Genomic DNA, 110,886 nt, shown 5'->3' on the forward strand with positions numbered 1-110,886 from the left:
CACGTCGAGCCACTCGCCGGCGCGCACCACGGCAGCGAACAGGCGCAGCTGGCCGCAGGTGCGGCCGCGCTCGCCCTCCAGGCGCGCCCGGGGCAGGCCGGTCTCGGCGATGGCGCGCTCGATCAGTGCGTCGCCGATGGCCTCGATCTCGCTGGCGATGGTTTCCAGGAACGCCGCACGTTGCTCCAGCGTGGTCTCGCGGTAGCTGGCGAAGGCCGCCTCGGCGAGCCGGCAGGCGCGCTCGACCTCGGCTTTGCCACCGCCCACGTAGGTGGGCTCGAGGGTCTCGCCGGTGGCGGGATTGACGGCGTGGATGGGCTGGGAACTGCCGCTGACGGCCGCCTGGCCGATCAGCATCTTGCCTTCGAGTGTCATGTCGATCTCCTTTCTCTCAAAGCGTTTTCACATCGATGGCTGGCTTGTCTGCCTCGAAGCGTAGTGGATTACGCAGGGGGCGACCGAACTCGGGGAGGCTGATTTCGAAGCGGTCGCCGTCGCGGGTACGAATGCCGTCGGCGAAACTCAGGGTGGCGGTGCCGAAGAAGTGCACGTGCACGTCCCCGGCGCGCCGAAAGCCCGAGTACTTGAAATGGTGGTGCTCCAGGTTGGACAGGCTGTGGGCCATGTTGGCCTCGCCGGTGAGAAAGGGCTTTTCCCACAGGGTGTCGCTGCCGCGCACGATACGGCTGACGCCCTCCAGGTGCGCGGGCAGCTCGCCCACCAGTAGTTCCGGACCGAAGCTGCAGGCGCGCAGCTTGGAGTGAGCCAGCCACAGGTAGTTGAAGCGCTCGGTCACGTGGTCGGAGAACTCGTTGCCGATGGCGTAGCCCGCCCGCCAGGGCCGGCCGTCGTCGCCGATCACGTAGAGCCCGGCCAGCTCCGGCTCCTCGCCGGCATCCTCGGCGAAGTGCGGCACGGGGATCGCGGCCTCGGGGGGCACCACGCAGGCGCCGTCGCCCTTGTAGAACCACTCCGGCTGGGCGCCGATGACGCCCGCTTGCGGCTTGCCGCTCTCAACACCGAGCTTGAACATGCGCATGGAATCGGTCAGTTCCGCCTCGCTGACCTGGGTCTTGGCGTGCATGGCCGAGCGCGTGTCGGCGCTGCCCAGGTGGGTGAGGCCGGTGCCGGTGACCAGGCAGTGCGCCGGGTCGGGGTGGGTCAGCGGCGGCAGCAGGCGCTTCTCGTCGACCAGTCGCTGATAGTCGAGACGGGTCTCGGTCAGTGCTGCTTCGATGGCATCGCTCAGCGACTGGCCTGCCGCGATGGCGCGGCGGGCGAGGGTATAGGTGTCGGCGTCGAGCAGGCGAACCTCACGGTTGCTTTCGACCCGGGCCGCATGAACCTGGCCTTGGTGTTCGCATTGAATCAGGCGCATGGCGCGGTTTCCTCGTATGGGAGTGTTGTCAGAGCGGCCAGATGGCCAACTGAGGCCACATCAATAGAGCGGCCAGCACGCAAAGCTGAATGAGCATGAACGGCAGTACCGAAAGGTAGATGTCCTTCAGGCTGACCTCCGGGGGCGCCACGCTCTTGAGATAGAACGCCGCCGGGCCGAACGGCGGTGACAGGAAGGAGACCTGCATGTTCACGGCGAACAGGATGCCGAACCAGATCGGGTCGAAGCCCAGCTCGGTGACGATAGGCAGGAAGATCGGCAGGGCGAGCATGGCGATCCCGATCCAGTCGAGGAACAGGCCGAGTACCAGCATGATGCCCATCATCACCAGAATGATGACGATCGGCGCTACCTCGAGACCCAGGATAAGGCCCGAGACGAAGCGATTGCCGCCCATCAGGTTGTAGACGCCCACCAGGGCGGCGGCGCCGATGCCGATCCAGATGATCATGCCGCAGGTATTGAGCGTCTGGCCCAGGCTGTGATGCAGCATGCCCAGCGAGAATTCGCGGCGCACCATGATCGCCAGGATCACCCCGAACACGCCCATGGCCGCCGCCTCGGTGACCGAGGCGATGCCGCCGTAGATGGTGCCGAGCACGAGAAAGGCGATCAGCCCGGGGAGCAGGATCGCCTTGGCGGCGTCGAGCCTGCTGGCGAAGGGGTTGTCCTGGCTCTCCTCGGTCAGCGGCGGCCCCATGTCGGGATTCTTGATACAGCGCACCAGCACGTAGGCGATGTAGGAGCCCATCAGGATCACGGCGGGAGTGACGGCGGCGGTGAACAGCTCGGCAATCGAAACGCTGGCGATCAGGCCGTAGATGATCAGCACGATCGACGGCGGCATCATGGTGCCCAGCGCGCCGCCGGCGCACACCACGCCGATCGACAAGCGCTTGTCGTAGCCCAGGCGCAGCATCTGCGGCAGCGCCAGGATGCCCAGCAGCACGATCTCGCCGCCGATGATTCCCGACAGCGCCGCCAGGAAGAACGCCACCACGATGGTCTGCACCGCCACGCCGCCGGGCAGCCGGCCGGCGAATACGCGCATGGCGTTGAACAGGTCCTTGGCGATACCGGAGCGGTCGAGCAGCGAGGCCATCAGCACGAACATCGGCACCGCCACCAGCGAATACTCGGTAATGAAGCCGTATACCCGGCTGGTGACCAGCGGCAGGGCGGTCTCGCCGAACCAGCCGAAGGTGAAGGCCATCGCCACCAGGCCGGTAATGAAGGCCAGCGGCAGCCCGGTGACGAGCAGCGCGAAGATGGCACCGACCATCAGCAGCGTTGCGGTCGAGATATCCATCAGCGCACCTCCCGGCCGGGGCGAGCCCGCAGCGACTGGATCAGGTGCAACAGGGCCTGCAATGTCATCAGCGCCAGGGCGAACAGGATCACGCCCTTGACCATGGCCGGGAAGGGCGGGTTCCACGAGGTGCCGGAGCGCTCCAGGCGCCACTCGCCGAGTGGGTTGTGCGAGGCACGCCAGAACATGTGGAAGGCGGCGTAGCTCATGGCCAGGCAGAAGCCCAGGGTCACCAGGTCGTTGAAGCGATCCATCCAGCCCTTGAGGCGCGGTCCGACGTTATCGTAGAGCACCTTGACCCGAATGTGGCTGTTGCGTGCCATGGCCGCGGGGCCGCCCAGCGCGAAGCTGATGGCGATGAGAAACACCACGGTTTCGTGTACCCAGGAGGTGGGGGAGTTGAAACCATAGCGCAGGAAGACCTCGACCACGCTGATGGCCATGGCCAGCAGAATCATCCAGGCGGCGCCCCGGGCGCCTCGCGACACCAGCCGGTCGAGGCCGTTACGCTCGGGCGAGACATCTTCGACCCGTTCCACGGCATCGGCGAGTTCCTGTTCGGGCAGGGGCTTGGGGTCATGTTGTTGCTGCGACATGGCGAGTCTCGATAGGCGTTGCGGGCCGCCAGTGTCTGGCGGCCCGCTTCGGTTGCCGGTGCGTGGTTCAGAGCAGGTTGCGCGAGCGCAGGAAGGCGGTGGCGGAGTCGTAGACCTTCTGGGTCATCTCGTTCTCGCCGGCCCACTCCTGCCATTCCGCTTCCGCGGCGGCGCTGAACTTGCGACGCTCCTCGGCGGGCAGGTCGTAGGGGTGAACGTCCGGGTCTTCCTGCAGGCGCTGCAGGGTCTCGATGTCCTGGGCCTTGAGCCGTGCGATCAGGTCGTAGGCCATGCCGTCGAAGGCGGTCTCGAGAGTCGTCTGCAGCTCTTCCGGCAGCTCATCCCAGATCTGCTTGTTGATCGACACGGCGATCATCGGCATCGAGTGGAAGCCGGGGTAGAGCGGGTAGGGCGCGAAGGCGTGCAGGCCCATGGCGTCGTTGTTGGAGAGCACGGTGGAGTCGGCGGCATCGATGACCTTCTTCTCCAGCGCGGTATAGACTTCGGAGCCCGGCAGGTTGACGGGGCTGGCCCCGATGCGCTCGAAGACGTTATAGACCATGCCCTGAGGGGCGCGGATCTTGAGGCCCTCGAAGTCCTCCAGCGTCTCGATCGGCACGGTGGAGGGCACCGATTCCAGCGGGAAGGTGGCCGCACCGATCAGGTGAACGCCGTAGGGTTCGACCAGCTCGTTGTAGAGGTCTTCGCCACCGCCGTGCTTCATGTATTCGAGAAAGTCGTAGGGGTTCTGCCAGGCGCCGACCAGGTTACCCAGCATGCCGAACGCCGGGTCCTGCCCCGAGAAGTAGCTGGGGTCGGTCATGTGGCCCTGCAGAATGCCGGAACTCACCGCATCCAGCGTTTCGGTGGGTCCGACCACGGCATTGATCGGCATGACTTCGATCTCGACGCGGCCATCGGTCATGCGCGAGATTCGCTCTGCCCACTCCTGCTTGATCTTGAAGCTGGGCTCGCCGGAGGTCTCCGACGCCTGGAAGGTCCACTCGTACTCGGCGGCGTGGGCCGTGGAGAGGCTCATCAGCAGTGCCGAGCCGATGAGGATATGACGGGGTGCGAGATTGAGCATAGGGGCTCCAGGGGTTGTTTATTGTTACAGGCCGCCTATATGTTGAACATATACCATTCATGTTCAACATATACTTTAGTCGTGACTTTCCTTTGGCGGGACGTAGCGTCTCGCCATCCGAACCAAAGGACTTGGCAATGCAAGACATCGAAATCGGCCTGGTAGGCGTCGGCAAGATCGTCCGTGACCAGCATCTTCCGGCCCTGACCGAGAGCCGCGATTTCCAGTTGGTGGCGACGGCGGATCCCTCGGCGCGGTTGGAAGGTGTGCCGGGATACGACTCGCTGACCGCCATGCTCGAGGCCCACCCGGAACTGAAGGCGGTGGCCATCTGCACGCCGACGCACCTGCGCTACTCCCAGGCGCGCATCGCCCTGGAGCAGGGCAGGAGCGTGCTGCTGGAGAAACCGCCCGGCGCGACCCTGAGCGAGGTGGCGGACCTGGTCGAGCTGGCCGAGCGCCAGGGCTGCACGCTGTTCGCGGCCTGGCACTCGCGCTTCGCCCCGGGCGTGGCGCAGGCCCGCGAGTGGTTGAGGGAACAGCGCATTAACCGGGTCGAGATCGACTGGCGCGAAGACGTGCGGGTCTGGCATCCCGGGCAGGCGTGGATCTGGGAGCCGGCCGGCATGGGCGTCTTCGACCCCGGCATCAACGCGCTGTCGATCGCCACCAAGATATTGCCGCGCGCCTTCTTCCTGCGCGATGCGCGGCTATGGGTGCCGAGCAACTGCCAGGCCCCCATCGCCGCGGCGCTGACCTTCAGCGATATGGAGGGCACGCCGATCGTGGCCGACTTCGATTTTCGCCAGCCCAGCCCGCCGATCTGGAGCATTCACGTCGAGACCGAGGCGGGGCGGCTCAGCTTGCTGCAGGGTGGCTGTCGGCTGGAGCTCAACGGCGAGTGTCTGCTCGAAGCCGATGAGCGCGAGTACCCGGGCCTCTACGCTCGATTCGCCGAACTGATCCGGAAGCGACGCAGCGACGTGGACCTGGCGCCGCTACGGCACGTGGCGGATGCCTGCCTCGCCGCCTGGCGCGAGCCGACCGAGCCCTTTATCGAGTGAGTGGGAGAAGCGCCGCCTTTTGCGCGGTGCTTTCCTAGAGGAGTCCTTGCTGGCGCTGGTGGGCGACCAGTTCACGCACCATGGTCATCAGCGTTGCCGCCCCCGGGGAGGGCCGGCGGCGGCGCAGGCTCACCAGGCCGAACGGCTGTACGCTGAGCCGTTGATGGAACGGCAGGATGCGAAAGCGCGCCGGGGCGCACAGCAGGTCGGCCACCTGGCGCGTAGTGGCCGTGATCGTATCCGAGCGGTCGATCAGGGCCAGCGCCACCAGGATGTCGGTGGTATCGACGACCTGAGCCGGCGGATCGATGGCGTTGTATAGAAACAGTGCGTCGACACGTTGGCGCATCAGCGCCCCCTGGGGCTGTAGCGCCCATGGGTAGGCGGCCATGGCCGCAAGCGTCAGCGGCTCGGCTCCCGACAGGGGGTGACCCTCCCGGCACACGAAGCAGATCTCCTCCTCGCCGATTTCTTCGAATACGAACGGATCGGTCGAGAACCCGGCCGGTATCCGGGTAATGGCGAAATCCAGTTCCCCTTCCAGCAGTCTCGGTACGAGCCGCTTGCTGACGTCGACCTCGACGCTGATCTTCAGCCTGGGGTGGGTGCGATGCACCCGCTCGATGGCGCTGGCAAGCAGGGTCACCGCCGGGGCCATCACCGTGCCGATGGCCACCTTGCCGGCACTGCCCGCGAGCAGGGCATTGAGTTCTTTGCCGGTGTTATGAAGATCCGAGAGCATGGCCTGTGCATGCCGGACCATGACCTCTCCATACCAGTTCGGATCGAGCCCGCGTGGATGGCGATCGAACAGCTTGACCCCCAGTTGGGACTCGACATCCCCGAGCAGCTTCGAGGCGGCCGGTTGGCTGATACCCAACTGGGCGGCCGCACGATGCAGGTTGCGCTGTTCGTCCAGGGCCAGAAACAGCTGGAAATGGCGCAACTTTAGTCGTGCCTGCAAGAACCAGTCGTCCTCCAGCGTGCGCATTGGGCCTCTCCGCTTTACTGATTGATACCCTTTTTTATATCAAAAAAGGCGAAGTTGCGTATTGGTTGGTTATGTCAGGCTTGTCTACTGTAGCGGCTGTATCCGCGACGAGCGCGTCGCACCGACAACAACAATTCAGGATCAAGGAGAAAGATCATGCCACTCACGTACGCCTCGACGCGCGGTGCCGGTTCGCACCTGCTACTGAGTGCGGCAGCCGCCGTGCTGATGCTGGGCGGGGCCGAGGCACAGGGTAGCGCCGATACGGCTTCTGGTGATGCCGCGCGTGGTGTCGATAAATCGGTGTTTGGCCAGTTGCCCGACGGTCGCCAGGTCGACGTTTATCGTTTCACCAACGCCAACGGCATCGAGATGCGCGTCATCAACTACGGCGGCATCATCCTCTCGCTGAAGACTCCCGACGCGCAGGGCGAATTCGACGATATCGTGCTGGGTTTCGATTCGCTGGAAGAGTATCTCTCCGATGAGTACCGCCAGGCCAACCCCTACTTCGGTGCCCTGATCGGACGCTACGGCAATCGCATCGCGGGCGGCCAGTTCTCTCTCGATGGGGAAACCCATTCGTTGGCGACCAACGATGGGGACAACCATCTTCACGGCGGACGGCAGGGATTCGACAGGGTGCTATGGCAGGCCGAGCCGTTCGCGAACGACGAAGGGGCCGGCCTCGTTCTGCGCTATACCAGCGAGGACGGTGAGGAGGGATATCCGGGGCGGCTGGAAACCGAGGTGACCTACACCCTGACCGACGCCGACGAGCTGGTCGTCGATTACCGGGCCACGACCGACAAGCCGACCCCGGTCAACCTCACCCAGCACAGCTACTTCAATCTCGAGGGCGAGGGTAGCGGCAGCATTCTCGATCATCACCTGACGATCCATGCCGACGCCTTTACCCCGGTCGATGACACCTTGATCCCCACCGGCGAAATCCGCCCGGTCGCAGGCACGCCGTTCGACTTTACCCAGCCGACGCCGATCGGCGAGCGCATCGAGCAGGACAACGAGCAGCTGACGTTCGGCAAGGGCTACGACCACAACTTCGTGCTCGCCGAGCAGACCGCTTCTGAGCCCGTGCTGGCCGCCAGGGTGTGGGAGCCCGACAGCGGACGCCTGCTGGAAATCGCCACCACCGAGCCGGGCATCCAGTTCTACTCGGGCAACTTCCTGGCCGGCGACCTGATTGGCAAGCGGGGCCAGGCCTACGAGCACCGCTCCGGCTTCGCGTTGGAGACCCAGCACTACCCCGACTCCCCCAACCAGGCCAACTTCCCCTCGACGATCCTCGAGCCGGGGGAGACCTATCGCACGCGCACGGTTTACCGCTTCTCAGCCCAGGAAGAAGCCCCGGGCTCGTGACCCAAGAGTCCGAACAACAACACATTCAACAACAACACATGAAGAGACTTAGGAGTACGACATGCCCATGACAACGACTTTCACTCGTCTGGCCCTGAGTGCCGGCCTCGCGCTCGCAACCGTCGGCGCGACACAGGCGGCCGAAGAGGACGTCAAGATAGGCTTCATCGTCAAGAAGCCCGAGCAGGCCTGGTTCATCAACGAGCAGGAGGCTGCCACTCAGGCCGGCGAAGAGCTGGGCTTCAGTGTCGTCCGGCTGGGCGGCGAGGATGGCCAGGAGGTGCTGAGCGCCATCGACAACCTCAATTCCCAGGGCGCCCAGGGCTTCGTCATCTGCCCGCCCGACGTGCGTCTGGGGCCCGCCATCATGAATCGTGCCAACCAGTACGGCATGAAAGTGGTCACGGTAGACGACCGTTTCGTGAACGGTAGCGGCGAGCCCATGGAGGAGGTGCCGCACCTGGGCATGTCGGGCTACAAGATCGGCCAGCAGGTCGGCGAGGCGATTGCCGCCGAGATGGAGGCGCGCGGCTGGGATCCGCAGGAGGTCGCCGCGCTGCGCATCACCAATTATGAATTGCCCACCGCCAAGGAGCGTACCGACGGTGCCACGGACGCGCTGGTGGAGTGGGGCTTCCCCGCCGAGAACGTCTTCGATGCGCCCCAGCAGAACACCGACACCAGCAGCGCCTTCTCGGCCGCCTCGCCGGTGATCTCCCAGCGCGGCGAGTTCGAGCACTGGATCATCTACGCCCTCAACGAAGAGAGCGTGCTGGGCGGCGTGCGCGCCACCGAGCAGTACGGCCTGGGAGCCGAGGACGTGATCGGCGTGGGCATCAATGGCTCCGGTGCGGCCTTTGCCGAATTTTCGCGCAGCAACCCGACGGGCTTCCACGGCACGGTGGCGGTGAGTTCCACCCAGCACGGGCGCCAGACGGCGGAGAGCCTCTATCGCTGGATCACCGAAGGTGAGGAGCCGCCGGCCAATACCGAAACCTCGGGCACCCTGATGACGCGCGACAACTGGCAGGACGTGCGCGCCGAACTCGGGCTGTGAACGTGACGGATCGCGGTGAGGGGAGAGTGACATGACCGAGCCCTATCTTCGTTTCGACGGCATCAGCGTGGTTTTCCCCGGCGTGCGGGCGCTCGACAAGGTCAGCTTCGGCGTCCACGCCGGCCAGGTGCATGCGTTGATGGGCGAGAACGGCGCCGGCAAGTCGACGCTGCTCAAGGTGCTCAGCGGGGTCAACCGCGTCACCGAGGGGGCGCTGTGGCTCGACGGCGAGCGCCATGTGTTCGCCAACGCCCGCGAGGCGCTCGGTCAAGGCATCGCCATCATCTACCAGGAACTGACCCTGGCGCCCAACATGTCGGTGGCCGAAAACCTGCTGCTCGGCCAGCTGCCGGCCCATCACGGCTTCATCGACCGGCGGCGGCTGCGCGAACGGGCGATGCGCATGCTCGAGGAACTCGGGGAAGGCAGCATCCACCCTTCGACCAAGGTACGCGATCTCTCCATCGGCCAGCAGCAGATGATCGAGATCGGTCGTGCGCTGCTGCGCGATGCCCGCATCATCGCCTTCGACGAGCCGACCAGCAGCCTGTCGGTGCAGGAGACGCGCCAGCTCGAGCGCATCGTCGCCCGGCTGCGCGACGAGGGCCGCGTGGTGCTCTACGTCACCCATCGCATGGAAGAGGTCTTCAAGATGTGCGATGCGGTCACCGTATTCCGCGACGGCAAGCACATTCGCACCCACGAGAGCCTCGATGCGCTGGATCACGACACCCTGGTCAGCGAGATGGTCGGGCGCGACATCGAGGACGTCTACGGCTACCGCGAGCGTGAGCAGGGTGAGGTAATGCTCGAGATCGACGCCATCGAGGGCAGGGGGCTCAAGGCGCCGGTGAGCTTCGAGGTGAAGCGCGGCGAAGTGTTCGGCCTGTTCGGTCTGGTCGGGGCGGGGCGCAGCGAGTTGATGAGACTGGTGTGCGGCGCCGAGACCGCCAAGTCGGGCGAGGTGCGCTTCCAGGGCGTGGCGCGACGCTTCGCCAGCCCCGGCGAGGCCATTCGCCGAGGCATCGCCATGTGCCCCGAAGATCGCAAGTCGCAGGGCATCTTTCCCGTCGCCAGCGTGGCCGACAACCTCAACATCAGCTGCCGGCGCTTCTTCAAGCGCTGGGGGCTGCTGCGCAACCCGCGGCGCGAGCGAGCCAATGCCGAGGACTACATCGGGCGGCTGAGCATCAAGACGCCGGGGTCGCGCACGCCCATCGGCTCGCTCTCCGGCGGCAACCAGCAGAAGGTGATCCTGGCGCGCTGGCTGTCCGAGAAAATCGATCTGTTCGTGATGGACGAGCCGACGCGCGGCATCGACGTGGGCGCTCGACGCGACATCTACAACCTGCTTTTCGAGCTGACCGAGCAGGGCAAGAGCGTCGTCGTGATTTCCAGCGACCTGGCCGAAGTGAGCTCCATCTGCGACCGCATCGGCGTGATGCGCGACGGCGCGCTGGTCGACATCGTGCCGCGCCGGGAGGCCACCCAGGAGCGCCTGCTGGGGCTGGCGCTGCCTGCCTGAGCCTTTTGACAAGTGCATTGAAAGCGCATCGACAAGAGCCATTTGAGGGATTCCACATGACCACCCATAAACTCGCGGGGGGAGACGGCAGCACGGCTGCGGCGACCCCGCGCCGGGGGCTGCCCAAGCCCCTGCGCACCCTGCTCGACACCTCCGGGCTGATCGCCATCTTCGTGATTCTGTTCGTCGCGTTGGCGGTGTTCATCCCGGGTTTTTTCACCGGGCGCAACATGGTGGGCCTGCTGCTCTCCATCACCCTGATCGGTACTATCGCCACCACCATGATGATGGTGTTGGCGCTGGGCGAAGTCGATCTGTCGGTGGCGTCCATCGTCGCCTTCGCCGGCGTCGTCGCCGCCGTGGTTACCTCGGCTTCCGGCAGCGTGATGATCGGCGTGCTCGGCGGCGTGCTCGCCGGGGGCGCGGTAGGGGCCTTCAACGGCTTCGTGGTGGCGAAGTTCGGCATCAACTCGTTGATCGCCACGCTTGCCGCCATGGAGTTCGTGCGCGGCCTGGCCTACATCACTTCCGGCGGCGATGCGGTGATGATCACCGTGCCCGAGTTCTTCGACCTCGGCAGCGCCTCCTTCCTCGGCCTGACGCTGCCGGTGTGGACCATGATCGCCTGCTTCGTGATCTTCGGTGTTTTGCTCAACATGACCGCCTTCGGGCGCAACGTGCTCGCCACCGGCGGCAACCCCGAGGCGGCGGCGCTGGCCGGGGTCAACGTGCGCCGTCTCAAGGTCATCGTGTTCGGCCTGCAGGGCGTGGTGGCCGGCATCGCCGGCGTGCTGCTCACCTCGCGTATGGGGCTGGGCGATCCCAACACCTCGATGGGCCTGGAGCTGGCCGTCATTTCTGCCTGCGTGCTGGGCGGCGTGGCCCTCTCCGGCGGCGTGGCCACCATCACCGGCGTGCTGGTGGGGGTGTTGATCATGGGCTGCGTGCAGAACGCCATGGGTCTGCTCAATGTGCCCACTTTCTATCAGTACCTGGTACGCGGCGCGATCCTGCTGCTGGCGGTGATGTTCGACCGCTGGAAGCAGACCCGACGCCAGCGTGCATGATCCTTCGGTTTCAGGAGACCTCGTATGACCGACCGCAAGCATCCCTTGCGCAGCGCCCAATGGTTCGGCACCGCCGACAAGAACGGTTTCATGTACCGCAGCTGGATGAAGAACCAGGGGATTCCGGACCACGAGTTCGAGGGCAAGCCGATCATCGGCATCTGCAACACCTGGTCGGAACTGACGCCTTGCAACGCCCATTTCCGCAAGCTTGCCGAGCACGTCAAGAAGGGCGTGCTCGAAGCGGGCGGCTATCCCGTGGAGTTTCCCGTTTTCTCCAACGGTGAGTCGCTGCTGCGGCCTACGGCGATGTTCACCCGCAACCTGGCGAGCATGGATGTCGAGGAGTCGATCCGCGGCAACCCGTTGGATGCGGTGGTGCTGCTGGTGGGCTGCGACAAGACCACGCCGGCGCTGCTGATGGGCGCGGCGAGCTGCGACATTCCCACCATCGTGGTCACCGGCGGGCCGATGCTCAACGGCAAGCACGAGGGCAAGGACATCGGCTCGGGCACCGTGGTCTGGCAACTCTCCGAACAGGTCAAGGCCGGCAAGATCTCGATTCATGACTTCATGGCCGCCGAGGCCGGCATGTCGCGCTCGGCGGGCACCTGCAACACCATGGGCACGGCCTCGACCATGGCCTGCATGGCGGAATCCCTAGGCACCTCGTTGCCGCACAACGCGGCGATTCCGGCCGTGGATTCCCGGCGCTACGTGCTGGCGCACCTCTCCGGTAACCGCATCGTCGAGATGGTCGAGGAGGATCTCACTCTCTCCAAGGTCCTGACCAAGGAGGCTTTCGAGAACGCCATTCGCACCAATGCCGCCATTGGCGGCTCGACCAACGCCGTGATCCATCTCAAGGCCATCGCCGGGCGCATCGGGGTGGAACTCGACCTCGACGACTGGAGCCGCGTCGGCCGCGGTACGCCGACCATCGTCGACCTGCAGCCCTCGGGGCGCTTCCTGATGGAGGAGTTCTACTATGCCGGCGGCCTGCCCGCCGTGCTGCGTCGGCTGGGCGAGGCCGACCGACTGCCGCACAAGGACGCACTGACGGTCAACGGCAAGACCCTGTGGGACAACGTCAAGGAAGCACCGCTCTACAACGACGAGGTGATCCGCCCGCTGGACAACCCGCTGCGCGAGGATGGCGGCATGTGCGTGCTGCACGGCAACCTGGCGCCGCGCGGGGCGGTGCTCAAGCCCTCGGCGGCGAGCCCCGAGTTGATGACCCATCGTGGCCGGGCGGTGGTGTTCGAGGATTTCGACGACTACAAGGCGCGCATCAACGACCCCGAGCTGGAGGTCGATGCCAGCAGCGTACTGGTGATGAAGAACTGCGGTCCACGCGGCTATCACGGCATGGCTGAGGTCGGCAACATGGGCCTTCCCGCCAAACTGCTCGAACAGGGCGTGACCGACATGGTGCGAATTTCCGATGCGCGCATGAGCGGCACCGCCTACGGCACCGTGGTGCTGCACGTGGCGCCGGAGTCCGCCGCCGGCGGGCCGCTCGCCGCGGTGCGCAGCGGCGACTGGATAGAACTCGACTGTGACGCCGGCACCCTGCACCTGGACATCAGCGACGCCGAGCTCGAGGCGCGCCTGGCCGAGAGCGATCCCACCGCCCAATCGAGCCGGATCGCCAGTGACGGCGGCTATCGCCAGCTTTACATCGAGCGGGTGCTGCAGGCCGATGAGGGCTGCGACTTCGACTTCCTGGTCGGGTGCCGCGGCGCCGAAGTGCCGAGGCATTCGCATTGAGCCGGCTGGGGGGCGAGCGACGCATGGTCGAAGGCTCGATGATCCAGTGCGCTTGGCGAGGCAGGGCGCAACTGGGTGAAGGCCCGCTGTGGTGCCCCGAGCGAGGGGAGGCCGGCCAACTGCTGTTCGTCGATATTCTGGGACGTACCCTGTACGTCCACGATTTCGCCGGCGGCACGACCCGCGGCTGGGCGCTCGACGAGGCGTGCTGCTGGCTGGTGCCGCGCGCCGACGGCGATGGCTTCATCGCCGGTCTCGCCTCGCGGCTGGTGCACCTGCGTCTCGACGAGAACGGGCCGCGTATCGTCGACGGGTGGACTACGCCCGAGGAGCCGGCGGGCAACCGCTTCAACGACGCGACGGTGGACGCCCAGGGGCGGCTCTGGTTCGGCTCGATGAGCGAGAACGAGAAAGAGAAAGAGAGTGGCGAGCCGGGCCGGGGTGCGCTCTACCGTCTCGACGGGGCGAATCTGCGCCGGGTCGATCCTGGCTATGGCGTCGCCAATGGTCCCGCCCTCAGCCCCGACGGCAGTACGCTCTACCATAGCGATACGGCTGCCGGGGTCGTCTATGCTTTCGATCTCTCGGCGGACGGCGAACTGAGCGGCAAGCGTGAGCACCTGCGTTACCACGGCACCCAGGGCTACCCGGATGGCATGACCTGCGACGCCGAGGGAGGCCTGTGGGTCGCCCACTGGGGCGGCGGGCGTGTCAGCCGCTTTCTGCCCGACGGTACGCTGGACGAAACCTTGATCCTGCCCGCCTCGCGGGTAACCTCCTGTACTTTCGGCGGACCCGAGCTGGACCAGCTCTACATCACCACCGCTGCCGATGGCCGCGACCAGGAAGCGTTGGCGGGCAGCCTGTTCCGCGTCGCTCCCGGAGTCCGGGGCCTGCCCTCGCCGGCTTATATCGCCTAGGCGAGCCTAGGCCGGCTCCAGCCAGCTGCCCAACGTCCCATCTCCCGGCTCGATGCCCAGTGCGTCGGCCGTGCCCTGCAGCACATCACGGGCCGCCAGGAAGGCGTCGCGGGGCTGGCGGGTGCGGATAGCCTCCATCACCCGGCGGTGACGCTCGAAGCTGGCCTCGGGGTCGGCAGTGCTGTCGTTGGAGGTTTCCACCAGCAAATGGATCGAAGGGCGCAGGATATGCGAGAGCTGCGCCCAGACGATGTTGTGGCTGGCCTTGAAGATGGCGACGTGGAAGGCGACGTCGTAGTCGCTGTACTGGCGACGCTCCTCCGCGCTCTCGGCATGGAGGTGGCGGCTCATGCCCTCCAGCGCCTCCTCGATGGCCACCAGGTCGAGGGCCTTGGCGCGCCGTGCGGCCGTCATCGCCACGTAGGGTTCGACATCCAGGCGGAAGGCCAGAATCTCGCGCTGGATGCGTGGGTTGGGCGAGGCATAGCGGGTCATCCACTCGGTCACCGACGGGTCGAGGATGTTCCACTCCTCGTAGTCGCGCACCTTGGAACCGTGACCGGAGATCCGCGCGATGATGCCGACGTCGACGAGTTGGCGCAGGTCGCTCCTCACCGCCGAGCGGTTGATGGCGAACTGTTCGCACAGAGCGAGCTCCTTGGGAACGAAGTCGCCGGGCTGGTAGCGCCCGGAAAAGATGGCTTCGGCGAGATACTCCACCACACTGGGGCGGACAGGCTTTGCGGGGCGCTTCGGCGGCGTAGCGGTCATGGCAGCTCATGTCGATGATTTGCCACGCAAAGTGCCATATGTTCAACATATTGGCAATGCGGCCTAGGTCGCAACGACAGGGCGGGAATGCCGCCCTGTCGTTGCGTCGGCTCTCTTCGATAACGCCTAGCGGCGGTGCGCCAGCCAGGCGCGAATACCGAAGGACCAGGGTGGCAGGCGATCCGAGCGGTCGACGCGATTGACCAGCGCACCCAGGGCCGGGGTGGCGATGGTGACGCTGTCGCCGATATGGTGGGTAAAGCCCTGGCCCTCGCCGTCGCGGTCCTGGATCGGCGAGAACATGGTGCCGAGAAACAGCATGAAGCCGTCCGGGTACTGGTGGTGCGCGCCGACGGTCTGGCGCACCAGATCGAGCGGGTCGCGGCTGATCTCGCGCATGTCGCTCTCGCCTTCGAGCAGGAAGCCGTCGTCCTCACCCTCGATGCGCAGCGTGACATGGGCCTGGCGCACGCTGTCCAGCGTGAAGCGCTCGTCGAACAGGCGAATGAACGGTCCGATGGCGCAGGAGGCATTGTTGTCCTTGGCCTTGCCCAGCAGCAGGGCGCTGCGGCCCTCGACGTCGCGCAGGTTGACGTCGTTGCCGAGCGTAGCGCCCCTGGGTTCGCCCTGGGCATCCACCGCCAGCACGATCTCGGGCTCGGGGTTGTTCCATTTCGAGGCCGGATGCAGGCCGACACGGGTACCGAAGCCCACCGAGGAGAGTGGTTGCGCCTTGGTGAATACCTCGGCGTCGGAGCCCAGGCCCACCTCCATGTATTGCGACCAGGCGCCGCGGGCCTGCAGTGCCGCCTTGAGTGCCATGGCCTCGTCGGAACCCGGCGCGATGCGCGACAGGTCCTGGCCGATCACCTCGTTGAGCTCGGCACGCAGCTGGCTGGCCTTGGCCGCATCGCCGCCGGCCTGCTCCTCGATCACCCGCTCCAGCAGGCTCACGGCGAAGGTCACGCCGCAGGCCTTGATCGCCTGCACGTCGCAGGGTGCGAGCAGGTAGGGCGCTCGCTGCGGTTCGTCCAGGGAGTTTTGCAGCAGGGTAGCGACAGGGCCGAGCGACTCGCCTTCCACGCCTCGGGCGAAGTCGGCGGCATCGTCGCGGTCGAGCAGGTCGGCCATGCAGTCGCACTGGGCGGTGATGTCGACCACCTCCCCTCGGCGCACCACCACCAGAGCCGGGCCGTCGTCACGCCATACGCGGCCCACCAGCAGGGCCTGCTCTACGTCCTGGGGAAGGTAATGGGTAGTCTCGTTAGCGTCGTTCACGTCTCATGCCTCGCGTTTGCCGTCGACTAAACGTGACATACCTGGCCAGCGTGGACCACCCTTGGCGAGCCGATCGCTAAAATCAAAACTTAACGATTTCCTCCACGACCCAATAACGAATCCGACCTGCGTGGCCGGACAGCTACATGAGGATCGCTCATGACCGACCGCAAGATCACGCCCGACCAGTTGCGTTCGCGCTGGTGGTTCGATAACCCCGACCACCCGGGCACCACGGCGCTGTGCATCGAGCGCTACATGAACTACGGCATCACCTTGGAGGAGCTCGCCAGCGGCAAGCCGATCATCGGTATCTGCCAGTCGGGCTCCGACCTGACGCCGTGCAACCGCCACCATATCGAGCTGGTCAAGCGGGTCAAGGACGGCATCCGCGCCGCCGGCGGCGTGCCGTTCGAGTTCCCGCTGCACCCCATTCACGAGAACGCGCGGCGGCCCACCGCCGCGTTGGATCGCAACCTGGCCTACCTGGGCTTGGTCGAGGTGTTGCACGGTTATCCGCTCGACGGCGTGGTGCTCACCACCGGCTGCGACAAGACCACACCGGCGAGCCTGATGGCCGCCGCCACGGTCAACATTCCCGCCATCGTGCTCTCGGGCGGGCCGATGCTCAACGGTTGGCGCGGGCCGGACCGGGTCGGCTCCGGCACCATCGTCTGGGAGCTGCGCAAGCGCCTGGCGGCGGGCGACATCGACTACGCCGAGTTCCTCGCCCGGGCCAGCGACTCGGCCCCCTCGGTGGGCCATTGCAACACCATGGGCACCGCCTCGACCATGAACTCCATGGCCGAGGCATTGGGCATGAGCCTGCCTGGCTCGGCGATGATCCCGGCGCCCTACAAGGAGCGCTCGATGGTGGCCTACGACACCGGCGGGCGCATCGTCGACATGGTGTGGCAGGACTTGCGGCCCAGTGACATCTTGGTCCGCGAGGCGTTCGAGAACGCCATCGTGGTGTGCTCGGCGCTGGGCGGCTCCTCCAACGCGCCGATCCACATCAACGCCATTGCCCGCCACTCGGGCGTCGAGCTGACCAACGACGATTGGCAGGCGTTGGGCCATGCCATCCCGCTGCTGGCCAACGTGATGCCCGCCGGGGCCTATCTCTCGGAAGAGTTCTACCGCGCCGGCGGCGTGCCGGCGGTGGTTCATGAGCTGCTTGGCGCCGGCAAGCTCCACGGCGAGGCGTTGACCGTCAACGGAAGAACGCTGGCCGACAACTGCGCCGGGCGCGAGACCCAGGACCCCGAAGTGATCCGCCGCTACGACAACCCGTTGGTCGAGCAGGCCGGCTTCCTCAACCTCAAGGGCAACTTGTTCGACTCGGCGCTGATGAAGACCAGCGTGATCTCCGCCGACTTCCGCGCGCGTTTCCTCTCCAATCCGGACGACCCCGACGCCTTCGAGGGCAAGGTGGCGGTGTTCGACGGCTCGGAGGATTACCACGCGCGTATCGACGATCCGACGCTCGACATCGACGAGGATACGATACTGGTGATGCGCGGTGCCGGTCCGGTGGGGCATCCGGGTGGCGCCGAAGTGGTCAACATGCAGCCGCCCGAGGCGTTGATCAAACGCGGCATCGAGTCGCTGCCGTGCCTGGGCGACGGGCGCCAGTCGGGCACCTCCGGTTCGCCCTCGATCCTCAACGCCGCGCCCGAGGCGGCCACGGGCGGCGGCCTGGCACTGCTCGAGGATGGCGACCGCCTGCGCGTCGACCTCAATCGTGGCGAGGTACGCCTGCTGATCGACGACGCCGAGATACAGGCGCGACGCGAGCGCCTGGAGAAGCAGGGCGGCTATCGCTATCCCGATCACCAGACGCCGTGGCAGGAGATCCAGCGCACCTTGGTCGACCAGCACGACCAGGGCATGGTGCTCAAGCCGGCGCCCAAATACCGCGACGTGGCGCGCCAGAGCCCGCCGCGCGACAATCACTAAGATCATGGAAGCCGTGAAATACGAGGGTGGAGTCATGCCAGAGGGCAGCATTGAAGTCGCGGTCGAGCTCGACATGAGCCTGGGCGAGAGCCCGGTGTGGTCGGTAGCGCGTCAGACGCTCTATTGGGCCGATATCAACAAAGGCCATGTCTACGCCTGGCGCCCTCGGGACGGCGGTGTGCCGACGCGTATCGAACTGGGCGAGAAGGTGGGCTGCGTGGCGCTCACCGATACGGGCTTGGTGGCGGCCGCGGCGTCGGGCATCGTGCGCCTGCCCGAGAACGGCGAACCCGAACGGCTGGCGGCCAATACCGAATGGCAGGCGGGGCAGGGCAACCGCTTCAATGACGGACGCTGCGATGCCGCCGGACGGCTGTGGGTGGGGACTATCGCCACGGACGAGTCGAGCCCCACGGCGGCGCTCTACTGCCTCGACAAAGGGGAACTGACGCAGCGTGTGCCCGGCATCGGTATCTCCAACGGGCTCGCCTTCAGCCCCGATCGGCGCTGGCTCTACCACACCGATTCGCCGACCCGGCGCATCCTGCGCTACCCCTTCGATGTCGACAGCGGCGCACTGGGGGAAAGCGAAACCTGGGTCGACCTGGAGGCGCTGGGGTTGCCCGGGGTGCCCGACGGCGCGGCGGTGGACAGCGAAGGGTGCTACTGGAGCGCGCTCTATGACGGCGGCCGCGTGGTGCGCTTCTCGCCCGAGGGCGAGCTGGTTGCGGAGCACGAGGTGCCGTGTCCGCATCCGACCATGGTGGCCTTCGGTGGGGCCGACCTGCGCACGCTCTACATCACCACCGCGACCCAGCACCTGGATGCCGAGGGCAAGGCGCGCTGGCCGCTGGCCGGCAGCCTGCTGCAGATGCAGACTGGCGTTGCGGGACTCGCCGAGCCTGACTTTACAGGCTAACGGCTGGCCAGCCGGCGCCCCAAGGCCTGCATGAAGCGGGTGCCGGCCGCGAGCTGCTCGATCTCGATGTACTCGTCCGGTTGATGTGCCTGACGGATGCTGCCGGGGCCGCAGATCACGGTGGGCAGACCCACGCGCTGGAACTGACCGGCCTCGGTGGCGTAGGCCACCGCGCCGCTGGGCTGCTCACCGAGCAGCTCGCGGCACAGGCCGAGCACCTCGGCATTGTTGTCGTCGGCCAGCGCTGGCACGGTAACGTTGAGCGCTTCGGTGACAATGCCGGCCTCGGGTGCGCGGCGCTGCATCTCGACCTCGAGCTCAGCGGCGTAATCGTTCACCCGGGCGATCAGATCCTCGAAGCGATCCTTGGGCAGGTGGCGAATCTCCCACTCGAAGGTGCACTCGCGGGCCATGATGTTGATTGCGGTACCGCCGGCGATCTTGCCCACGTGCAGGCTCGAGTGAGCAACGTTGAAAGCCTCGTCGATGCGACCCTCGGCACGCAGCTCGGCCATCACGTCCTCGATCTTCGTCACTAACCGCGCGGCCACATGGATCGCCGAGACGCCCTGGTCGACCTGGCTGGAATGCGAGGCGCGGCCGGTCACCGTGGTGCGCAGGTTGGTGGCGCCCTTGTGGGCCACCACCGGCTGCATCATTGTGGGCTCGCCGACGATCACCGCCGCGGGGCGCGGGTGGTCGGCCATCAATCTTTCGATCATGCGCGGTGCGCCGATGCAGCCCACCTCCTCGTCGTAGGAGAGGGCCAGGTAGAGCGGTGCACTGAGTTCCAGGTTCACCCATTTCGGCAACTCAGCCAGGGCGCAGGCGATGAAGCCCTTCATGTCGCAGGTGCCGCGCCCGTAAAGCTTGCCGTCGCCCTTGTCGTTCAGGGTGAACGGGTCGGTGGACCACGGCTGGCCATCGACCGGTACCACATCGGTGTGGCCCGAAAGCACCACGCCGCCTGCCACATCCGGCCCGATGCGCGCCAGCAGGTTGGCCTTGCTGCCGTCGTCGCTCTCCACCCGCCAATGATCCACTCCATGCTCGTCGAGGTAGCCTTCGACAAAGGCGATCAGGTCGAGGTTGGAATCACGCGAAACGGTGGCAAAGCCCACCAGGCGCTCAAGCATTTCGGCGGCGGTCATGACGCACTCCTTTCATCACAATGCCGAAAGCCTACCACGACTGGATTGGCCGAAGGCCATTACGGGTGGCCGCGGATAGCTGGTTTTAAGCTATTTACGATGGTTGTGGTGGAATCAATAGTTAATGGCTATTGAGGCGGTGCGGAAAAACAAGTCCTCCTAATAGATCCTACTGATATATCTAATGTCACGCTGATGGCGAGCAGGAAACACGATAGGTCATCGGCACCGCTTTTTGCACAACAAAGCGTCACTAACGGAGAGCGTCATGGATCAGAAAGTCGATAGCACCGCAGGCAAATGCCCCGTCATGCACGGGTCTCGCACCAAGCAGGGCGATACCGGCAACTCCAATCATGACTGGTGGCCCAACCAGTTGAACCTCAACATCCTCACCAGCACTCTCCGAAGTCCAACCCGCTGGGCGAGAATTTCGACTACGCCGAGGCGTTCAAGTCCCTTGACCTGGCAGCCGTCAAGCAACTCCTCGAAGCACTGATGACCCACTCCCAGGAGTGGTGGCCGGCCGACTATGGCCATTACGGCCCGCTCTTCATTCGCATGGCGTGGCACAGTGCCGGCAGCTACCGGGCGGGCGATGGCCGCGGCGGTGCCGGCACCGGCACCCAGCGTTTCGCGCCGCTCAACAGCTGGCCCGACAACGGTAACCTGGATAAGGCACGCCGCCTACTTTGGCCGATCAAGCAAAAGTACGGCAACAAGCTCTCCTGGGCCGACCTCTACATTCTGACCGGCAACGTCGCGTTGGAGTCGATGGGCTTCAAGACCTTCGGTTTCGCCGGCGGACGCGAAGACGTCTACCAGCCGGAAGAGGACATCTACTGGGGCGCCGAGGACGAGTGGCTGGCCACCAGCGACCATGCCAGGAGCCGCTACAGTGGCGAACGCGACCTGGAGAATCCGCTGGCCGCGGTGCAGATGGGGCTCATCTACGTGAACCCGGAAGGCCCCGACGGCAACCCGGATCCGCTGGCATCCGCCCGGGACATTCGCGACACTTTCGCCCGCATGGCCATGAACGACTATGAGACCGTGGCGTTGACCGCCGGGGGCCACACTTTCGGCAAGACCCACGGCGCCGGTGATCCGGTCAACGTCGGACCCGAGCCGGAAGCCGCCCCCATGGAGGAGATGGGCTTCGGTTGGAAGAGCCGCTACAAGAGCGGCAAGGGTCGCGACACCATCACCAGTGGCCTGGAAGGTGCCTGGACTCCGACGCCGACCCAGTGGGACATGAGCTACTTCGACGTGCTGTTCGGCTACGAGTGGGAACTGACCACGAGCCCGGCCGGCGCCAAGCAGTGGGTGCCCAAGAACCTGGCCGAGAAGGACATGGCGCCGGATGCCGAAGATCCGAGCAGGCGGGTTGGCATCATGATGTCCACCGCCGATATGGCCATGCGCGAGGATCCGGAGTACCGCCGGATCTCCGAGCACTTTCACAACAACCCGGAAGAGTTCGCCGACGCCTTCGCCCGTGCCTGGTTCAAGCTGACCCACCGCGACATGGGGCCGAAGGCACGGTACCTCGGCCCGGAAGTCCCGGCGGAAGAGCTGATCTGGCAGGACCCGGTGCCGACAGTGGACCATGAACTGATCGATGCGCAGGATGTCGTCAATCTCAAGAGCAAGATCCTCGGTTCCGGCCTGAGGGTGGCCGAGTTGGTCTACACTGCCTGGTCGTCGGCCTCCACTTTCCGCGGTTCCGACATGCGCGGCGGGGCCAACGGTGCGCGTATTCGCTTGGCCCCGCAGAAGACTGGGAAGCCAACCAGCCCGAGCAATTGGCCGAGGTGCTCAAGACGCTGGAAAGCATCCAGAGCGACTTCAATGCGCTGCAGTCCGGCAAGCGGGTCTCGCAGGCCGACTTGATCGTGTTGGGTGGCGCTGCCGCCATCGAGAAAGCAACCAAGGATGCCGGTCACGCCATCGAAGTGCCGTTTACACCGGGGCGTACCGACGCCAGCGACGAGCAGACCGATGTCGAATCCTTCGAGTGGCTGCGCCCCGAAGCCGACGGCTTCCGCAACTACCGCCGGACTCGCTTCACCATCTCCGACGAGGAGATGCTGGTGGACAAGGCCCAACTGCTGGGGCTCAGCGCGCCGGAGATGACCGTGCTGGTGGGTGGCCTGCGCGTGCTCGAGGCCAACTACGGCCACTCGCGCCACGGCGTGTTTACCGATCGCCCCGGCACCCTGACCAACGACTTCTTCGTCAATCTGGTCGACATGGGCACGCACTGGCAGCCGACCTCGGCGGAGGCCGACGTGTTCGAGGGACGCGACCGCAAGAGTGGCGAGCTGAAGTGGACCGGCACCCGCGTCGACCTGATGTTCGGCTCCAACTCGCAGCTGCGCGCGATCAGCGAGATCTACGCCCAGGACGACGCCAAGGAGAGGTTCGTCAGAGACTTCGTCGCCGCCTGGAACAAGGTGATGAACGCGGATCGTTTCGACCTGGCGTAATGCTCATCGAAATGCGACGTGACAGAGGCGCCTCGGCAACGGGGCGCTTTCTTCGTCTCGCAGTTTCTTGGCTGGACTATCTTCGGTTCCTAAAATAAGCCGTCTGCTTATTTTAGTTTCGGCCGGAAACTAAAATAAGGCGTACTGGCTGGTGTGGACGGGTGCTATGGACGCTTGGCGACCCGAGGCGACACCGCGTAGCATTACGGCACGATTCATCCGCGGCCGTTGGTCGTCTGTATCATAAGAGCCTGAGCCTCAGGTGCAGGAGGCGGCTGTGACAGGGACAACGACATGAATACCCATAGCCAGGGCCTCCTGGTCATCTACCAAGATGGCAATCACTCCGTGGAAGTGCAGCTCGACGCCGAACGGGATACCGTCTGGTTGAGCCAGCGACAGATGGCAGAGGTCTTCGACACTTCAACCGATAACATCAGCCTGCATCTGAAGAATATCTATGCTGATGCGGAACTGAACGAATCGGCAACTACCGAGGAATCCTCGGTAGTTCGCCAAGAGGGGCGTCGGCGGGTGACGCGGCGCGTCAGGCACTACAACCTTGATGCCATAATTTCCGTGGGTTATCGCGTCAACTCGCAGCGGGCGGTGCAGTTCCGCCAATGGGCCACACGGGTTCTGCGTGAGCATCTTACCCAGGGCTGGACGCTGAGCCGTCAACGCTTCGAGGAGAATGCGCGCGAGCTGGAGGCCGCCATGGCTCTGGTGCGCAAGACGTCCAGCAGCCCGGCGCTGGATACCGATAGCGGTCGCGGACTCGTCGATATCGTTACCCGCTATGCTCAGACTTTTCTGCTGCTACAGCGCTATGATGAGGGCCTGCTGACCGAGCCACGGGCTCAGGCCGGTGGCCTGCTGTCAACTCCGGAAGAAGCCCGCACGGCGCTTGCTTCGCTCAAGGCCGAGCTGATGGCGCGAGGGGAGGCGACCGAGCTGTTCGCTCGCGAGCGTGGCGATGGCCTTGACGCGCTGCTGGGCAATCTCGACCAGACAATCTTCGGCGAACCGGCCTATCCTTCGGTGGAAGCCAAGGCGGCTCATCTGCTCTATTTTGTCGTCAAGAACCATCCCTTCGCTGACGGCAACAAGCGCAGTGCTGCCTACCTTTTCGTGGATTTTCTCTACCGCAACAGCCGCTTGCTCAACGAGCATGGCGAGACGGTGATAAATGATGTGGGTCTGGCAGCACTTACACTGCTGATCGCCGAATCCGACCCTGCCAATAAGGAAACCATGATCCGGTTGATCATGAATATGTTGGTTCGCCAAGGTGTAGCGGATTAAGTCAGTAATGGTATCGCAGCTGCGCGATCAACAGAGCATCCTCGGTGACCTTGTAGACGAGGCGGTGCTCGTCATTGATGCGCCGTGACCTGGTGGTCGTCGAGATAGGGGAGGGAGAATAACCCGCTCAGTAGCGGCTTTCGGGTCGCAATTCTTCCTCGACGGGCCTCACCTCGATGGTGCCAAGTCGCGCTGACGGCCAGCCGGCAGCAATCTCCAAGGCTTCCTCTTCTGACGCGACCTCGATCAGGAAGAAGCCGCCTAGCTGCTCCTTGGTCTCGGCAAAGGGCCCATCGGTCATGGTGAGTTCGTCATCACGAATTCTCAGGGTGTGAGCCTTGGTGGCGCTCTGCAGGGCGTTGGTCAGGACCAGCCTGCCTCGTCTCTGCAGGTCCGCCACATAATCCAGGGTTTCCTGTAGTAGCTCATGCCACTGGGCTTCCGTCATTTCGCTGAATATTCGCTCTTCCTCATAGGCGAGACAGAGGTACTTCATGGGAGACCCTCACGTTGGGAATGCTGCCCTGTAGAAGATGACGCACGGGATGGGCCGGCGCAATGGGCCGTGAAGGGCGACGAGACGTCAAAGGCTGACCAACCTCGCCCGACTCGTGCCACTGCCCAACGGCTCCACCTGGATCTGCACCGGAATACGCTCGTGCATCTCCTGCACGTGAGAGATCACGCCGACGCGGCGGCCGAGTGCCTGCAGGCCGTCGAGCGCTTCCATGGCGAGTGCCAGCGACTGCGGGTCGAGGCTGCCGAAGCCTTCATCGATGAACAGCGACTCGATGGTGAGTTCGCCCGAGGCCATGGAGGCGAGCCCCAAGGCCAGCGCCAGCGAGACGAGGAAGGTTTCGCCGCCAGAGAGCGAGTGCACCGAGCGGCGCTCGTCGCCCATGTCGTGGTCCACCACCAGCAGGCCGAGTTCGCTGCCGCCGCGTATCAGCCGGTAGCGCCGGCTGAGGCCGGTGAGGTGGGCGTTGGCGTGCTCCAGTAGCTGGTCGAGATTGTAGGCCTGGGCGATGCGGCGAAAGACCTTGCCGTCGGCGGAGCCGATCAGCTCGCTGATGCGCCCCCAGCGCACATGCTCGGTGCGTGCCGCTTCCAGTTCGGCCTGGCCCTCCTGCTGGCGCGTGCGCCTGCGATCGTCGTCGCGCAGGGCGTGAACGGCCTCGTCGCGTGTCTGCTGGGCTTGCTCCAGCTTCGGCTCAAGGGCCTGCCGTTCGGCGACGAGCGCCTCTCGACGATTGGCGATTTCCGCTTCGACGGCTTCGCCCAGTAACGCCTCGTCGCTGTTGTCATTGGCCAGCGCCTGCCCGCGGCGGTGCTCGAGCAGGGCGTGGCGCCGCTCGGCGAGGCTCGCCTCGGTGCGCTGGCGGGCCTCGTCGGCATTGGTCAGTTGGCGTTCCTCACGTTCGGCTTCCGCCTCGGGCTGCGCCAACAGCCGGGCCAGCGTGGCGTCGTCCAGCTGCGGGTGGGCCTGGCGCCAGTCGGCCAGTTCCCGCTCCAGCGAGGCGCCTTCCTGAATGAGCTGCTCGATGCGCTCGGCTTCGTGATTCGTCTGCTGGGTAAGCCGCGCCTGTTCGCCCTCGGCACCGTGGCAGCGCTCGATGGCCTGGTCGCGCTGCTGACGTGCCGACTCCTGACGCCCCTCCAACGCCTGCTGCCAGGCCTCAGCGGAGGCATGTTCGCCGAGCAGTGCCTGGAGAGTAGCGGCCAGTTCGCTGTGCTGCTGGTGCATGGGAGGTAGACGTTCGCTCTGTTTGCTCAACTCCTCTTCGAGCGCGGTCCGTCTGGCCTCGAGCTGGGCGAGCCCGAGCTCGCCCTGGCGCAAGGCTTCCTCGACCGGGTCCAGCCCGGCCTCGGCGTGGGCCAGTGCCTGGAGCGTGCGTTCACTCCGCTCGCGTTCGCCGTCGCTCTCGCGGCGCTGGTACGCCAGCCAGGCGTCGCGCTCGGCGGTATCGATGGCGCTGAGTTCGGCGTGCAATGGATGCTCGGCCAGGCCCTGCTGCGCCAGGGCCTGGCGACTGTCGGCCTGCTGCAGCTCCTGGCGGCAGCGGGCCATCGCTGCGGTGACGGCGCGGTACTCGCCTTCGAGCTCGTCACGCTCCCGTTGGGCCTGTTCCCACGCCTGCCGGGCCTCGGCTAGCTGTTGTTGCTCCTCTGCCTGCTGGGCGGCCAACTGTGCCGCCTCGGGGGTGGCGGGCGGCTGGTGGCGGTAGGGATGGTCGATACCCCCGCACACCGGGCAAGGATTACCTTCCTGCAGCGCCTCGCGCAACTGCGCCACGCTTTCGCTGCGGGCGGCGCGGCTGCGTTCGATGAAGTCACGCAATGTGGCGTAGTGACGTTCCCGCTCGTCGAGCCGCTCCCGCGCGGCCTTGCCTTGGGCGGCCAACTCAGCCCGACGCTTTTCATCCAGGGCCAGGCGTTCGCCAAGCTGACGCTGGGCCTGCTCGGCGCGCCAGGCCTCCTGCCATCGGTTTTCCAGCTCTCCCAGGGCGAGGCTGCGGCGGGCGGCCCGGTCGTGGGCCTGTTGGGCCGTCTGACATGCGGCGTCGAGCCGCTCGTGGCCTCCCATCAACCTACGCAGCGTAGCCTGCCATTCGTCGCGCTGTCGTTTGTACTCGAGCTGCCTGGCTTCGGCTTGCCGGCGCTGCTCGGCCAATCGCTCGGTCTGTTGTCGGCAGTCGCGATGCTGCGTCTCGAGCTCGGCCAACTGCTGGCCCAGGGTGACGAGTGACTGGGTCTGTTCGCGGGCCTGGCGTAGGGCGGGTTCGGCCTGCTGGCGGGCCTGGGTGGCTGCGTCCAACTGCTGTGCGGCCCGGTCCCGCGCCTGCTCGGCGGCCTGTTGGGCGGCTTTGGCCTGCTCGAGGGCTTTGAGCGTTTGCCGGTGGGCGTCCTCCAGCGCGGCGATTTCACCGGGCAATGCGGCCTGGCGCAGCAGGCGGTGGCGCTGAGGGGCCAACAGGCGTCGGCATTCGCGATCGACTCTTGCGCCAGCAAGCGAGTGCCACTGCGCTTCGGCGTCACGCTGCTGCCGAAGCCCCTCGGCATAGGCCTGGCGCAGCCGGTGGTCGGTGGCGTGCCACTGCTGGCGAGCCATCAGGCTTTGATTCTGCTGTTGCAGGGTGGCCAGTTCGCTCTCAGCGGCTTTGGCATCGCGCTCCAGCTCGGCGCGGGCTTCGGGCTCGGCGGGTAGGTCGTCGGCGAGCCGGGCCTGAAGCGCATCGGTGCGCTTTTTCGCCTCGCTGGCGCGGCGGTAGGCGGCCATGGAGATCAGCGAGTATTCGGCGGTTCCGGTCAGGCGCTCGAGCAGGTCGCTGCGTTCGTTGTCGTCGGCCTTGAGGAAGGCGGCGAACTCGCTCTGGGCCAGCAGCACGGCGCGGGTGAACTGGTCGAAGGTGAGCCCCAGGCGCTCCGGCAGCAGGCGGTCGAATTCGCGCTTCTGGGCAGTGAGCAGGCGCTCGTCGTCCAGGTCGGTGAGCGACTGCTCCACGGCTTGCAGGCGACCGCCAGCCTTCTCGCGAGCGCGGCGAACGGCCCAACGGGAACGGTAGCGGCGCCCGTCGCGGCCGAGGAAGTCGACCTCGGCATAGCCGCTGGCGGTGCCCCGTCGCAGCAGGGTACGCGGGTCGGCGGTGCTCACCGTTTCGCCCTCCACGTCGGGCAGCGGGGCGTCGCGGCCGGGGGCCTGGCGCAGTCGTGGCGTATTGCCGTAGAGCGCCAGGCACAGGGCATCGAGCAGGGTGCTCTTGCCGGCCCCGGTGGGGCCGGTGATGGCGAACAGGCCGGCATCGCTGAGCGGCGGTACCGTGAAGTCGAGCTCCAGCGGGCCGGGCAGGGAGGCGAGGTTGGCCAGGCGCAGGGCAAGGATCTTCATGAGCGATTCTCCCCGATGGCTTCCTCGCCATCGGCGTCGAGCACGTCCTGCAGCAGCCGGTCGAAATCGGCCATCACCTCGGCGGCGGGGGCTTCGCCCCAGCGGGTTTCCCAGGTGCGTTCGAAGAGCTTTCTCGGGCCCAGCTGTTCCAGATCGACTCGCTCCGGTGCTTCTTCTCCTTCGAACTGGGGCAGGCGGCGCTCCAGGCGCAGCAGGCGCAGTGCCTTTCCCTCCAGCGCGGCTTCCACCTGGGCGCGCAGGTCGGGTACCGGGGCGGTGAGCGAGACGCGGACCTCGAGCCAGGGCCAGCGCTCGCGTGGCCGAGTCGGGTCGTCAGTAAGCGTTTCGAGCTCGGCGAGTACCTGATCCAGCGGGGCGGGGCCGATGCGATGCATGGCCACCGGGCGCGGCACGGGAATCGCTTCCGTGGCGGCGAGGGTTTCGCCTTCCAGCACCGCTTCCACGACCTGATGGGAGTAGGCCACTTCGCTGAAATCCAGCGGCAGCGGGCTGCCGCTGTAGCGAATGCGCGCCTCGCCGACCTGCTGGGCGCGGTGCAGGTGGCCCAGCGCTACATAGGCGATATCGGAGGGAAAGAGGCCAGCGGAGATCGACTCCTCGCCGCCGATCACGATGGGGCGTTCGCTGGCCTCGGAAACGGCGGCGCCGTGCAGGTGGGCGTGGCTCATGGCCACCAGCGCCTGGCCTGGGCTGCGTCGCTTGCGTGCGGCCTCGATCAGCTGTTCGTGAACGCGGGAGATACCGGCGACATAGTCGTTGCGTGGCTCGCCTTCGTTGCCGTCGACGGCCAGGCTGTGACCGGTGACCTCGGCAGGCCGCAGAAAGGGCAGCGCCAGGCACCAGGCGCAGGTTTCGCCGGCGGCATCGGTGAGCGGTACCAGCAGGTGCTCGGCATCGAGCGTGCCATCGTCGAGCCAACTCACCCGGCCCAGGGCGTGGGTGCGCAGGCGGCGCATCAGCGGGGCCGGTAGCTCGATGCGGTTGCCGCTGTCGTGATTGCCGGCGATCAGCACGATGTCCAGCATCGGCAGGCGCTCGTGGGCGGCGACGATGAAATCGTAGAGCAATTCCTGCGCGCGCAGCGAGGGGTTGACCACGTCAAAGACATCGCCGGCGACAAGCAATGCGTCGGCCTCGCGGGTAACAAGCGTGTCGAGCAGCCAGTCGAGGAAGGCGCGATGCTCGGCATGGCGCTCCTGACCGTGGAAGGTCTGGCCCAGGTGCCAGTCGGCGGTGTGGATCAGCTTGAGCACGGTATCCCTCGTCGTCGGTTCTGCGCCGATGATACACGAACACACCCCGGCTCCGTCGTTACCGGCTGGCCTTGGGAAGTGAACCGCGACCGCCTACACTGCCGAACAGTCAACGTTGTGCAAGGAAGCCAGAATGATGCCACTGCATGAATGGACCCCCACTCCCGAGAAGGCTATCGCGCTGCAGCGCGAGCTGGCGCCACGCATCGAGCGCGAAGACCGGCTGGCGCCGGTACGTCATATCGCAGGCGTCGATATCGGCTTCGAAGAGGAAGGGACCATCACCCGGGCGGCAGCGGTGGTGCTGGCCTGGCCCGGCGATCCACTTGTCGGGCTGGAGATCGTGGAGCATGTCGTGCACCGCGAGCCGACCCGCATGCCCTACATTCCCGGGTTGCTCTCCTTTCGTGAGATTCCCGCGGCATTGGCGGCCTTCGACAAGCTCACGATGCGGCCCGAGCTGGTGATGGTCGACGGCCAGGGCATCGCTCATCCACGGCGCCTCGGGGTGGCCTCGCACCTGGGGCTGTGGCTCGACCTTCCGACCATCGGCGTGGCCAAGTCACGATTGTGCGGCGTGCATGACGAGGTGCCGGAGGCGCGCGGTGAATGGACGCCGCTGCGTCATCGCGGTGAGGTCATCGGTGCGGTGCTGCGCACGCGTGTCGGCGTCAAGCCGGTGTTCGTCTCGCTGGGACATCGCATCAGTCTTGAGACATCGCTCGACTGGGTGGTGAAATGCCTGGGCCGCACCAAGCTGCCGGAGCCGACTCGACTGGCGGACCGGCTGGCCTCTCGCCGAGGGGCGATGCCGCGCCCGGCGGATTGAGCCGAAAGTTTTGCAAATTCGGGCGACGCGCTGGACCATGGTGGCTTTCGTCCTCCGAGCCCCACCATGTCCGAGACCTTGACGCCCGCCTGTATCGCTACCCGCGCCTGGGTGGAAACCTTCGTCGTCGCCCGCCATGTATGTCCCTTCGCCAGCCGCGAGCTGGCGAACGACACCGTTCGCTTCGTCGAAGTGAAGGCGCAGCGCTGGGAGTCCGCTCTCGAGGCGATGATCGATGAATGCCGCCGGCTCGACGCGACGCCCGCCATCGAGACCACCCTGATCGTGCTGCGACCCGGGCTAGAGACTTTCGATGCTTACCTCGACTTTCTCGCGGTGGCCGAAGCGCTGCTGGTCGAGCAGGGTTACGAGGGCATCTATCAATTGGCCAGTTTCCACCCCGGCTATTGCTTCGAGGGTGCCGAAGAGAACGATCCCGCCAATTTCACCAACCGCTCGCCCTGGCCGATGCTGCACCTGTTGCGCGAGGCGGGGCTGGAACGGGCCTTGGCGCACTATTCCGATCCCGAGGCGATCCCTGAGCGTAACGTCGAGGCGATGCGCCGGCTCGGTACCGAGCAGTTGGTCGATGAACTGGCGAGCCTGCGCGCTTCCCTCGACAAGCGTTAGACGATGTCGAGCGGTACTTTCTTGTTCGGTGCCGGAAACGCCTCGTCGAGCCGGGCCAAGGCGTCGTCGTCGAGCCTGACGTTGAGCGCCCCGGCGTTCTGTTCGACATGGGGCGGCTGTACGGCCTTGGGAATGGCAATGGCATCGCGCCGGCCCTCGACAGGGCGGATGGCCCAGGCCAGCAGCAACTGGGCGGGGGTAATGCCGAGCCCATCGGCCACTTCACGCACCGCCGGATGATCGAACAGGTCCCGGCGCAGCTGGCCGGCTTGGGCCAGTGGGCAATAGGCCATCAGCGGCATGCCGAGGCGCTGCATCAGGGGGCGCAGGGAGTGCTCGATGCCGCGTGAGCCCAGGTGGTAGAGCACCTGGTTCACTGCGCAGGCGTCGCCACCGGGCAGTGCCGCCAGTGTCTCGAGTTCGTCAACGTCGAAGTTGGATACCCCGAAGCGGCGGATCTTGCCCTGCTCGCGCAGGCGCTCGAACGCTTCGAGCGTTTCCTCCAGCGGGACGTTGCCCGGCCAATGGAGCAGGTAGAGGTCGAGAGAGTCGGTGCCGAGGCGCTTGAGACTGCGTTCGCAGGCTTCGATGGCGCTCTCGCGCCCCGCGTTCCACGGGTAGACCTTCGACACCAGGAAGGCCCGGTCGCGGCGACCCGCAAGCGCCTCGCCGACCACTTCCTCGGCGCCGCCATCGGCATACATCTCGGCGGTATCGATCAGTGTCAGGCCCAGCTCCAAGCCGTGCTGGAGGGCACGTACCTCGTCAGGACGAGGGGCGCGGCCCTCGCCCATGTACCAGGTACCCTGGCCGATGGCCGGCAGTTCGACGGCAGGTTCGTAGGCGGTGGCGGGCAGGGTCACGCGGGGCGACATTGTCGGGGCCATGGGAATTGATGACATAGGGTTCCTTTTTTCTGGAAAATATTTTCATATTTATGCCAATCAGGGATGGCGAAGACAAGTCGATGCGCTATGGTGAGGAGTGGCGGCGGCACCGTGTGTCGCCGCATTGGTCCGTTTCCATCATCGCGAGGAGTCGACATGAGCATCAAGAAGAGCGGTAGCGCTGTCTGGCAGGGTAGCCTGAAAGAAGGGAACGGTCAGGTCTCGACCGAGAGCGGCGCGCTCAATGACGTGCCCTATAGCTTCGGCAAGCGCTTCGAGGGCCAGCCGGGCTCCAACCCCGAGGAACTGATCGGAGCGGCCCACGCCAGCTGCTATTCCATGGCGCTGTCGATGATCATGGGCGAGGCCGGCATGTCGCCGGAGCGCATCGAGACCCAGGCCACCGTCACGCTCGACCAGGATGACGGGGGGTTCACCATCACCGCTGTGCATTTGAAGACGCGTGTGCGCAGCCCCGGGGCGGATGCGTCCGCGTTCCAAGGGGCCGCCGACAAGGCCAAGGAGGGATGTCCCGTCTCCAAGCTGTTCAAGGCCGAGATCACCCTCGACGCTTCGCTGGACAACTGACGGGTGCGACTCGCAGCCGAAGTGTTTGACGGCCACCCCAGCGGTGGTCGTCATGCGTTCATGCCATGCCGCGGCGTGCCGCATCGACCAGGGCGTGAACCAGACGCTGCTGGGGACGGTTGAAGATCAACCATTCCGGGTGCCATTGCACGCCGATCAAGAAGTCGTGCCGGCGCGACTCGATTCCCTGCACCAGGCCATCTCGATCGCGGGCGACGATTGTGATGTCGCGACCCGCGTCCTGTACGGCCTGATGATGCAGGCTGTTGATGCGACACCAGCTCACCTTGAGGATACGGTGGAGCTGGCTGCCGGGGACGATATCTACCGTCTTGCGCGGCAGGACGGTGCGGCGGCGCTTGAGTCCCTCATGGGTGGTGTAGATATCGGGGTCGAGCGTGCCGCCCAGGTGCACGTTGAGCAACTGGGCGCCGCGGCAGATGCCCAGCACCGGTTTGCCTTGGGGAATGAAGCGCTCCATGAGCTCGAGTTCCAGCTCGTCGCGCTGGGGATCGATGCGCACGTCGAGCTGCACCTCGCCGCCGTAGAGGTGGGCCTGGATGTCGTCGCCGCCACCGATGATCAAGCCGTCCAGGGCCATGGGCAGGGAGCGTGAGGGCGACAGGCGAACCGGACGTCCTCCGTGTCGCCATACCGCGAACCAGTCGAACCACCAAGCCATGCGACTCTTGTCATCCGACGTGGTGATGCCGATCACGGGACGTGTCATGGGTGTGGGCGGACCTCCTTGATCCAGTCGCATAGCCTACCGACCATACGGGCCAGGGGCGAACGGGTATGATGGTTGACATAGCGGGCGGCGCGCTCGTGTAGCTCCTTTCGATCAGCGGCCAGCCGCTCCACGGCCACCCAGCGATTCCACTCCACCACGGCTCCCCAGCCTCGCTGGGAGAGCTGGGCGTTGGGCAGACGATAGTGAAAGGTTGGCCGGGGCTTGATCAGGTTGTCGCAAAACAGCGGATCGGGATAGTCCGGACGCAGATGAGCGAACAGCGGGTAGAAGTCGAGTTCACGATTACGGGTGGGGTTGAACTCGAGATAATCCGCGATCAGGACATCCAGATCCGGCGCATAGTCGGGATCGAGTACCTTGAGCGCGTAATGCTTGGGGAATGGGTTGGCATGGGGCAGTACCTCGCGGGTGATGTCGATATCGATCTCCCGGCGCAGCCAGGGGGCAAGCAGCAGATAGGCACGGAACTGCGCCAGCAGATAGTCGACATCGAGATGCGCGGCCTCGGGATTGAGGTGCAAGCCGAAGCCATAGAGCAGGCTGGCATCGGTGCCCTTGGCGCCGTGGGCGTAGAGGGCGGTGAACAGCGCGTCGAATTCCCCCAGCTCGTCCCAGGGCACCGGAGGGCTGACGATCTCCGTCGGCACCAGGCCGGTCACCACGTCGCCGATCAGCTCGCGTGTCTTGTTGTGGAACTCCAGGCGCATCTGATGGCGCTGCCGTTCCCACTCGGTATCGTGACGCGGCGACGTTTCCTGAAGTCTGGCATCGGGATGCGCATACTGGGTATCGAGCTCGATGGTGAAATCTCCCCAGCGTGTGCCCGCTACGCGATAACGGTGGGGGCTGATCGGCTGGAGCTCGCCACCGAACAGGTCGCAGACCAGCTCGCCGGTCTGCTGAGGTGGCAGGCCGGCGAATTCGATTTCGACGCCGACCCGGCGTGTCCTACCCTGGACATTCAGCGGCTCGGGTGGTGATTGAGGCAGCATGAAGGCATCCTGTGCGACTCGAGAGTCTGATCGCCAGCCTAGCACAGTGCGGCAGAGGTTCGGCAGGAACCCGATACCGCTCAACCGCTGTCACGGGGCACGACGAACGAAACAGGAGCTTTGCTACGATGCCAGGAGGCGTTTTCCTCATCGGTCTTCCCAGTCTCGCCTGCGTGCGCCACTCCGCCGGCGTGGGCATCGCCACGTGCCGGGCTCTCCCTGTCGCCGTGGGCCGAGGGCTTGTTTGGCTGATGGTGATGGTCCTGCTGCTGGCACACGGCGGGGCGCTGCAGGCGCAGGGTCTGTCTCTCGGGGGATTGGGTCAGGAGGAGCCCGCTCAGGAGCATGATGCCGAATCCTTCCAGCAATCGCTCGATGAGGTAATCTCCACGCTCGAAGATGACGAGCGGCGCGGTGCCTTGCTTGACGAACTGCGCGACATCCAGGCGGTGCAGGCGGGGGGCGGTGACGCTGGCACCAGCGCGCAACGTCAGGGGTTGCTTGGCGCGCTGGCAGATACCTTCAACGAACTGGGTGAGCAGGCCGAGGCCGGCGAGTCGCCGCTCGACGACTGGCAACATCAACTGGAGCGGGGTTGGGGCGATCTCAGCGATCTAGTGGTCGAGACGGAGCCTGGGCAGTTGTTGCGCTTCACGGTGGAGAGCGCCGTGTTGCTGACGATCTGGGCCGTGCTGCTGGTGGCGCTGATCGCGCTGGGCCGGTTGCTGTTCGTGCGTCGCGATCTGCCGCTCGACCTGCCGCGTGAACCGCGCGGCTGGCTACTGGCGTTACATTTCCTGCGGCGCATGTTGCCGTGGGCTCTGGCGTTCGCCACGGTCATGGGAATGGTACAGTTGCTACCGCCGAGTCCCGGCCGCACGTTGGCCTTGATTTTTGCCTATCTGGCCTTGTGCGGGCGCACGTTGTCGGTCGTCGTCGAATGCGTGGTCTCGGTCTTCACACGTGGGCATCGCTTCACGGCGGTACGGTTGCTGCAGCAGCGTGGGCTGCGCAAGCTCTTCGTGATCGGTGCCTTGATCGCGCTGGGCGATGCGCTGCATTCCGACCGGCTCACCGTGATCGTGGGCGAAGAGCTGTCGGCGCTGGGCTCGGTGCTCGCCAACATGCTGGCGGCACTGCTCAGCATGCGTTTCATCTTTCAGTTCAAGCGCCCCATCAAGCACATGATCCGCAACCGCCCCTGGCCGGTGCGGCGCGATGGCGGCAGCAGCGTGGAGCTGGCTCGCATCGTCGGCGAGTTATGGCATGTGCCGGCGCTGCTGATGGTGATCGGGTCACTGCTGGCTATCTTCCTCAGCGTGGGGGATGTGGGAACGGCGCTGGCGCGCTCGATCATCTCGGCCGCGCTGCTGGTGTTGGCGTTGGTGATCGCCGGGCTGATTCAGCGACACAACGAGCGGCGCACCCAGCGGCGCCGGGTCAGCGAGTACCGTCGTCGTCTGGAACGCTTCGGCTACGCGCTTTCGCACATGGTGACCTGGATCGTTTTTGCCGAGCTGTCGCTGCAGATATGGGGGGGATCTCTGTTCGGCCTGGGCCGGGAGGGCGTGGCCGGGATCCGTATCGGCCAAGCGCTCCTGGCGCTGGGCTTCACGGTGCTGGTGGCCTGGCTGGCGTGGATCTTTGCCGACACCGCCATCCAGCGCGCCCTGATGTCCTCGGCCCGCTCGCGCGGGCGCCGTGTCAATCAGGCCCGCGCTCAGACCATCACCCCGATGATCCGCAACGTGATCTTCGCCACCATCGTGATCATTGCCGCCATTGTCGGGCTGGCCAACCTGGGGGTGAACGTCACGCCGCTGCTGGCCGGTGCGGGGGTCATCGGCCTGGCCGTAGGGTTCGGCGCCCAGACCCTGGTCCAGGACCTGATCACCGGTATCTTCATCCTTGTCGAGGATTCGCTGGCTGTGGACGATTTCGTGCAGATCAACGGCCACATGGGTACTGTCGAGAGCCTTACCCTGCGCACCGTACGCCTGCGCGACCTGGACGGCATTCTGCACATCATCACCTTCAGCGCCATCCAGTCGATCCACAACATGTCGCGCCACTTCGGCATCGCGCTGATGCGCATCCGCATTCCCCACGCCATGAAGATCGACGATGCGATCTCCCTGATGCAGGAGACCGCCCAGGAGCTGCGTCAGGACCCGGTGATGCGCCACCACATCTGGTCGCCGCTGGAGATGCAGGGAATCGACCGCTTCGAGGAGGGGGCCGCTGTGCTTCGCATGCGCTTTCGCACCGCACCGGTGATGCAATGGGACGTGGCGCGTGCCTTCAACCTGCTGCTGAAGCAGCGCATGGAGGCTCAGGATATCGACCTCGGCATACCGAGGCTCAGCATCAGCATGGAAGGGCAGCCCGGCGATCCGCTGCGGGAAACCGCCGAGTCCAGCGACGACTGGGCCCACCGGCGCGACGCCAAGGGGCGGGCGCCGGGCGAAGCGGGCATTGCCGACCCACACGACGACATCGGCCCGCAGCGCGGCGCGCCCGACTCCTCCTAAGTGTCCTGTGACGATTGGCGCGCCTTTTCGGGACGATAGGTACGTCAGCGTCGTCTTTACCAGCGGTTCGAGAACAGCTCCGGTTAGACCAAGGTTGAGTAAGTAAACGTTTACGCAGATGGCGTAAACGTTTACTTTTGTGCCACTCGCGTTACGGCGCGTACTTCTCCACCGCCGCGAGGCAAACGAAAAGGAGCTGCATGATGACGATACGGGTCACCGTCTGGGGCGAGAACGTGCACGAGCGTACCAACGCCGTGGTGGCGCGCCTCTACCCGGATGGCATGCACAACTGCATTGCCGAGGCCCTCAACGAGGACGAAGCGCTCGAGGCTCGCTCGGTCACCCTGCAAGAGCCGGAGCATGGCCTGACCGAGGAGCTCCTCGATCACACCGATGTCCTCGTGTGGTGGGGACATGCCGCGCATGGCAAGGTGCGCGACGAGATCGTCGATCGGGTCCAGGCGCGGGTCCTGCAGGGCATGGGACTGCTGGTACTGCACTCCGCCCATTACTCGAAGATCTTCAAGCGCCTGATGGGCACGACCTGCTCGCTCAAGTGGCGCGAGGCGGGGGAGCGTGAGCGGCTTTGGGTCGTCAACCCCGGCCATCCCATCGTGCAGGGGCTGGGAGAGTACATCGAGCTGCCTCATACCGAGATGTACGGCGAACCTTTCGCGGTCCCCAACCCCGACGAGGTGATCTTTATCAGCGCCTTCGAGGGCGGTGAGGTGTTCCGTTCCGGGCTTGTGTACCGGCGCGGCAATGGCAAGATCTTCTACTTTCGCCCGGGGCACGAGACCTACCCGATCTATCACGACGCCCAGGTGCGCCAAGTGCTGCGCAACGCCGCCAAGTGGGCGCGCCCCGAGGGCTCGCGCTGGATCGATCGTTGCCCTAACGTGCCGCCCGATCGGGCACCCGATCCCGTGGAAATCAAGGGTGAAGGACTCCACAAGCCCGGTGAGGAGGGGTTCAGGTGATTCGACTGGCGATCATCGGTGCCGGCAAGATGGCCAGCGGCCACGCCAGGCAATTCCAGGCGTTGGAAGGGGCCGAGGTCGTGGCGGTGTGCGACGTGGATGGCGACAGGGCACGCGCCTTCGCCGAATGTCATGGTATTCCTTCGGCCTATGGCGATCTGTCCGCGATGCTCGCTCGCGGGGACATCCAGGCGGTGAGCAACGCCACACCCGATGGCGAGCACAAGGCGACCACCCTCGCCGCGATTGCCGCCGGCAAGCATGTGCTCTGCGAGAAGCCGCTGGCCACCAACGAGGCGGATGCACGCGAGATGGAGGTGGCGGCGCGTCGGGCCGGCGTGATCAACATGGTCAACCTGAGCTACCGCGACGCCCCGGCGATACAGCACGCCCGGACCTTGATCGCGGCCGGCGCCATTGGCCGGGTGCTGCACGTCGACGCCAGCTATCGACAGAGCTGGCTGGTGAGCCATGCCTGGGGACGCTGGGACCAGGACAGCAAGTGGCTGTGGCGGCTTTCGCAGAAGCATGGCAGCAAGGGCGTGCTGGGCGACGTGGGGGTGCATATCCTCGACTTTGCGAGCTTTCCCGTGGGGGACATCACGTCCGTCAACTGTCAACTGAAGTGCTTCGACAAGGCGCCCGAGAACCGTATCGGCGAGTACGACCTGGATGTCAACGATACCGCCTTGATGCGGGTCGAGTTCGAGGGGGGCGCCTTGGGCACGCTCCAGGCGACGCGCTGGGCGACCGGTCATCACAACTCCCTGTGTCTCAGTGTGCACGGCGATCGCGGCGCCCTGCGGGTGGAGCTCGACGAGGCCAGGGATCGGGTTCGGGTCTGCCTCGGCGATGACGTGCATCCCGCCCGCTGGATTTCGGTGGAAGCGCCGCAAACGCCCAGCCTCTATCAGCGCTTCATCGAAGGCATTCGGACCGGGCACAACGATCAGCCCGATTTTGCCCGTGGTGTCGCGCTGCAGCGGGTACTGGATGCCTGCTTCGTTTCCGATGCGCAGGACCGCAGCCTGCGGCTCGCCAGGGATGGCATCGAGGAGTCGATCCCGGTCTGAATGGGCGGGGCCCGTCCGCCCCCTCCCCCTCTGTCGCGCCGAACGCCGGTTTTCGGCACAATCGCTGGCCAGACAGGGGAGGGCGCGGCTCTTCCGACAATGAGACAGGGACATGACCAGAGCAGCGCCCAAGACGGCGACCATACGGGAGATTGCCAGGCGTGCGGAGGTGTCCATCGCCTCCGTCAGCCGGGCACTGAACGGCAAGCCGGGCATCAGCGAGGCCCTGCGCGAACATATCCTGGCGATCAGCCGAGAGATCCACTATCGGCCCAGCGCGGCCGCGCGCCAGCTTATCAGCGGCAAGGCCGCCGTGGTCGGCATCTCCCTGGGGCGGCAGGACATCGATCTGCGTCCCTACTACATCCTGCTGTATCAACATCTGACCCTGGCGCTTCACCGACAGGGTACGGTGCCGATTTTCTTCGCCCACGACCAGACGGGGATCTTGCCCGAGCGCGCCGGCGCCGCCATTCTGCTGGGGGAGTTTCCCGACGATACGCGCCCGGCGCTGCTGCGCGAGCGGCAGGTACCCTTTGTACGCGTAGGCGAGGCCGGCGAAGGCTTCTCGGTGGCGCCGGACGATCGTCACGGGCTCTACCTGGCCACACGTCACCTGATCGCCAGTGGCCGGCGGCGGATCGTATTCATGGGTGACGATCTGGAGCAGCCCCTGGGTCAGCGGCGCCTGGAGGGCTATCGGCAAGCCCTGTCCGAAGCCGGCCTGACGCCGAGGACGATCAGCGTGCCCCATTGCCACGATGCCGCCCTTACCGGTTATCGCCACTTGAACCGACGGCTGGCCAGCCTGACGGCGGGAACCATGCCGGATTTCGATGCGCTGGTGTGCGAAACCGATGAGCTGGCGCTGGGTTGTCTGGCGTCACTGGAAGACCACGACATCGATGTCCCCGGGCAGGTGGCGGTCACCGGGTTCGATGACCTGCCGACCCTGGCTGCACGGCTGACCACAGTACGTCAGGATATCGCCGCGATCGCCAACGAGAGCGTACGCCTGCTCGGTGACGCCGTGGCCGGGAAACCGCCGTGCCATGTCTCCCTGCCCGTGAAGCTGATCGTGCGTCAAACCGGTTGAACGCCCGGCGATGAGCGATTCGCGCGCTGGATGCGGCGTGGCCTCGCAACCGGTTAAGGCAGTACCATCGAATGGATGGGCTTGAGCCTGGCAACCACGGAACAGGAGCGGCGACGACGTGATCACCGTCGAGCGCAAGGATAGCTTTCATCTGAAGATCTCTCGTGTCATGCAGGAGGAGACGTCGCATCGCCTGGAGTGCTTCCTGTTCGTGCCCGGCGAGCTCGGTCTCAATGATCACGTCCTCTCCGAGAGTGATTTCTACTACAGCGCCATCCATGTCAAGCGCACCTACTATAGCGACAAGCATCATCTGCCGCTGGTGCTCAGCCGCCTGGCGAGTCGTGGCCGGCTGAGTAGCGGGCAGTATCGCCTGAGCCTGAGCCTCTACGCCTATCAGTACGTGGTGGCGCTCGATCGCGCCACACAGTCCCTGCTCGACACCGCGCGCGAGATGCAGCGGGCCGGGCGGCGCGCCGACGAACGCAGCCGGCAGGACGAGACGCCAGCCGATGGCGGGACAAGCGAGGGGCAAGCGGACAGCCTGCACGAGCGTCTCGAGGAGCTGTGCGAACTGGCCCAGGGGATTCTGCGTCGCCTGCGCCGAAATCGGCCGGGCGACGTTAATCTGCACAAGTATTACGCCAACATCGACAACTATCTTTCGTGGTTTACCGAACAGCGCCTGCTGGCACTGGTGGCGCATCTGCCTCGGGGGCGCGATTATCGGGCCATTCGCGAGCGCCTTCTGGCGATCAGCCAGGACGAGAGCGAGCATCGCGAGCGTGAAGAATACAATGCCCAGCGGGTGGTTCACGATCCGACCCGAATGTCGAACAAGATGCGCCTGCTGCGTCGGCTCATCGAGTATCCCGTGACGCTGAAGCAGATTACCCAAGAGCTGGGCGGAGGCGAGCAAAAGGCGGTCAAGGGACTGGCCACCGGACTGGTGATGATCTTCGTTTCGCTGGGGTTGCTGGAAGCCCGCGATGCGCTAGGCAACATTACCGCGCTATTCGTGCTGACCATGGCGCTGCTCTATGCCATGCGCGAGGTGTTCAAGGATGACCTGCGCAATACTCTCTGGCGCTGGCTGCGCAAGGGCCGGCCGAAATGGCGCCGACAGTATTTCGATGCCACCAGCAATGCCCTGGTGGGGCGCCAGCTCGAGTGGTTCGACTACAAGCGCTTCGGCAAGCTCGATGAACAGATCAAGCGGGTGCGCAAGCGCAACGTGGCCCAGCGCGAGGAAGTGGTCCTGCACTACCGCTCAAGCTCGCGCATGTCCCCCACGCGTTTCCTCAGCGGCTACGAGAAGACCCGAGAGACCCTGTCGCTTGATCTGACGCCGCTGACTCGGTTGATGGACAAGGGCAGTCACCAGATCTATCGGCTCAAGGAGGGCCAGGTGGCACGCGAGTCGGTCGAGAAGCGCCATCTGCTCAATCTGGTGATTCGCGAGCAGGGCGGCAACGCCGAGCCGCTCGTGCAGCGCTGGAAGATCGTGATGAGTCGCTCGCGTATCGTCGATGTGGTCAAGGTACATGAGGAAGGGGGCGAAAATACCGAAGCCGAGCGGGGGGAAGCCCAAGGTTGAAATCGACGGTACCCTGTCGGGCTTGCGTTGCGATAGATCGGGACCGACGCAAAGGCGTTCTGTTGACGCTGGGGTGGGGCGTGTATTTGTGAGCCCGGCCAAGTCGGTCTAGCTTTCTAGTAGATGTCCGAAGTCTGCCGTTTCCCTTTCCTGAGATGTCACTCGGAGATGCCACGATGCTAGCTGCCGATGTCATGACCCCCAAGGTCATCACCGTTTCGCCCGATACGGAAATCCAGGAAATCGCACGTCTCCTGCTCGAACATAACATCAGCGCGGTACCCGTGGTGGACGATGCCCAGAGCGTACTTGGTATCGTCAGCGAGGGGGACCTCATGAGACGTGCAGAAAGCGACGAGGGGCAGCGCAAGTCCTGGTGGCTGCGGATCTTCGCCGGTGGCAGCAGCGCTAGCGACTACGTCAAGACGCATGCGCGCCGAGCGCGCGAGATCATGACGCCCGACCCCATCACCATCGAGGAAGACGAACCGCTCCATCGCGTGGCAAGGCTGCTTGAGCAACAACACATCAAGCGGGTGCCGGTGGTGCGCGACGGCAAACTGGTGGGCATCGTCAGCCGTGCCAACCTGCTGCGGGGCTTCTCCGCCACGGCACCGGACACCGCGACGCCGGTGAGCGTCGATGATCGTGAAATTCGCGACGCCATCCTGCAGGAGGTGGACGAGAACACCGGCGTGTGGGTCGACCGCATCAACGTGATCGTCACCGATGGCGCGGTGCAACTTTGGGGCTTGGTGGAGAGCCAGGATGAAAAGATGGCCGTTCAGGTGGCCGCCGAGAACACGCCGGGTGTGAAATCGGTGGAAAACAATCTCGGCATGATGCCGCGTGGCGTGAGCGGCTACTGGACTTGAATGGAATCGATCGGGGCAGCCTGCAGGCCGCCCCGCGCGGATTGCCTAAGCTCAGGCAATCCGATTGAGAGCGGCCTCGAGGTTGGCCAGGCTACGCTCGCGGTGGTGTAGTTTATCCAGCCCGAACAGGCCAATCCGAAAGGCTTGGAAGGATTCTCCCTCATCACACATCAGCGGCACTCCTGCAGCGACCTGGATGCCGGCCTCGGCGAACTTGGCCACGATGCCCGGATCGCGGGTATAGCAGACGACCACGCCGGGAGCCTCGTAGCCCGGCGCCGCTACGCTGCGGTAGCCGTGACGGGCAAGCAGCTCCCGCACCCCTTCGCCCAGAGCAAGCTGTTCGTCGCGCACCCGGTCGAAGCCGTAATCGGCGGTTTCGCGCATGATATCCCGCAGCCGGGCCAGACCGTCAGTGGGCATGGTGGCATGATAGGCGTGACCGCCGTTCTCGTAGGTCTCCATGATCGCGAGCCACTTGCGCAGGTCGCAGGCGAAACTGGTGCTGACGGTGTGTTCGATACGTTCCCGGGCGCGCTCGGAGAGCATTACCATGCCGCAGCAGGGCAAACCGCTCCAGCCTTTCTGCGGAGCGCTGACCAGCACGTCGACCCCGGTCTTGCGCATGTCGACCCATAGCGTGCCGGAGGCGATGCAGTCGAGCACGAACAGGCCACCGACCTCGTGAACGGCCGCTGCGATCCGTTCGAGATAATCGTCAGGCAGCAGGATGCCGGCGGAGGTCTCGACATGAGGGGCGAAGACGACGGCGGGGCGCTCCTCGTGGATGCTGCGCTCGACCTCTTCGATGGGGACGGGGGCGAAGGGGGATTCGGCATCGTCCGGATCCAGGCGGCGCGCTTTGAGCACGGTCGTGGATTCGGCGATGGCGCCCATCTCGAGGATCTGCGACCAGCGGTAGCTGAATTGGCCGTTGCGCACGATCAGACAATGCTGGTTGGTGGCGAACTGGCGCGCCACGGCTTCCATGCCGAAGGTGCCGCTTCCAGGCACGATCACGGCGCTATGGGCGTGATAGACCTGCTTGAGGGTCGCCGAGACTTCGCGCATCACGCCCTGGAAGCGACGGGACATGTGGTTGAGCGAGCGGTCGGTATAGACCACCGAGTACTCGAGCAGGCCATCGGGATCGACATCGGGCAGCAGGCCGGGCATTGGGTTCCCCCTTGGGTACGTGACTATCGAACCACCGAGGATATGCCGTTTCCCGGCCGCGGGCCAGCGCGAGCGTCTCCGACGGGCTTTGACGCAATGCCATGGGAACGATTCGCGAGCCGGAAAGGCCACCGGCTCGCTAACGCCTCATTTGTGGCAGTAGTAGAGCCGGGCCGGTGGGACGTTGATCGGCTCGAAATCGCTCTCCACGCGGGTAAAGGTCTGGCGCAGGTCCGACGAAACTTTGGGCGAGAACTGGTAGATCAGCATGGCGCCACCCGATCCCAACGCTTCCCGGCTGGCCGCAAGGATGCGTTCACGGCACTCGGCCGGCATGGTGCTGAAAGGAAGACCCGCCAGCACATAGTCGGCAGGCGGCAAGCCCAACTGGTTCAGCTGCGCCTGGATGTCCTCGGCAGACCCCGCGATGACCTTAAGACGCGGGTCGTAAAGCGAACGGTTGAGAAAATCGACGAAGTCATCGTTGGTCTCGATCACCACCAGCGTGGCGTTCGGATGCAGACGGTTCAGAATCTCCCGCGTGATGGTGCCTACACCGGGCCCGTACTCGACGATGACGCGTGCACGCCCCCAATCGACCCGTTCGAGTAGGCGACGAACCAGGAACGGTGAGCTGGGAATGATAGAGCCCAGCATGCGGGGATGCTTGAAGAAGTTGCGCGCAAACAGCGATAGCTGGGCACGTCGATCGGGGCCCGCCAAGGCTACGGGTCGCTCTTGAACCGCCATGGGCATTCCTCCTGATTTGCTGCGAACATGCCTCCACTCTAGGCCAGCCAGCGCCAGCGTGAAAGGAACGGCGTTCGTTACTCGTCATGAAGAAACGGCTTTACATCACTGCCGGGCACTACTGCAACGGCCTGAACCTGGCCCCGTCTGCTGACCGACCTGCTGCTGGCGCGTGAGCCGTAGGACAATCCCACCCCCTATTGGCCCCAGCGGCTGGCCGGGCGGAGCGGGGGGCGGTCTAGCCCCGCTGGGCGGCCTGAATGGCCGTCAATGCGATGGTATAGACGATGTCGTCGACCAGGGCCCCGCGCGAGAGGTCGTTGACCGGCTTGTTGAGACCCTGCAGCATTGGGCCCACGCTGACCACCCTGGCGCTGCGCTGCACCGCTTTGTAGGTGGTGTTGCCGGTGTTGAGATCAGGGAAGACGAACACCGTGGCGTTGCCGGCCACCGGCGAGTCCGGTGCCTTCTGCCGGCCCACGCTCTCGATCGCGGCGGCGTCGTACTGCAGCGGGCCGTCGATCAGCAGGTCGGGCGCCAGCTCGCGAGCCAGGTGGGTGGCTTGACGTACCTTCTCGACGTCGGCGCCGCTACCCGATTCGCCGGTGGAGTAGCTGATCATCGCTACCCGCGGTTCGATGCCGAAGGCCTGGGCGGAGCGCGCACTCTGGATGGCGATCTCGGCCAGCGCCTCGGCGTCTGGATCGGGGTTCACCGCGCAGTCGCCATAGACCACCACCTGTTCGGGTAGCAGCATGAAGAAGATCGATGATACCTGACGATAGCCGGGGGCGGTCTTGATCAGCTGAAAGGCCGGACGCACCGTATTCGCCGTAGTATGCACGGCACCCGAGACCAGGCCGTCGACCTCGTCGAGCTGCAGCATCATGGTACCGAGCACCACATTGTCCTGCAGTTGGTCTTCGGCCGTCAGTTCGTTTACCTTGCCCCGGCGGCGCTCCACCATGGGGGCCACATAGCGATGGCGGATACGCTCGGGGTCGACGATCTCGAGCCCCTCCGGCAGCTCGATGCCGCGGTTGTGCGCCACTTCCTCGACCTCTTCGCGGCGGGCCAGCAGCACGCAGTTGGCAATGCCGCGCCGCTGGCAAACCGCTGCGGCCTCCACGGTGCGCGGCTCGTTGCCTTCCGGCAGGATGATACGTCGGTTGGCGCGTTGCGCCCGCTTGACCAGCTCATGACGGAACGCCGACGGTGACAGGCGCGGAGTAAAGCCGCGGCTCAGGTGGTCCTTGAGCCACTGGAGATCGAGGTGGCCAGCCACGAAGCGGGTTACCTGCTCGGCGCGCTCGAGGTCATCCATGGGAATGTCGTTGCCCATCCGGCCCAGGTTCTTGGCCGTGGTAAAGCTGTCGGTATCCACCGCCAGTACCGGCATGCCGGTCTTCAGTGCCGGCCGGCACATCTCGATCATGTTGTCGTTGGGCATGAAGCCGTTGGTGAGCAAGACGCCGGCCATGGGCACCCCGTTCATGGTCGCCAGCGCCGCTGCCAGCACGATGTCGTCGCGATCGCCGGAGGTTACGATCAGGCTGCCGGGGCGGAACACATGCAGCGCGTTGGCGGCGCTGCGCGCGCATAGGCTGGTGGAAAGCACCCGTCGGTTGGCGGCGTCGCCTTCGTTGAGCATGCGGGCGTTCAGTGCCCTGGCCACGTCGATCACCCGAGGGGCGATCAGCGCCGGGTTGTAAGGCACCACGCCGATTAGATGAAAGCGGTCGGTGGCAAGGGCCGGCGAGTAACGGCGCAGCTCGGCGAGAAAGGCATCGTCGAGCAGGGTGGGGCTATTGTCGGGCACCGGCGTCGATTCTTCGGTGCCGGGCAGGTTCTGCATGCGCATCAGGATGCAGCCAAGGGTGCGTACGGAGCCCACGCCGCCGAAGGCGCGCGCGTGCATGTCGAGCTGTTCGGCCAGGGCTTCGGGATTGGCGGCGTCGCCGCTGCCGACCAGGATGATCCGCGCATTGAGCGCATGCGCCAGTTGGGTGTTGAGCTGGGTGGCGTAGGTGCCGTGAGCCGTGGGCACCAGACCCTCCACCACCATTAGGTCAGGCGGTGATCCCTCTTCGTTTCCCAGCGCCATGTCGTGCAGTTCGATCACCTGTTCCATCAGTACATCCAGGCGATCCTGGCGCAGCAGACGCTCCATGTCGGCCTGGGCGATGGGGGCCGGTGGGCGGAGGCCGAGGGTGCTGCCGACCAGGGCAGTGGAACGGTCGGGCCCTGGGCCGTTGAGTTCATCCTGGCGGAACGGCTTGAAGAAGCCTGTCTTCAGACCGAGGGTATCCAGCGCCTGCATCAGCCCGAGGCTTGCCGAGGTCAAGCCGACCCCGACGCCGGTCGGCACCATCAGCAGGTTCTGGGGATGCGGTCGTGCGTTGCGTGGCGTCATGTGTGGTTTCTTCCCTTCTGAACCAGACGCTGGCGGGTTTCGTCAGCGATCTGGCCCTCTTCGTCGGTGGGGATGACCCACAACTGGCGGCCCCCGGCGTCGATACGCCCTTCGCGCCCGCGGATCGTTTCGCTGTTGACGGTGCGGTTGAGCTGCAGGCCGAAGTGGGGCAGCAAGCCAATCACCCGCTCGCGCACGAGCGCGGAGTTTTCACCGATGCCTCCGGTGAAGACCAGGCCATCGAGACGGGGAAGGGCGCAGGAGAGAGCGGCCAGGGATTTGGCGATGCGGTAGCAGAATACCTCGATGGCCAGCGCTGCGCCCGGATGGCCTTGCGCTTCGGCGGCTTCCAGTTCGCGCATGTCGTTGGTCAGGCCCGACAGGCCGAGCAGGCCGCTGTTGCGGTTGAGCACCTCGTCGATACGATCCAGCGACCAGCCCAACTGGCGTGAAAGATGCGCGTGCAGGCCCGGGTCGACGTCGCCGCTGCGCGTGCCCATCGCCAGCCCTTCCAGCGGAGTCAGCCCCATGCTGGTATCGAGGCTCTGGCCCTGCCATACGGCGCAGGTAGAGCAGCCGTTGCCCAGGTGGGCGGTGAGCCAGGCACCGCCTCCCAGCCCGCCCAGGCGGTCGGCGCGCCGGCTGACATAGGCGTGGCTGGTGCCATGGAAACCGTAACGGCGTATGGCGTGGTCGCGGTAGAGCGCATCCGGCAGGGCGTAGCGATAGGCCCGTGGTGGCAGGCTTTGGTGAAAGGCGGTATCGAATACCGCGACCTGGGGCAGATCGGGAAATAACCGACGTGTGGCCGCTACCCCCTCCAGGTTGGCGGGGTTGTGCAGTGGGGCGAGGGCCGAGGTCCGCTCGATCGCATCGACGACGTCATCGTCGATCAGTGCGGCGCGGGTGAAACTCTCGCCGCCATGCACGATGCGATGGCCCACCGCAAACGGCCTGCGCCCTTCCAGGCGATCGAGTATCGCCTCCAGCGCCCGGGTATGATCAGCCTCGCCGAGGGCTTGTGTGAAGGATTCGCCGCGGCTGTCTACGCCCCTGAGCTGGGCGTCGCCGCCTCCCAGACGCTCCGCTAGCCCGGCCAGGCGCGGCCGGTCCGGCTCGGACGGAACCAGGGCGTACTTGATCGACGATGAACCGCAGTTGATGACCAGTACCGAAGCGTTCATCGAGGCTCCGCAAGAAGAGAATGTAAAGGCAGGATAGACGTCGGACTTTAGTCTATCACTCTCGGGACGCTGCCCGTCCTGCTCCAGGTCAGACATGATTAGGCGTCTATCGAAAATGCTGGCATGCTGATGGCCCTCCGATACTGTAGGGAAACGAGATGTCGACCGAGACCCTGGCAACTGGCGGGGCATCGCTGCTGCCGCGCCATCTTGCCGTACTGTTGCTTGCCTTTGTCGCCACGCTGTTCGCCGGTAATCACGTCGCGGCTCGCCTGGCTTTCGACGAGGGCACAGGATTGCTGCTCGCCGTGTTGGTACGCTCCGCGGTGGCCCTCACCGTGCTGGTGACCCTCTTCCTGTGGCAGGGCAAACGTCTGGCGTTACCCTCCGATGCTCGACCCTGGCAACTCCTGGCGGGGCTGATGGTCGCGATTCAGAGCCTGTGCCTCTATTCGGCGGTGGCGCGCATTCCGGTGGTCGTGGCGCTGCTGTTGATGAACACCTTCCCCATACAGCTGGCACTGCTCACCTGGGCATTCGGCGGGCCACGCCCGACGCTGCGCGCGGCACTGATCATGGCAGTCATCCTGGTGGGCCTGGTGGTCGTGCTCGACGTTCCGGCCTGGCTGGCGAGTCCCGAGGCGCTCGGGCCGGACTGGCTCCCCGGGGTGGCCTTCGGCCTGGGCGCGGCGACAGCCTTCTCCTGTGCCCTATGGATGACCGAGCATCATCTCGGTGCGGTGGGCAGTACCCTGCGCAGCTTGCTGACCATGCTCACGGTATTCGGCGTGATGCTCGTCGCCGGTGCCCTGCAGCTGGTTCCGGGCGGCATGGCACTGCCGGGAAGCGGCAGTGGCTGGGGAGCTCTGGTGGCGCTGGCTCTGCTCTACAGCGTGGCGTTCTCGGTGCTGTTCATCAGCGTGCCGCGGCTGGAGATGGCACGCAATGCACCGGTAATGAACGTCGAGCCGGTCGCTTCGCTGCTGCTGGGCTATGTGATGCTGGGGCAGATGCTGACGGCGACCCAACTCGTCGGGGCGACCATCGTTTTGGGTGGGATCGTCGCCCTGAGCCTTTCACCTCGCTGAGCCTTCACTTGCCTTGTTTGGCTTCGCTTGCGCCTTCCGTGGAGATGTACCAAACTGCCATTCGGATGTAGGGAAACACTGTTTTTTAATGGAGGTGAGAGATGAAACCGCTAGCTATTACTGCCGCCGTCGTCATCGCCAGTGCCGCTGCTGTCTCCGCCCAGGCCCAGCAGGGCCAGAGCCAGGGCTCTCAATATCGCAGTCCGGGGCAAAGCCAGGCCCAGATGCCCATGTATCCGCGTACCTACGCCGGGGCCGATGCGATGTTCTGGGATCTCGATTACGACCATGGCGAAGACGGCGATAGCGTGGGACTGCGCCTCAATGGTGGCGCCCAATTCTCCGACTACTTCGGTGTCGAGGCCCATCTGGGCACCGGCGGCTCCGATGGCCCGACCGAACTGGAATATCTGGTCGGTGCTTACGCCAAGGGGATTCTGCCGGTTTCCCAAGAGTTACGCCTGTACGGTCTGGCAGGCTTCACCGAGGTGGATTTCGATACCGACCAGGAGAGCGGCTTCTCGTACGGCGCCGGTGCCGAGTTCGATGTGGCCCCCAACCTGGCGATCGGGGCCGACTACATGCGTTATCTCGACAAGTCGGATTACACCTTTGATGCTGCCAGCGTCGGGGTCCGCTACCGCTTCTGAAGTCAGGCTTCCTTCACGATACGCGTTTGGCGCCCCCGGCTCTGGCGGGGGCGCTTCGTTACGGTGCAAAGGCCATTCAACTGCCCGGCCAGCGACCGCTCTCCTTCCAGTGCGCCAGCAAGGCGGGCAGGTGTTTCAAGTCGCCACTTTCCACCACTTCGACTCGCGGCCCTTGGGTGCGTTGCAATTCGGTCAGACGCCGTTGAGCCCGGTCGAACTCGCCGCAAGCCAGCAACAGCCGGGTGGCGGCGAGCCCGGCGGAGTGGTTGAGCAGCTCGTGCAGGCGCTGGAGACCCTGCTGCAGACAGGCCTGCGCTCCCGGTCGCGCGATCAGGCACTCGAGGAACAGCAATCGGTTGTTCTCAACGGCCAGGCAGGCCGATATCACCGGCTGGTCGTTGCGGTCGACATCCAGGTCGAGAATATGGGTACCACAGCAGGCCTGGGACAACCCCGCCTCGCGCGCGCTGTGCCAGGCGTACTCGGCGAGCCAGCCACCGCCCAGAAAGAGGGCGTCCTCAAGCGTGGTTACCTCCACCTCAAGCGGTTGGGCGTCCATCCAGCGCAGCAGTCCGGCCTCGTGCAGCTTGGCCAAGGCGTCGGTCGCGGGGAACTGGGGGGGACGATGCAGGCGCTGGCGGCTGGCACCGCGACGCAGGCTGGGGCTGGCAGGTGGGGCGCGCCGTTCGAGTACCCCGTCAGGGCCGTGCACGATGTCGCTGAGTTCACCGAGCAAGCCGGCCAGCCTGTCGGCATGGTGCGCCAGATAGTGGGTCAGGAATCGACGTCGCTCGCTGTTTCGCTGCCACTCGGCGCTGTCGGAAAGGGCGCGTACCCGCTTGCGGCCGTTGGCCTGGAGATAGCGATCGATATCCAGCACCGGCTCGATGGCCAGCACTTCGGGGCTGGAAGAGGGAGAGCCGGAGGCCATGCGATAGAGCGCGTTGGCTTCCTCATCCACATACAGCCAATCGGCCTCGCAGCGTCGCATGGCCTGCTGCAGCAACAGGGCGGTGGGCGTGCCGCAACTGCCCGGGTCGTAGGTAATCGATAGGTTGGGTTCGTCGAACTGCCGACGCTGCAGCGTTTCGGTGAGAGCGTCGAGATATTCGCCGATGCGCTGGGGGTCGCTCGTCGGCATGTCGTCACCGACGTGAATGTCGGTACCCACCGGCAGTTCATGGCGTAGCAGGATCGCCAGTCGCTCCACGTCCCGCTGCGTTGATCGGTATGGCACCAGTTCGACCTGTTGCGGGCGTAACTGCAGGATCGGTATCAGGCTCGCTTCGGGGCGTTCGGTTACCAACGCGACATGCAGGTGAGGCATGGGCTCGCTCCCTGATCTACCATGTTCCCTACAGGCTACATCCGAGCCTTCGCGGCTGTCGCCTCCTCAGTGGCAAAAAAACACGCCGGCCTCAAGGCCGGCGTGATGCTTCTGAAGCAGCGTCGCGGCATTCAGACTTCCCTGTAGAGTTCCGCCCCCTGCTCCTGGAACTTCTTCGCCTGCTCCTCCATACCCTTCATTACCGCGTCGGCATCGCCTTCGAGGCCATTTTCCTTCGCGTAGTCACGCACCTCCTGGGTGATTTTCATCGAGCAGAACTTGGGCCCGCACATGGAGCAGAAGTGGGCCACCTTGGCTGAGTCCTTGGGCAGCGTTTCGTCGTGGTACTCGCGGGCAGTGTCCGGGTCCAGGCCGAGGTTGAACTGATCCTCCCAGCGGAACTCGAATCGCGCCTTGGACAGGGCATTGTCGCGGCGCTGGGCGGCCGGATGGCCCTTGGCCAGGTCGGCGGCGTGCGCGGCGATCTTGTAAGTGATGATGCCGGTCTTGACGTCATCCTTGTTGGGCAGGCCCAGGTGCTCCTTGGGCGTGACGTAGCAGAGCATGGCGCAGCCGTACCAGCCGATCATCGCCGCGCCGATACCCGAGGTGATGTGATCGTAGCCGGGGGCGATGTCGGTGACCAGCGGGCCGAGGGTGTAGAAAGGCGCTTCGTGGCAGTACTCCAACTGCTTGTCCATGTTTTCCTTGACCAGGTGCATGGGCACATGGCCGGGGCCCTCGATCATCACCTGCACGTCGTGCTTCCAGGCGATATGGGTCAGTTCGCCCAGGGTCTTGAGTTCGGCCATCTGCGCCTCGTCGTTGGCGTCGGCCACCGAGCCCGGGCGCAGGCCGTCGCCCAGGGAGAAGGCCACGTCGTACTGCTTGCAGATCTCGCAGATTTCCTCGAAGTGGGTGTAGAGGAAGCTCTCCCGATGATGGAAGAGGCACCATTTGGCCATGATGGAGCCGCCGCGCGAGACGATGCCGGTGACGCGCTTGGCGGTCAGCGGCACGTAGCGCAGCAGCACGCCGGCGTGGATGGTGAAGTAGTCCACCCCCTGTTCGGCCTGCTCGATCAAGGTATCGCGGAACACTTCCCAGGTGAGGTCTTCGGCGACGCCGTTGACCTTCTCCAGTGCCTGGTAGATGGGCACCGTGCCGATGGGTACCGGCGAGTTGCGGATGATCCACTCGCGGGTCTCGTGAATGTTCTGGCCGGTGGAGAGGTCCATGATGGTGTCGGCGCCCCAGCGGATGCCCCAGGTCATCTTGTCGACTTCCTCCTCGATAGAGGAGGTGACCGCCGAGTTGCCCAGGTTGCCGTTGATCTTCACCAGAAAGTTGCGGCCGATGATCATCGGCTCGGATTCCGGGTGGTTGATGTTGCAGGGAATGATGGCGCGGCCTTCGGCCACTTCCCGGCGCACGAACTCGGGCGTGATCTCCTCGGGCAAGCGGGCGCCGAAGCCCTGGCCCGGATGCTGGTGGCCGAGGATGCGTTCGACGTCTTCCGTCCCCAAGGCTTGCCGGCGCTGGTTCTCGCGAATAGCGATGAACTCCATCTCCGGCGTGACGATGCCCTGGCGGGCGTAGTGCAGCTGGGTGACGTTCTTGCCTGCCTGGGCGCGGCGCGGGGTGCGGGTCAGGTCGAAGCGCAACTGGGCCAGTGTCGGGTCGTTGGCGCGGCGCTTGCCGTACTCGCTGGTCGGGCCGTCGAGGAATTCGGTGTCGTTGCGTTCCTCGATCCAGGCACGGCGCAGCTCGGGGAGTCCCTTGCGCAAGTCGATCTCGGCCTGCGGGTCGGTGTAGGGGCCCGAGGTGTCGTAGACCAGCAGCGGCGGGTTCTCCTCGTCGGCGCCGGATGTCTTGGTCGGCGACAGCGAGATCTCGCGGAAGGGCACGCGAATGTCGGGGCGTGAGCCTTCGACGTAGCGCTTGCGCGAGCCGGGCAGCGGCTGGATGGCGGCCTCGTCGACCCGGGCGGTCTCGGCGAGGAAGTGGGCGGTCTTGCTCATGTCGTTCTCCCTTGGGGTCGAGCTAGTCAGGGAGGACAGCTGGGAGGACAGGGGCAGTTCACCGCAGCGGTGAGCCTGCATGTCGCTTGATCCCTACGCTGGTCCTAGCCAGTTCAGGTTCAACGGGCCCCATGCTCGAGCGCCTTGGCGCTGCATGATCTCAGCCGTTTCCAACGGCACCCCGTCAAGCGTGTTTGCCCGCCATGTCGACGGGTATTGCATGGCAGCGGGTCAGATCGCTCGATCGAGTCCCATCTGCCAGAAGTCGGTTTCGAGTCGTGTGGCGTCGCGGAACACCCGGGCCAGCTCGGCAAAACGCGCCGGGGCGATGCCGGCCAGGCGTGCATCGAGCCACTCGAGCTCAGCGAGCATGGCGCTCTGGAACTCCTCGCTCTCGTACATGGCGATCCAGGCCTCGAAGGGGTTGGTTTCGCCGCGCACGGTAAAGGCCTGGGCGTTTAACCAGTTGGCGATCTCGCCGTAGCCGACCAGGCAGGGAGCCAGCGCCACGTGCAGGTCGAGTAAGTCGCCGCGGTTGCCGGTATCCAGCACGTAGCGGGTGTAGGCCATCGTTGCCCTGGCTTCGGGCAGTTCGGCCAGCATCTCCTCGCTGATACCCCACTCGCGGCAGTAGCCCACGTGCAGGTCGAGCTCTACGTCAAGTATCGCCTTGAGCCCCTCGTGGGCCTGGCGCAGATCGGTCAGGGTGCGGCTCTTGTAGGCGGCCAGGGCGTAGGCCCGGGCGAAGTGAATCAGAAACAGGTAATCCTGCTGCAGGTAGTGGCGAAAGGCGCCCTCGTCGAGGGTGCCGGCGCCCAGCTGGCGCACGAAGTCGTGCTCAAGGTAGGCGCGCCAGTCATCGTGGCAGGCGTCGGTCAGGTCGGTGAAGCGATAGCCCATCTTGCCTCCGGTATGAACGGATCCAGAGCGCGCGGGAGGGAGGAAAGGGTGGCCGGGGAGTGGCGGCGAGACGTGCCGGGGCCACCGCTTGATCCCTACGCCGGTACGAGCCGGATCAGGTTCTACGGGCCCCGCCGTGACGATAGCAGCTCGGAGGAGCTTTTGTCGTATGGCGATCTCAGCCGGTTCCACCGGCACCCCGTCAAGCGTTGCCGCCAGTCTAGCAGGATAGCGCCGGCTTGCCAGTCATCGATGAGAAATGCGTGTCATGCGATGTCAATACAGCCGGAACGACTTATGGTCCGGGTGCCCCTGTTGCTGCTCGATTACCTTGCGGTAGCGCTTGTACTCCCATTGGTACTGTGCGGGATCGAGGGCGATGGCACCCTCGACGCAGGCGTTGACGCCGGTGGCGGAGGTCTCGTCGTCGGCGGCGTAGACGCGCTCGTCCGCGGCGAGGAAGTGAATGGCGAAACCGCCCCGAGGCAGGCGGCGGGCCACACCGGTGACGACTCGCGCGTCGGTGCGGGCGACCAGTTTGGGCAGCAGGGTCGCGGTGTAGGCCAGACGGTGATAGAAGGGAGCGAACACGCCGCTGCCCCAGTTCGGCTCCTGATCGGGCAGGATGCCCACCGCTTCGCTGCGCTTCAGCGCTTTCAATAGCGCCGCCACACCGCGCGGATTGGTGGGAACGAGCTTGGCGCCCATGCGTTCACGTCCCTGTCGGATCACTGGGTCGAGCTCGGCGATCTTGGGCGGCTCGTACATGGCAGTGAAGGGGAAGTGGCTCGATAGCCAGAAGTTGAGCACCTCCCAATTGCCGAAATGAGGGGCCAGTACGATAACGCCCCGGCCTTCGGCGCGAGCTTCGTCGAGCAGCTCGCGACCGTGAATCTCGCGAATGGCGGCTTCGACCCGCTCGGGGCGGGCCATCCAGGCGAAGCCCAGCTCCAGCATGGTGGCGGTCGAGTGGACCAGGCTTTCCCGCGCCAGGCGCCGCCGCGCCGCTTCGTTATGCTCGGGAAAGACCTCGGCCAGATTGATTTCGGTGACTTCACGTTCACGCTGGCTGAAGCGGTAGACGAGGGGGCCGGCCATGTGGGCCAGCCGCCATAGCGTATGTGGCCTGCGTCCGGCCAATGTGCGCCACAGCAGGGCAATGGCACGGCCCTGCAGGGTGGAAACGGGGGACGACGTATCGCTCATGGGCTCAGAGCAGCCAGGCATCCACGTTGTCGGGCTCGCGGTGCTCCTGAAGGCGCTTCATGCCCTTGACGCAGCGCACCACCAGCCAGACCACGACCAATAACCAAGTGACGAAGCCGATCATTATCAGCATCAGCAGGCCCGAGATGGCGAAATAGAGCATGGCCAGCCAGAACGTGCGGATCTGGTAGCGATAGTGCTCATCGAACCAGTGAGGTCCGTTGCCCCGGTAGACGTAAGCCATCACGATGCCCACCAGGGCGGTCACCCCACCGGTCACGATGCCCGCCAAGTAGAGGGCGTAGACGACGAGCGGAAGGGTCGTGTCGGGTGTACCGCCCGGTTCGGTCACGACATGACGATCGGAAGCATTGTTATGCTGTGGGTTATCGTTCATCAGGTGTCCCAGAAAGAAAATGTTGGCGCCAATGATACCGGCCGACGGCGACAATGCCAGCGGTAGGGTCATTCGCCGCCATCGCGGGACGGTCGGCTGATTTCCAGCAGGTTGCCGTCGGGATCGCGAAGATAGAGCGACTCGATGGCGCCGTTGGCCCCCTGGCGGGTGACGGGACCCAGTTCCACTTCGACATCGAGGGCTTCCAGGTGACGGCGAACCTCCTCCAGCGGCAGCAGGCTGCGCAGGCACAGATCGAGACTCCCCGGTGTCGGGGTGGCGGCTCGCGGCACGATGTCGGTGTCCGTCCAATGCAGGCGCAGGGCAATGTCGCCAAGCATCAAGTCGACGCGCTCGCGATCCCGGTAGCGAACCTCAAGCCCGAGCACCCGGGAATAGAAGTCCACGGCGCGTGAAATATCGGTCACGGTAATGACCAGGTGGTCCAGACCTGACAGCATGCAGGCCTCCTCGTTGTGGTGTGTATTCGATACGCTTTGATTCGTCAGTCATAAAAGGATACGACGATGCCGACCTGCCCGCTATGCGATGCGACCCGCACGCGCCATTTCCTTCGTGATGCGCGCCGCGACTACTATCGCTGCGAGCGCTGCCTGCTGGCCTTTGTGCCACCCGAGCAGCGCATCGCGTCCGAGGCGGAGAAGGCCGTCTACGACCAGCACCAGAACCGTCCCGACGACCCGGACTATCGGCGTTTCCTGGCGAGGCTGTTCGAACCGCTGATGGATCGGCTGCTCCCTGGCGCGTGCGGGCTCGACTTCGGCGCGGGCCCGGGGCCGACGTTGTCGCTGATGTTCGAAGAGGCGGGGCACCCCATGGCGATCTACGATCCCTTCTACGCTCCGGATCGCGCGGTACTCGATCGGCGCTACGATTTCGTCACCGCGACCGAAGTGGCGGAACACCTGTTCCTGCCGGGGCGTGAGTTCGAGCGGCTCGCGGCGCTGCTCCCCGCCGGGGGGTGGCTGGGGGTGATGACCAAACGCGTGATCTCCGAAGAGGCCTTTGCCCGCTGGCACTACATTCTCGACCCGACCCATGTGTGTTTCTTCAGCGAAGCGAGCTTCGAATGGCTGGCGGAACGGCTGGGCATGCACGTCGAGTTTCCTGCCGCCGATGTGGCACTGCTACAGAAGCAGTGAAAGCGGCTGCGGTAGGATTGAATTCCCGAAGAAAACGCCATATTTCACCATGCATCCCGATAAAGCGATTGACTCATGGGACGTCGAGCGTATGATTCGCGCGCCCTGGTCAAGGGCGGCGTATCGCCCGGATCGCTTGTACGCCTCATGCGTAGGCAATCAACGGGGTTATCTGCCATCTTCTCGTATCGTCACGTGTCACCTTTCGAGTGAGGCTCATTCATGTCGCGCCAACTGCTGGCCATGGCCCTGGCTCCTCTACTGGGGCTTTTCATCTTGGGGATCGGCAACGGCTTTCTGGCCACGCTGATAACCCTGCGGTTGGATGCGGCGGGGGAATCGCCGGTGGTCATCGGCTGGGTCTCGTCCGCCTATTTCATCGGCCTGGCCCTGGGCGCCATGTTCAACGACAGGTTGCTGCTGCGCATCGGTCACATCCGCGCTTATGGCAGCTTCGCCTCGCTGGTGGCGGTCACCGTGTTGATGCAGGCGCTCTTCTTCGAGCCATGGGCCTGGTTCGTGCTGCGCCTGATCGGCGGCTGGGCTACGGTCGGGGTCTACTTGGTCATCGAGAGCTGGCTGCTCACCTCGGGCGACCAGAAAGTTCGCGGTCGCCTGCTGGCGCTCTACATGATTTCGCTCTATGCCGCCGGGGTGGTCGGCCAACTGCTGCTGGGGGTGACCGATGCCATGGGCGAAACCGCCCCCTTCATGGTCATCGGCATGCTGGCCTCGCTGTCGGTGCTTCCCATGGCGATGATCCCGCGGGTATCGCCGCTAATCGACCATGCTGAGCCGCTGTCGCCGATGCGCCTGATCACCATGACGCCCACGGGAGTGATGGGTAGCTTCGGTTCGGGCCTGGCGGTAGCGGCCGTCTACACGCTGTTGCCGCTCTACCTGCAGCGCATTGGCCTGACGGTCTCGCAGGTTGGCCAGATGATGGCCGTCGTGGTGCTTGGCGCCATGCTGCTTCAATACCCCATTGGCCGCTGGTCCGACCGTCACGATCGTCAGATGGTGCTGATCCTGATCGGTGCCTTCTGTGCCCTGATCTCCGCTGGCATGCTGTTGCTGCCATTGCAGTCGTGGATATTGGCGGCCTTGCTGTTCCTGCTCGGCGGCGGCGTCTTCGCCCTCTATCCGGTGGCGGTGAGTCACGCCGCCGACCGCGCGCCGGCGGGTGCGCTGGTTCGCATGAGCCAGGGCCTTCTGTTGATCAATGCCATCGGTTCGACGGTAAGCCCGCCGATGATCTCGCCGGTCATGGCCTGGGCGGGCGATGCCGGGCTGTTCTGGGCCTTTGGTGCCCTGAGCCTGTTCTTGGTGGGCTTTTTCTTCTGGCGGCGCAGTGTGCGTCCGGCGCCGGTGCCGGTGGCTCCCTTCGCTCCTTCGACGCCGATGTCGTCGGTGGGTGCCGAGCTGGCCGTTACCGAGGAACTGATGCAGGGCGCGATAGAGCACGAGCACATGGAGGATTTATCCGATCTCGTGCCCGACGTGGAAGTGGCCGAACCGCTAGTCGGTCCGCCTCCGCCCGACGAGCCGCATATCGCTTTCTATCCCGTGGGTGAAGACGAGGACGGAGAGAACGAGCGCCTCGCCGACGAGCCGACCATGACAGGCGACGACTCGGCGAGCGCCAGCCGTACCTGATTCGTTTTCCCGTTACTCTCGCGCCCGATGCCCAGGCATCGGACGCCCTATGTCATGTGATGGACCTCCTGGCCACTGGCCTGCGACCTAGGGATAATGGTTAACGCAAAATAGTGAATCTACTATCGCCGTTATCATTTTCCCGAGGTCGTGTCATGTTTCCCTTCGCCGCCCCCGTTCGTGATCTTCGCTTCGTGCTCGAGGAACTGCTCGAGCAGCGCTCGCTCGACCTGCCCGGCTTCGAGGAGACCAGCCTCGATCTGATCGAGGCCGTGCTGGAGGAAGCTGCCAGGCTGGCAAGCGAGGTCTGGGCGCCGCTCAATGCCAGCGGCGACCGGCAGGGTTGCGTGCGCCGCGAGGATGGCGGCGTGACGCTCCCCGACGGTTTCGCCGAGGCTTACCGGGCCTATGTCGAAGGCGGCTGGAATGGCATCGGCGTTTCCCAGGCGCTGGGCGGCCAAGGGCTCCCCGAGGTGGTGGCCAGCAGCGTGCAAGAGATGCTCCACGGTGCCAACATGGCGTTGGGGCTGTGTCCGATGCTCACCGCCGGCGCCATCGAGGCGCTCGCCCATCATGGCAACGACGACCTCAAGGCGACCTACCTGCCCAAGCTGGTTGAGGGAACCTGGACCGGCACCATGAATCTTACCGAGCCGCAGGCGGGTTCCGATCTCTCCAGAGTTCGTACCCGTGCCGTCCCCGAAGGCGACCATTATCGCCTGTTCGGTCAGAAGATCTTCATCACCTGGGGCGAGCACGACGCCAGCGAGAACATCATCCACCTGGTGCTGGCGCGCAAGCCCGATGCCCCCGAGGGCAACAAGGGCATTTCCCTGTTTCTGGTGCCCAAGTTTCTCGTCGATGACGACGGCTCGCCGGGCGAGCGCAACGATGTCACCTGTGCCTCCATCGAGCACAAGTTGGGCATCCACGGCTCGCCCACCTGCACCCTGAGCTTCGGTGAGGGCGATGGCGCCATCGGCTACCTGGTGGGCGAGGAGGGGCGCGGCCTCAATCACATGTTCACCATGATGAACGAGGCGCGCCACAAGGTCGGCGTGCAGGGCATCGGCGTGGCCGAGCGCGCTTGTCAGCACGCCTTCGCCTATGCCCTGGATCGCGTGCAGGGCAAGAATCCCAGGGCCGGCGACGAAAGTACTATCAGCCACCATCTGGACGTGCGTCGCATGCTGCTGTCGATGCGCGCCCGCACCGACGCCCTGCGCGCGCTGGCGCTCTTTTGTGCCGCCGAGCTCGACGTGGCCCGTCACGCCGAGGAGGCTACCGAGCGCAAGGCCGCCCAGGCGCGGGTTGACGTACTGATCCCGGTGGTCAAGGCCTTCTCCACCGACCAAGCCGTGGATATCGCCTCGCTAGGCGTGCAGGTACATGGTGGCATGGGTTATATCGAGGAGACCGGTGCCGCCCAACTGCTGCGCGACGCTCGCATCGCGCCGATCTACGAGGGCACCAATGGCATCCAGGCGCTCGACCTGGCCGGGCGCAAGCTGCAACGCGACGGCGGTGCGGCCCTGGCCGGACTGATTGACGATGTCGAGGTCACTGCACGCGCCCTGCAGGAGCAGGAAGGGCTGGCGGTGCTGGGCGAGAACCTGTTGGCGGGAGCGGCCGACTTGCGCAGCGCCATGGCCATCGTGCTGGAGCAAGGCAGCGACTCCGAGCGTGGCATCGATGCCATCCAGGCCTTCGCCACGCCATTCCTCGGCCTGGCCGGCCACGTGCTGTGCGCGTGGCAGATGGGGAGAGCGGCACTCAAGGCCAGTGTCGCCCTGGCGGCCGGGAGCCGCGAGCCGTTCTACCGCAACAAGCTGGCCGCCGCCGACTATGCCCTGCGTCAGTGGCTGCCGGTGGGCCGTGGCAACCTTCGTGTGATCGAGGCGGGTATGACGAGCCTGGCCGACTTCGACGTCGCGGCCCACTGAGTCGGTATCGCCGGCGGAGCCCTCCGCGCCGGCGACGCCTCTTTTCCGCATCATAATAACGACACCCATCGGAGCCCACCATGATCGACAGCATCTTCGAACAGGGCCTGCCCAAGACGCCGGCCAACCATGTGGCGCTATCGCCACTGACCTTCATCGAGCGCAGCGCCTCCATCTATCCCGACTACCCGGCGGTGGTCCATGGCGATATCCGTCGCAGCTGGAGCGAGACCTGGGGGCGCTGTCGCCGACTCGCCTCGGCACTGGAGGCGCGAGGCATTCAGCCCGGCGAGACGGTGGCCGCCATGCTGCCCAACGTGCCGGCCATGTTCGAGGCGCACTTCGGCGTACCGCTGGCCGGCTGCGTGCTCAATACGCTCAACATCCGCCTGGATGCCGAAGCCATTGCCTACATGCTCGAGCACGGCGAGGCGCGGGCGATCCTGGTCGATCCGGAGTTCGCCGGGGTAATCGAGGACGCCGTGTCGCGTCTGGCAATCAAGCCATTGGTGATCGACGTGGCCGATTCGATGTACGAAGGCGAGCCCCGCTCCATTGGCGAGCTGGAGTACGAAGCGCTGCTGGCCGAGGGTGACCCGAACTATGCCTACCGTCTACCCGAGGAAGAGTGGGAGGCGATTGCGCTCAATTATACCTCCGGCACCACCGGCAAGCCCAAGGGGGTGGTCTATCATCATCGCGGCGCCTACCTCAATGCGGTGAGCAACATCCTCGAATGGGCCATGCCGCACCATCCGGTCTACCTCTGGACCCTGCCGATGTTTCATTGCAATGGCTGGTGCTTCCCCTGGACCATTGCCGCCAACGCCGGTACCAGCATCTGCCTGCGCAAGGTCGATCCGAAGAAGATCATGGACCTGATTGCCGTCGAAAAGGTGACCCACTTCAGCGGCGCGCCCATCGTGCTCAACGGCCTGGTCAATCTACCGGCCGAGGACAAGCGCGAGTTCGATCACCCGGTAAAAGTTACCACCGCCGGTGCCGCGCCGCCCGCCTCGGTGATCGCCGGGGTCGAGACGCTGGGTATCGAGGTGACCCATGTCTATGGACTCACCGAGGTCTACGGCCCGGTGACCGTGTGCGCCTGGCGCGAGGCGTGGGACGAACTGCCGCTGGAGCAGCGGGCCAGGATCAAGGCGCGCCAGGGCGTGCGCTACCATATGCTCGAAGCGCTCTGCGTGGCCGACCCCAACACGCTGGAGCCGGTACCCAAGGATGGCGAGACCATCGGCGAGATCCTCATGCGCGGCAACAACGTGATGAAGGGTTACCTCAAGAACGAGGCCGCCACCGAGCAGGCGCTGGAGGGGGGCTGGTACCACACCGGCGATCTCGCCGTCTGGCACCCGGATGGCTACATCGAAATCAAGGACCGCTCCAAGGACATCATCATTTCCGGTGGCGAAAACATTTCCACCATCGAGGTCGAGAACGTCATCTACTCGCATCCGGCCGTCGAGGAGGCCGCGGTGGTGGCCAAACCCGACGAGAAGTGGGGTGAAACCCCGTGCGCCTTCGTCAAGCTCAAAGTGGGCTACGGCGAGGTCACCGAGGCCGATATCATCGCGCACTGTCGTGAGCACCTGGCACGCTTCAAGGTACCCAGAACGATCATTTTCACCGAGCTGCCCAAGACTTCTACCGGCAAGATCCAGAAATTCGTCCTGCGCGAAGAAGCGCGCAAGCACTAAACGGGAGACAGAGCATGAAGCAACAGGCAATCGGTGTGGTCGGCGCCGGTACCATGGGGCAGGGCATCGCTCAGGTCCTGGTCACCAGCGGCTTCCCCGTGCAGCTCTACGACGTGGCCGACGAGCAGCTCGGCCGCGCCCAGGCCGCCATCGACAAGGGGCTGGGCAAGCTGGTCGCCAAGGAGACGCTTGGGGAAGCGGAGAAGGGCGACGCCATGGCACGCCTGGAGCCGACGACGTCGCTCGAGGCGCTGCGGGGCTGCGAAGTGATCGTCGAGGCTGCTCCCGAACAGCCGGCACTGAAGGAAAAGCTATTCCGCGACCTGAGCCGCCTGACCCATGACGCCATTCTGGCATCGAACACCTCGTCACTGTCGCTGACCCGCCTCGCCGCGGTGTGCGAGCGCCCCGAGCGTGTGGTAGGCATGCACTTCTTCAACCCGGTGCCGGTACTGAAGCTCGTCGAGGTGATTCGCGCCGAGCAGACCAGTGATGCCACCGTGGCGCGCGTCGAGGCGCTGGCCAAGGAACTGGGCAAGACATCGGTGGCTATTGCCGACTCGCCCGGGTTCGCCGTCAACCGCCTGCTGGTGCCGATGATCAACGAGGCCGCCTTCCTGCTGCAGGAAGGGGCGGCCAGCGCCGAGGACATCGATCAGTCAATGAAACTCGGCGCCGCTCACCCCATGGGGCCGCTGGCGCTCGCCGACCTGATTGGCCTGGACGTTTGCCTGGCGATCATGGAGGTGCTGCAGGAGGGCTTCGGCGATCCCAAGTATCGCCCATGCCCGTTGCTCCGGCGCATGGTGGCGGCCGGCTATCTGGGGCGCAAGACGGGGCGGGGCTTTCATGTGTATGACTGACCGATAGAGAGGGCGACGAAAAAGGGGATTGCCGACCAACCAAGCGTTCGCTAGGGTTGGTCGGTATCGTCCAGACAACAAGCAAGGAGCCCCACATGAGCGAGAAGCTGATCGAGGTGGTCGACAACGCTGGCGTCGTGCGCCTGACCATCAATCGTCCGAAGGCGCTGAACGCCCTGAATAGCGGCGTGCTGCACGAGCTGGAAGCCATTCTGGTTGAGTTGGAGGCACGCAAGGACCTGCGCGCCGTGCTGATTACCGGAGCGGGCGAGAAGTCCTTCGTCGCCGGTGCCGACATCACTGAAATGCGCGAGAAGACGCCGGAGGAGGCGCGCGTCTTCGCCAGCCAGGCGCTGCGTACCATCAAGCGTCTCGAAGCGTTGCCGGTGCCGGTGGTCGCCCTGGTGAATGGGTTTTGTCTTGGCGGCGGCTGCGAACTGGCGCTGGCCTGCGACTGGGCCGTCGCCAGCGACAACGCCATTTTCGGCCAGCCCGAAGTGCTGCTGGGCGTGATTCCCGGCTTTGGCGGCACCCAGCGTCTTCCGCGCCGGGTCGGACCCGCCATGGCGCTTGACCTGGTCACCACCGGGCGCAAGATCGATGCCCAGGAAGCGCTGCGTATCGGGCTGGTCAACCAAGTGATGTCGCAGGCGGAACTCGAGACTTACGCCGATGAGCTCGCCAAGCAACTGACCGGCAATGGCCCCCAGGCGGTGCGTGCCGCCAAGCAGGCGGTGCACGACGGCATGGACCAGGATCTCGACAGTGCCCTGGCATTGGAAACCGCGCTGTTCGCGTTCTGTTTCGCTGGCGACGAGCAGAGTGAGGGCATGGGCGCCTTTGTCGAGAAGCGCAAGCCGAACTTCTGATCCGATACCGGCAGAGAAGGCGGCAGCGTTCTTGAGCTGCCGCCTTTCGTATGCCTTACCGCCGCTGACTTACGCCACTTCTCTCCGCCGCCATCGAATCATCCCGGTGGCAATGGCGGTACCCGCCAGGGTGATGGCCATGCCGACCATGACCTGCAGGCTGAGCCGTTCACCGAGCAGTAGGTAGCCCCATAGCAGGGCACTGACCGGCACCAGGAAAGTGACCGTCGAGGTGGCGGTGGCGCCGGCGCTCGAGATCAGCCCGAAGTAGAGCAGAAAGGCGAGGGCCGTGCTGAAAACCGCCAGCCCCATGGCATTACCCCAGGCCAGGCCGCTGATCGGCTCGCTGGGCCACAGCCACAGGCCCGGGATCAGCAGGATCAATGCCGACATGGCGGTGCTGCCGGCGGCCAGCACGCGCACGGGCAGGTGCGACAGATAGGTCTTGGAGTAGTTGGTGGCCACACCGTAGCAGAAGGTGGCACCGACGGCGGCGAGGATGAACCAGCCATCACCGCCCAGGGCGAAATCCAGCCGGTTGGCCGAAAGCACGTACACGCCGAAGAAGGCCAGCGCCAGGCCAAGGTATTGCCGGCGCTGCACCGGTGTGGTGAAGAACAGCGCGCCGAGCAGGGCGGTGAAGATCGGGGTGGTGGCGTTGATCAGCGAGGTGAACCCCGCCTCGAGGCGTACGGTGGCCAATGCCAGCAGACAGAAGGGCAATACATGATTGGCCAGCCCCAGCAACAGCAGCCCGCCCTTGTTCTCCCACACCAGCGTGAGATAGCGCAGGCTGAGGAGCAGGGGCAACAATAGCAGCGCGCCTACTCCCATGCGCACCAGGATCAAGGGAACCGGGCCGAACTCCGACACCGCCACACGCATGAAGATGAAGGACATTCCCCAGAGCGAAGAGAGCAGAATCAGACGCAGGCTGTCGGCCGGAGACATGCGGCTTCCTTGTCGGGCAGGAAAGCGAAAAGGTTACGATTGAAATTGACTGATGAGAACCCGCTTACTTCATAAAAGTTACTGATGAGAGGGATCAAGCGGGCTGAAGTCGCTACGGCTCACTCCTCTTCGGCAATGATCAGCCAATACTCGTCATCGACGCTGATCGGTACCGGGTCGAGGGCACAACCGCGGCCCAGGCCACCGATGCCTTCCCCGGTGCGGGCCGAGAAGGTGGCATCGTGGTTGGTGCAGCGCAGCTGCTCGCCATCCTGACTGAGCAGGCGGGTGCCGCGCTGATCGAGCGGCAGGTACTGATGGGGGCAGGCGTTGACGTAGGCGAGTACGCTATCACCCAGGCGCACCAGCAGCAGCGGAAAGCTGCCGTTTTCGCTCTGCAGGGTCAGGGTGCGAGTCTCGCCGGACGCCAGTTCAGTGAATCGGATCAGGCGCGTTCCGCGCGCGGGTGCGCTACGATATTGCTGCCATGCCTCGGACATATCCATGCCACTTCTTGCCTTGTCGGGAACGCTACATTGTCTCGGAAGACGGCGCGTTTGTCAGCGGCAGTTCATGGTCGGTCTGGCCGACTCCACCCACCAAGGAGAGAAAATGAAAACCATTGGCCTGCTCGGCGGCATGAGCTGGGAATCGACCGTGAGCTATTACCGAGCCCTCAATGAGGGAATGAAGCAGCGATTGGGTGGGCTGCACTCGGCCAGGGTGGCCATGGTCAGCGTCGACTTCGCCGATATCGAGGCCCTGCAGCATCGGGGCGAATGGGAGGCCTGCGGTGAAGCCCTCGCCGCGGCGGCGCGGCAAGTGGAGCGAGCCGGCGCCGACTTCCTGCTGATGGGAACCAACACCATGCACAAGGTGGCACCGCAGGTGGAAGCCGCCATTGGCATTCCGCTGGTTCACATCGCCGATGCCACCGCCGGGCGCTTGCGCGAGGATGGCGTCGAACGGGTGGGGCTCCTGGGCACGCGCTTCACTATGGAACAGGCATTCTACCGCGAGCGTCTCGAGGCGCGTTACGGCATCGAGGTGCTGACTCCCGACGAGGCCCAGCGTGACACGATACACCGCGTCATCTACCAGGAGCTGTGTCTCGGTAGGGTCGAACCGGCCTCGCGCAGGGCCTATCTGCAAGTGATCGACACGCTGGCGGAAAGGGGCGCCCAGGCGGTGATTCTCGGCTGCACCGAGATTGCCTTGCTGGTTACCCAGGACGATACCGCCGTGCCGCTCTACGACACCACGGCGATCCATGCCGCGCAGGCCGTCGAACTGGCGTTGGCGTGACGAGGAGAATCGAGATGCACATCACTCAGCTCAACGTCTATCCGGTCAAGTCGCTGCGCGGCATTTCACTCCAGCAGGCGGCGCTCGGCGTGCGGGGGCTTGCCTTCGATCGTCATTGGATGATTGTCGATGACGTGGGGCGTTTCGTCACCCAGCGCCAAATGCCGGCCATGGCTCGGATCACCGTCACGCTCGGAGCCGATAGGCTGATTCTCGAGCACCCCGATGCCGAGCCGCTGCGCATCGAACTGTCGCGCGACGACCAGCCGCGGCTGACCGCCTATGTCTGGGAGTCCGCCTGCCAGGCGTTGGACGAAGGCATCGAGGCGAAGACCTGGTTGGCCGGTGTGCTGGGCGACTGGCGCGGCAGTGGGTTGCGCCTGGTGCGTTTCGCCACCGAGGAGCGGCGTGCCGTGGAGCCCTATTATCTGCAGGGAGAGGAGGCCCATATCGCCTTTGCCGACGGCTACCCTTTCCTGATCGCAACGGAAGCCTCGCTCGCGGCGCTCAACAGGACGCTTCAGGCCAAGGGGCTCGAGGCACTGCCGATGAATCGCTTCCGACCCAACATCGTCGTCGCCGGGACCGATGCGTTCGCGGAGGATGGCTGGGACTCGCTCGGCACGGCGGACGGACGCTATCGAATGGGACTGCGCAAGCCCTGCCAGCGCTGCAAGATCACCACGGTCGACCAGGCCAGAGGCACCATCGCCGTGCCCGGTGAACCGTTGCAGACGCTAATCGAGATGAAAACCCAGCCGCGGCGCCCCGGAGCGTATTTCGGCCAGAATGCCACGCTGCTGGAGGGGGCGGGACAGACCATCGCGGTGGGGGATGCGCTCGGCGCATGAGCGGTATCAGGCTCTCGCCAGGGCGCCCGCATGAAGCCACCCCGGCCAACGAGCGGGCCAACATCGCCGATCCCCGGGACAGGGAGCTGGCCGACCCGATCATCGAGTCGCAGCGCGAGGAGATCGCCGGAAGGACAATGCTGGTCGAGGATCTCGACGATGAGCGATGCCATCCACTGTGGCGAGAGCGGTAATGCCCGCGTCGGAGCATAAAAAAGCCCGCTGGAGCGCGGGCGTAAGCAAGGGACTCACGACTGCTGTGCAGGAACTGGCGTGAGTGATTCTCAATCTAGCGCTCTTTAGGTATGAGTGATGTCAGTATTTCGCGTGCCGTGATGTAAGCGATTGCCTACACGGGGCATGAGGTCCTTGCTGCGCTACCTGATGACACCAAACCATGGAGGCGCGTCATCGTGAACATTACCTTGAAGCGTGCGTACGATTCGCCGGATTCCCAAGACGGTCACCGCGTGCTGGTCGACCGTCTCTGGCCACGCGGCCTTTCCAAGGAACAGGCGCGCATCGATGCCTGGCCGAAGGAAGTCGCGCCGAGCGATGAACTGCGCAAGGCTTTTCATGACGGACGGCTCACCTGGGGCGAGTTTCGTCGTCGCTATCTCGGTGAACTCAAGGCCCATCGCGACGTCGTGCGCGACCTGGCGGCCCGCGCAGGACGCGAGCGTGTCACGCTCGTATTCAGCGCCAAGGACGAACGACGCAATAACGCCGTGGTGCTGAAGCAGTACCTGGAGATGCTACGGCGCTGAATCACATATTCGCATCGCGGAAATTAGGTTTTTTCCGGGCGGCTATGTTTTCATACCTTTCGCCATATTGGCTGAAGGGTGACGGCGCTCAATGGGGGCGATCAACGGGAATCAGTGGGACCTTGCCCACCGCCTGAGATATCAGTGGGACAACTGGGCGCCGGTCTTGAAGGTGATGGCGGTATTGTGGCTGGTATTGGCCCTGTTCATGGCCCTGCCATGGGGCGTGCTGGTCATCGAGCGCGACCCCGATGCCCGAGCCTTCGGTCTGTCGATGCTCCTGGTGCTGGCGGCGGTCGGTACGGTATGGCTATCGACTCACAAGACGGTCATCGAACTCAAATCCTGGCAGATGTTCGTGCTCACCACGCTCAGTTGGGTGACGATCAGCGGCTTCGCCAGTCTGCCCCTGATACTGGGAGCGCCTCAGCTCACTCTCACCAATGCCGTTTTCGAGTCGGTCTCGGCCATTACCACGACAGGCTCGACCATCCTGGTCGAGATCGAGTCGCTGTCCGACGGTCTCAAGTTGTGGCGCGGCATCATGCAGTGGCTGGGCGGGATCGGCATTATCGTCATGGGCATCGCCATCCTGCCTTTCCTCAAGGTCGGCGGCATGCGCCTGTTCCATACCGAATCCTCCGACTGGTCGGACAAGGTCATGCCGCGCACGGGGGGAATCGCCAAGGCCACGTTGAGTATCTATTGCGGGTTCACCCTGCTGGCGGTACTGATCTACTGGCTTGGCGGTATGACGCCGCTGGATGCGGTGGTGCACGGCATGACCTCGCTGGCGACCGGGGGATTTGCCAATTCGGACGCCTCTTTCGGTGCCTACGCCGATAATCCGTTCCTGCTGTGGATGGCCAGTCTGTTCATGCTGACCGGTGCGCTACCCTTCGTGCTGTATATCCGCACGCTGCGTGGCGCCCGTTCCGCGCTATGGCGCGACCAGCAGGTGCAGGGCCTTTTGTTCCTTCTGGCAGTGGTCATACTGGGATTGACGCTCTGGCGGGTCTGGCTCGGCACGCCGCTCTTCGAGGCGCTGACACAGGTCAGCTTCAACGTGATTTCGGTAGTGACGACCACGGGCTATGCGTCGGACGATTACAGCCTCTGGGGGCCGCTGGCCTACGTGGCTTTCTTCTATTTGACCTTCGTGGGGGGATGCAGCGGTTCCACCAGTGGGGGCATGAAGATATTCCGCTTCCAGGTGGCGGCCATGCTGCTGCGCAACCAATTGCGCTTTCTGACCCACCCCAGCGGAGTCTTCGCTTCCCGCTACAACGACCAGCCTCTCACCGACGACGTCACCCGTGGCGTCGTGGCGTTTTCGTTCTTCTTTTTCCTGACCATAGCGGGGCTGGCGCTGGGGCTGTCGCTGATGGGGCTGGATCTGACGACGGCCCTCTCGGGCGCCGCCACGGCGGTGGCCAACGTTGGCCCGGGACTCGGGGAGATCATCGGACCGGCCGGCAACTTCGCGCCGCTGCCCGATGCGGCAAAATGGTTGCTCTGCCTGGGGATGCTGCTGGGGCGGCTCGAGATTCTCACGGTATTGGTGCTGCTGACGCCGATGTTCTGGCGCAAATGAGCGGCCGGGTGGCTAGCCACCCATCTGTACGGTGTGGCAAGGACCCCAACCCGCAGGGCAGACCGGTCGCTTGATTGATCTTGCCATGTCCTGATCGACGACAATGGTGACCGAGCCCCACGCTCCGGCACTGACCGAGTGGGCCGCTCGTGAGGGTGCGACTTGAGTGCCTTGAAACGCCATGGAACACTGTTCGTTTGAGGCGGGTCGGAGAGTCACAACATGACGCACGAACGGTGCGAGGTGCATGGGAACGGAAAGGTCAGGCGTCGCAGGTGGGGCGCTTTCGCCATTCTCGTGACCGTATCCCATCTGCTCGGGGCCGTGTCGTCGTTGGAGGCGCTGATGACCAGCCGCACCTCGGCGGGTGCCATTGCCTGGATCGTGTCCCTCAACACCATGCCACTGGTAGCCGTGCCCACTTACTGGATCTTCGGACGCAACAAGTTCGAGGGCTACATCACGTCGCGGCGGGATGACGACCTGCGCCTGAGCGAGACCCTTGAGGAGGAACTCGAGGCGCTGCGTACGGGCCACGCCGCTGCCATTCCTGACGGCAGCTATCTGGCCGGTATCGAGGACCTCGCCCGGCTGCCGCTGCTGGAAGGCAACGACCTGACGCTGCTGATCGATGGCGAGCAGACCTATCGCAGTCTTCTTGAAGGCATTGATGCGGCGGAAGATTACTTGCTGGTGCAATTCTACATCGTGCGGGATGACGATATCGGCACGGCGTTCCAGCAGCGCTTGATCGAAAAGGCGCAGGAAGGCGTCGACGTTTATTTCCTCTACGATGAGATCGGCAGCTACGCCCTGCCGAGCGATTATCTGCGCGCATTGCGTGAGGGAGGCGTCAAGGTGCAGCGTTTTCCCTCCACCCGCGGCCCCGGCAAGCGCTTTCAGCTCAACTTTCGCAATCACCGCAAGGTAATGGTGGCCGACGGCGAGCGGGCCTGGATCGGCGGTTTCAATCTGGGCGACGAGTACTGGCAAGGGCATGAGGAGCTGGGTCCCTGGCGGGATACGCATCTCGCAGTGGCAGGGCCGGCCGCGCTGGCGCTGCAACTGGTCTTTCTCGAGGACTGGCTCTGGGCCAGCGACGATATTCTCGAACTTGCCTGGGAGCCCGTCACGACCGAGCGTCAGGCGCCCGTGATGATTCTGCCATCGGGGCCAGCGGACCGGTTCGAGACCGCAAGCCTGATGGTTCAGCAGGCGATCCATGCCGCCAAGGAGCGGATCTGGATTTCCAGTCCTTATTTCGTGCCCGATGATGGGGTCCAGACGATGCTCAAGCTGGCCGCACTCAACGGCATCGACGTGAGAATCCTGATCCCGGAGCGGCAGGATAACCTGCTGCCGCGTTATGCCACCTACGCCTTTCTGGGTCCCATGCTGGATGCCGGCGTGAAGATATATCGCTATCGAGGCGGGTTCCTGCACGGGAAGTCCTTCGTCATCGACGACGCCGGGGCCGCCGTCGGGACCGTCAACCTTGACAACCGTTCCTTCCGCCTCAATTTCGAGGTGACCGCACTGGTGATGGAGCCCGACTTTGCCCGAGAAGTGGCGGCCATGTTCGAAGAGGATTTCTCTCGCTCGACCCGTATCGAGCAGGAAGCGATCGCGGAGCGCCCACTCTGGCATCGTATCGCCGCACGCGGCGCCTATCTGTTCGCGCCGGTACTGTGACGTTGGACGCGAGGCAGGCGGTGACTGTCGAAATGCATGCGGGCCGAATAGACTAGGCCCTCGCTCAAGGATCCCCCTGAAGGTGAAAAGGCAAGAGGCAATCGTTATGACGCACTATGGCGTGGCTGGGCAATGTCACCGACCGCTGCGGCGCCTGGCATGGCTGCCGCTCCTGCTAGGCATGCTGTCCACTGTGCTGCTGTCGCCGAGCGTGGCATGGTCCGAGGAGAATACGGAACCCCAGGAGGCCGAGTGGCCCAAGGGGCACTATCCGCTGCCCGAGCAGGGCGACGTCGTGGGCGAGCGCTATACCGTCGAGGCGCGTGAGGAGCAGACGCTGCTCGACATCGCCCGTGAGCACAACGTGGGCTACGAGGAGATCCGGCGCGCCAATCCCGAGGTCAGCGTCTGGATGCCGGGTGAGGGGACCGAGGTGGTGATTCCCGGTCGCTTCATCCTGCCGCCGGTCGAACGCAAGGGGATCGTGATCAACGTCGCCGAGCTGCGTCTCTATTACTATCCGGAAGTCGGGGAGGGCGAGACGCCGCGGGTGGAGACCTACCCGATCGGCATTGGCCGCGAAGGCTTCGATACGCCGCTGGGCAGGACCCAAACCACCATGCGATTGAAGAACCCGGCCTGGTACCCGCCGAGCTCAGTGCGTCGGGAGGCGGCGGAGCGGGGGGAAGAGGCGCCCGCCGTGGTGCCTCCCGGGCCGGACAATCCGCTGGGCAGCCATGCCATCATGCTCGACATACCTGGTTACCTGATTCACGGCACCAACAAGCCGGACGGCATCGGCATGCGCGCCAGCCGCGGCTGCATCCGCATGTTCCCCGAGGATATCGAGTCGATCTTCGAGCGCGTACCCGTCGGCATGCAGGTCAATATCGTTCATCAGCCGATCAAGGCGGGTTGGGATGGTGATACACCCTACGTACAGGTTTATGAGGCGCTGAAGGAACAGGAAGCCGGCATGGCGGCATTGATGGAAACTCTGGCTCTGCTCGAGCGTAGCGACGACGAGCCCAGCGTGCCGCTGAACTACGAGAGACTGCGCGAGTTGCTCGAGTCGCCGAACGGCCTGGTGGTGGCTCTCGACGCTACCGCGATGCCCGAACCCGAGCCGCAAAAGGAAGAGGGGTCTCGGCTGTGGGACGAACTCGCCGTCTAGCGAGGTTCAGCGTTGGGGCAGCGGATCGACCAGTCCCAGCGCCACGCAGATCCGCACCAGCTCGGCCAGGTTCGCGGCGTTCAACGCCTTCATGGCGCGCAGGCGATAGACCTCCACGGTCTTGGCGCTGACGTCGAGATGGGCGGCGATCTCGCGGCTGGTCATGCCTTCCGCCACGTGCACCAGGATGCGTCGTTCCTTGGGGCGAAGGGCATCGTAGCGGGCCCGCAGGTCATCGATCCGCGCGCGTATCTCGCCTAGCCGCTGATGCTCGGCCAGGGCCTGCTGCACGGCATCGATGAGCTGCTGTTGGTTGAAAGGTTTCTCAAGGAAATCGAAGGCGCCGGCCTTGAGTGCCGCCACGGCCATGGGCACGTCGCCGTGGCCGGTCATGAAGATGATCGGCGCGGTATCGCCGCGCTCGAGGAGCCGTTGCTGAACCTGTAGGCCCGAGAGCCCCGGCATGCGCACGTCGAGCAGCACGGCGTCGCAGGCGTCGTGGCCCGCCGCCAGGAAGGCCTCGCCGTCGGCGAAGGCGCATGTGGCGAGCCCCACGGAATCAAGCAGCCAGGCCAGGGAATCGCGCAGGGCTTCGTCGTCGTCGACCACGGCAATGCAGGGGGAGGCGGGAACATCGGTCACGGCTGGCTCCGGGGGGGGACGCGGCGATGGGCCGGGGGCGGTTCGGTCTGCAGTGTACCCGCAAAGGTAGCGCCGTCGGAACCGCCCTCCAGGACCAGACTGCCGCCCATGGCTTCCATCAGCGAACGGCTGATCGCCAGCCCCATGCCCAGGCCATCGGGGCGGTGGGAATGGAAGGGAGCGAAGATCGTCTGGGCCTCGTCGGCATTGATGCCGGGCCCCCGGTCGCTGACGTGAAAGACCACCTCCCGCGGGCCGCTGTGCATCGCACGGAGCCGCACCTCGGTAGCCTCGGGCCGATCCCGGCTTGCCTCCAGCGCATTGAGCAGCAGGTTGATTAGCACCTGTTCCAGGGCGACCGGGTCGGCGAGTACGCGTGGCAGTCTCTCCGGCAGGTCATGCCGCAACGCGACCCGAGCCTGCTGGAACTGCCATTCGCACAGGCGACAGGCGGCGTCGACCACCTCGCGCAGGGTGATGGGGCGCGGTCGGGTCTGGCCCCTGCGCACAAAGGTGCGAATATGACGCAGCCGCTCGCCCAGACGCTGGACCTGTTCGTCGATGCGCTCCAGGGGTAGGATGAGTTCGCTGGCAGGTCGGTTCGGCGTGGCGTGCAGCTGCAACAGCGCGCCATGGGCATAGTTGGCGATGGCGGCCAGCGGCTGGTTGAGTTCATGGGCGATGTTGGATGCCAACTCGCCGGTGGTGGCCAGGCGGTTGGCATGGGCGATCTGTTCCTGGTGGCGGCGTGCCTGCGCTTCGGCGGATTTGCGCAGTTCGATGTCGCGGTTGAGCAGCGACAGGTGATCGGGCTCCGCTCCCGGCCCGCGGTGGGCCAGGACGACGCTGAGTACCGGTATGGACCCCTTGGGCCCGGGCATCTCCAGCTCGCCGCTCCAGGAGCCGTAGCGAGCCACGGCGGGCAGCACGACGTCGCGCAAGATCGCCAACGAAGCCGGCGAGTAGACCTGCTCTAGCCGGGTGTCCAACCCCTCGCGTGGCAGACCCAGCAGGCGCCGGGCGGCCTCGTTGGAATAGAACACCCGTTCGTTGCCGTCGACGAACAGCACGTAGTCGGTCGTCGATTCCACCACCCGGGCCAGGCGTTCGCGGTTGGCTTCGGCGCGGATACGCCGCCCCACGTCGCGGGAGACGCAGAGAATATCGAGCAGTTCTCCGGAGCGCGGGTCGCGGCGGGTGCGGCTGGTGGTTTCGAACCACACGTAGTGACCGTTCTTGGCGCGGAAGCGGTAGGTTTGCTGGTAGAAGCCGTCGCGGTAGTAGACCCGTGGCGACTTGTTGAGCAGATCGGCAAGATCCGACGGATGGAAGAGATCGTAGGCCGATACGCCGATCAGTTCCTCGGGCTCGTAGCCGAGCAGCTCGCGAGCGGCCTGAGAGGCATACAGAAAGGTGCCGTCGCGGGCATGGCGCGAGATCAGGTCGGTAGTGCTCTCGGCAAGCCATCGATAGTGGCGCTTCTCTTCATCAAGAACGGCGACCCGGGCCTCGAGCTCGGCATTGCGCCGCTCAAGTTCGGCCAGACGGGCCCGCAGGTTCCGGTCGTCGGTTCTCATCAGCGCGCCGGATCCACCAGGCCACCCAGCGAAGCGTTGCGCCGGAACCAGCCGGCAATGCTGGCGCGCGGCAGCCGGGTCGGCAGTACCTCGTGGGGCACCGTCTCGGAGAGAAAGCAGGCGAAGTTGCCTGCCTCGGGATGTACCCGAGCCACTTCCCGTTTCGGGTCGTCGACGGCGAAGATCGCCATTTCGCCGCCGCCGTCCGCGGGCCAGTCGGGGTTGAGATAACCCACCGTGGAGACCACGCGGTTGGCGCGCCCGCGAAAGCTGTCGAGATGCTTCTTGTAGAAAGCCCCGGGCGGGTAGTGGGCGAAGTGGGCCTCATATTCGAACAGCCCGAGAAACAGTGCCTGGTTCAGCTCACGCTGCAGCTCGCCCATGGCGTCGAGGTAGCGGCGCTGGGCCAGGCTCCCGCGGTCGAGCCAGCGGATGGCATCGCCGCGAATGTCGCGGCGCAGCTGATGCCCATCACCACGTCCGATGCCGGCGGCTGCCAGGGCGTCGCGCTCGGCCATGTCGGTCAGTTCCCGGCAGAGCGCCTGGCACAGCTCGGTATCGAGAAAGCCTTCGCCGACGTACCAGCCCCGTTCGACAAGAGCGTCGACCAGGTGGGGCAGGGCGCTGACCTTGAAGGCTGGCCGTTGCAGATGCGACATGCAGGGCGCTCCTCAGCGATGGGAAGGGGAGCCGGGCAGACGCGTCTCGGTTCGCGTGCTGCGCAGCAGGCGCTCGGGAAAATAGCACAGGCGGCCGCTAGGCGGTTCTTCGAAGAGACTTACCGGGCAGTCGAAGCCCTCCGCCAGGAGCTCCACCAGCATCATGGCCGACAGCCCCCAGATCACTTGGCCGTGGGTATGGTAGCTGGGAACGTAGTGGGGCCGGCCGTTGACCGGGATCACGTCGGTATGATGACGGCGATCCTCCAGGAACAGCATCAGTGGCACCTCGAAGATGGCATCCAGCTCAGCGAGGTCGGGTGCCAGAGGCAGGTCCGCAGGGATCAGGCCCACATAGGGAGTGACCCGTATGCCGTGCAGCGAGATCACGTCCGACAGCTGACCTAGCAGCTCGACCCGCTCCGGCGGCAGGGCGATTTCCTCGTGCGATTCGCGCAGCGCGGTGAACAGCAGGTCGGGATCGGCCTCCTCGCGCTTGCCGCCGGGGAAAGCCACCTGGCCGCTATGGGTATTGAGATGCCCTGCCCGGCGAGTGAAGAGCAGTGTCGGCTCGGAGCGATCGACGATCGGCAGCAGCACCGCCGCCTGCGGCATGTCGAGCTGCAGGCGGCGGGGGGCGTGCGCTTGCAGGCGCTTGCGAAGTTTCTCTAACATGGAGTTTCCATTGAATTTGGTTCCTTCTACCCGGGCGTCTTCGCCATCGTCAAGCCTGTCAGGGAGACCCATGAACTTCTGCAGCCACTGCGGCCAACCCGTGCGTTTTGCAATCCCGGCGGGGGACGATCGGCCTCGATACCTGTGTGACGCCTGCGGTTCGGTTCATTACCAGAATCCACGCATCGTGGCCGGAACGCTGCCGGTGAGCGGTTCGCGGGTCCTGCTCTGCCGCCGTGCGATTGCGCCGCGCAAGGGCTACTGGACGTTGCCGGCGGGGTTCATGGAGAACGCCGAGACGACCGTCGAGGCTGCCGCCCGCGAGACTCGTGAAGAGGCTTGTGCCGAAGTCAGCATTCATGGGCTCTACACCTTGATCAATCTGCCGCATATCAACCAGGTCTACATGATCTTCCGCGCCGACCTGACGGGCAGTTTCTCCGCCGGGCCGGAGAGCCTGGAAGTGGCCCTCTTCGAGGAGCACGAAATTCCCTGGGACGAGCTGGCCTTTCCCACCATCGAGCGTACCCTGCGTCATTTCTATGCCGACCGTGATGCTGCGGCTTTCCCGCTGCATATCAGCGATATTACCGCTGAGGATCGTGAGCGCTACTTTGGCTCGGCATGATGGGCCCAGCATGACGGGGGCTCCGCCTGATCGGCAACGACAAGGGATACGCGACGTGGACAAATTCGAGCGCAAACTGGACCAGGCGGCGCGAGCCGCCTGGCTCTCCTACGTGGGCGGGCGCACTCAGGACGAGATCGCCAGCCAGCTCGGTGTATCACGCCCAGGCGTGCAGCGGCTACTGGCCCTGGCACGTCAGGAGGGGTTGGTCAAGGTGCATATCGACCACCCGTTGGCCAACTGCATGGTCATGTCGGATGCGATACTCCAGCGCTTCGGCCTCGAATTCTGCGATGTGGTACCCGGCGATCCCGAAACTCCCGACAGCAGCGCCCACTACCTGGCGGTGGCCGGGGCCGAACGCGTCGCCCGTTTGGTGGAGCGCAGCGAACCCTTGACCCTGTCGCTGGGCACCGGCCGATCGGTGCGCGCCACGGTGGAGTCGCTGAGTCGTATCGAGCGCCCGCAGCATCGCTTCGTGTCGCTGGTCGGTAACGTCGCCCGTGACGGCTCCGCCAACCGCTACGACGGGGTGATGGTGCTGGCCGACAAGACCGGCGGCGAACGTTTCCTGCTGCCGGCACCGGTCGTGGCGGGCTCGGTGGAGGAAAAGGAGGCGATGCTCGGCCAACGGCTCTTCCAGGCTATCGTCGAGGTTGCCAAGGAGGCCGAAGCCGCCTTCATCGGGGTGGGGCGCATCGATCGCCGAGCCACGTTGTTCCAGGATCATTTCATCAGCGAAGCCGAACTCGAAGAGCTGTTGACCCGCGAGGCCGTCGGCGAGCTGCTCGGCTGGCCGCTCGACCAGGCTGGCGAAGTGATCGATTGTTCGATTACCCAGCGCGTCACCAGTCTGCCTCTGGAGATGTTTCGCCACCAGACGCTGGTGGCGCTGGCGGGGGGGCGTGACAAGGGCCCCGCCATTCTCGCCGCCCTGCGAGGGGGCTGGCTCAAAGGGCTGGTCACCGACGAGAACGCCGCTCGCTTCATCCTCGATAGCGAACGCTTGGGCTAAAGTCTAACGTCACTTTCTTTGCCTTTTCTCGATTCGCATCCGATCATTTGATCGACTAGTGAGTAAATGATCAGTCATGTTGCTCCACCCTACAACAATCAGCCCGACGAAGGGCAGCATCGAGAGGAGCCAAGCGATGAAGCTCACGCGCGCCATTCCCCTGGCCAGCCTTGCCGCCGCCGGTGTCGTCAACGCCGAAACCATCACCGTGGCGACAGTCAATAACAATGACATGGTGATCATGCAGAGCCTCACCGAGGCGTTCGAGAGCGCTCACGCCGACATTGAAATCGACTGGGTGGTGCTCGAGGAGAACGTGCTGCGCCAGCGCCTGACGACCGATATTGCCACCGACGGCGGGCAGTTCGACGTATTGACCATCGGCACCTACGAGGCCCCGATCTGGGCCGAGCGCGGCTGGCTGGTGCCGCTCGACGACCTGCCCGACGACTACGACGTGGACGATTTGCTCAAGCCGGTGCGCGACGGTCTCTCTCACGACGGCACGCTGTATGCGCTGCCCTTCTACGCGGAAAGCTCAATGATGTTCTATCGCACCGACCTGTTCGAGGAGGCCGGTATCGAGATGAGCGACCAGCCCACCTGGCAGGAGGTGCGCGAATGGGCGGGTGCGATTCACGACCCCGAGAACGGCGTGGCCGGCATCTGCCTGCGCGGTAAGCCGGGCTGGGGCGAGAACATGGCGTTCCTGTCCACCCTGGTGAACACCTTCGGTGGACGTTGGTTCGACGAGGGGTGGAATCCCCAGCTCGACTCGCCGGCCTGGCAGGAGGCGATCCAGTTCTATGTCGATCTGATGAACGACTACGGGCCGTCGGGCGCCAGTTCCAACGGCTTCAACGAGAACCTGGCGATGTTCTCGCGCGGAAAGTGCGGCATGTGGGTCGATGCCACCTCGGCGGCGGGCAAGCTGTTCAATCCCGATGAATCGGAAGTGGCCGGCGAGCTGGGCTTCGCCCCGGCGCCAGTCGCCGAGACCCCAAAAGGCGCGCACTGGCTGTGGTCGTGGGCGCTGGCCATCCCCAGCTCATCCGATTCGCCCGAGGCGGCCCAGACCTTCATTGCCTGGGCCACCGGGCAGGACTATATCGAGCTGGTCGGCGAGCGCGAGGGGTGGACCAGTGTGCCGCCGGGTACTCGGAAATCGACCTACGAGAACGAAAACTACCAGCGCGAGGCACCGTTCGCCGGCTTTGTGCACGAGGCAATCAACAGCGCCGACCCCACCGATTCGACCCTGGAACCGACGCCGTATCAGGGCGTGCAGTTCGTCGGGATACCCGAGTTCCAGTCGATTGGCACCCAGGTCGGCCAGACGATCGCGGCGGCCCTGACCGGCGAGACTTCCGTCGAGCAGGCGTTGGCCTCGGCCCAGCGCGCCACCGAGCGCACCATGCAGCGCGCCGGCTATCTCGACTGACACGCGCCCGACCCTGCGGCCGGTGCGTCGTCCCGGCCACTTCATTCCTCCGTTGCGGTAACTCGCCATGAGCAAGACACGCGCCTCCGGACGTACCGTCGGCGGACTTCGCAGCCTCTCGCTGCAAGCCCCCGCGGTCAGCCTGCTGCTGCTGTGGATGCTGGTACCGTTGGGCATGACCCTATGGTTCTCCTTCCAGCGCTACAACCTCTTGATGCCCGAAATGACCGGCTTCGCCGGGCTGGAAAACTACGAATTCCTGTTCACCGACCCGGCGCTATGGCGGGCCATTGGCAATACCCTGCTGCTGGTGGGTTGGGTGCTGGTCATCACCGTGGTGGGCGGTACGCTGCTGGCGGTGCTCTTCCAGCAGGAATTTCCCGGCCGCGGTATCGCCCGGGTGCTGGCCATTTCGCCGTTCTTCGTCATGCCCACGGTCAGCGCACTGGTATGGAAGAACATGATGATGCATCCCGACAACGGGGTTCTGGCGTGGCTGGCGCGGGTATTCGGTGCGTCCCCGGTGGACTGGTTCTCCTCACTGCCGCTGACGTCGATCGTGATCATCGTGGCCTGGCAGTGGCTACCGTTCGCGCTGCTGATCCTGCTCACCGCCATGCAGTCGCTCGACGACGACCAGGTCGAGGCGGCACGTATGGACGGCGCCGGTCCGCTGGCCGTGTTCTTCTACATCACCCTACCGCATCTCAAGCGCGCCATCAGCGTGGTAATCATGATCGAGATGATCTTCCTGCTGACCATCTTCGCCGAGATCTATGTCACCACTTCGGGCGGACCTGGTCTGGCCACCACTAACCTGGCCTACCTGATCTACATGCAATCGCTGCTCGATTTCGACGTCGGGCTGGGCTCCGCCGGCGGCGTGGTCGCCATCATTCTCGCCAACATCGTCGCCATCTTTCTGGTCCGGCTGGTGGCCCGGCATTTGGAAAACTAGGAGGCACATCGTGACGACGGCCAAACCCAAACCCTCCCTGACGGCTGAAGGCCAAGCATCCTTCACCAGGACCGCCCCCGCTGTCGCCACTGCGCTGCTGTCGCTCGAATTCCGCCGGCTGATGCTGACGCTGCTCGGCTGGGGTGTTTCGCTGCTCATCTTCTTCCCGATCCTCTGGATGGCGATGACCGGCTTCAAGACCGAGGCGGCGGCGATCGCCGACCCGAGCTTCCTGTTCACGCCGACGCTTGACAGCTATAGCGCCGTCCAGGCCCGGGCCGATTATTTCAAGTATGCGCTCAACAGCGTGACGGTGGCTTTCGGCTCGACGCTGCTGGCCCTGCTCATCGGCATCCCGTCGGCCTATTCGATGGCGTTCCTGCCCACCCGGCGAACCAAAGGGACGTTGCTGTGGATGCTCTCGACCAAGATGCTGCCGCCGGTCGGAGTGTTGGTGCCCATCTACCTGCTGTTCCGCACCACCGGGCTGCTCGATACCCGCACCGGGTTGATCATTGTCTACACCCTCATGAACCTGCCGATCGTGGTGTGGATGCTCTACACCTTCTTCAAGGATCTGCCCCGCGACATTCTCGAGGCAGGACGAATGGACGGTGCGAGCACCTTTCAGGAAGTGGTCTACCTGCTGATGCCGCTGACCCTGCCGGGCATTGCCTCTACCGGGTTGCTGTCGGTGATCCTGAGCTGGAACGAGGCGTTCTGGAGCCTCAACCTCACCTCATCGAACGCTGCACCGCTGACCGCCTACATCGCCTCCTTCTCGAGTCCCGAAGGCTTGTTCTGGGCCAAGCTCTCTGCCGCCTCGACCATGGCCATTGCGCCGATTCTGGTATTCGGCTGGATGACCCAGAAGCAGATGGTACGAGGGCTGACTTTTGGTGCGGTGAAATAGACTGGACGAGGATCTCCCATGGCGACCCTACAGCTTCGCAACATCGTCAAACGGTTCGACGATACCCAGGTCATCAAGGGCGTCGACCTCGACGTCAACGATCGCGAGTTCGTGGTCTTCGTCGGCCCATCCGGCTGTGGCAAGTCGACGCTGCTGCGCATGATCGCCGGCCTCGAGAGTGCTACGTCGGGCGACATCCTGATCGATGGACAGCGCATCAACGAGGTCGGCCCGGCCGAGCGTGGCCTGGCGATGGTATTTCAGAGCTACGCGCTCTACCCGCACATGACCGTCGAGGACAACATGGGCTTCAGCCTCAAGCTTGCCGGGGTCTCGAAGGAGGAGCGCCGACGCAAGGTGCGCGAGACCGCCGAGATCCTGCAGCTCGAGCCGCTGCTCGACCGCAAGCCCAAGGCGCTCTCCGGCGGCCAGCGTCAGCGCGTGGCGATCGGGCGCGCCATCGTGCGCAACCCCAGCATCTTCCTGTTCGACGAGCCGCTCTCCAACCTCGATGCCGCGCTGCGCGTGCAGATGCGCATCGAGCTGGCGCGTCTGCACGAGGCACTGGACGCCACCATGATCTACGTCACCCACGACCAGATCGAGGCCATGACCATGGCCGACAAGATCGTTGTGCTGCAGGGCGGGGTGGTCGAGCAGGTGGGGTCGCCGATGGCGCTCTACCACCATCCGCGTAATCGCTTCGTGGCGGGTTTCATCGGCTCGCCGAAGATGAACTTCGTGAAGGTGACGGTCGCCCACGCCGGCCCTGCAGGAGTCGAGGTGCGGCTGCCCGGCGGCGTCAATTGCGAGGTGCCGGTCGACGGTGACGGCGTGGCGGCCGGCACTGTGCTCGAACTCGGCTTCCGCCCCGAGCATATCCAGCTCGATGTCGGTGGCCCGCTGGAAGGGTGTATCGAGGTGATCGAGCGTCTCGGCGGGCTGACCTCGCTCTACGTGCGCATGCCGGAGGCGTTGATCACGGTGAGCGCCGACGGCAACGTCGAGCACCGGGTAGGCGATACGCTGCGCTTCGGTTTCGCTCCCGATTGTGCCCATCTGTTCGGCAGCGACGGCCTGGCCCTGCCCAGCCTGCATCGTCATCCCCTGGCCGCGCTCAATCGTCAGGACAATCGGGCCATCAGCATGGCGGGGAGCCAATGAGCGCAGCGACCCTGATCTTCGATTGCGATGGCGTGCTGGTCGACAGCGAGACGATCGCCGAGGCTACGCTGCTCCGGCAACTGGCCGACCTGTTGCCGGACATTCCCCGCGATGTCGCCCTGCGCCAGGCGCTGGGCATGACCACCGCGAGCATCCTGGCGCACCTCGAGGGCCAGAGTGCGCATCGCCTGCCCGACGACGCCCTGTCACGCATCGACGATGCTATCGAGGCACGCCTGGCCGAAGAAGTCTGCGCCATCGAGGGGGTGGTGGAAACGGTGGCCGGCCTGCGGTTGCCGCTGGCCATCGTCTCCAACAGTCGGCGCCGCCGCGTGGTGGCCTCGCTTGCCACCACCGGGCTCGACGCCTGGCTCTCGGAGGTACCGCTGTTCACCGCCGAACAGGTGCAGCGGCCCAAGCCGGCGCCCGACCTCTACCTGCTCGCGGCGCGCTCGCTGGGCTGTGCCCCGCATGACTGCCTGGTGGTCGAGGACAGTGTTTCGGGCGTCACGGCGGCGCATGCCGCCGGCATGACGGTAATCGGCTTCACCGGGGCCAGCCACATCGAGGATGGCCACGCCGAGCGGCTGAGCCGCGCCGGTGCCTGGCAGGTACTGCCGAGCATGCATGGGTTGGCGGCGCTCATCGACCGCTGGCAAGAGGAACGACAACGGCGTGTGACGTCGCCGCAGGCGGCGAGCGCTGGGAAAAGGAGTCTGCGATGAAGCTCGTTGACAGAACCGCCCTGATCACCGGCGGTGCGCGCGGTATCGGTCTGGCCATTGCCGAACGCTACCTCGAGGAGGGGGCCCGGGTGGCCGTCGCCGACGTCGACACGCAGGGCGTGGAGGAGGCGATGACCCGATTGCGTTCCAAGGGGCTCGAGCGGGTCATGGGCGTGCGTTTGGACGTCTGCGATCGCGAGTCGATCGCCGCGGCCATCCAGGCAGTGACCGAGCACCTGGGCGGCATCGATATCCTGGTCAACAACGCGGCGGTATTCGACATGGCCCCGGTACTCGAGGTTTCCGAGGAGAGCTTCGATCGCCAGTTCGCCGTGAACACGAAGGGAATGTTCTTCACCCTGCAGGCCATGGCGCGGCACATGGTTTCCCGGGGGCAGGGCGGCAAGATCATCAACATGGCCTCGCAGGCGGGGAGACGCGGCGAAGCGCTGGTCAGCGCCTACTGCGCGAGCAAGGCGGCGGTCATCAGCTTGACCCAGTCGTGCGGGCTCGACCTGATCAAGTACGGCATCCATGTCAACGGCATAGCCCCAGGGGTGGTCGATACTCCCATGTGGGATGAAGTCGATGCGCTTTTCGCTCGATACGAGGGTCGCCCCCTGGGCGAGAAGAAGCGCCTGGTCGGCGAGGCGGTGCCCTACGGACGCATGGGGCGCCCTGCAGATCATGCCGGTGCGGCGGTATTTCTCGCCTCGGATGACAGCGAATACGTGGTCGCACAGACCCTCAACGTCGACGGCGGTAACTGGATGAGCTGAAAAAATGCTGCGCGAGCGAATCGCTGCGTTGTGCGGTGCCGAAGCGCCAGCCCGGCCGGAATCCTCACCGATACCCCATAGGCTCCGGTTGACTCTAAGCCTTCGGCTACTCGCCCCTTCGGGGCCAGCCTACGACTGTTTGTCGCTTCGCTCGGTACTGTGTTCCGTGCGCCTTGCGCTTCAATTCGCTCGGCGATTTTTTACCAGGCGAGAACAATGATGAATCCGAATATCCATGACATGGCGATGCGCCTGCTGGAGGCCGTCGAGAACCGACAACGCTTCATCGTCGCCCTGGCCGGGCCGCCGGGGGCGGGCAAGTCGTTCCTCTCCGAGTGGCTGTGCCGCGAACTCAACGAGCGGCAGCCGGGCATTGCCGAGGTGGTGCCGATGGATGGCTACCATCTCGACAATGCCATCCTCGAACCGCGGGGCCATCTGGCGATCAAGGGCGCGCCGGAGACCTTCGATCCCGATGGCCTGACGCATGACCTGGAGCGCATCCGCCGCGCCGATCGCAGCGTTGCGGTGCCGACCTTCGACCGGCCGCTGGATCTGGCGCGTGCCGGTGGGCGCCTGATTACCCTCGAGCATCGCCTGGTGATCGTCGAGGGCAACTACCTGTTGCTCGATCGCGACCCGTGGCGTGAGCTGCGTCCCCTGTTCGACATGACGCTGTTCCTCGAGGTCAGCGATGACGTCCTCGAGGCGCGGCTGATCCAGCGCTGGCTGGGCATGGGGCAGGACCAGACGGGCGCCATCGCCAAGGCGCGCCACAAGGACATGCTCAATGCGCGGCTGATCAAGCGGGAATCCATCGAGCCGGATCTCTATTGGCGCTAGGTCGTCTCGCCAAGCCGTTTCGCTTCCATTGGCATTGCCGTTCGCGGCAAGGAGTGTCCTCATGCCTGCTCTCAGCAACGCCACGCTCAATCAGCTCGACTCCCGGGTCGCCGTGCCCGGCTATGACCGACGCCGAGTGACGCCGGGCATCGTCCATATCGGGGTGGGCGGTTTTCACCGCGCTCACCAGGCGATGTATCTTGACGAACTGATGAGCCGTGGATTGGCGCTCGACTGGGGCATCGTCGGGGTCGGGGTGATGCCCGGCGACCGGCGCATGCAAAAGGTGCTAGCGGCGCAGGATCATCTTTACACCTTGGTGGTGAAGCGCCCCGACGGCCATCGCGAGACGCGCGTGATCGGCAGCATGGTGGATTACCTCTTCGCTCCCGACGACCCCGAGGCGGTGATCGAATGCATGGCCGCCCCGGCCATTCGCATCGTCTCGCTGACCGTCACCGAAGGGGGCTACAACTTTCACTCGGTCACCGGGGAATTCGATCTCGACAATGCCGAGGTGCGGCACGACCTGGCCAACCCCCATACCCCTCGCACCGCCTTCGGACTGGTCGTGGAGGCGTTGGCGCGGCGGCGCCGGCGTGGCGTGGCGCCGTTTACGGTGATGTCATGCGACAATATCCAGGGCAATGGCGAGGTGGCAAGCCGCATGTTCACCGCTTTTGCCCGGGCCCGCGATGCCGAGCTCGGCGAATGGCTCGAGGCCGAGGTGCCGTTCCCCAATGCCATGGTCGACCGCATCACGCCGGTCACCGCCGGGGCGGATGTCGAGGAACTGGCACAACATTTCGGCATCGACGATGCCTGGCCAGTGGTCTGCGAGCCGTTCAGCCAATGGGTGCTGGAGGATCGCTTCATCAGCGGGCGGCCGCCGGTCGAGCAGGTCGGCGTGCAGGTAGTCGAGGATGTGGTGCCCTACGAGCTGATGAAGCTGCGTCTGCTCAACGCCAGCCACCAAGCGCTGTGCTACTTCGGCACCCTGGCCGGCTACCGTTACGCCCATGAGGTGTGTCAGGACCCGCTGTTCGTCGAGTTCCTACTCGGCTACATGCGCCACGAAGGCAGCCCGACGCTCGCGCCGGTGCCGGGCGTGAATCTTGAACGGTACCGTCTCACGCTGATCGAGCGTTTCGCCAACCCTGAAATCAAGGACACCCTGGCGCGACTCTGCGCCGAGAGTTCCGACCGTATTCCCAAGTGGCTGGTGCCGGTGATTCGCGAGCAGCTCGTGCGGGGCGGCGAGATCCACCGCTCGGCGGCGGTAGTGGCGAGCTGGTCGCGCTATGCCGAAGGCATCGATGAACGGGGGGAACCGATCGAGGTGGTCGACCGCCGCAAGGACGAGCTGATGGCGCTCGCTGTAGAGAATCGCCACCGGCCGACGACCTTCATCGACAACCGCGAGCTGTTCGGCGATCTCGCCGATGCGCCGCGCTTCCGTGCGGCCTATCTCGACGCTCTTCAGCGTCTGCATGAGCACGGCGCGCGCGCTACGCTTGAGTACCTGGTACACGAACGGGGTAGGGCGTGATGTATATCGGTGTGGACTGCGGTACCCAGAGCACCAAGGTGGTGGTGATCGATCTCGACGGCGAGGCGATTCTCGGCGAGGCGAGCCGTCCGCATCGCCTGCTCGAGGGCGAGAAGGGACGCCGCGAGCAGCATCCGGAGGAGTGGATCGAAGCTTTCCGTGGGGCCTTCGACGAGGCCGTGTCGCGCGCCGGGATCGATAGGCGCGCGATTCGTGCCATCGGCGTTTCCGGCCAGCAGCACGGCATGGTGGCGCTGGACGCCGCCGGAGACCCGGTGCATCCCGCGAAGCTGTGGTGCGATACCGAGACGGCGATGGTCAATGCCGCCCTGATCGAACGCCTGGGCGGCGAATCGGGCTGCCTCGATAGGCTCGGCCTGGTGCTGCAGACCGGCTATACCGCCTCGAAGGTGGCCTGGCTGCGCGAGGCGCACCCCGAGGCCTATCGGCGCATCGAAAGCCTGCTGCTGACCCACGACTACCTCAATTTCTGGCTCACCGGCGTGAAGGTGGCGGAGGCGGGCGACGCCTCCGGCACCGGCTACTTCGATACCGTGACCCGGCGCTGGCGTCACGACGTCTTCGCCGAGATCGCCCCGGAGCTCGATCCCGAACGGGTGCTGCCGAGCCTGATCGACTCGCAGGAGCCGGCCGGTACGCTGCGCCCCGCGCTGGCTCGCGAGTTCGGCCTCGACGAAAACGTGCTGGTCGCCAGCGGCGGCGGCGACAACATGCTGGGGGCCATCGGGACCGGCAACATCGCCCCTGGCATCGTGACCCTGAGCCTCGGCACCTCAGGCACCGTATGTGCTTACTCGCCGGAGCCGGTGCGCGCCGGGAGCGACATGGTGGCCAACTTCTGTGCCAGTCATGGCGGCTGGCTGCCGCTGATCTGCACCATGAACGTGACTTCGGCGAGCACGCTGGTGCGCGAGCTGTTCGCGCTCGACCTGGCGACCTTCGGCGAACGCTTGGCTGCCGCACCCATCGGTGCCGAGGGCGTCACGGTGTTGCCTTTCTTCCAGGGGGAGCGTGTGCCGGCGCTGCCGCATGCCTCGGCCGGCTTCCTGGGCCTGACCAGCCTCAACCTGACCCAGGCCAACCTGTGCCGCGCGGTGATCGAGAGTGCCACCTTTGGCCTGTGCTACGGGCTCGAGCTGCTCGGCGAACTGGCCGAGGGGGCCAGTCAGATCCGCTTGATAGGAGGGGGCGCGAAGAGCCCGGTATGGCGCCAGATGGTTGCCGACATCACCGGAACCCAGGTGATCTGCCCGCAGATCACCGATGCGGCGGCTCTGGGGGCCGCGCTTCAGGCGGCCTGGTGTCATCGTGGAGACGCCACGCTCGCGTCGCTCTGCGCGCGACTCGTGCATCTTGATGAGACCTCGCTGGCCGAGCCTGATCCGGCGAGCATTGCTTCCTATGCGGAGGTATACGGCCGCTACCGCCAGGCGCTCGCCGCCCATCACGGCGTTCCGGCCTGAATACAAGAAGGAGACCGGCATGGCGTCCGCGTCGGACGTGTTCGTTACGATAAGCCAACCGCCGCCTCGCCGAGGACCCGCTCGAACGGATTCCGGAAGGCTAAAAGGCGTCCAATTTCCACACGTCGAAAGCCGGTTCCTCGTAGGGATGGGCCGCCTTCAGTGCCGTGACGGCTTCGCCAATCAGGTGATCCTCGCAGACCAGCTCCACCCGGGCCTCCTCCACGCGCTCCAGCTCACCGACTTGTCCGATGTGCGGGTCGGCGCCGTCGAGCGGGCGGAACTGGCCGGTGCCCAGGGTTTGGAAACAGCAGGCTTCGTAGTCACCGATGCGGCCGGCGCCAGTGGCGAAGACGGCTTCCTTGACCGCTTCGGCGTCCTCGACAGGGATGAAGAAGACAAGCTTGTACATGATTACTCCTCGTGACTGGCTTATGTGGATGACGTTCGTTGCTTCCCATCGCCGTGCTCGGTCTTGCCACGGGTTGGCAACGCACGGTTCGTCTCTGTGCCATAGCGAGACATTATCGTCAGCCCCGCGCTATCCCCCTTATCGGTTCAAGAAGGCCGCTATGGCAAGAGAGTAGACCTGCCCCTACGCTAGAGCGACAGCCGACCTGCTTTTATCGTAGCGGCATGAAAGGAGGCCCATGCAAACCGGATTGACGATTCTCCTGGAACGCAGTGGACTCACTCCGCGCGGGGAGCCGCGGGCCATGAGCGGTGGCGATATGGCCGCGGTCTATTGGCTGGATACCGCTCAGGGAGCCATCGTGGTCAAGCGCGACGACCCCGAGCGCCTGGCCGGTGAGGCCGACGGGCTCAGGGCGCTGCGCGAGGCGGCCAGCCCGCTGATAGTGCCCGAGGTGCTGGCGCTGGATGGGGAGTGGCTAGCCATGGAGGCGCTGGAGAGCGGCTCGCGCTCAGGGCGTTCCGCAGCGGCGCTGGGCGAGGGGCTCAGGGCGCTGCACGACAGCGTTGCGGCCGAGCATGGGTGGCATCGGGACAACGCTTGCGGACGCACTCCACAACCCAACCTGCCGCTTGCCGATGCACGCGCTTTTCAGCGCGAGCGACGCCTGTTACCGCTGGCCAATACCTGCCATGAGCGAGGCCTGCTGGACGCGCGATTGCGCGGGCGTATCGAGGCCGTGGCGGAAAGCCTCGAAGCGTGGCTGCCCGATACCCCGGCAAGCCTGCTGCACGGCGACCTGTGGTCGGGCAACGTGCTTAACACGCCGCAGGGACCGGCCATCATCGACCCAGCGGTGTATCGCCACTATCCCGAAGTGGATCTCGCCATGCTCAGGCTGTTCGGCTCGCCGGGCGAGGCGTTCTTCGAGGCCTACTGGAACGGTAGAGGCCTCGAGGATTGGCCACGACGCGAGGCGCTGTTTCAGCTTTACCCACTGCTCAACCACTTGCTGCTGTTCGGCGGTGGCTACCGTGGCGCGGTCGAGAGGGCGGTGGTGGTCATCGAGCAGTATGTGACGTGACGGTCTTGTTCAAAAGTTTGTTTGAATAGACTTGCCCACTGTGCCGTAGCGTACATACACTCGAGTATGTTCATTAGCCTGCTCAAGGACGAAGGCTGTCACTATGTATCGACGTGTGGGTGGTCTCATTGGCGCATGGGCCGTTGGCTGTCTCCTGGCCACACGAGTCCTGGCCGACCCGGGCGTCGTCACGCTGCAGATGGACAATGACGGTATGCTCAGCAGTGACGACGACAATTACACGGCAGGCCTGGAACTCACCTGGACCCGGGCGGCAACGCCGGATCACTGGACCCAGCGAATCGCCGATAGCCTTCCCGATGGTTGGCTGAACCAGGTCGATGCGCTGAGCTACCATCTGAGCTATCGCATGTACACGCCGGTGGAAGTGGAGCGGCGTGATCTCATCGAAGATGACCGTCCCTATGCCGGCCTGGTGCTCGGTGGTCTGTCTCTCTACAGCCGTCAGCCGCTGCGCGGCGCCTGGCAGCGTGAAGAGGCGCTGCAGTTTGACATCGGCGCGGTGGGGCCTATTGCGGCGGCCGACAGCGTCCAACGCGAGGTGCATCGTTTCACCAACAGTCAGCGACCACGCGGCTGGTCTCACCAGTTGGGCAACGAGCCCATCCTCAACGCGTCATACCGCCGACACTGGTGGCATCGCCAGCCGCTGGGGGCGCTGGAAATGCAGCATGGGCCGGGACTCTCGGCATCCCTTGGCAACCTCGTCGTTCAGGCTGGAGCGGGGTATGGTCTGCGTCTCGGCCAAGGGCTGGACGAAAGCATGGGCTGGCCGTCGCTGGGGGTGGAACAGGGCGGCTACCGACAGGTCTCGATCTCGCCCGGAAGCGGTTGGCATCTCTTCGCCGCCTTGCAAGGCCGCTACGTGGCACACAACCTGCTGTTGGATGGCAACACGGTGCGCGACAGCCACTCGGTCGACCGCCGCGAGCTGGTCGGCGACGCCGTGCTGGGAGTGGCGCTGACCTGGGAGCGCTGGGAGGTGAGTTTGGCCCATGTCTGGCGTAGCAGAGAATTCGAAGGGCAGGAGAACAGTACCGTGCATGGTGCTCTGTCGCTGAGCTATCGCCTGTAGCTCAGCACGATATCTCCACCTGGCGCTACCACACATAGAGGCCACCTAGCGATAATGGTAGCCTGCCCGGGCGAGGTGGCCGGTGACGTGAGGGCAAGGGGGACGCGATGAGGAAGAAACCGCTGGGTCTCGAGCGAGTCGGCCTGCATGCCTTGTTGTTGGCGGGATGGCTGGCCCTGAGTGCTTCCGCCTGGGCGGACCCGGGGGAGCCACACCGCGATTCTTCGCCGTCTCCCGCCTGGCAATCGCACCTTCCGCCCTTCGCCTGGCATCGCGAGCACTGGCGCGAGCGTAGGCAGCATGCCCTCCCCTATGTGCTGGAGCTTCCCGCGTCGCTGTTCGAGCGCTACGACCACCGTGCTGGCCTGTCTCGGCCCGACGAGCCGCCTCGGCCGGATGAAACGGGATCGCGGCAGCGTCAGGACATGTGGCGCGACGACGTGGTGGGCGAGGGCAGTGGCGGTCGCTTCGAGAACCATCCGCAGGGGCGGATCGTACGCAGTCGGCCCCGCTCCGAGTGAGGCGTGAGCTAATCATGGTGTCTCTCCATGGCCGTAGATCATTGGCATTTGCCGTCAGCGCGACCTGGCTGGCCACGTCACGCGAGGCTGTTTAGCCCCCTAACATTTACTTCCATACACGTGTGAATGTAAACTCGCTGCTTCTTTACGCACACCACGGGAATGACATAGACCATGAAAATCCTGTTCCGACACGGCCGGCACATCCTGTTGACGGTGGCCGCTGGCTTGCTGTTGGCCGCTTGTGGCCAGGATGATTCGCCCGATGAGGCCCCACAGGACGGCAACCGGGAGCGGCCACCGCATCCGGTGGAGGTCGTGGAAATGACGAAACGGGATATCGCCCTGGAGAAGTCCTATGCCTCGCTGTTGCGTAGCGATGACGAGGTCACCCTGGTGGCTCGTGTCACCGGTTTCCTGGAGGAGCGCCATTTCGAACCCGGTCAGATGGTGGAGAGGGGCGAGAAGCTTTACACCATCGAACCCGATCTCTATCAAGCAGCGGTGAATCAGCGCGAAGCCGACCTGCAGAGCGCCCGTGCCGAGCTGGCCCGCGCCCAGCGAGACGCCGAGCGCTTTGAACGGTTGCTGAACCAGAACTCCGTGAGCCGCCAGCAGGTCGATCAGGCACGTGCCGAGCTGGGTGTCGCCCAGGCTAGCGTCGCACAGGCCGAAGCGGCACTGGAGAGCGCACGCATCGACCTGGGCTACGCCGAAGTAACGGCTCCTGTGTCGGGCAGGATCGGCCTTTCGCAGGTGAATGTGGGCAACTTGGTGAGTTCCGGTACGGCATTGGCCACCATTACGCCGCTGGATCCACTGGAGGTACGTTTCCAATTGCCGCAGCGTGACGCTTTCGAGCTGCGCCATCAGCTGCGCGAGCAGTCGCTTGAGGAGATTCAGGCCGTACTGCAGGTGCCCGGCGCCGGCGCTGCCGGGGGCGAAACGCTTGAAGGACATCTGGACTTTCTCGGCTCACGGGTGGATGAGGCCACCAGCACCGTTCAGGCCAACGCCACCTTCGCCAACCCGGAGGGTCGCGTGCTGCCCGGTCAGTTCGCACGCGTCAGCCTGGTGGGGCTCAGGCGATTCGACGTGCTGGCGGTGCCAGAGATTGCCATTACCCAGGGACTGATGGGGCCCCAAGTGTTTGTGCTCGACGAAAGCGACGTGGCTCGCGCTCGCACGGTGGACCTGGGCGAACTGGCCGGGCCCTGGCAGATCATCCGTGGCGGCCTCGAGCCAGGCGAGCGCGTCGTGGTTGGTGATCCGGCCGGCATCGAACCCGGCACGCCTATCGACCCGCAGCCGTTCGATGGCGATGCGGAAGAGGTGATCGAAGAGGTCGAGCGCGCCGAGGCCGGGGCGGAACAGGAAGCGGCCACCGCCACTGAGGAGAATGCGGCGCCTGCCGAGGCCGGCGAGGACGATGCCACATGAGTTTCTCCAACTTCTTCATCAAACGGCCGATCTTCGCCACGGTCCTGGCGATCATCCTGACGTTGATCGGGGTGGTCAGCATGCGGGTGCTGCCGGTCGAGCAGTATCCCAGCGTGGTGCCGCCCACCGTCTCGGTGCGCGCTCAGTTCCCCGGTGCCGATGCCGAGACGGTGGCCCAGACGGTGGCCGCACCGCTCGCGGAAGCCATCAATGGCGTCGAGGATATGCTCTACATGACCTCGACCAGTGCCGATAACGGCTCCATGAGCCTGGAGGTGGCTTTCAACATCGGCACCGAAGGCGACATCAACACCATCAACGTCAACAACCGGGTGCAGGGCGCCTTGTCGCAGCTGCCGGAGGCGGTGCAGGCCCAGGGGGTGACGGTTGAGCTGCGTTCCAGTTCGATCCTGATGCTGGTGGCGCTGATCTCGCCGGAAGGCGACTACAACAATGTCTTCATGCAGAACTATGCCACCCTCAATATCCTCGACGAATTGCGCCAGGTACCTGGCGTGGGCGAGGCCGAGGTATTGGGTGGCGGCGAGTTCGCCATGCGAGTCTGGATGGACCCGGACAAACTGGCCCAATACGACCTGACTCCCACCGAAGTGGCGAGAGCCATTCGCGCCCAGAACACCGAAGTGCCGGCAGGTAGCCTGGCGGCGACGCCGCAGCGTGATCCGCGCGCCTTCAGCTATACCATCACGGCGGGCGGCCGGCTGAACGATGTCGACGATTTTCGCAACATCTTTCTGCGCACCAATCCGGATGGCTCGGCGCTGCGCTTGGACGACGTGGCACGCATCGAACTGGGGGCTTCCTTCTACGGGGTGGAGGCACGGTTGAATGGTGCCTCCATGACGCCGATCATTATCAACCAGCAGCCGGGCGCCAATGCGCTTGAGACGGCGCAGGCGGTGTACGACACCATGTCTGAGCTGGAGGGGCGTTTTCCGCCAGGGCTCGAGTACGTCGTGCCCTACGACACGACTCTGTTCATCGATGCTTCGGTAGAAACCGTCACCCACGTCTTCATCGAAGCCTTCCTGATCGTCGGCGTCATCCTGTTCATCTTCCTGCAGAACTGGCGCTTCACGGTGATCGCCATGTCGGTGGTGCCGGTCTCGGTGCTGGCGACCTTCGCTGGCTTCTATCTGTTCGGCTTTTCCATCAACCTGCTGACGCTGTTTGCTCTGGTGCTCTCGATCGGCATCGTGGTGGATGATGCCATTCTGGTGGTGGAAAACGTCGAGCGGGTGCTCAGCGAGGACGACGAGATATCGGTCACTCAGGCCACCATCCGCGCCATGCGTGAAGTGGGTGGACCGGTCATCGCTACCTCGCTGATCATGGCTGCGGTGTTCGTCCCGGTGGCCTTCCTCGGTGGATTCACCGGCCAGATCTACCAGCAGTTCGCCATCACGGTGGCCGTCTCGGTGGCCTTCTCCGCGCTCATGGCGCTGACCTTCACCCCGGCGCTCTCGGCGATCTTCATCAAGCACAAGCCCAAGCTGGGCCAGTCGAAGCTGATGCGAGCGATCAATACGCCACTGCGCTTGTTCGACAGCCTGTTCGCCGGTATTACCGCCGTCTACATGTGGGTGGTCAAGGCACTGGTGCGTTTCTGGGGGCTGGCGCTATTGCTGTCGGGGCTGGTGATCGGGGCCTCGTGGTGGCTCTACCAGATCACTCCTTCGACCTTGGTGCCGGAAACCGACCAAGGGGTCGTGCTGGCCAGCGTGCAGCTCCCCGATTCGGCCTCGCTGGCGCGGACCCGCGCCTACATGGCCGAACTGAGCGAGCGAATCGAGGAGATCCCCGGGGTGCGCTACTCTTCCGCAGTGGCCGGCTACGATATCCTCTCGAGCGCGGTGAACACCGCCCGCGGCATCATGTTCATCAACATGGACCCGTGGTCGGAGCGTGAGCTGACCGCCACCGAGCTAGTGGGGCGGATCATGCAACTGGGAGCGGAAGTGCCCGGCGGTTCGGCCATGGCCTTCAACGTACCGCCAATCATGGGGCTTTCCACCACCGGCGGTTTTACCGGCTTCCTGCAGTCCTTCGAGGGCGCCAGCCCCCGTGAGCTTTTCCAGGCCTCGGTACAGGTGATGCAGGCGGCCAATCAGCACCCGGCATTGCAGCAGGTATTCTCCACCTTCAACGTCAACGTGCCGGGTTACCGTGCCGAGATCGATCAACAGAAGGCGCTCAGCTACGGGGTGGCGCTGGAGGACCTCAACGCCGCTCTGTCGAACACTTTTGGCAACGGCTTCGTCAACTACTTCAGCTACCAGAACCGTAACTTTCAGGTCTACCTGCAGAACGAGGACGAGTTCCGCAAGACCCCGGACGACATCAGCAAGGTCTCGGTGCGCGGCGGCAACGGCGAGCGGATTCCCCTCTCCGAGTTCGTGACGCTGGAGCGCCAGGCCAAGCCGGCGGTGGTTTCACGCTTTGGCGTCTACCTGGGCGCCCAGTTTCAGGGCGGGCCGGCGCCGGGTTACAGTTCGGGCCAGGCGATCGCCGCTATGGAAGAGATCGTCGAGGAGACGCTGGGCGGTGGCTGGGGCATGGGCTGGACCGGTACCGCCTATCAGGAGAGCCAACTGGGCAATACCGCGACGCTGGCCATCGTCTTCGGCATCATCATGGTGTTTCTGATCCTGGCGGCTCAGTACGAGAGCTGGTCGCTGCCGCTGGCAGTGTTGACCGCGACGCCTTTTGCCTTCCTTGGGGGGATCGGTGGCATCGCGTTGCGCGGGCTCGATACCAGTGTCTACGTGGAGATCGGCATGCTGGTAGTGGTGGGGCTGGCGGCCAAGAACGCCATCCTGATCGTCGAGTTCGCCGAGCTGCAACGCAAGGAGCAGGGCAAGTCGATACGTGAGGCGGCCATCACTGCCGCCGAGCTGCGCTTCCGCCCGATCGTAATGACCTCTCTGGCGTTCATCTTCGGCACCTTGCCGCTGGCACTGGCCAGTGGGGCCAGCGACGTCAGCAGCCATCATATCGGCACCACGGTGGCGGTGGGCATGGCGTCGGTGGCGGTGCTGGGCAGCTGCTTCGTGCCGAGCTTCTACGCCATGATCGCTGTCATCTCCGACTGGCTGCGGCACAAGCTACGCGGTAGCGATACGACACATGGCCAGGCGTCGGCGGAGGGCAAGCGAGGCTGATCGTCGCGATGTCGCTTCATGCCAGGCACCGTCCACAGGGGGGTGCCTTTTTTATTGACCGGTGTTCTCTTCTGAGCGTTTTTCATGAGGTATGTCATGCCGGATGTCTCCGGCTGTTCGTGCCTTGGTCTATGCTGGAGACATAGGTCATTTGCCGGCTAATCACCGGCTCAGGAGGCTGTCATGGAAACCTTTCGCCAGCTCGTCTTGAGCTTCCCCGTCGTGGTATTCAGCGTGCTGCTGCCGCTGGTGGCGCTGTACTGGTTACTGGTGGCTCTGCATCTGGCACCGCTGGAACTCTTCGAACACGACAGTCTGAAGGGCGACCACTTGGCTAACAGCATGGTATCGCTGGGATTCGCCGGCGTACCGGTCGCCTTCGCATTGAGTGTGCTGATAGTTCTGGCGGGGGGGATCACCGTGGCATTGGAAGGGTTCGTGCTGCGCTGGCTCTCCCTGGGGGTGTTTCGGGTGCCTCTCGGTCTGGCCGTGCTGTGGGCCGCTTTCGCCATCGCCTCGCCGCTGGCCGCCGGGCTATGCCAGGCACTGCACCGCTGGTTTCACCGTCATGTCAAATCGCAATGCTGCAGTCTGCTGGGAGAATGCGTGGAGGTAACGGCAGAACCCGATACCGAAGGCTGGACTCGCGGCGTGCTCGTCGACGATCCGGAGTGCGAGGTGCGCTTGCATGGCAAGCCTTCGAACATGCCCAGGGCAGGGGAACGGCGTGTGTTGGTCAAGCACATAGCCGATGAAGCGGCTTACCGCAGTGTGGCGGAAAGCGATTTCCTCGATGCGCGTACCCGTCTGAGTCGGCTACGCCTGAAGCACGGCAAGTACCGCAGTGGGTCGCCCAGTGGCAGGCCGGCGACTTCACCGGAATGGCGGGGAGGAGCGCATCAATAGGCGGAGCTGAGCCTCGACCAGTGACATGCCGTGCTCACGCAGTGCGTAGCGTTCGTGGTTGCGCAGCCAGTCGTGAAACAAGCCGCTAAGCATGGCCTGCATCAGCCTGGCGGCGATTTCCGGTGAAGTGTCTTCGCGCAGCTGGCCCAGGTGGGCGGCACAAAGGAAATAGTCGCGCAAGGCGCCAAGGGCATCATCCGCCATCTCGTTCTGCATCGCCAGAGGATCGATCTCGGCGAAGGTTTCACAGTGATGAAGGAGGATGGCATGCACGCGGCGATAGCGGGGTAATTCCAGCCGTTCGAAGCCGCGCTGACAGGCTTGGCGGATGGCCTCCAGCGGTCGCTCGGCCAGGCTGGGGTCGCCGATCTCTTCGACCAGTTCCTGAAAGGGCATCCGCACCCGCTGCAGCATGGCCTGGAAGAGGTCGGCCTTGTTCCTGAAGTGCCAGTAGACCGCGCCGCGCGTCATGCCGGCTTGGCGCGCAATCTGCTCCAGCGATGTCCGGGCGACGCCGCGCTCGAGAAAGATCGCCTCGGCGGCATCGAGCAAGGCCTCGCGCGTTGCAGCGGCTTCCGTCTTGGTGCGTCGAGCCATGGATATGAGTGCCTCCTCGGGGTCCGGTCCACGCATTTTACCGCAGCGTGCTCCAATTTACCTTCGTGGTTGTATGGAAACGCTGCCCGGCGTTGAGAGGGCCCCCTCGTCATTCGCGACGTGGCACTGTATAACGAGGCGAACACTGTTTTCGTTTGAGGAGTCTCCATGCCTCGCGCCCCCTTCGACCTTGCTGGTATCCGAGTCATGCCGGGTAGCCGCAAGCAGATCGACGTGCCGGTCGCGCGCTTGTATACCCATGCGCCGCTGCATATTCCCGTCGAGGTGGTCCACGGTCGTCGCCAAGGACCGGTCATGCTGGTCTGTGGGGGCATCCACGGTGACGAGATCAACAGTGTAGAAATCGTGCGACGTCTGATGCGCTCGAAGCAGATACAGGGGCTGCATGGCACCCTGGTGGCGGTACCGATCGTCAACGTATTCGGCTTCATGCAGCACAGCCGCTATCTGCCCGACCGGCGCGATCTGAATCGCTGCTTTCCAGGCAGCGAGACGGGGTCGTTGGGGGCACGGGTGGCGGCGCTGTTCCGTGAGCAGATCGTCGACCATGCGACACACATCATCGATCTGCACACCGGCGCCATCCATCGGACCAACCTGCCGCAGATCCGGGCCCAGCTCAGCCCCGGCAGTGTGACCGAGCGCATGGCCAACGCTTTCGGGGCACCAGTGATTCTCAATGCCGAACTGCGTGAGGGTAGCCTGCGCCACTACGCGCAGATCCGCGGCATCCCGGTGCTCACTTACGAGGCCGGTGAGGCATTGCGCTTCGATGAATGGGCCATTACCCCCGGAGTGCGTGGCGTGCTTCGGGTGATGCGACGGCTGGGCATGTTGGCGGGGGAGCATCGCCGCCGGCCGCCGCCGGCGGCGGAACTTGCGAATGGCTCAAGCTGGGCGCGGGCCCCCATCGATGGGATCCTGCGTCCCAAGGTGCGACTCGGTGCGCGGGTGGCCCGTGGCGACGTGCTGGGCAAGGTGGCCGATCCCTTCGGCAACGCCGAGGCGGCGGTCAGATCCATGGCCGACGGCATCGTGATCGGCATGAGCCGGCTACCGTTGGCCAACGAGGGCGAGGCGCTGTTCCACATCGCTCGTTTCGATGCCATCGAAGAGGCCGAGAGCGCCATCGAAACCTTCCACTCCAGCCTCGAGCCATTACCTGACCCGCTCTATTGAGCGGGGTCAGGTCGTGGCGATGGGGGCCCGTTCCGGTACTAGGCTCAGCGCGTCATCGAAGACTCGCAGGCAAGCGCCGTCAAGGTGACCGTTCTCGGAGAGATGACGACGGAAGCGGCGGCCTCCCGGCTGGCCTTGGAACAAGCCCAGCAGGTGGCGGGTAATGTGGTTGAGCTTCGCCCCTTCTTCCAGCCGTCTGGCGATATAGGGGCGCATCATGCGCGCCGCCGCGTGACGGCTCGCGGCTGGCCCGGGTTCGCCATAAAACGCCTGGTCGACGCCGGCCAGCAGCCAGGGATTCTGATAAGCCTCGCGTCCTACCATCACGCTATCGACGTGATGCAGCTGGTACCGGCACGCTTCCAGTGTCTTGAGACCGCCGTTGATACCGATGTGCAGCTCCGGCCGGCTGGCCTTGAGGCGGTGTACCCGCGGGTAGTTGAGCGGCGGAATATCGCGGTTCTCCTTGGGCGAGAGTCCTTGCAGCCAGGCCTTTCGCGCATGCACGATGAACGTCTCGCAGCCGGCGTCCGCCACATGAGCGATGAAGCGCTCGAGATCGGTGTCCTCGTCCTGGTCGTCGATGCCGATCCGGCACTTCACCGTTACCGGAACCGATACGGCGGCGCGCATGGCCCGCACCGCATCGGCGACTTTGTCCGGATGTCCCATCAAGCAGGCGCCGATCAGGTTATTCTGCACCCGATCGCTGGGACAGCCGACGTTGAGGTTCACCTCGTCGTAGCCCCACGCTTCAGCAATCGCCGCGCATTCGGCCAGCTCGCCCGGGTCGCTCCCGCCGAGCTGCAGTGCGATGGGGTGTTCGACCTCGTCATAGCCAAGGAAGCGCTCGCGCGGGCTGCCGTGCAGGATAGCCCCGGTAGTGACCATCTCGGTATAGAGCAGGGCGCGGCGCGTCAGAGTCCGGGCGAACACACGATAATCGCGGGTCGTCCAGTCCATCATCGGCGCCACGGAGAACGTTCTATCCAGCGCAGGGCGCGTTGTGCCAGTATCCATGCGGGTTGTGGCGGTTGCCTTCTCAGTCATAACTGTTCATATTTACAGTGTTTCTGCCTCGTTTTTTGCTAATGCTTGGTACATTTTTGGCACACGAGGCGCTGGCTATTTGGTACATCGGAGGATGCGCGTGGCGACGATCAGGAAGCGTCGGAAAAAGGACGGCAGTTTCTCATACATGGCCCAGATACGCATCGCCAAGCGTGGTCAACCAGACTTCGCCGAGTCGCGAACGTTCCCCAAGAAAGCCATGGCCGAGGAGTGGGCTAAGCGCCGCGAGCTCGAGCTAATGCAGCCCGGTGGCATTCTGACGGCAAAATGGCGCGGCGTGACGATGAACGATGCTTTCGAGCGTTACATGCACGAGTTCGCCCAAGATGCCGGCCGCAGCAAGCGCGCCACCATCCAGCAGCTACAGCGCTTCCCGATCGCACAAGTGAAGATTACCGAGCTCGGCAGCGAGCAAATCATCGAGCATGCCGTCATGCGCAGGAACAGCGGCATCAAGCCGGCCACCGTTAACCAGGACATCGTCTGGATCGGGATCATTCTGAAAACCGCTGTGGCCGCATGGAAGATGCCGGTGAACCTCAACGACTTCGAATCGGCCAAGCTTCTGCTGCGTAGCAAGGGGTTGATCGGCAAGCCAGGTTCACGGGAACGGCGGCCTACCGAGAATGAGCTTGAGCGGATCCGCGCTTACTTCCGTCGCTCACAGCGGATCCGGCCGAGCGCCATTATCCCGATGGAAGATATCATGGACTTCGCGATTGCCTCCTCGAGGCGCCAGGAAGAGATCACACGGCTGCAGTGGTCCGACCTGGACGAGAAATGCATGACCTGTTGGGTGCGCGACGCGAAACATCCACGTCAGAAGTGGGGCAACCATAAGCGCTTCAAACTGACCCGCGATGCGATGGCCATCATCAAGCGGCAGCCCAGGGCGGCTGGGGAAGACCGAATCTTCCCCTTCAATGGCAAATCGATCGGCACCCGGTGGCGGGCGGCCACGGCCGCCACCGGCATCGATGATCTGCGCTTTCACGATCTGCGCCATGAGGCGACCTCACGACTATTCGAGGCAGGTTATGAGATTGTCGAAGTGCAGCAGTTCACGCTGCACGAAAGTTGGGAGGTGCTGAAGCGTTACACCCACTTGCGACCGGAAAGCTTACAGTTGAGATAGCTTAGCCGCTCGCAGCGATTTTTTTCAGTCGCAGAATATCCGCCTCTAAACCCAGCGCGTGCATCTTCCTATGGCAGTTCGGACATAAAGCAACCGTATTCTCTATGGTGTCTTCCCCGCCCTTCGCCAGCCATTCTATGTGATGACACTCAAGATACGGCCTTGTTTAGTACTGAAAGGGGCGGGCTGATGGCATAGATTACATACGCCATTTGCGCGTCGCTTGGCATATGCAGCTACGTATGGTGAGCGACCGTACTGAGTTATCACGGCTGGACGACTACCCGTAGACTGAGGTGCATTTCGTGCACGTTTCCTAAGTTCCTCATCCGACAGCTTGGCAGCCTGACGCTCCTTTTTCTCATAGAGTTCTTTGGCTGCTTGCTCATCCATCATTGGTTTGATTGTATCCTTCAGCTTCAAAGGGAACAGCCAAGCCAGTCGCTCATTCCCATTCTTATCCGGCTGCTTTTCTTGATAAGGTGAAGCTACTCGAATGACTTCGCCGACATAGGTATATTCTTTTGTCTTGAAAACCTCAAAAAGATGGACCGCAACACCGTTGGCTGGGCTTTCGTTCAGTGTTCTGTTCTGGGCTGCGTTAAGCTGCATATCGCCCAGTTGTCCCATGCCCGTATAGTGGATCACGTTCCCTTCCCAGCGATCCTCGTAAATCGACTCAATATGGTTCGTCACGATGACAAGCGTGTTTGTTCTCTTCGCTCGTCGCATACCCCCTTGCGGGCTACATCCGAAAACCTCGCAGAGCTGATCATTATTAAGTACATCGCCCGGTGAGAGGGCATTAATTCGGTCCTGCGACATGCATAACTTCCTTAGCAATAGGAATGTCTGCAGGTGCTAGTTGAAAGCTAAGCACCTTATCGATTGGGGCCCAAGTAACACAATCGTGTACTGATAGAATCGGCTCGCTTTTGTCAAGCTCAACTATGACGCCAATCAGCTTGATAGCTCCCCCAACGTAGCGATAGACGCTTTCTGTGAGGACCTTACCTGCTGTACATGAAAGCGAGAGCTCCTCACGGATCTCTCGCTCGATGCATTGCTGAATGGTCTCATTGGGCTCTTGCTTGCCGCCTGGGAATTCCCATAAGCCTGCTAGGCTTTGCCCCGGTGCTCTGCGAGCCAGCAGGATTTGGCCATCTCTGATAGCGAGTGCGGCGGCGACATGCTTCAAAGCAGGCTCTCCCAAGCGTAACGAAACGTAAGCCTAACTCAGCCTACCTTGGTACTTCTACCATCACGTATTAACACGATGCCATAGCTCACGCGCCTCAGCCCGCTTCTCATCCAGGTACTTGGCCAGATCCACCGCGCTGACCAGCCAAGGCGACTTCTGTGAGTCTCCGGCGCGGTAGACGGGTACCGGCAGGGCTTGGGCGCCGGCGCGCATGCTGGCGGTGCGGGCGTTGATGCCGAAGTAGCGGGGCGCGACCTCCTCGAGGGGGATCTCGGCGCGGCCGTTGAACTCGGCGAGCAGTCCGAAGTAAGTGTTCATGCTTGGCTCCTCTGCGTAGTACGCCAGCGGCCGTAGCGGGTGCGGATGCCCTTGAAGGTGGCGGCGGCGTAGGGGTTGTGATCGAGCTCGGCTCGGCTTTCGATGCGGCAGGCCTGGCAGAGCCAGTCCCGCGCGTCCTGTTCGTTGTGGGTACCGTCGGGCAGCTGGCTGGGCGTGAGGTCGAACTTGTGCCGCTTGCGCCGATCCAGGTAGAGCCGAAACAGCTCGTCCTGGCAGAGCATGGCGGCGGTTCTGGCCAGCCGGCCGCCCTTAACGGGCGGCATGCTTGGTCCTCCTTTCTCGATGGCTCTGGCAGACGATGCACGTCGTTGCCCAGGGTGCGGCCTGGCGGCGAGCGGCCGGGATCTCAATGCCGCATTCCTCGCAGTAGGGATCGGTTGCCACCGGTAATGGCCGGTGGCGGTTGGCGAGGGCGCCTTCAAGGCGCCGCTCCATTAGTTCTGTGGCGATATCGGCGTTGTCAGCCATGTTTGCCGCGCTCCTGTCCCGACTGGCTTCCCAATGCTCGGTTTCGTTCTTCGATGCGCTTAGCAATCCAAGAATCAATTTCCTCCTCCAGCCAGGCCACGCTTTTTCGCCCGATCGACACGGGGGGCGGAAAAGTGCCTTGTTTGATCCCTTCGTAGATGGCAGATCGACTCTTGCCGGTTTTCTGCTCGACCTCTCTTCGACGTAGCAGTCGGTTACCGCCGGGCTTTCCATCACGCTCTAGCTGGTAAGAACGGTCGTGTTGATTGGTCATGACAGACTCCTTGCTTCGTGGGGTTGTGGTATTGCCCGACGGGTGTGTTGTACGGGCAGGCGGGCGAGGTCGATACCGAGCTTGGTGGCGATGTGATCGAGCCCGGCGTCGGTGACTTCGGTACGGCCGTAGTGGGTCCAGCCGGCGACCGGATGGCGATAGGTGCCGGTCTTCACGCGCAGCAGGCGGCCACCGCGGTAGGCGCCGGCGGGCAGGTTGTCGGGGCCGAGCATGCCGGCCTGGCGCAGCCGACGGGTTAGGGTGTTACGGCCCAGGTTGAGCAGGGCGGCGGCCTGATCGAGGGTGTAGGTACGCATCGCTGATCTCCCTTTTCCTGTCAGCCACGCTCGAACAGCCAGCACTTAACGGTGCCGCCGTTCGGCCGGGTCTTCGAATAAACGGGATGGTTGGACGCCACGAACTTGCGCGCCTTGCTGCCCTTGAGCTGGCGTTTCAGCTCGCGCATGTCGAAGCGGAAGTGATGGTCGGCAGCGAGCTTCTCGAACTCCTTGAGGTTGATGGCGAGGTAGCTCTGGCCGGCGTTGTGGTCGAGCACGTTCTCTACGCGGGTGCGCTCCAGGTACTCGACGGTTTCCCAGAACTCCTCCACCAGCGGGTGGTCGGCATTGATGGCCTGCTGCCGCTCGATGGCCATCTCGGCCACCAGGTGGTGCGCCTGGACGATTGCCTCAGCAGTGAACAGGCCGAGGCCTTTCGGCCCCAGGCAATCCACCAGGGCGGCGATCTGGGCGTGGTTCTGGGCGATGCGCAGCGAGCGCACCTCGGGCATGGCGTGGATCTGCTCGAAGTAGTGCGACATTTGCTTGGCGTAGAGGCCGAGTAGCTCGCTCTCGCGTGAAGTGGCCTCGAGGATGAAGCGCGACACGTGGTCGATCTTCATGCCCTCGAGGGCCTTGGCCGCGGCGAAGGTCTCGCGGGTCTGGCCTTCCTTGGTGAAGAACAGGTGCACGATGCGCTGCATGATGGCATCGGAGCCTGCCACGGCGGCGTTCTGGCTGATCACGATGGCGCCACGGAAGGGCGGCTCGTAGGTGTCGCTGCCCATGTTCTTCACGCCGGTGGCGCGCACGCTGCGGCCGTTGTAAGCCGTCTTGAGCTCGTCCCAATCGAACTGCTTGGCCTTGTTGCCGCCCTCGGCGTCGCGATCGGACTCGATCAGCACCACCGGCAGGTTGGCGACCTGGACGAAGCGACGCGCGCGGCCGGCGGCGGACGACTTGGCCGGGTCGAAGCCTTCCTCGTCGTTGCGGCCGAGCAGCTTCCACATGAACTCGATCAGGGTCGACTTGCCGGCGCCGGCCTCGCCGACGATCTCGAGGAAAGGGAAGCTCTTGTCGCGTGAGCGGATCTGCTCGGCGAACAGGGTGCCCAGCCAGAAGGCGAGCGCGACGACGCCCTTGCTGCCGAAGGCGTGTTGAATCAGCCCCGCCCAATCGGTGCGGTAGTCGTTCGGATCGTTGTTGATGTGCAGCTGGGTGGACTGCGAGAGGGTCTTGAGCGCGGTGCGGCCCAGCTCGAAGAAGTCCTCGTCGTTGCGCTGGTAGATCTTGCCGCCCTTCACCGCGAAGTCGCCCAGCACATAGGCCTCGTACTCACGGGCATAGCCGACGAAGTTGATCGTTTCCACGGTGCGGATGGGCAGATGCTGTGCCAGGGTGGCGTCGAGCTGCTCGGTGGAGCCCGTCCACTGCGCGCCGGGGGCGATCGACAGCAGGCGCTTCTTGAACTCGGTGGCCGAGGCCAGGGCGCTGCCGGTTACGGTGTTCTTCACCGTGTAGCGCTCGCCCGGGTACTCGATGCGGTAGTAGTACCAGCTCTCGTCGGTGAGGGCGTTGCGCTGGAAATAGAGCGGGCGCGGATGGCAGTTGGCGATGCGCTTGATGGCACCGGACTGCTCCAGGGCCTTGTCGCGTGCCTGGCGCTCGCTCATGGGGCGGTCGCCGTCGATCAGGTCGCTGTAGATCTTCTGGTACTTGTCCAGGTCGAGCTTGAACCAATAGGTCTGGCTGCGATGGACGAAGGGGAACTCGCGGCGCTCGGTCTTCTCGTAGATCAGCAGCGCCTTGTCGTTCGCACTGGGGGCGATCAGCAGCGCGCCGTTGTAGCGGTACTCCTCGAGGTGCTTCTCGGTGAGCTCGCCGCGCTGATGCAGGTCGTTCCAGTCGCGCCCCTCGCTGGGCTGGGCGGCTTCGCACTCCCAGCCGGCGGCGCGCGCCCGGCGGATCAGCTTGAGCGTCCACTCCTGGCCGGCTTTGCCGGTATCCAGTGCCCATACCAGGGTGGGCCGAGTGCGGCCGGCCTGTCGGCAGGCCTGATCCAGCGCCTCGAGAGCCTTCTCGGGGTAGTTGTTGCAGCTCATCGCCGATACGGCGGCGATGCCGTGATGGGTGAGGGCGATGGCGTCGAAGACGCCTTCGACGATCCACAGCTCATCGACCGCGGCGAGCTCCACCGCCGGCGGGCACCACCACTGCCCGCGGTAGCTGCCGCGGAAGTTGGCCTTCTGCTTGCCGAAGCGGGCGGGCTTGTCGATCAGCCGTTCCCACCACACGCCGGCGCCCAGGGTGAAGCGCACGGTGGCGGAGGCGGCGTCGATCTTGGGATCGAAGAAGCTCTCCTGGGTGTACCAGCCCTGGATGCGCTCGAGCTCGAAGCCGCGGCCCATGCTCAGGTAGGCATCGGCCACCGGCGTGCTGCTTTGCGGCTTGCCCGGGGCGGGTGGCTGGTTGGCGAAGCGCTCGCTCCAGGAATCGAACAGCTCGGGGAACAGCTCTTTCACGTGGACCTGGCTGCCGCACTTGTTCTCGCGGCCGCACTTCACCATCCAGGGGGCATCGGCCTTGATGAAGGCTTCGCGCTTGCCGCATTCGGGGCAGCGCACCTTCTGCAGGTACGTGCCGCGCTCTTCGGCTTCGAAGTCGCGGATCAGTCGCGTCACGATGTCGTCGCGCAGCCGGTTATCCATGAACGGTGCCTTCTCTACGGGTTCAGTGCTGGGAGGTGGCCGGGGGCAGCGGTGTGCTGCGCTCCTGGGCGTGCAGGCGCAGCAGATCGGCCACGGAGAAGGCCAGGGCGGTGCGGCCCGGGCGGCGCACGATCACCACATGGGCGGTGGAGGCCTCGGCGTCGATGTAGGCGGTCTGGTTCAGCGTCTCGAGCTCGGCCAGGGCCTGCAGAGCGGCCAGACCGGCACGCTCCAGGGTGATGCCGTGGGCCTCGACCAGGTGAGAGGTGCAGCGCTCCAGCGCGACGGTGCGCTGATATGGCCGGGGCATTTTCAACAGGTACGCGCAAGCCGCGTCATTGATCGTCAATGCGTGCATGGGTCTCGCTCCGATTGTGGGTGTTGCTGGGGTGGGTGGCGGCTACCCGGTAGCCGCCTTCGCCATGGCCAGTTCGCGCAGGCGTGGCACCAGCGGCAGGGCGACCGTGGGATTCGGCATGTCGCTGGGCGTGATGGTGTGGGTGATCTCGATGGAGATCTTGCCGCGCCAACCGCACTCGGGGTTACGGCACTCGATGACCGCCTCGCGGTACACCGGGGTGAGCCCCTGGCTCTTGCGGATGCCCGCCGTTTCGCCGCAGTGGGGGCAAGGGATACGCGGCTTGTTTCGGAACTGAGTGGTCAAGGTCAGTTTCTCCCTGCGAGATAGAGGGCGCGCCCGCGCCCGGTGAGCCCTTGAGTGCCCTTGCGCAGCCTTCTGCGCAGCAGCCACTCGGCGGCTTCTTCGTTCGTTCTGAGGTTCTGCTGAACGCGAACCTGATCGAGTACGGCTTCGAGCTCGTCATCCAGCGGGAGCTGCAGTTCGCCGCGGCGGGACTCGTCAGCCATAAATCCAGTGCTCCTTGAGGTCCTCAAAAGGGCCTGCCATTCCTACGCCCGGCGGGGCACATTGAGTTCGAGATCGGCGATGCCCAGGGTTTCCAGGGCTTCCTTCATCACCAACTGACGCAGCAGCACGGCCTTGTCGATGCCGGTGTAGTCGACCAGCGCATCGATCAGGCGCCGCTCGTATTCGTCGAGGTTGATGGCGCCGTAACGGGAGCGCACACGCTTGGGGTCCTGGTACATGGTGGATGTCCTTTCTGATATGCATCAGTGAGGGGCGATAGAATCGGAGCGACTCGATGGGCAGCCAGTGGCATCGGGTGGCACCGCAGACGACAAGGGGGTAGACGGATGAAGCAAATGAGCGCTATCGGCGACGTGATCAAACGTGCCCACGGGCTTTGGGAAGTCATCGATACCGGCGGTGAGGCCGCTAAGCGGCTTTCCGACCTTCAGAGGGCGCTGGTGGAAGCCCAGATACGCGAGACGGCGCTGATTGAGGAGAACGCTGCGCTGAAGCAGACGGTTGCCGGCTATGAACAGTTTGAGATTGAAAAGCAGCACTACGAACCGGAGCAGCTGCCCAGCTCGGCTTGGGTGATGCGGCTCCGCGTCGGGGTGCATGTCGATACGCATCTTGCGCAGCAGGGCATGCAGTTTTGTACACAGTGCTTCTTCAAGCGTCAGCTTTCGATACTCCAGCCGCTCGATAAGCGCTCTGCGTCCAGCCGGTTTCTTCAATGTCATGTGTGTCGCTCCGAAGTGATGATCGATCCGCCCCCGCGGGGCTGCGTGGATGTCTGCTGATCAGCTGGCAGCGAGGGTGTCGTCTTCGTAGCCCTGCATGCCGCGCAGCATCAGCATTCGCAAGGTGCTGGAAACGCTGCGCATCTCGACTTCGGCGATCTCCTTGAGCTTTTCGCGCTCGGTCGGGGTGATCTGGGTCATCACTTGTTTGCTACAGCCGTTGGGGCTGCGTGAGTAAGCGGCGCCATGGTTACGAATGGTTTCCTTGGTGTGCATGGGGTAGGCTTCCTTTGTGGTGCTTTAGGGATTAACGGGGTATCGATGGCAATCAAACAGGTGATCGACGTGGATATGCCGCTGATCCACGATTACGACGAGGCGACAGGCGAACTGGTATTAACGGTCCCACTGCGCTCCGAACCAGGTCAGCACCGAGAGGCAGACCAGCCCCCGGAATACGCTCAGCTGCGTGTATCAGCGGCAGCACAAGGATTTCTCGAATATCAGTTCGGTCGGCTGGAATCCGAGGCCACAGTGCCGCCATCACGGCATCGAACGCCTCGTCAGATACAGTGATGATGCTGCCGTCTAACAGAGCGTGGGGTACCGGGTAGGCGGTGAAGCCGCTGTCTTCGGCCATGGGTGGCTCCGATGGTGTCAAATGGATTGTCGATAACTGCTTTGTGGATTCGATTGAAGCAAAGCATGGAATCAAACGAATTGCCTGTCAAGGGCAAACGAGACCTTTATGGATTCGATTGGATCTAGGCTGCGCGAAGAGCGCGACCGTCTGGGCCTGACACAGACAGAGATCGGTGATGCAGCTGGTGTGACCAAGAACACTCAGCGCTTGTACGAAATGGATCAGCGCAGTCCTAAGGCGGATTACTTGGCGGCGCTAGATGCGGCAGGGGTCGATGTGGGATACGTGCTGACCGGCCGGCGTGGTGGCGCTCCCAACCTAGCCGCCCAGCGGGTAACCGATGGGACTCCCGTATCTGCGGCCAACGGCCCAGGGCCTGGGCTGGCCTCCGTAAAGTTGTACGACGTGGAGGGTGCCGCCGGTGCCGGCCGCTCCCTGGAAGAGGAGCGCGTCGAGGGCATGCTCTACTTCCCGGAAGCGCAGTTGGAGGCCCTGGGCATCCAGGCGGGGCAGGTGGCAGGCATCAAGGTGCGCGGGGATTCGATGGAAACCACGCTGGCCGACGGCGACTGGGTGCTGGTCGACCTGGCCAATCGCGATCCGCGGCAGGAAGGGGTGTTTCTGCTGACCGTGAGCGGCGAGCGGCGCATCAAGCGCGTGCAGCGCCTTGCCGGCGGCGCGTTGTACCTGATCAGCGATAACGACCACTACCAGCCAGAGATGATCACACCGCAGCAGATGGGGGAGGTCGAGATACTGGGGCGGTGTGAGGTGCGGATAGGACGGATTTCTTAATAACATGCTTCTGTGATAAAGCAGGGTATCGCCTGGGACGAGCCACGAAAGATGAAAAAGCTTTCTGAAAAGCATAAAAAACATTTAGTTCGTGCTTCTGAGCGCGAGATGGATAAGCGTATCCGGAAAAATACAAAAAGAAACAGATTAAACAAGTCTCGTTTAGGATATTATGTTCTTTGTTCACCAGGTGTGCTAAGCCTGATGCGTCGTCAGTCTAGATCTAGATTAATTGCTTTCACGAGAAGCATTCATAAATTGGTAAATAAAGGGAAAAGGAGGATTTGGCTAGATTTTTCTGATCTTAACGAAGTTGTTGCTGATGGCATGATCTACTTGCATGCGGAATTGTCAAGGTTGTCTAGAGTTGTGAAAGGGCTGCAGTTTAGGTCATCACCACCTTCTAATAAAACTGTAGGACAGGTATTTAATCAGATTGGTTTTTCTAAAGTCATTAATTGCAAAATAGGTGTTTCACCTGAATGTAATAGAAAAGACGTCTCTACATGGCTTTGTGCTTATGGGGAGAAGGTGGTAGGGGAGAAGTGTGGAGGTATCTTGGATTATTACCAAGGACGCATGGCTGATTCTTTGACTCGCGAGCTCTTTAGAGGAATGACGGAGGCGATGACTAATTCATATCATCATGCGTATATTAAGGAAAGAGGAGACTCGTTAAGACATATTGATTACTACAAGCCTTGGTGGCTGTTTTCGCAAGAAGTTGATGGGAAGCTGAGTGTGGTGTTGTGTGATCTAGGGCTAGGGATTCCTGGGACAATTCCTATTAACAATCCTGGTCTGATGAGGAAGTTGAAGCGATTCTTTGGTAAAGACTTAACCGACTCTGTAACGATAAAAGAAGCTATAGTAAATAGTAAAACAAGAACTCACAAAGCTTACCGAGGAAAAGGGTTAAGACAAATTGTTGAAACAATAAATAATTCTGAAGATGGAAAAATCTCCATCCTTAGCAATAAGGGGTGCTATACTCATACAGAAAGTGGTGAGACGAATTTAACGGACTATCCAGCTAGCATAGGAGGAACTATAATATGCTGGCAGGTTTCTCTACCAGTTGAATCGGTGGACGTCAACGCATTCAGTGATGATGAGGCTGTGTTGTACTAATGTTTGATTATGAAGGCGAGTCTTATGCCATTGATTAAAGGTGCAGCCATGAAAACTATTGAGCTTGCAAAAGTGTTTTCAAGGTATCCTGCTGGACGCTATAAAAGCGATGGGCCCTTTAGTGGTGAGAAGTTCCGTGAGGAGATGTTGCTTCCCTTCATTAACAACGAAGATCTAGTCGTCATTGTCCTTGATGGCGCAATGGGCTATGGCTCGTCTTTTTTAGAAGAAGCTTTTGGCGGGTTGGTGCGAAAACTTAAAAATAAAGATATTGTAAAAAAGAAATTGGTGCTCGTGTCTAAAGAAGATCCATTTCTTGTTAAAGAAATTAATAGCTATATTGAACATGGATTAGATGAGCGCAATGCTTGAATCGTTTTGGTTTTTTTTAATAGACAAAGAAAATTATCATTTTCTGCGGCTGGCATCAGGATCCGTTACTTGGATTTTGATTCTGGGAGGGTGGTTTGTCGTCAACAAACAAAATAATAGCCGGGAGTTAAGAAAGGAGCTGCGTTCGGTACTCGATGCTGTTCGTGTCGATATTTTAGATCTTTCTGCGGAGTCTGTGAAATATCACACCGAACAGCCTGGGAAAGACGAGGATTATAACATAGTAATGAAATTTAAACGAATTAACCGGAGAGTCAATAGGCTTCCTTTGTCTCTGCATGATAGAAATAATATATTAAATTTAATTTTCTTGTTCAAGAAGGCGGTTACGCTGCGAAATTTTGAAACTAGTAAATATGAACGGCAGGCGAAGAATTCTCAACTAGTTGGTGAAATAGAGCACGCAGTGGAAGAAGTTTTAGATGAAATTGAGCATTGTTTCTCCCGGAAATTCAAGTAATTACTAAACGTTTTTTATTTTCTTCGTTATGAAATCTTATTTCCAAGTTTCGGCGGGTGGCTCACGACGTGCCACTCGAGCAGCTCGAGCCTTGGCGGGGCTACCGGCCCGCGGCTACTCAACCGACGTCGCTCGCCGCATCCTCCGGTCGAACTGCACGATATCGGTCCAGCCGCACTTACGGCACGCCACCACGCGAACACTCCCGGTCTCCGGCGCTTGGAACATTTGCCATTGCTGATCGCGACTCAGCTCAGCATTGCCACAACTGCAGCACAGTGCGTGGGAGCCGAGTGTCGAGAATTGGTAGTGGATAGCTCTGGTAGGCATGGGTTCTCTGCCGTGCGTTTGTGCTTGTTAGAGCACATTATGAGCAGAGGCAAAGGCAGCGCATGTAAGAGATCGCCTATCCACCTTGTCAGAACATTCCGCAGCGCTGCGTGATCCAGGCATGGAGTCGTTCCGGGTCGGCGTTCTCTTACAGAATACAGCGGTCTTCTCTTGCAGAGAGGTGAAAGGGGCTGGGGTAGGCTGAGTGAGCTCAGCAGGCATTGCATGGATGATCCCCCCGGCCATGGACGGCCACCCCTTCTATGCTCGCCACATGTGTGGACGATTCTCTCAATTCAGCGCCTATCCACGGCTCGCCAAGCGACTCCGCGTCTCGATGGATGCTGACGCTCCGCCGCCGCGCTACAACATCCCGCCTGGTACCTGGATCGCGGGGGTTCGGAAGTCGGCGCACGACGCGCCGCCAGTGCAGCTTAATTTCTGGTGGGGTTACCGGCCGAAGTGGGCGAAGGGCAAGGCGGCGCAGCCGATCAATGCCCGCGTCGAGACAGTGGCCACCAGCGGCTACTTCAAGCACGCTTTCGCCCGTGCCCGTTGCATTGTTCCTGCTGATGGCTGGTACGAGTGGTTGGCCACCGTGAGCGGCAAGCAGCCGCACTACTTGACTCGGATAGACCGCGAGCCGATCGCCTTTGCGGGCATCTATGCAGAGAGGGAGGATGGCAGCTTAGGCTGCGCGATTCTAACTGAGCCGGCACGCGGCAGCGCTGCTGAGGTGCATGACCGCATGCCGCTGATTCTCGACGACGCCAGCCTTGAGCCGTGGCTCGATCCCGACCTGACTGACCGAGAGACGATCCGCGCCGTTGTGCGCCATATCGATGCTGGCGTGATCGAGCACTGGCCGGTCAGCC

At 64.1% G+C, this 110,886-nt stretch carries 108 protein-coding genes, 2 pseudogenes and 2 riboswitches (1 of these 112 only partly in view); of the genes and pseudogenes, 61 read left to right on the plus strand and 49 right to left on the minus strand.

The annotated features are described in order from the left end of the window. From F0A17_RS13165 to F0A17_RS13185, 5 genes are all read right to left on the minus strand, one after another. The coding region (locus F0A17_RS13165) for an aldehyde dehydrogenase family protein (RefSeq protein WP_149328823.1) at positions 1-375 on the minus strand (375 nt) is incomplete at its 3' end. A 16-nt stretch (positions 376-391) separates the two neighbouring features. Beyond that, positions 392-1,378 (minus strand): AraD1 family protein, encoded by a 987-nt coding sequence (araD1, locus tag F0A17_RS13170; RefSeq protein ID WP_149328824.1) that lies wholly within the window; start codon positions 1,376-1,378, stop codon positions 392-394. Positions 1,379-1,406: 28 nt separating this feature from the next. Next, the gene (locus F0A17_RS13175) at positions 1,407-2,708 is read right to left on the minus strand and encodes a TRAP transporter large permease (protein WP_149328825.1); all 1,302 of its coding nucleotides are present in this window, start codon (positions 2,706-2,708) and stop codon (positions 1,407-1,409) included. Continuing rightward, positions 2,708-3,304 carry a TRAP transporter small permease subunit gene (locus tag F0A17_RS13180; RefSeq protein WP_149328826.1) on the minus strand — a complete coding sequence of 199 codons (597 nt, stop codon included), beginning with the start codon at positions 3,302-3,304 and terminating at the stop codon, positions 2,708-2,710. Before F0A17_RS13180 ends, F0A17_RS13175 begins: the two co-directional genes overlap by 1 nt. A gap of 67 nt (positions 3,305-3,371) precedes the next feature. Next, on the minus strand, positions 3,372-4,391 hold the full coding sequence (locus F0A17_RS13185; protein ID WP_149328827.1) for a TRAP transporter substrate-binding protein: 1,020 nt from the start codon (positions 4,389-4,391) through the stop codon (positions 3,372-3,374). A gap of 137 nt (positions 4,392-4,528) precedes the next feature. On the opposite strand from F0A17_RS13185, the gene F0A17_RS13190 reads away from it, so the two are divergent. Continuing rightward, complete coding sequence (locus F0A17_RS13190) at positions 4,529-5,455, plus strand: Gfo/Idh/MocA family protein (protein ID WP_149328828.1); 927 nt, start codon at positions 4,529-4,531, stop codon at positions 5,453-5,455. Between the two features lie 34 nt (positions 5,456-5,489). Here F0A17_RS13190 and F0A17_RS13195 read toward each other — a convergent pair whose 3' ends face one another. Further along, positions 5,490-6,446, minus strand: coding sequence for a LysR family transcriptional regulator (locus tag F0A17_RS13195; RefSeq protein ID WP_149328829.1), 957 nt, complete (start codon positions 6,444-6,446; stop codon positions 5,490-5,492). 156 nt (positions 6,447-6,602) lie between these two features. Between F0A17_RS13195 and F0A17_RS13200 the strand changes: the two genes are divergently transcribed. The 6 genes from F0A17_RS13200 to F0A17_RS13225 all read left to right on the plus strand — a co-directional run bounded on the left by F0A17_RS13200 (position 6,603) and on the right by F0A17_RS13225 (position 14,165). Beyond that, a complete protein-coding gene (locus tag F0A17_RS13200; RefSeq protein ID WP_223111547.1) occupies positions 6,603-7,826 on the plus strand; it encodes an aldose epimerase family protein in 1,224 nt (407 codons plus the stop codon). Between the two features lie 61 nt (positions 7,827-7,887). Beyond that, the gene (locus F0A17_RS13205; protein ID WP_149328830.1) at positions 7,888-8,883 is read left to right on the plus strand and encodes an arabinose ABC transporter substrate-binding protein; all 996 of its coding nucleotides are present in this window, start codon (positions 7,888-7,890) and stop codon (positions 8,881-8,883) included. A gap of 31 nt (positions 8,884-8,914) precedes the next feature. Further along, complete coding sequence (araG, locus tag F0A17_RS13210) at positions 8,915-10,408, plus strand: L-arabinose ABC transporter ATP-binding protein AraG (RefSeq protein ID WP_149328831.1); 1,494 nt, start codon at positions 8,915-8,917, stop codon at positions 10,406-10,408. A 56-nt stretch (positions 10,409-10,464) separates the two neighbouring features. Then, positions 10,465-11,475, plus strand: a complete 1,011-nt coding sequence (gene araH / locus F0A17_RS13215) for an L-arabinose ABC transporter permease AraH (protein ID WP_149328832.1) — start codon at positions 10,465-10,467, stop codon at positions 11,473-11,475. Between the two features lie 24 nt (positions 11,476-11,499). Further along, on the plus strand, positions 11,500-13,245 hold the full coding sequence (locus tag F0A17_RS13220) for an IlvD/Edd family dehydratase (RefSeq protein ID WP_149328833.1): 1,746 nt from the start codon (positions 11,500-11,502) through the stop codon (positions 13,243-13,245). Between the two features lie 23 nt (positions 13,246-13,268). Then, positions 13,269-14,165, plus strand: a complete 897-nt coding sequence (locus tag F0A17_RS13225; RefSeq protein ID WP_149328834.1) for an SMP-30/gluconolactonase/LRE family protein — start codon at positions 13,269-13,271, stop codon at positions 14,163-14,165. A 6-nt stretch (positions 14,166-14,171) separates the two neighbouring features. On the opposite strand, the gene F0A17_RS13230 is transcribed toward F0A17_RS13225, so the two are convergent. Further along, entirely contained in the window at positions 14,172-14,936 is a 765-nt protein-coding gene (locus F0A17_RS13230) for a FadR/GntR family transcriptional regulator (RefSeq protein WP_149328835.1), read from the minus strand. 126 nt (positions 14,937-15,062) lie between these two features. Beyond that, positions 15,063-16,214: a fumarylacetoacetate hydrolase family protein gene (locus F0A17_RS13235; RefSeq protein ID WP_149328836.1), complete on the minus strand. Its 1,152-nt coding sequence runs from the start codon at positions 16,212-16,214 to the stop codon at positions 15,063-15,065. Positions 16,215-16,373: 159 nt separating this feature from the next. Here F0A17_RS13235 and F0A17_RS13240 point away from each other — a divergent pair, with 159 nt between their 5' ends. Together F0A17_RS13240 and F0A17_RS13245 are read left to right on the plus strand one after the other, a co-directional pair. Continuing rightward, the gene (locus F0A17_RS13240; RefSeq protein ID WP_149328837.1) at positions 16,374-18,173 is read left to right on the plus strand and encodes an IlvD/Edd family dehydratase; all 1,800 of its coding nucleotides are present in this window, start codon (positions 16,374-16,376) and stop codon (positions 18,171-18,173) included. A 34-nt stretch (positions 18,174-18,207) separates the two neighbouring features. Next, positions 18,208-19,092: an SMP-30/gluconolactonase/LRE family protein gene (locus tag F0A17_RS13245; RefSeq protein WP_149328838.1), complete on the plus strand. Its 885-nt coding sequence runs from the start codon at positions 18,208-18,210 to the stop codon at positions 19,090-19,092. On the opposite strand, the gene argE is transcribed toward F0A17_RS13245, so the two are convergent. Then, on the minus strand, positions 19,089-20,243 hold the full coding sequence (gene argE / locus F0A17_RS13250) for an acetylornithine deacetylase (RefSeq protein WP_149328839.1): 1,155 nt from the start codon (positions 20,241-20,243) through the stop codon (positions 19,089-19,091). The genes F0A17_RS13245 and argE overlap by 4 nt on opposite strands. 268 nt (positions 20,244-20,511) lie before the next feature. Between argE and katG the strand changes: the two are divergent. Continuing rightward, positions 20,512-22,732: pseudogene (gene katG, locus F0A17_RS13255) on the plus strand (catalase/peroxidase HPI). A 294-nt stretch (positions 22,733-23,026) separates the two neighbouring features. Then, a complete protein-coding gene (gene rhuM / locus F0A17_RS13260; protein WP_149328840.1) occupies positions 23,027-24,037 on the plus strand; it encodes a RhuM family protein in 1,011 nt (336 codons plus the stop codon). 1 nt (position 24,038) lies between these two features. Here the strand turns inward: rhuM and F0A17_RS13265 are convergent. The 4 genes and pseudogenes from F0A17_RS13265 to F0A17_RS13280 all read right to left on the minus strand — a co-directional run. Beyond that, a pseudogene (locus tag F0A17_RS13265) lies at positions 24,039-24,125 on the minus strand (type II toxin-antitoxin system YoeB family toxin); the annotation flags it as partial. Positions 24,126-24,164: 39 nt separating this feature from the next. Beyond that, positions 24,165-24,533, minus strand: coding sequence for a YciI family protein (locus tag F0A17_RS13270; RefSeq protein WP_149328841.1), 369 nt, complete (start codon positions 24,531-24,533; stop codon positions 24,165-24,167). An 87-nt stretch (positions 24,534-24,620) separates the two neighbouring features. Continuing rightward, positions 24,621-27,923: an AAA family ATPase gene (locus F0A17_RS13275; RefSeq protein ID WP_149328842.1), complete on the minus strand. Its 3,303-nt coding sequence runs from the start codon at positions 27,921-27,923 to the stop codon at positions 24,621-24,623. Then, positions 27,920-29,197: an exonuclease SbcCD subunit D gene (locus F0A17_RS13280; RefSeq protein WP_149328843.1), complete on the minus strand. Its 1,278-nt coding sequence runs from the start codon at positions 29,195-29,197 to the stop codon at positions 27,920-27,922. Before F0A17_RS13280 ends, F0A17_RS13275 begins: the two co-directional genes overlap by 4 nt. 133 nt (positions 29,198-29,330) lie before the next feature. Here F0A17_RS13280 and nfi point away from each other — a divergent pair, with 133 nt between their 5' ends. Beyond that, entirely contained in the window at positions 29,331-30,026 is a 696-nt protein-coding gene (nfi, locus tag F0A17_RS13285; RefSeq protein ID WP_149328844.1) for a deoxyribonuclease V, read from the plus strand. A 66-nt stretch (positions 30,027-30,092) separates the two neighbouring features. Continuing rightward, positions 30,093-30,656 carry a DUF1415 domain-containing protein gene (locus F0A17_RS13290; protein WP_149328845.1) on the plus strand — a complete coding sequence of 188 codons (564 nt, stop codon included), beginning with the start codon at positions 30,093-30,095 and terminating at the stop codon, positions 30,654-30,656. Here F0A17_RS13290 and F0A17_RS13295 read toward each other — a convergent pair. After that, complete coding sequence (locus tag F0A17_RS13295; protein ID WP_149329224.1) at positions 30,653-31,531, minus strand: aldo/keto reductase; 879 nt, start codon at positions 31,529-31,531, stop codon at positions 30,653-30,655. The genes F0A17_RS13290 and F0A17_RS13295 overlap by 4 nt on opposite strands. A 168-nt stretch (positions 31,532-31,699) precedes the next feature. Here F0A17_RS13295 and F0A17_RS13300 point away from each other — a divergent pair, with 168 nt between their 5' ends. Continuing rightward, entirely contained in the window at positions 31,700-32,131 is a 432-nt protein-coding gene (locus tag F0A17_RS13300; protein ID WP_149328846.1) for an OsmC family protein, read from the plus strand. Positions 32,132-32,189: 58 nt separating this feature from the next. On the opposite strand, the gene F0A17_RS13305 is transcribed toward F0A17_RS13300, so the two are convergent. Together F0A17_RS13305 and F0A17_RS13310 are read right to left on the minus strand one after the other, a co-directional pair. After that, entirely contained in the window at positions 32,190-32,861 is a 672-nt protein-coding gene (locus tag F0A17_RS13305; protein WP_149328847.1) for a gamma-glutamyl-gamma-aminobutyrate hydrolase family protein, read from the minus strand. Further along, positions 32,858-33,877 (minus strand): amidoligase family protein, encoded by a 1,020-nt coding sequence (locus F0A17_RS13310; protein ID WP_149328848.1) that lies wholly within the window; start codon positions 33,875-33,877, stop codon positions 32,858-32,860. The genes F0A17_RS13305 and F0A17_RS13310 overlap by 4 nt, the downstream gene beginning before the upstream one ends. A 257-nt stretch (positions 33,878-34,134) precedes the next feature. Here F0A17_RS13310 and F0A17_RS13315 point away from each other — a divergent pair, with 257 nt between their 5' ends. The 6 genes from F0A17_RS13315 (at position 34,135) to F0A17_RS13340 (ending at position 42,032) form a co-directional block, all read left to right on the plus strand. Then, positions 34,135-36,408, plus strand: coding sequence for a mechanosensitive ion channel family protein (locus F0A17_RS13315; protein WP_422671004.1), 2,274 nt, complete (start codon positions 34,135-34,137; stop codon positions 36,406-36,408). 203 nt (positions 36,409-36,611) lie between these two features. Beyond that, positions 36,612-37,391: a ThuA domain-containing protein gene (locus tag F0A17_RS13320; RefSeq protein ID WP_149328849.1), complete on the plus strand. Its 780-nt coding sequence runs from the start codon at positions 36,612-36,614 to the stop codon at positions 37,389-37,391. Further along, on the plus strand, positions 37,388-38,464 hold the full coding sequence (locus tag F0A17_RS13325) for a Gfo/Idh/MocA family protein (RefSeq protein ID WP_149328850.1): 1,077 nt from the start codon (positions 37,388-37,390) through the stop codon (positions 38,462-38,464). Before F0A17_RS13320 ends, F0A17_RS13325 begins: the two co-directional genes overlap by 4 nt. 112 nt (positions 38,465-38,576) lie before the next feature. Beyond that, positions 38,577-39,560, plus strand: a complete 984-nt coding sequence (locus tag F0A17_RS13330) for a LacI family DNA-binding transcriptional regulator (protein WP_149328851.1) — start codon at positions 38,577-38,579, stop codon at positions 39,558-39,560. A gap of 118 nt (positions 39,561-39,678) precedes the next feature. Then, on the plus strand, positions 39,679-41,157 hold the full coding sequence (locus F0A17_RS13335) for a hypothetical protein (RefSeq protein ID WP_149328852.1): 1,479 nt from the start codon (positions 39,679-39,681) through the stop codon (positions 41,155-41,157). A gap of 176 nt (positions 41,158-41,333) precedes the next feature. Next, positions 41,334-42,032: a CBS domain-containing protein gene (locus F0A17_RS13340; protein WP_149328853.1), complete on the plus strand. Its 699-nt coding sequence runs from the start codon at positions 41,334-41,336 to the stop codon at positions 42,030-42,032. Between the two features lie 51 nt (positions 42,033-42,083). On the opposite strand, the gene F0A17_RS13345 is transcribed toward F0A17_RS13340, so the two are convergent. The 4 genes from F0A17_RS13345 to F0A17_RS13360 form a co-directional block, all read right to left on the minus strand. Further along, positions 42,084-43,208: an aminotransferase class V-fold PLP-dependent enzyme gene (locus F0A17_RS13345; RefSeq protein WP_149328854.1), complete on the minus strand. Its 1,125-nt coding sequence runs from the start codon at positions 43,206-43,208 to the stop codon at positions 42,084-42,086. Between the two features lie 147 nt (positions 43,209-43,355). After that, the gene (locus F0A17_RS13350) at positions 43,356-43,958 is read right to left on the minus strand and encodes a class I SAM-dependent methyltransferase (protein WP_149328855.1); all 603 of its coding nucleotides are present in this window, start codon (positions 43,956-43,958) and stop codon (positions 43,356-43,358) included. Positions 43,959-44,196: 238 nt separating this feature from the next. Beyond that, complete coding sequence (gene pta, locus F0A17_RS13355) at positions 44,197-46,371, minus strand: phosphate acetyltransferase (protein ID WP_149328856.1); 2,175 nt, start codon at positions 46,369-46,371, stop codon at positions 44,197-44,199. Then, positions 46,368-47,555: an acetate/propionate family kinase gene (locus tag F0A17_RS13360; RefSeq protein WP_149328857.1), complete on the minus strand. Its 1,188-nt coding sequence runs from the start codon at positions 47,553-47,555 to the stop codon at positions 46,368-46,370. Before F0A17_RS13360 ends, pta begins: the two co-directional genes overlap by 4 nt. 158 nt (positions 47,556-47,713) lie before the next feature. Between F0A17_RS13360 and F0A17_RS13365 the strand changes: the two genes are divergently transcribed. After that, positions 47,714-48,643 carry an EamA family transporter gene (locus tag F0A17_RS13365; protein WP_149328858.1) on the plus strand — a complete coding sequence of 310 codons (930 nt, stop codon included), beginning with the start codon at positions 47,714-47,716 and terminating at the stop codon, positions 48,641-48,643. A 101-nt stretch (positions 48,644-48,744) separates the two neighbouring features. After that, positions 48,745-49,293, plus strand: coding sequence for a porin family protein (locus tag F0A17_RS13370; protein WP_149328859.1), 549 nt, complete (start codon positions 48,745-48,747; stop codon positions 49,291-49,293). Between the two features lie 76 nt (positions 49,294-49,369). Here F0A17_RS13370 and F0A17_RS13375 read toward each other — a convergent pair whose 3' ends face one another. From F0A17_RS13375 to F0A17_RS13400, 6 genes are all read right to left on the minus strand, one after another. Next, positions 49,370-50,620, minus strand: coding sequence for a PDDEXK family nuclease (locus F0A17_RS13375; RefSeq protein ID WP_149328860.1), 1,251 nt, complete (start codon positions 50,618-50,620; stop codon positions 49,370-49,372). 131 nt (positions 50,621-50,751) lie between these two features. Continuing rightward, entirely contained in the window at positions 50,752-52,641 is a 1,890-nt protein-coding gene (gene thiC, locus F0A17_RS13380) for a phosphomethylpyrimidine synthase ThiC (RefSeq protein ID WP_149328861.1), read from the minus strand. A gap of 73 nt (positions 52,642-52,714) precedes the next feature. Beyond that, positions 52,715-52,835: riboswitch (TPP riboswitch) on the minus strand. Positions 52,836-52,872: 37 nt separating this feature from the next. Beyond that, positions 52,873-53,541 carry a thiaminase II gene (gene tenA, locus F0A17_RS13385; protein ID WP_149328862.1) on the minus strand — a complete coding sequence of 223 codons (669 nt, stop codon included), beginning with the start codon at positions 53,539-53,541 and terminating at the stop codon, positions 52,873-52,875. A 75-nt stretch (positions 53,542-53,616) separates the two neighbouring features. Continuing rightward, positions 53,617-53,753: riboswitch (TPP riboswitch) on the minus strand. 64 nt (positions 53,754-53,817) lie between these two features. Further along, positions 53,818-54,747: a lysophospholipid acyltransferase family protein gene (locus F0A17_RS13390; protein WP_149328863.1), complete on the minus strand. Its 930-nt coding sequence runs from the start codon at positions 54,745-54,747 to the stop codon at positions 53,818-53,820. 4 nt (positions 54,748-54,751) lie between these two features. Continuing rightward, positions 54,752-55,216: a DUF4870 family protein gene (locus F0A17_RS13395; RefSeq protein ID WP_323849416.1), complete on the minus strand. Its 465-nt coding sequence runs from the start codon at positions 55,214-55,216 to the stop codon at positions 54,752-54,754. Next, entirely contained in the window at positions 55,213-55,605 is a 393-nt protein-coding gene (locus F0A17_RS13400; protein ID WP_149328864.1) for a VOC family protein, read from the minus strand. The genes F0A17_RS13395 and F0A17_RS13400 overlap by 4 nt, the downstream gene beginning before the upstream one ends. A 66-nt stretch (positions 55,606-55,671) precedes the next feature. Between F0A17_RS13400 and F0A17_RS13405 the strand changes: the two genes are divergently transcribed. The 6 genes from F0A17_RS13405 (at position 55,672) to F0A17_RS13430 (ending at position 63,350) form a co-directional block, all read left to right on the plus strand. Beyond that, positions 55,672-56,307 carry a class I SAM-dependent methyltransferase gene (locus tag F0A17_RS13405; protein ID WP_149328865.1) on the plus strand — a complete coding sequence of 212 codons (636 nt, stop codon included), beginning with the start codon at positions 55,672-55,674 and terminating at the stop codon, positions 56,305-56,307. Between the two features lie 222 nt (positions 56,308-56,529). Beyond that, positions 56,530-57,963 (plus strand): MFS transporter, encoded by a 1,434-nt coding sequence (locus F0A17_RS13410; RefSeq protein WP_149328866.1) that lies wholly within the window; start codon positions 56,530-56,532, stop codon positions 57,961-57,963. Between the two features lie 155 nt (positions 57,964-58,118). Further along, positions 58,119-59,906: an acyl-CoA dehydrogenase gene (locus F0A17_RS13415; protein ID WP_149328867.1), complete on the plus strand. Its 1,788-nt coding sequence runs from the start codon at positions 58,119-58,121 to the stop codon at positions 59,904-59,906. Positions 59,907-59,986: 80 nt separating this feature from the next. Next, entirely contained in the window at positions 59,987-61,618 is a 1,632-nt protein-coding gene (locus F0A17_RS13420; RefSeq protein WP_149328868.1) for an acyl-CoA synthetase, read from the plus strand. A gap of 14 nt (positions 61,619-61,632) precedes the next feature. Continuing rightward, positions 61,633-62,481, plus strand: coding sequence for a 3-hydroxybutyryl-CoA dehydrogenase (locus F0A17_RS13425; RefSeq protein WP_149328869.1), 849 nt, complete (start codon positions 61,633-61,635; stop codon positions 62,479-62,481). Between the two features lie 95 nt (positions 62,482-62,576). Next, complete coding sequence (locus F0A17_RS13430; RefSeq protein WP_149328870.1) at positions 62,577-63,350, plus strand: enoyl-CoA hydratase-related protein; 774 nt, start codon at positions 62,577-62,579, stop codon at positions 63,348-63,350. A gap of 69 nt (positions 63,351-63,419) precedes the next feature. Here the strand turns inward: F0A17_RS13430 and F0A17_RS13435 are convergent, their stop codons facing one another. Both F0A17_RS13435 and F0A17_RS13440 read right to left on the minus strand, forming a co-directional pair. Next, on the minus strand, positions 63,420-64,301 hold the full coding sequence (locus F0A17_RS13435; protein WP_149328871.1) for a DMT family transporter: 882 nt from the start codon (positions 64,299-64,301) through the stop codon (positions 63,420-63,422). A 119-nt stretch (positions 64,302-64,420) separates the two neighbouring features. Further along, positions 64,421-64,807, minus strand: coding sequence for a Rieske (2Fe-2S) protein (locus tag F0A17_RS13440; RefSeq protein WP_228716909.1), 387 nt, complete (start codon positions 64,805-64,807; stop codon positions 64,421-64,423). Between the two features lie 106 nt (positions 64,808-64,913). Here F0A17_RS13440 and F0A17_RS13445 point away from each other — a divergent pair, with 106 nt between their 5' ends. From F0A17_RS13445 to F0A17_RS13475, 7 genes are all read left to right on the plus strand, one after another. After that, positions 64,914-65,606: an aspartate/glutamate racemase family protein gene (locus F0A17_RS13445; RefSeq protein ID WP_149328872.1), complete on the plus strand. Its 693-nt coding sequence runs from the start codon at positions 64,914-64,916 to the stop codon at positions 65,604-65,606. A 14-nt stretch (positions 65,607-65,620) separates the two neighbouring features. Next, positions 65,621-66,457, plus strand: a complete 837-nt coding sequence (locus F0A17_RS13450; protein ID WP_149328873.1) for an MOSC domain-containing protein — start codon at positions 65,621-65,623, stop codon at positions 66,455-66,457. Continuing rightward, positions 66,454-66,651 carry a hypothetical protein gene (locus F0A17_RS13455; protein ID WP_149328874.1) on the plus strand — a complete coding sequence of 66 codons (198 nt, stop codon included), beginning with the start codon at positions 66,454-66,456 and terminating at the stop codon, positions 66,649-66,651. The genes F0A17_RS13450 and F0A17_RS13455 overlap by 4 nt, the downstream gene beginning before the upstream one ends. Positions 66,652-66,870: 219 nt before the next feature. After that, a complete protein-coding gene (locus tag F0A17_RS13460; protein WP_228716910.1) occupies positions 66,871-67,224 on the plus strand; it encodes a DUF488 domain-containing protein in 354 nt (117 codons plus the stop codon). A gap of 175 nt (positions 67,225-67,399) precedes the next feature. After that, positions 67,400-68,818 carry a TrkH family potassium uptake protein gene (gene trkI, locus F0A17_RS13465; protein ID WP_228716927.1) on the plus strand — a complete coding sequence of 473 codons (1,419 nt, stop codon included), beginning with the start codon at positions 67,400-67,402 and terminating at the stop codon, positions 68,816-68,818. A gap of 222 nt (positions 68,819-69,040) precedes the next feature. After that, positions 69,041-70,510 carry a cardiolipin synthase gene (cls, locus tag F0A17_RS13470; RefSeq protein ID WP_149328877.1) on the plus strand — a complete coding sequence of 490 codons (1,470 nt, stop codon included), beginning with the start codon at positions 69,041-69,043 and terminating at the stop codon, positions 70,508-70,510. A gap of 106 nt (positions 70,511-70,616) precedes the next feature. Continuing rightward, positions 70,617-71,684: a L,D-transpeptidase family protein gene (locus F0A17_RS13475; protein WP_149328878.1), complete on the plus strand. Its 1,068-nt coding sequence runs from the start codon at positions 70,617-70,619 to the stop codon at positions 71,682-71,684. Between the two features lie 6 nt (positions 71,685-71,690). Here the strand turns inward: F0A17_RS13475 and F0A17_RS13480 are convergent, their stop codons facing one another. The 4 genes from F0A17_RS13480 to F0A17_RS13495 are packed head-to-tail and all read right to left on the minus strand — an operon-like array spanning position 71,691 to position 75,237. Then, on the minus strand, positions 71,691-72,326 hold the full coding sequence (locus F0A17_RS13480; RefSeq protein WP_149328879.1) for a response regulator transcription factor: 636 nt from the start codon (positions 72,324-72,326) through the stop codon (positions 71,691-71,693). Then, a complete protein-coding gene (locus tag F0A17_RS13485) occupies positions 72,323-73,903 on the minus strand; it encodes a PAS domain S-box protein (protein ID WP_149328880.1) in 1,581 nt (526 codons plus the stop codon). The genes F0A17_RS13480 and F0A17_RS13485 overlap by 4 nt, the downstream gene beginning before the upstream one ends. After that, a complete protein-coding gene (locus F0A17_RS13490; protein ID WP_149328881.1) occupies positions 73,903-74,562 on the minus strand; it encodes a 2OG-Fe(II) oxygenase in 660 nt (219 codons plus the stop codon). Before F0A17_RS13490 ends, F0A17_RS13485 begins: the two co-directional genes overlap by 1 nt. Positions 74,563-74,574: 12 nt before the next feature. Beyond that, complete coding sequence (locus F0A17_RS13495; RefSeq protein WP_149328882.1) at positions 74,575-75,237, minus strand: CoA pyrophosphatase; 663 nt, start codon at positions 75,235-75,237, stop codon at positions 74,575-74,577. Between the two features lie 70 nt (positions 75,238-75,307). Here F0A17_RS13495 and F0A17_RS13500 point away from each other — a divergent pair, with 70 nt between their 5' ends. The 11 genes from F0A17_RS13500 (at position 75,308) to xylB (ending at position 86,736) form a co-directional block, all read left to right on the plus strand. Continuing rightward, positions 75,308-75,865 carry an NUDIX hydrolase gene (locus tag F0A17_RS13500; protein ID WP_149328883.1) on the plus strand — a complete coding sequence of 186 codons (558 nt, stop codon included), beginning with the start codon at positions 75,308-75,310 and terminating at the stop codon, positions 75,863-75,865. Positions 75,866-75,920: 55 nt separating this feature from the next. Then, complete coding sequence (locus tag F0A17_RS13505) at positions 75,921-76,880, plus strand: sugar-binding transcriptional regulator (RefSeq protein ID WP_149328884.1); 960 nt, start codon at positions 75,921-75,923, stop codon at positions 76,878-76,880. A 136-nt stretch (positions 76,881-77,016) separates the two neighbouring features. Continuing rightward, on the plus strand, positions 77,017-78,321 hold the full coding sequence (locus F0A17_RS13510) for an ABC transporter substrate-binding protein (RefSeq protein WP_149328885.1): 1,305 nt from the start codon (positions 77,017-77,019) through the stop codon (positions 78,319-78,321). A 67-nt stretch (positions 78,322-78,388) separates the two neighbouring features. Next, on the plus strand, positions 78,389-79,279 hold the full coding sequence (locus F0A17_RS13515) for a carbohydrate ABC transporter permease (RefSeq protein ID WP_149328886.1): 891 nt from the start codon (positions 78,389-78,391) through the stop codon (positions 79,277-79,279). Between the two features lie 121 nt (positions 79,280-79,400). Beyond that, positions 79,401-80,192: a carbohydrate ABC transporter permease gene (locus F0A17_RS13520; RefSeq protein ID WP_149329228.1), complete on the plus strand. Its 792-nt coding sequence runs from the start codon at positions 79,401-79,403 to the stop codon at positions 80,190-80,192. Positions 80,193-80,210: 18 nt separating this feature from the next. Beyond that, positions 80,211-81,356 carry an ABC transporter ATP-binding protein gene (locus tag F0A17_RS13525; protein ID WP_149328887.1) on the plus strand — a complete coding sequence of 382 codons (1,146 nt, stop codon included), beginning with the start codon at positions 80,211-80,213 and terminating at the stop codon, positions 81,354-81,356. Continuing rightward, positions 81,353-82,081 (plus strand): HAD family hydrolase, encoded by a 729-nt coding sequence (locus tag F0A17_RS13530; RefSeq protein WP_149328888.1) that lies wholly within the window; start codon positions 81,353-81,355, stop codon positions 82,079-82,081. The genes F0A17_RS13525 and F0A17_RS13530 overlap by 4 nt, the downstream gene beginning before the upstream one ends. Then, on the plus strand, positions 82,078-82,860 hold the full coding sequence (locus tag F0A17_RS13535; RefSeq protein ID WP_149328889.1) for an L-iditol 2-dehydrogenase: 783 nt from the start codon (positions 82,078-82,080) through the stop codon (positions 82,858-82,860). Before F0A17_RS13530 ends, F0A17_RS13535 begins: the two co-directional genes overlap by 4 nt. 219 nt (positions 82,861-83,079) lie before the next feature. Beyond that, the gene (locus F0A17_RS13540) at positions 83,080-83,703 is read left to right on the plus strand and encodes a nucleoside triphosphate hydrolase (RefSeq protein ID WP_149328890.1); all 624 of its coding nucleotides are present in this window, start codon (positions 83,080-83,082) and stop codon (positions 83,701-83,703) included. 61 nt (positions 83,704-83,764) lie between these two features. After that, the gene (locus F0A17_RS13545) at positions 83,765-85,252 is read left to right on the plus strand and encodes a mannitol dehydrogenase family protein (RefSeq protein ID WP_149328891.1); all 1,488 of its coding nucleotides are present in this window, start codon (positions 83,765-83,767) and stop codon (positions 85,250-85,252) included. Continuing rightward, entirely contained in the window at positions 85,252-86,736 is a 1,485-nt protein-coding gene (gene xylB, locus F0A17_RS13550; RefSeq protein WP_149329229.1) for a xylulokinase, read from the plus strand. Before F0A17_RS13545 ends, xylB begins: the two co-directional genes overlap by 1 nt. Positions 86,737-86,836: 100 nt before the next feature. Here the strand turns inward: xylB and F0A17_RS13555 are convergent, their stop codons facing one another. Then, positions 86,837-87,148 (minus strand): YqfO family protein, encoded by a 312-nt coding sequence (locus F0A17_RS13555; protein ID WP_149328892.1) that lies wholly within the window; start codon positions 87,146-87,148, stop codon positions 86,837-86,839. Positions 87,149-87,386: 238 nt separating this feature from the next. Here F0A17_RS13555 and F0A17_RS13560 point away from each other — a divergent pair, with 238 nt between their 5' ends. The 6 genes from F0A17_RS13560 to F0A17_RS13585 all read left to right on the plus strand — a co-directional run bounded on the left by F0A17_RS13560 (position 87,387) and on the right by F0A17_RS13585 (position 95,377). Beyond that, complete coding sequence (locus tag F0A17_RS13560) at positions 87,387-88,232, plus strand: fructosamine kinase family protein (RefSeq protein ID WP_149328893.1); 846 nt, start codon at positions 87,387-87,389, stop codon at positions 88,230-88,232. A gap of 103 nt (positions 88,233-88,335) precedes the next feature. Continuing rightward, a complete protein-coding gene (locus F0A17_RS13565) occupies positions 88,336-89,328 on the plus strand; it encodes a lipid A deacylase LpxR family protein (RefSeq protein ID WP_149328894.1) in 993 nt (330 codons plus the stop codon). Positions 89,329-89,435: 107 nt separating this feature from the next. Continuing rightward, complete coding sequence (locus F0A17_RS13570; protein ID WP_149328895.1) at positions 89,436-89,849, plus strand: hypothetical protein; 414 nt, start codon at positions 89,436-89,438, stop codon at positions 89,847-89,849. A gap of 174 nt (positions 89,850-90,023) precedes the next feature. Beyond that, positions 90,024-91,289 (plus strand): efflux RND transporter periplasmic adaptor subunit, encoded by a 1,266-nt coding sequence (locus tag F0A17_RS13575; protein ID WP_149328896.1) that lies wholly within the window; start codon positions 90,024-90,026, stop codon positions 91,287-91,289. Next, positions 91,286-94,471, plus strand: a complete 3,186-nt coding sequence (locus tag F0A17_RS13580; RefSeq protein ID WP_149328897.1) for an efflux RND transporter permease subunit — start codon at positions 91,286-91,288, stop codon at positions 94,469-94,471. The genes F0A17_RS13575 and F0A17_RS13580 overlap by 4 nt, the downstream gene beginning before the upstream one ends. 183 nt (positions 94,472-94,654) lie before the next feature. Further along, positions 94,655-95,377 carry a hypothetical protein gene (locus F0A17_RS13585; protein WP_149328898.1) on the plus strand — a complete coding sequence of 241 codons (723 nt, stop codon included), beginning with the start codon at positions 94,655-94,657 and terminating at the stop codon, positions 95,375-95,377. Here the strand turns inward: F0A17_RS13585 and F0A17_RS13590 are convergent. Further along, the gene (locus F0A17_RS13590; protein WP_149328899.1) at positions 95,345-95,974 is read right to left on the minus strand and encodes a TetR family transcriptional regulator; all 630 of its coding nucleotides are present in this window, start codon (positions 95,972-95,974) and stop codon (positions 95,345-95,347) included. The genes F0A17_RS13585 and F0A17_RS13590 overlap by 33 nt on opposite strands. Positions 95,975-96,142: 168 nt before the next feature. Between F0A17_RS13590 and F0A17_RS13595 the strand changes: the two genes are divergently transcribed. Further along, on the plus strand, positions 96,143-97,174 hold the full coding sequence (locus tag F0A17_RS13595; protein ID WP_149328900.1) for a succinylglutamate desuccinylase/aspartoacylase family protein: 1,032 nt from the start codon (positions 96,143-96,145) through the stop codon (positions 97,172-97,174). 6 nt (positions 97,175-97,180) lie between these two features. Here the strand turns inward: F0A17_RS13595 and dusA are convergent, their stop codons facing one another. Beyond that, positions 97,181-98,194, minus strand: a complete 1,014-nt coding sequence (gene dusA / locus F0A17_RS13600; protein WP_228716911.1) for a tRNA dihydrouridine(20/20a) synthase DusA — start codon at positions 98,192-98,194, stop codon at positions 97,181-97,183. Between the two features lie 130 nt (positions 98,195-98,324). Here dusA and F0A17_RS13605 point away from each other — a divergent pair, with 130 nt between their 5' ends. Next, positions 98,325-99,380: a site-specific integrase gene (locus tag F0A17_RS13605; protein WP_187774699.1), complete on the plus strand. Its 1,056-nt coding sequence runs from the start codon at positions 98,325-98,327 to the stop codon at positions 99,378-99,380. Between the two features lies 1 nt (position 99,381). On the opposite strand, the gene F0A17_RS21020 is transcribed toward F0A17_RS13605, so the two are convergent. The 13 genes from F0A17_RS21020 to F0A17_RS13665 are packed head-to-tail and all read right to left on the minus strand — an operon-like array spanning position 99,382 to position 105,755. Then, the gene (locus tag F0A17_RS21020) at positions 99,382-99,519 is read right to left on the minus strand and encodes an HNH endonuclease (RefSeq protein WP_223111555.1); all 138 of its coding nucleotides are present in this window, start codon (positions 99,517-99,519) and stop codon (positions 99,382-99,384) included. Next, complete coding sequence (locus F0A17_RS13610) at positions 99,516-100,205, minus strand: hypothetical protein (RefSeq protein ID WP_223111548.1); 690 nt, start codon at positions 100,203-100,205, stop codon at positions 99,516-99,518. Before F0A17_RS13610 ends, F0A17_RS21020 begins: the two co-directional genes overlap by 4 nt. Next, positions 100,186-100,593, minus strand: a complete 408-nt coding sequence (locus F0A17_RS21025) for a (deoxy)nucleoside triphosphate pyrophosphohydrolase (protein ID WP_422670923.1) — start codon at positions 100,591-100,593, stop codon at positions 100,186-100,188. The genes F0A17_RS13610 and F0A17_RS21025 overlap by 20 nt, the downstream gene beginning before the upstream one ends. 48 nt (positions 100,594-100,641) lie before the next feature. Further along, the gene (locus tag F0A17_RS13620) at positions 100,642-100,899 is read right to left on the minus strand and encodes a pyocin activator PrtN family protein (protein WP_149328904.1); all 258 of its coding nucleotides are present in this window, start codon (positions 100,897-100,899) and stop codon (positions 100,642-100,644) included. Next, complete coding sequence (locus F0A17_RS13625) at positions 100,896-101,183, minus strand: hypothetical protein (protein WP_149328905.1); 288 nt, start codon at positions 101,181-101,183, stop codon at positions 100,896-100,898. The genes F0A17_RS13620 and F0A17_RS13625 overlap by 4 nt, the downstream gene beginning before the upstream one ends. Beyond that, positions 101,170-101,388, minus strand: a complete 219-nt coding sequence (locus tag F0A17_RS13630; protein ID WP_149328906.1) for a TraR/DksA family transcriptional regulator — start codon at positions 101,386-101,388, stop codon at positions 101,170-101,172. Before F0A17_RS13630 ends, F0A17_RS13625 begins: the two co-directional genes overlap by 14 nt. Beyond that, on the minus strand, positions 101,381-101,662 hold the full coding sequence (locus F0A17_RS13635; RefSeq protein ID WP_149328907.1) for a helix-turn-helix transcriptional regulator: 282 nt from the start codon (positions 101,660-101,662) through the stop codon (positions 101,381-101,383). The genes F0A17_RS13630 and F0A17_RS13635 overlap by 8 nt, the downstream gene beginning before the upstream one ends. Beyond that, entirely contained in the window at positions 101,659-101,979 is a 321-nt protein-coding gene (locus tag F0A17_RS13640; RefSeq protein ID WP_149328908.1) for a phage antirepressor KilAC domain-containing protein, read from the minus strand. Before F0A17_RS13640 ends, F0A17_RS13635 begins: the two co-directional genes overlap by 4 nt. A gap of 20 nt (positions 101,980-101,999) precedes the next feature. Further along, complete coding sequence (locus F0A17_RS13645; protein WP_149328909.1) at positions 102,000-104,648, minus strand: toprim domain-containing protein; 2,649 nt, start codon at positions 104,646-104,648, stop codon at positions 102,000-102,002. A 22-nt stretch (positions 104,649-104,670) separates the two neighbouring features. Then, on the minus strand, positions 104,671-105,006 hold the full coding sequence (locus tag F0A17_RS13650; protein WP_149328910.1) for a hypothetical protein: 336 nt from the start codon (positions 105,004-105,006) through the stop codon (positions 104,671-104,673). Between the two features lie 42 nt (positions 105,007-105,048). Continuing rightward, the gene (locus F0A17_RS13655; RefSeq protein ID WP_187774700.1) at positions 105,049-105,312 is read right to left on the minus strand and encodes an ogr/Delta-like zinc finger family protein; all 264 of its coding nucleotides are present in this window, start codon (positions 105,310-105,312) and stop codon (positions 105,049-105,051) included. 2 nt (positions 105,313-105,314) lie between these two features. Beyond that, on the minus strand, positions 105,315-105,515 hold the full coding sequence (locus tag F0A17_RS13660) for a hypothetical protein (protein WP_149328912.1): 201 nt from the start codon (positions 105,513-105,515) through the stop codon (positions 105,315-105,317). A gap of 42 nt (positions 105,516-105,557) precedes the next feature. After that, positions 105,558-105,755: a hypothetical protein gene (locus F0A17_RS13665; protein WP_086511099.1), complete on the minus strand. Its 198-nt coding sequence runs from the start codon at positions 105,753-105,755 to the stop codon at positions 105,558-105,560. A 108-nt stretch (positions 105,756-105,863) separates the two neighbouring features. Here F0A17_RS13665 and F0A17_RS13670 point away from each other — a divergent pair, with 108 nt between their 5' ends. Next, positions 105,864-106,319, plus strand: coding sequence for a hypothetical protein (locus F0A17_RS13670; protein ID WP_149328913.1), 456 nt, complete (start codon positions 105,864-105,866; stop codon positions 106,317-106,319). Here the strand turns inward: F0A17_RS13670 and F0A17_RS13675 are convergent, their stop codons facing one another. Then, a complete protein-coding gene (locus tag F0A17_RS13675; RefSeq protein WP_149328914.1) occupies positions 106,320-106,535 on the minus strand; it encodes a hypothetical protein in 216 nt (71 codons plus the stop codon). 45 nt (positions 106,536-106,580) lie between these two features. Here F0A17_RS13675 and F0A17_RS13680 point away from each other — a divergent pair, with 45 nt between their 5' ends. The 6 genes from F0A17_RS13680 to F0A17_RS13705 form a co-directional block, all read left to right on the plus strand. Then, entirely contained in the window at positions 106,581-106,835 is a 255-nt protein-coding gene (locus F0A17_RS13680) for a hypothetical protein (protein ID WP_149328915.1), read from the plus strand. Between the two features lie 172 nt (positions 106,836-107,007). Further along, positions 107,008-107,697 (plus strand): XRE family transcriptional regulator, encoded by a 690-nt coding sequence (locus F0A17_RS13685; RefSeq protein ID WP_149328916.1) that lies wholly within the window; start codon positions 107,008-107,010, stop codon positions 107,695-107,697. Positions 107,698-107,748: 51 nt separating this feature from the next. Beyond that, complete coding sequence (locus tag F0A17_RS13690) at positions 107,749-108,828, plus strand: hypothetical protein (RefSeq protein WP_149328917.1); 1,080 nt, start codon at positions 107,749-107,751, stop codon at positions 108,826-108,828. Positions 108,829-108,852: 24 nt separating this feature from the next. Further along, a complete protein-coding gene (locus F0A17_RS13695) occupies positions 108,853-109,200 on the plus strand; it encodes an STAS-like domain-containing protein (protein WP_223111549.1) in 348 nt (115 codons plus the stop codon). Then, positions 109,184-109,681 (plus strand): hypothetical protein, encoded by a 498-nt coding sequence (locus tag F0A17_RS13700; RefSeq protein ID WP_149328918.1) that lies wholly within the window; start codon positions 109,184-109,186, stop codon positions 109,679-109,681. The genes F0A17_RS13695 and F0A17_RS13700 overlap by 17 nt, the downstream gene beginning before the upstream one ends. A gap of 574 nt (positions 109,682-110,255) precedes the next feature. Next, on the plus strand, positions 110,256-110,886 hold the 5' portion of the coding sequence (locus F0A17_RS13705; RefSeq protein ID WP_228716912.1) for an SOS response-associated peptidase. Its footprint extends 56 nt past the window's final position; 631 of the gene's 687 nt are visible here — the first part of the coding sequence; the start codon lies at positions 110,256-110,258; its stop codon lies beyond the right edge, outside the window.

Origin of the sequence: Billgrantia pellis (assembly GCF_008297955.1) — a bacterium.
Classification (GTDB): domain Bacteria; phylum Pseudomonadota; class Gammaproteobacteria; order Pseudomonadales; family Halomonadaceae; genus Halomonas; species Halomonas pellis.

What these genes read in the sequence shown, in the direction of transcription:
- araD1 (WP_149328824.1), bottom strand. Translation starts at nt 1,378, where the DNA reads ATGCGCCTGATTCAATGCGAACACCAAGGCCAGGTTCATGCGGCCCGG.
- F0A17_RS13175 (WP_149328825.1), bottom strand. Translation starts at nt 2,708, where the DNA reads ATGGATATCTCGACCGCAACGCTGCTGATGGTCGGTGCCATCTTCGCG.
- F0A17_RS13180 (WP_149328826.1), bottom strand. Translation starts at nt 3,304, where the DNA reads ATGTCGCAGCAACAACATGACCCCAAGCCCCTGCCCGAACAGGAACTC.
- F0A17_RS13185 (WP_149328827.1), bottom strand. Translation starts at nt 4,391, where the DNA reads ATGCTCAATCTCGCACCCCGTCATATCCTCATCGGCTCGGCACTGCTG.
- F0A17_RS13190 (WP_149328828.1), top strand. Translation starts at nt 4,529, where the DNA reads ATGCAAGACATCGAAATCGGCCTGGTAGGCGTCGGCAAGATCGTCCGT.
- F0A17_RS13195 (WP_149328829.1), bottom strand. Translation starts at nt 6,446, where the DNA reads ATGCGCACGCTGGAGGACGACTGGTTCTTGCAGGCACGACTAAAGTTG.
- F0A17_RS13200 (WP_223111547.1), top strand. Translation starts at nt 6,603, where the DNA reads ATGCCACTCACGTACGCCTCGACGCGCGGTGCCGGTTCGCACCTGCTA.
- F0A17_RS13205 (WP_149328830.1), top strand. Translation starts at nt 7,888, where the DNA reads ATGCCCATGACAACGACTTTCACTCGTCTGGCCCTGAGTGCCGGCCTC.
- araG (WP_149328831.1), top strand. Translation starts at nt 8,915, where the DNA reads ATGACCGAGCCCTATCTTCGTTTCGACGGCATCAGCGTGGTTTTCCCC.
- araH (WP_149328832.1), top strand. Translation starts at nt 10,465, where the DNA reads ATGACCACCCATAAACTCGCGGGGGGAGACGGCAGCACGGCTGCGGCG.
- F0A17_RS13220 (WP_149328833.1), top strand. Translation starts at nt 11,500, where the DNA reads ATGACCGACCGCAAGCATCCCTTGCGCAGCGCCCAATGGTTCGGCACC.
- F0A17_RS13225 (WP_149328834.1), top strand. Translation starts at nt 13,269, where the DNA reads ATGGTCGAAGGCTCGATGATCCAGTGCGCTTGGCGAGGCAGGGCGCAA.
- F0A17_RS13230 (WP_149328835.1), bottom strand. Translation starts at nt 14,936, where the DNA reads ATGACCGCTACGCCGCCGAAGCGCCCCGCAAAGCCTGTCCGCCCCAGT.
- F0A17_RS13240 (WP_149328837.1), top strand. Translation starts at nt 16,374, where the DNA reads ATGACCGACCGCAAGATCACGCCCGACCAGTTGCGTTCGCGCTGGTGG.
- F0A17_RS13245 (WP_149328838.1), top strand. Translation starts at nt 18,208, where the DNA reads ATGCCAGAGGGCAGCATTGAAGTCGCGGTCGAGCTCGACATGAGCCTG.
- argE (WP_149328839.1), bottom strand. Translation starts at nt 20,243, where the DNA reads ATGACCGCCGCCGAAATGCTTGAGCGCCTGGTGGGCTTTGCCACCGTT.
- rhuM (WP_149328840.1), top strand. Translation starts at nt 23,027, where the DNA reads ATGAATACCCATAGCCAGGGCCTCCTGGTCATCTACCAAGATGGCAAT.
- F0A17_RS13270 (WP_149328841.1), bottom strand. Translation starts at nt 24,533, where the DNA reads ATGAAGTACCTCTGTCTCGCCTATGAGGAAGAGCGAATATTCAGCGAA.
- F0A17_RS13275 (WP_149328842.1), bottom strand. Translation starts at nt 27,923, where the DNA reads ATGAAGATCCTTGCCCTGCGCCTGGCCAACCTCGCCTCCCTGCCCGGC.
- nfi (WP_149328844.1), top strand. Translation starts at nt 29,331, where the DNA reads ATGATGCCACTGCATGAATGGACCCCCACTCCCGAGAAGGCTATCGCG.
- F0A17_RS13290 (WP_149328845.1), top strand. Translation starts at nt 30,093, where the DNA reads ATGTCCGAGACCTTGACGCCCGCCTGTATCGCTACCCGCGCCTGGGTG.
- F0A17_RS13295 (WP_149329224.1), bottom strand. Translation starts at nt 31,531, where the DNA reads ATGTCGCCCCGCGTGACCCTGCCCGCCACCGCCTACGAACCTGCCGTC.
- F0A17_RS13300 (WP_149328846.1), top strand. Translation starts at nt 31,700, where the DNA reads ATGAGCATCAAGAAGAGCGGTAGCGCTGTCTGGCAGGGTAGCCTGAAA.
- F0A17_RS13305 (WP_149328847.1), bottom strand. Translation starts at nt 32,861, where the DNA reads ATGACACGTCCCGTGATCGGCATCACCACGTCGGATGACAAGAGTCGC.
- F0A17_RS13310 (WP_149328848.1), bottom strand. Translation starts at nt 33,877, where the DNA reads ATGCTGCCTCAATCACCACCCGAGCCGCTGAATGTCCAGGGTAGGACA.
- F0A17_RS13315 (WP_422671004.1), top strand. Translation starts at nt 34,135, where the DNA reads ATGGTCCTGCTGCTGGCACACGGCGGGGCGCTGCAGGCGCAGGGTCTG.
- F0A17_RS13320 (WP_149328849.1), top strand. Translation starts at nt 36,612, where the DNA reads ATGACGATACGGGTCACCGTCTGGGGCGAGAACGTGCACGAGCGTACC.
- F0A17_RS13330 (WP_149328851.1), top strand. Translation starts at nt 38,577, where the DNA reads ATGACCAGAGCAGCGCCCAAGACGGCGACCATACGGGAGATTGCCAGG.
- F0A17_RS13340 (WP_149328853.1), top strand. Translation starts at nt 41,334, where the DNA reads ATGCTAGCTGCCGATGTCATGACCCCCAAGGTCATCACCGTTTCGCCC.
- F0A17_RS13345 (WP_149328854.1), bottom strand. Translation starts at nt 43,208, where the DNA reads ATGCCCGGCCTGCTGCCCGATGTCGATCCCGATGGCCTGCTCGAGTAC.
- F0A17_RS13350 (WP_149328855.1), bottom strand. Translation starts at nt 43,958, where the DNA reads ATGGCGGTTCAAGAGCGACCCGTAGCCTTGGCGGGCCCCGATCGACGT.
- pta (WP_149328856.1), bottom strand. Translation starts at nt 46,371, where the DNA reads ATGACGCCACGCAACGCACGACCGCATCCCCAGAACCTGCTGATGGTG.
- F0A17_RS13360 (WP_149328857.1), bottom strand. Translation starts at nt 47,555, where the DNA reads ATGAACGCTTCGGTACTGGTCATCAACTGCGGTTCATCGTCGATCAAG.
- F0A17_RS13365 (WP_149328858.1), top strand. Translation starts at nt 47,714, where the DNA reads ATGTCGACCGAGACCCTGGCAACTGGCGGGGCATCGCTGCTGCCGCGC.
- F0A17_RS13370 (WP_149328859.1), top strand. Translation starts at nt 48,745, where the DNA reads ATGAAACCGCTAGCTATTACTGCCGCCGTCGTCATCGCCAGTGCCGCT.
- F0A17_RS13375 (WP_149328860.1), bottom strand. Translation starts at nt 50,620, where the DNA reads ATGCCTCACCTGCATGTCGCGTTGGTAACCGAACGCCCCGAAGCGAGC.
- thiC (WP_149328861.1), bottom strand. Translation starts at nt 52,641, where the DNA reads ATGAGCAAGACCGCCCACTTCCTCGCCGAGACCGCCCGGGTCGACGAG.
- tenA (WP_149328862.1), bottom strand. Translation starts at nt 53,541, where the DNA reads ATGGGCTATCGCTTCACCGACCTGACCGACGCCTGCCACGATGACTGG.
- F0A17_RS13390 (WP_149328863.1), bottom strand. Translation starts at nt 54,747, where the DNA reads ATGAGCGATACGTCGTCCCCCGTTTCCACCCTGCAGGGCCGTGCCATT.
- F0A17_RS13395 (WP_323849416.1), bottom strand. Translation starts at nt 55,216, where the DNA reads ATGACCCTACCGCTGGCATTGTCGCCGTCGGCCGGTATCATTGGCGCC.
- F0A17_RS13400 (WP_149328864.1), bottom strand. Translation starts at nt 55,605, where the DNA reads ATGCTGTCAGGTCTGGACCACCTGGTCATTACCGTGACCGATATTTCA.
- F0A17_RS13405 (WP_149328865.1), top strand. Translation starts at nt 55,672, where the DNA reads ATGCCGACCTGCCCGCTATGCGATGCGACCCGCACGCGCCATTTCCTT.
- F0A17_RS13410 (WP_149328866.1), top strand. Translation starts at nt 56,530, where the DNA reads ATGTCGCGCCAACTGCTGGCCATGGCCCTGGCTCCTCTACTGGGGCTT.
- F0A17_RS13415 (WP_149328867.1), top strand. Translation starts at nt 58,119, where the DNA reads ATGTTTCCCTTCGCCGCCCCCGTTCGTGATCTTCGCTTCGTGCTCGAG.
- F0A17_RS13420 (WP_149328868.1), top strand. Translation starts at nt 59,987, where the DNA reads ATGATCGACAGCATCTTCGAACAGGGCCTGCCCAAGACGCCGGCCAAC.
- F0A17_RS13425 (WP_149328869.1), top strand. Translation starts at nt 61,633, where the DNA reads ATGAAGCAACAGGCAATCGGTGTGGTCGGCGCCGGTACCATGGGGCAG.
- F0A17_RS13430 (WP_149328870.1), top strand. Translation starts at nt 62,577, where the DNA reads ATGAGCGAGAAGCTGATCGAGGTGGTCGACAACGCTGGCGTCGTGCGC.
- F0A17_RS13435 (WP_149328871.1), bottom strand. Translation starts at nt 64,301, where the DNA reads ATGTCTCCGGCCGACAGCCTGCGTCTGATTCTGCTCTCTTCGCTCTGG.
- F0A17_RS13440 (WP_228716909.1), bottom strand. Translation starts at nt 64,807, where the DNA reads ATGGATATGTCCGAGGCATGGCAGCAATATCGTAGCGCACCCGCGCGC.
- F0A17_RS13445 (WP_149328872.1), top strand. Translation starts at nt 64,914, where the DNA reads ATGAAAACCATTGGCCTGCTCGGCGGCATGAGCTGGGAATCGACCGTG.
- F0A17_RS13450 (WP_149328873.1), top strand. Translation starts at nt 65,621, where the DNA reads ATGCACATCACTCAGCTCAACGTCTATCCGGTCAAGTCGCTGCGCGGC.
- F0A17_RS13455 (WP_149328874.1), top strand. Translation starts at nt 66,454, where the DNA reads ATGAGCGGTATCAGGCTCTCGCCAGGGCGCCCGCATGAAGCCACCCCG.
- trkI (WP_228716927.1), top strand. Translation starts at nt 67,400, where the DNA reads ATGGCGGTATTGTGGCTGGTATTGGCCCTGTTCATGGCCCTGCCATGG.
- cls (WP_149328877.1), top strand. Translation starts at nt 69,041, where the DNA reads ATGACGCACGAACGGTGCGAGGTGCATGGGAACGGAAAGGTCAGGCGT.
- F0A17_RS13475 (WP_149328878.1), top strand. Translation starts at nt 70,617, where the DNA reads ATGACGCACTATGGCGTGGCTGGGCAATGTCACCGACCGCTGCGGCGC.
- F0A17_RS13485 (WP_149328880.1), bottom strand. Translation starts at nt 73,903, where the DNA reads ATGAGAACCGACGACCGGAACCTGCGGGCCCGTCTGGCCGAACTTGAG.
- F0A17_RS13490 (WP_149328881.1), bottom strand. Translation starts at nt 74,562, where the DNA reads ATGTCGCATCTGCAACGGCCAGCCTTCAAGGTCAGCGCCCTGCCCCAC.
- F0A17_RS13495 (WP_149328882.1), bottom strand. Translation starts at nt 75,237, where the DNA reads ATGTTAGAGAAACTTCGCAAGCGCCTGCAAGCGCACGCCCCCCGCCGC.
- F0A17_RS13500 (WP_149328883.1), top strand. Translation starts at nt 75,308, where the DNA reads ATGAACTTCTGCAGCCACTGCGGCCAACCCGTGCGTTTTGCAATCCCG.
- F0A17_RS13510 (WP_149328885.1), top strand. Translation starts at nt 77,017, where the DNA reads ATGAAGCTCACGCGCGCCATTCCCCTGGCCAGCCTTGCCGCCGCCGGT.
- F0A17_RS13515 (WP_149328886.1), top strand. Translation starts at nt 78,389, where the DNA reads ATGAGCAAGACACGCGCCTCCGGACGTACCGTCGGCGGACTTCGCAGC.
- F0A17_RS13520 (WP_149329228.1), top strand. Translation starts at nt 79,401, where the DNA reads ATGCTGACGCTGCTCGGCTGGGGTGTTTCGCTGCTCATCTTCTTCCCG.
- F0A17_RS13525 (WP_149328887.1), top strand. Translation starts at nt 80,211, where the DNA reads ATGGCGACCCTACAGCTTCGCAACATCGTCAAACGGTTCGACGATACC.
- F0A17_RS13530 (WP_149328888.1), top strand. Translation starts at nt 81,353, where the DNA reads ATGAGCGCAGCGACCCTGATCTTCGATTGCGATGGCGTGCTGGTCGAC.
- F0A17_RS13535 (WP_149328889.1), top strand. Translation starts at nt 82,078, where the DNA reads ATGAAGCTCGTTGACAGAACCGCCCTGATCACCGGCGGTGCGCGCGGT.
- F0A17_RS13540 (WP_149328890.1), top strand. Translation starts at nt 83,080, where the DNA reads ATGAATCCGAATATCCATGACATGGCGATGCGCCTGCTGGAGGCCGTC.
- F0A17_RS13545 (WP_149328891.1), top strand. Translation starts at nt 83,765, where the DNA reads ATGCCTGCTCTCAGCAACGCCACGCTCAATCAGCTCGACTCCCGGGTC.
- xylB (WP_149329229.1), top strand. Translation starts at nt 85,252, where the DNA reads ATGTATATCGGTGTGGACTGCGGTACCCAGAGCACCAAGGTGGTGGTG.
- F0A17_RS13555 (WP_149328892.1), bottom strand. Translation starts at nt 87,148, where the DNA reads ATGTACAAGCTTGTCTTCTTCATCCCTGTCGAGGACGCCGAAGCGGTC.
- F0A17_RS13560 (WP_149328893.1), top strand. Translation starts at nt 87,387, where the DNA reads ATGCAAACCGGATTGACGATTCTCCTGGAACGCAGTGGACTCACTCCG.
- F0A17_RS13565 (WP_149328894.1), top strand. Translation starts at nt 88,336, where the DNA reads ATGTATCGACGTGTGGGTGGTCTCATTGGCGCATGGGCCGTTGGCTGT.
- F0A17_RS13570 (WP_149328895.1), top strand. Translation starts at nt 89,436, where the DNA reads ATGAGGAAGAAACCGCTGGGTCTCGAGCGAGTCGGCCTGCATGCCTTG.
- F0A17_RS13575 (WP_149328896.1), top strand. Translation starts at nt 90,024, where the DNA reads ATGAAAATCCTGTTCCGACACGGCCGGCACATCCTGTTGACGGTGGCC.
- F0A17_RS13580 (WP_149328897.1), top strand. Translation starts at nt 91,286, where the DNA reads ATGAGTTTCTCCAACTTCTTCATCAAACGGCCGATCTTCGCCACGGTC.
- F0A17_RS13585 (WP_149328898.1), top strand. Translation starts at nt 94,655, where the DNA reads ATGGAAACCTTTCGCCAGCTCGTCTTGAGCTTCCCCGTCGTGGTATTC.
- F0A17_RS13590 (WP_149328899.1), bottom strand. Translation starts at nt 95,974, where the DNA reads ATGGCTCGACGCACCAAGACGGAAGCCGCTGCAACGCGCGAGGCCTTG.
- F0A17_RS13595 (WP_149328900.1), top strand. Translation starts at nt 96,143, where the DNA reads ATGCCTCGCGCCCCCTTCGACCTTGCTGGTATCCGAGTCATGCCGGGT.
- dusA (WP_228716911.1), bottom strand. Translation starts at nt 98,194, where the DNA reads ATGGATACTGGCACAACGCGCCCTGCGCTGGATAGAACGTTCTCCGTG.
- F0A17_RS13610 (WP_223111548.1), bottom strand. Translation starts at nt 100,205, where the DNA reads ATGTCGCAGGACCGAATTAATGCCCTCTCACCGGGCGATGTACTTAAT.
- F0A17_RS13620 (WP_149328904.1), bottom strand. Translation starts at nt 100,899, where the DNA reads ATGAACACTTACTTCGGACTGCTCGCCGAGTTCAACGGCCGCGCCGAG.
- F0A17_RS13625 (WP_149328905.1), bottom strand. Translation starts at nt 101,183, where the DNA reads ATGCCGCCCGTTAAGGGCGGCCGGCTGGCCAGAACCGCCGCCATGCTC.
- F0A17_RS13630 (WP_149328906.1), bottom strand. Translation starts at nt 101,388, where the DNA reads ATGGCTGACAACGCCGATATCGCCACAGAACTAATGGAGCGGCGCCTT.
- F0A17_RS13635 (WP_149328907.1), bottom strand. Translation starts at nt 101,662, where the DNA reads ATGACCAATCAACACGACCGTTCTTACCAGCTAGAGCGTGATGGAAAG.
- F0A17_RS13640 (WP_149328908.1), bottom strand. Translation starts at nt 101,979, where the DNA reads ATGCGTACCTACACCCTCGATCAGGCCGCCGCCCTGCTCAACCTGGGC.
- F0A17_RS13645 (WP_149328909.1), bottom strand. Translation starts at nt 104,648, where the DNA reads ATGGATAACCGGCTGCGCGACGACATCGTGACGCGACTGATCCGCGAC.
- F0A17_RS13650 (WP_149328910.1), bottom strand. Translation starts at nt 105,006, where the DNA reads ATGCACGCATTGACGATCAATGACGCGGCTTGCGCGTACCTGTTGAAA.
- F0A17_RS13660 (WP_149328912.1), bottom strand. Translation starts at nt 105,515, where the DNA reads ATGGCTGACGAGTCCCGCCGCGGCGAACTGCAGCTCCCGCTGGATGAC.
- F0A17_RS13665 (WP_086511099.1), bottom strand. Translation starts at nt 105,755, where the DNA reads ATGTACCAGGACCCCAAGCGTGTGCGCTCCCGTTACGGCGCCATCAAC.
- F0A17_RS13670 (WP_149328913.1), top strand. Translation starts at nt 105,864, where the DNA reads ATGAAGCAAATGAGCGCTATCGGCGACGTGATCAAACGTGCCCACGGG.
- F0A17_RS13675 (WP_149328914.1), bottom strand. Translation starts at nt 106,535, where the DNA reads ATGCACACCAAGGAAACCATTCGTAACCATGGCGCCGCTTACTCACGC.
- F0A17_RS13680 (WP_149328915.1), top strand. Translation starts at nt 106,581, where the DNA reads ATGGCAATCAAACAGGTGATCGACGTGGATATGCCGCTGATCCACGAT.
- F0A17_RS13685 (WP_149328916.1), top strand. Translation starts at nt 107,008, where the DNA reads ATGGATTCGATTGGATCTAGGCTGCGCGAAGAGCGCGACCGTCTGGGC.
- F0A17_RS13690 (WP_149328917.1), top strand. Translation starts at nt 107,749, where the DNA reads ATGAAAAAGCTTTCTGAAAAGCATAAAAAACATTTAGTTCGTGCTTCT.
- F0A17_RS13695 (WP_223111549.1), top strand. Translation starts at nt 108,853, where the DNA reads ATGCCATTGATTAAAGGTGCAGCCATGAAAACTATTGAGCTTGCAAAA.
- F0A17_RS13700 (WP_149328918.1), top strand. Translation starts at nt 109,184, where the DNA reads ATGAGCGCAATGCTTGAATCGTTTTGGTTTTTTTTAATAGACAAAGAA.